The 113,549-nt window shown below is 64.0% G+C and carries 104 protein-coding genes and 3 pseudogenes (2 of these 107 cut by a window edge); 52 read left to right on the top strand and 55 right to left on the bottom strand.

From position 1 onward, the window contains the following. From folK to UP06_RS25775, 5 genes are all read right to left on the bottom strand, one after another. On the bottom strand, positions 1-465 hold the 5' portion of the coding sequence (gene folK / locus UP06_RS25795; RefSeq protein WP_045006475.1) for a 2-amino-4-hydroxy-6-hydroxymethyldihydropteridine diphosphokinase. 27 nt of this gene lie to the left of the window's left edge; the window shows 465 of its 492 coding nt (coding positions 1-465); its start codon is at positions 463-465; the stop codon falls past the left edge of the window. 1 nt (position 466) lies between these two features. After that, positions 467-835 carry a dihydroneopterin aldolase gene (gene folB, locus UP06_RS25790; protein WP_045006474.1) on the bottom strand — a complete coding sequence of 123 codons (369 nt, stop codon included), beginning with the start codon at positions 833-835 and terminating at the stop codon, positions 467-469. Beyond that, on the bottom strand, positions 832-1,692 hold the full coding sequence (gene folP, locus UP06_RS25785; RefSeq protein WP_045006473.1) for a dihydropteroate synthase: 861 nt from the start codon (positions 1,690-1,692) through the stop codon (positions 832-834). The genes folB and folP overlap by 4 nt, the downstream gene beginning before the upstream one ends. Before the next feature lie 230 nt (positions 1,693-1,922). Continuing rightward, positions 1,923-2,330, bottom strand: coding sequence for a DUF4332 domain-containing protein (locus UP06_RS25780; protein ID WP_045006472.1), 408 nt, complete (start codon positions 2,328-2,330; stop codon positions 1,923-1,925). 26 nt (positions 2,331-2,356) lie between these two features. Beyond that, positions 2,357-2,722 (bottom strand): hypothetical protein, encoded by a 366-nt coding sequence (locus UP06_RS25775; protein ID WP_045006471.1) that lies wholly within the window; start codon positions 2,720-2,722, stop codon positions 2,357-2,359. Positions 2,723-3,073: 351 nt separating this feature from the next. Here UP06_RS25775 and UP06_RS25770 point away from each other — a divergent pair, with 351 nt between their 5' ends. The 3 genes from UP06_RS25770 to UP06_RS25760 all read left to right on the top strand — a co-directional run bounded on the left by UP06_RS25770 (position 3,074) and on the right by UP06_RS25760 (position 7,615). Continuing rightward, complete coding sequence (locus UP06_RS25770) at positions 3,074-4,696, top strand: helicase HerA-like domain-containing protein (protein ID WP_045006470.1); 1,623 nt, start codon at positions 3,074-3,076, stop codon at positions 4,694-4,696. Positions 4,697-4,838: 142 nt separating this feature from the next. After that, positions 4,839-6,167, top strand: a complete 1,329-nt coding sequence (locus tag UP06_RS25765; RefSeq protein WP_045006469.1) for a glycosyltransferase family 87 protein — start codon at positions 4,839-4,841, stop codon at positions 6,165-6,167. Positions 6,168-6,220: 53 nt separating this feature from the next. Beyond that, positions 6,221-7,615, top strand: a complete 1,395-nt coding sequence (locus tag UP06_RS25760) for a M20/M25/M40 family metallo-hydrolase (RefSeq protein ID WP_045006468.1) — start codon at positions 6,221-6,223, stop codon at positions 7,613-7,615. Positions 7,616-7,941: 326 nt separating this feature from the next. Here the strand turns inward: UP06_RS25760 and UP06_RS25755 are convergent, their stop codons facing one another. Continuing rightward, a complete protein-coding gene (locus tag UP06_RS25755; RefSeq protein WP_045006467.1) occupies positions 7,942-8,721 on the bottom strand; it encodes a class II aldolase/adducin family protein in 780 nt (259 codons plus the stop codon). 182 nt (positions 8,722-8,903) lie between these two features. Continuing rightward, the gene (locus tag UP06_RS25750) at positions 8,904-10,553 is read right to left on the bottom strand and encodes a glycosyltransferase family 39 protein (RefSeq protein ID WP_045006466.1); all 1,650 of its coding nucleotides are present in this window, start codon (positions 10,551-10,553) and stop codon (positions 8,904-8,906) included. Positions 10,554-10,866: 313 nt separating this feature from the next. On the opposite strand from UP06_RS25750, the gene UP06_RS25745 reads away from it, so the two are divergent. Next, positions 10,867-11,721, top strand: coding sequence for a hypothetical protein (locus tag UP06_RS25745; RefSeq protein WP_045006465.1), 855 nt, complete (start codon positions 10,867-10,869; stop codon positions 11,719-11,721). Between the two features lie 259 nt (positions 11,722-11,980). Beyond that, positions 11,981-12,397: a Ros/MucR family transcriptional regulator gene (locus tag UP06_RS25740; protein ID WP_045006464.1), complete on the top strand. Its 417-nt coding sequence runs from the start codon at positions 11,981-11,983 to the stop codon at positions 12,395-12,397. A gap of 127 nt (positions 12,398-12,524) precedes the next feature. Here the strand turns inward: UP06_RS25740 and UP06_RS25735 are convergent, their stop codons facing one another. Further along, entirely contained in the window at positions 12,525-12,953 is a 429-nt protein-coding gene (locus UP06_RS25735) for a SufE family protein (RefSeq protein ID WP_045006463.1), read from the bottom strand. A gap of 67 nt (positions 12,954-13,020) precedes the next feature. Next, positions 13,021-13,455, bottom strand: coding sequence for a DUF5330 domain-containing protein (locus tag UP06_RS25730; protein ID WP_045006462.1), 435 nt, complete (start codon positions 13,453-13,455; stop codon positions 13,021-13,023). A 385-nt stretch (positions 13,456-13,840) separates the two neighbouring features. On the opposite strand from UP06_RS25730, the gene UP06_RS25725 reads away from it, so the two are divergent. From UP06_RS25725 to UP06_RS25715, 3 genes are read left to right on the top strand one after another with little or no spacing between them, the layout of a single operon-like run. Then, the gene (locus UP06_RS25725; protein ID WP_156163220.1) at positions 13,841-15,721 is read left to right on the top strand and encodes a PAS domain-containing sensor histidine kinase; all 1,881 of its coding nucleotides are present in this window, start codon (positions 13,841-13,843) and stop codon (positions 15,719-15,721) included. Beyond that, positions 15,714-16,418 carry a peptidoglycan-binding domain-containing protein gene (locus UP06_RS25720; RefSeq protein WP_045006460.1) on the top strand — a complete coding sequence of 235 codons (705 nt, stop codon included), beginning with the start codon at positions 15,714-15,716 and terminating at the stop codon, positions 16,416-16,418. Before UP06_RS25725 ends, UP06_RS25720 begins: the two co-directional genes overlap by 8 nt. A 56-nt stretch (positions 16,419-16,474) precedes the next feature. Beyond that, positions 16,475-16,819, top strand: coding sequence for a DUF1491 family protein (locus tag UP06_RS25715; protein WP_045006570.1), 345 nt, complete (start codon positions 16,475-16,477; stop codon positions 16,817-16,819). Here the strand turns inward: UP06_RS25715 and UP06_RS25710 are convergent. After that, positions 16,816-17,793, bottom strand: coding sequence for a DUF2336 domain-containing protein (locus UP06_RS25710; RefSeq protein WP_045006459.1), 978 nt, complete (start codon positions 17,791-17,793; stop codon positions 16,816-16,818). The two genes, UP06_RS25715 and UP06_RS25710, sit on opposite strands and share 4 nt — an antisense overlap. Positions 17,794-18,047: 254 nt before the next feature. Here UP06_RS25710 and UP06_RS25705 point away from each other — a divergent pair, with 254 nt between their 5' ends. Further along, the gene (locus UP06_RS25705) at positions 18,048-18,236 is read left to right on the top strand and encodes a hypothetical protein (protein WP_045006458.1); all 189 of its coding nucleotides are present in this window, start codon (positions 18,048-18,050) and stop codon (positions 18,234-18,236) included. Between the two features lie 14 nt (positions 18,237-18,250). Further along, positions 18,251-19,012 carry a hypothetical protein gene (locus UP06_RS25700; RefSeq protein ID WP_045006457.1) on the top strand — a complete coding sequence of 254 codons (762 nt, stop codon included), beginning with the start codon at positions 18,251-18,253 and terminating at the stop codon, positions 19,010-19,012. Here UP06_RS25700 and UP06_RS25695 read toward each other — a convergent pair. Continuing rightward, positions 18,996-19,871, bottom strand: a complete 876-nt coding sequence (locus UP06_RS25695) for a LysR family transcriptional regulator (protein WP_045006456.1) — start codon at positions 19,869-19,871, stop codon at positions 18,996-18,998. The two genes, UP06_RS25700 and UP06_RS25695, sit on opposite strands and share 17 nt — an antisense overlap. 91 nt (positions 19,872-19,962) lie before the next feature. On the opposite strand from UP06_RS25695, the gene UP06_RS25690 reads away from it, so the two are divergent. Then, entirely contained in the window at positions 19,963-20,790 is an 828-nt protein-coding gene (locus UP06_RS25690; protein WP_045006455.1) for an MBL fold metallo-hydrolase, read from the top strand. 65 nt (positions 20,791-20,855) lie between these two features. On the opposite strand, the gene UP06_RS25685 is transcribed toward UP06_RS25690, so the two are convergent. Then, complete coding sequence (locus tag UP06_RS25685) at positions 20,856-21,935, bottom strand: Cj0069 family protein (protein WP_045006454.1); 1,080 nt, start codon at positions 21,933-21,935, stop codon at positions 20,856-20,858. Between the two features lie 254 nt (positions 21,936-22,189). On the opposite strand from UP06_RS25685, the gene pdxR reads away from it, so the two are divergent. The 12 genes and pseudogenes from pdxR to UP06_RS25630 all read left to right on the top strand — a co-directional run bounded on the left by pdxR (position 22,190) and on the right by UP06_RS25630 (position 32,944). After that, the gene (gene pdxR / locus UP06_RS25680; RefSeq protein ID WP_045006453.1) at positions 22,190-23,692 is read left to right on the top strand and encodes a MocR-like pyridoxine biosynthesis transcription factor PdxR; all 1,503 of its coding nucleotides are present in this window, start codon (positions 22,190-22,192) and stop codon (positions 23,690-23,692) included. Positions 23,693-23,754: 62 nt separating this feature from the next. Further along, the gene (locus tag UP06_RS25675; protein ID WP_045006452.1) at positions 23,755-24,384 is read left to right on the top strand and encodes an FMN-binding negative transcriptional regulator; all 630 of its coding nucleotides are present in this window, start codon (positions 23,755-23,757) and stop codon (positions 24,382-24,384) included. A 348-nt stretch (positions 24,385-24,732) separates the two neighbouring features. Then, positions 24,733-25,605 carry an amino acid ABC transporter permease gene (locus tag UP06_RS25670; RefSeq protein WP_050032022.1) on the top strand — a complete coding sequence of 291 codons (873 nt, stop codon included), beginning with the start codon at positions 24,733-24,735 and terminating at the stop codon, positions 25,603-25,605. Further along, complete coding sequence (locus UP06_RS25665; RefSeq protein ID WP_197087384.1) at positions 25,602-26,387, top strand: amino acid ABC transporter ATP-binding protein; 786 nt, start codon at positions 25,602-25,604, stop codon at positions 26,385-26,387. Before UP06_RS25670 ends, UP06_RS25665 begins: the two co-directional genes overlap by 4 nt. A gap of 37 nt (positions 26,388-26,424) precedes the next feature. Next, entirely contained in the window at positions 26,425-27,315 is an 891-nt protein-coding gene (locus tag UP06_RS25660) for an ABC transporter substrate-binding protein (RefSeq protein ID WP_045006450.1), read from the top strand. Between the two features lie 154 nt (positions 27,316-27,469). After that, a pseudogene (locus UP06_RS25655) lies at positions 27,470-27,797 on the top strand (FMN-binding negative transcriptional regulator); the annotation flags it as partial. 33 nt (positions 27,798-27,830) lie between these two features. Continuing rightward, positions 27,831-28,279: pseudogene (locus UP06_RS40175) on the top strand (DMT family transporter). Positions 28,280-28,488: 209 nt separating this feature from the next. Next, on the top strand, positions 28,489-28,689 hold the full coding sequence (locus UP06_RS42200; protein ID WP_082081591.1) for a GDCCVxC domain-containing (seleno)protein: 201 nt from the start codon (positions 28,489-28,491) through the stop codon (positions 28,687-28,689). Between the two features lie 91 nt (positions 28,690-28,780). Then, positions 28,781-29,098: an ArsR/SmtB family transcription factor gene (locus UP06_RS25645; protein WP_045006568.1), complete on the top strand. Its 318-nt coding sequence runs from the start codon at positions 28,781-28,783 to the stop codon at positions 29,096-29,098. Between the two features lie 51 nt (positions 29,099-29,149). Next, positions 29,150-30,520: an NAD(P)/FAD-dependent oxidoreductase gene (locus UP06_RS25640; protein WP_045006448.1), complete on the top strand. Its 1,371-nt coding sequence runs from the start codon at positions 29,150-29,152 to the stop codon at positions 30,518-30,520. After that, the gene (locus tag UP06_RS25635; RefSeq protein ID WP_045006567.1) at positions 30,517-31,737 is read left to right on the top strand and encodes an MFS transporter; all 1,221 of its coding nucleotides are present in this window, start codon (positions 30,517-30,519) and stop codon (positions 31,735-31,737) included. The genes UP06_RS25640 and UP06_RS25635 overlap by 4 nt, the downstream gene beginning before the upstream one ends. A 28-nt stretch (positions 31,738-31,765) precedes the next feature. Beyond that, a complete protein-coding gene (locus UP06_RS25630; protein WP_045006447.1) occupies positions 31,766-32,944 on the top strand; it encodes an MFS transporter in 1,179 nt (392 codons plus the stop codon). Positions 32,945-33,276: 332 nt separating this feature from the next. Here UP06_RS25630 and UP06_RS25625 read toward each other — a convergent pair whose 3' ends face one another. The 3 genes from UP06_RS25625 to UP06_RS25615 are packed head-to-tail and all read right to left on the bottom strand — an operon-like array spanning position 33,277 to position 36,737. Next, a complete protein-coding gene (locus tag UP06_RS25625; protein WP_045006446.1) occupies positions 33,277-33,861 on the bottom strand; it encodes a DUF1254 domain-containing protein in 585 nt (194 codons plus the stop codon). Continuing rightward, entirely contained in the window at positions 33,858-34,436 is a 579-nt protein-coding gene (locus tag UP06_RS25620; RefSeq protein WP_045006445.1) for a DUF1214 domain-containing protein, read from the bottom strand. The genes UP06_RS25625 and UP06_RS25620 overlap by 4 nt, the downstream gene beginning before the upstream one ends. A gap of 9 nt (positions 34,437-34,445) precedes the next feature. Continuing rightward, entirely contained in the window at positions 34,446-36,737 is a 2,292-nt protein-coding gene (locus UP06_RS25615; RefSeq protein WP_045006444.1) for a transglycosylase domain-containing protein, read from the bottom strand. A 293-nt stretch (positions 36,738-37,030) separates the two neighbouring features. Here UP06_RS25615 and UP06_RS25610 point away from each other — a divergent pair, with 293 nt between their 5' ends. Next, positions 37,031-37,546, top strand: a complete 516-nt coding sequence (locus UP06_RS25610; protein WP_045006443.1) for a YcgN family cysteine cluster protein — start codon at positions 37,031-37,033, stop codon at positions 37,544-37,546. A gap of 156 nt (positions 37,547-37,702) precedes the next feature. Beyond that, positions 37,703-39,289 carry an MDR family MFS transporter gene (locus UP06_RS25605; RefSeq protein WP_045006442.1) on the top strand — a complete coding sequence of 529 codons (1,587 nt, stop codon included), beginning with the start codon at positions 37,703-37,705 and terminating at the stop codon, positions 39,287-39,289. A gap of 6 nt (positions 39,290-39,295) precedes the next feature. Here the strand turns inward: UP06_RS25605 and UP06_RS25600 are convergent, their stop codons facing one another. The 8 genes and pseudogenes from UP06_RS25600 to ku form a co-directional block, all read right to left on the bottom strand. Next, entirely contained in the window at positions 39,296-40,996 is a 1,701-nt protein-coding gene (locus tag UP06_RS25600) for an alpha/beta hydrolase (RefSeq protein WP_045006441.1), read from the bottom strand. A gap of 20 nt (positions 40,997-41,016) precedes the next feature. Continuing rightward, a complete protein-coding gene (locus UP06_RS25595; protein ID WP_045006440.1) occupies positions 41,017-42,984 on the bottom strand; it encodes a GAF domain-containing sensor histidine kinase in 1,968 nt (655 codons plus the stop codon). Positions 42,985-43,079: 95 nt separating this feature from the next. Further along, a pseudogene (locus UP06_RS25590) lies at positions 43,080-44,717 on the bottom strand (thiamine pyrophosphate-requiring protein); the annotation flags it as partial. A gap of 579 nt (positions 44,718-45,296) precedes the next feature. Further along, a complete protein-coding gene (locus UP06_RS25585; protein WP_045006438.1) occupies positions 45,297-45,707 on the bottom strand; it encodes a hypothetical protein in 411 nt (136 codons plus the stop codon). Between the two features lie 452 nt (positions 45,708-46,159). After that, positions 46,160-46,324: a Flp family type IVb pilin gene (locus UP06_RS25580; protein ID WP_045006437.1), complete on the bottom strand. Its 165-nt coding sequence runs from the start codon at positions 46,322-46,324 to the stop codon at positions 46,160-46,162. A gap of 237 nt (positions 46,325-46,561) precedes the next feature. Then, entirely contained in the window at positions 46,562-46,705 is a 144-nt protein-coding gene (locus UP06_RS25575) for a hypothetical protein (RefSeq protein WP_245305538.1), read from the bottom strand. A gap of 227 nt (positions 46,706-46,932) precedes the next feature. Beyond that, complete coding sequence (locus UP06_RS25570; protein ID WP_045006435.1) at positions 46,933-47,169, bottom strand: ubiquitin family protein; 237 nt, start codon at positions 47,167-47,169, stop codon at positions 46,933-46,935. 59 nt (positions 47,170-47,228) lie between these two features. After that, complete coding sequence (gene ku, locus UP06_RS25565; protein ID WP_045006434.1) at positions 47,229-48,239, bottom strand: non-homologous end joining protein Ku; 1,011 nt, start codon at positions 48,237-48,239, stop codon at positions 47,229-47,231. A gap of 234 nt (positions 48,240-48,473) precedes the next feature. On the opposite strand from ku, the gene UP06_RS41640 reads away from it, so the two are divergent. The 13 genes from UP06_RS41640 to UP06_RS25505 all read left to right on the top strand — a co-directional run bounded on the left by UP06_RS41640 (position 48,474) and on the right by UP06_RS25505 (position 64,398). Then, on the top strand, positions 48,474-48,629 hold the full coding sequence (locus tag UP06_RS41640; RefSeq protein WP_195799075.1) for a hypothetical protein: 156 nt from the start codon (positions 48,474-48,476) through the stop codon (positions 48,627-48,629). 248 nt (positions 48,630-48,877) lie between these two features. Next, positions 48,878-49,549 carry a response regulator transcription factor gene (locus tag UP06_RS25560; protein ID WP_045006433.1) on the top strand — a complete coding sequence of 224 codons (672 nt, stop codon included), beginning with the start codon at positions 48,878-48,880 and terminating at the stop codon, positions 49,547-49,549. 91 nt (positions 49,550-49,640) lie between these two features. Continuing rightward, positions 49,641-51,017, top strand: a complete 1,377-nt coding sequence (locus tag UP06_RS25555; RefSeq protein ID WP_045006566.1) for an ATP-binding protein — start codon at positions 49,641-49,643, stop codon at positions 51,015-51,017. A 161-nt stretch (positions 51,018-51,178) separates the two neighbouring features. Beyond that, positions 51,179-52,582, top strand: coding sequence for a hypothetical protein (locus UP06_RS25550; protein WP_045006432.1), 1,404 nt, complete (start codon positions 51,179-51,181; stop codon positions 52,580-52,582). Between the two features lie 98 nt (positions 52,583-52,680). Further along, a complete protein-coding gene (locus UP06_RS25545) occupies positions 52,681-52,950 on the top strand; it encodes a hypothetical protein (RefSeq protein ID WP_045006431.1) in 270 nt (89 codons plus the stop codon). A gap of 171 nt (positions 52,951-53,121) precedes the next feature. Further along, a complete protein-coding gene (ccmI, locus tag UP06_RS25540) occupies positions 53,122-54,234 on the top strand; it encodes a c-type cytochrome biogenesis protein CcmI (protein ID WP_045006430.1) in 1,113 nt (370 codons plus the stop codon). A gap of 37 nt (positions 54,235-54,271) precedes the next feature. Beyond that, entirely contained in the window at positions 54,272-54,781 is a 510-nt protein-coding gene (ccmE, locus tag UP06_RS25535; RefSeq protein ID WP_045006429.1) for a cytochrome c maturation protein CcmE, read from the top strand. Next, a complete protein-coding gene (locus UP06_RS25530) occupies positions 54,778-56,760 on the top strand; it encodes a heme lyase CcmF/NrfE family subunit (protein WP_045006428.1) in 1,983 nt (660 codons plus the stop codon). The genes ccmE and UP06_RS25530 overlap by 4 nt, the downstream gene beginning before the upstream one ends. A 5-nt stretch (positions 56,761-56,765) precedes the next feature. Then, complete coding sequence (locus tag UP06_RS25525) at positions 56,766-57,248, top strand: cytochrome c-type biogenesis protein (protein WP_045006565.1); 483 nt, start codon at positions 56,766-56,768, stop codon at positions 57,246-57,248. Positions 57,249-57,457: 209 nt separating this feature from the next. Then, positions 57,458-59,032, top strand: a complete 1,575-nt coding sequence (locus UP06_RS25520; protein WP_045006427.1) for a Do family serine endopeptidase — start codon at positions 57,458-57,460, stop codon at positions 59,030-59,032. A 272-nt stretch (positions 59,033-59,304) separates the two neighbouring features. After that, positions 59,305-59,985 carry a response regulator transcription factor gene (locus UP06_RS25515; RefSeq protein WP_045006564.1) on the top strand — a complete coding sequence of 227 codons (681 nt, stop codon included), beginning with the start codon at positions 59,305-59,307 and terminating at the stop codon, positions 59,983-59,985. After that, positions 59,969-61,429 (top strand): sensor histidine kinase, encoded by a 1,461-nt coding sequence (locus UP06_RS25510; protein ID WP_045006426.1) that lies wholly within the window; start codon positions 59,969-59,971, stop codon positions 61,427-61,429. The genes UP06_RS25515 and UP06_RS25510 overlap by 17 nt, the downstream gene beginning before the upstream one ends. Then, positions 61,426-64,398, top strand: coding sequence for a bifunctional [glutamine synthetase] adenylyltransferase/[glutamine synthetase]-adenylyl-L-tyrosine phosphorylase (locus UP06_RS25505; RefSeq protein WP_045006425.1), 2,973 nt, complete (start codon positions 61,426-61,428; stop codon positions 64,396-64,398). Before UP06_RS25510 ends, UP06_RS25505 begins: the two co-directional genes overlap by 4 nt. Here the strand turns inward: UP06_RS25505 and UP06_RS25500 are convergent. From UP06_RS25500 to UP06_RS25475, 6 genes are all read right to left on the bottom strand, one after another. Beyond that, entirely contained in the window at positions 64,395-66,710 is a 2,316-nt protein-coding gene (locus UP06_RS25500; RefSeq protein ID WP_045006563.1) for an FdhF/YdeP family oxidoreductase, read from the bottom strand. The genes UP06_RS25505 and UP06_RS25500 overlap by 4 nt on opposite strands. A gap of 159 nt (positions 66,711-66,869) precedes the next feature. Beyond that, positions 66,870-67,085, bottom strand: a complete 216-nt coding sequence (locus tag UP06_RS25495; RefSeq protein ID WP_045006424.1) for a formate dehydrogenase subunit delta — start codon at positions 67,083-67,085, stop codon at positions 66,870-66,872. Further along, positions 67,072-67,902, bottom strand: a complete 831-nt coding sequence (gene fdhD, locus UP06_RS25490) for a formate dehydrogenase accessory sulfurtransferase FdhD (protein WP_045006423.1) — start codon at positions 67,900-67,902, stop codon at positions 67,072-67,074. Before fdhD ends, UP06_RS25495 begins: the two co-directional genes overlap by 14 nt. A 3-nt stretch (positions 67,903-67,905) precedes the next feature. Then, positions 67,906-70,779 carry a formate dehydrogenase subunit alpha gene (gene fdhF / locus UP06_RS25485; RefSeq protein ID WP_045006422.1) on the bottom strand — a complete coding sequence of 958 codons (2,874 nt, stop codon included), beginning with the start codon at positions 70,777-70,779 and terminating at the stop codon, positions 67,906-67,908. Positions 70,780-70,789: 10 nt separating this feature from the next. After that, a complete protein-coding gene (locus tag UP06_RS25480; RefSeq protein ID WP_045006421.1) occupies positions 70,790-72,346 on the bottom strand; it encodes a formate dehydrogenase beta subunit in 1,557 nt (518 codons plus the stop codon). Further along, entirely contained in the window at positions 72,343-72,831 is a 489-nt protein-coding gene (locus tag UP06_RS25475) for a formate dehydrogenase subunit gamma (protein WP_045006420.1), read from the bottom strand. Before UP06_RS25475 ends, UP06_RS25480 begins: the two co-directional genes overlap by 4 nt. Positions 72,832-73,055: 224 nt before the next feature. Between UP06_RS25475 and UP06_RS25470 the strand changes: the two genes are divergently transcribed. Further along, positions 73,056-73,949, top strand: a complete 894-nt coding sequence (locus UP06_RS25470) for a LysR family transcriptional regulator (RefSeq protein WP_045006419.1) — start codon at positions 73,056-73,058, stop codon at positions 73,947-73,949. Position 73,950: 1 nt separating this feature from the next. Here the strand turns inward: UP06_RS25470 and UP06_RS25465 are convergent, their stop codons facing one another. From UP06_RS25465 to UP06_RS41635, 15 genes are all read right to left on the bottom strand, one after another. Further along, on the bottom strand, positions 73,951-76,281 hold the full coding sequence (locus UP06_RS25465; RefSeq protein ID WP_045006418.1) for a PAS domain-containing sensor histidine kinase: 2,331 nt from the start codon (positions 76,279-76,281) through the stop codon (positions 73,951-73,953). Between the two features lie 226 nt (positions 76,282-76,507). Then, positions 76,508-77,881: a cation-efflux pump gene (locus UP06_RS25460; RefSeq protein ID WP_045006417.1), complete on the bottom strand. Its 1,374-nt coding sequence runs from the start codon at positions 77,879-77,881 to the stop codon at positions 76,508-76,510. A gap of 108 nt (positions 77,882-77,989) precedes the next feature. Continuing rightward, positions 77,990-78,997, bottom strand: coding sequence for an alpha/beta hydrolase family protein (locus tag UP06_RS25455; protein ID WP_245305537.1), 1,008 nt, complete (start codon positions 78,995-78,997; stop codon positions 77,990-77,992). Further along, positions 78,997-79,965 (bottom strand): zinc-binding dehydrogenase, encoded by a 969-nt coding sequence (locus UP06_RS25450; protein ID WP_045006416.1) that lies wholly within the window; start codon positions 79,963-79,965, stop codon positions 78,997-78,999. Before UP06_RS25450 ends, UP06_RS25455 begins: the two co-directional genes overlap by 1 nt. Before the next feature lie 25 nt (positions 79,966-79,990). Next, complete coding sequence (locus UP06_RS25445) at positions 79,991-80,986, bottom strand: NAD(P)H-dependent flavin oxidoreductase (RefSeq protein WP_045006415.1); 996 nt, start codon at positions 80,984-80,986, stop codon at positions 79,991-79,993. 178 nt (positions 80,987-81,164) lie between these two features. Then, entirely contained in the window at positions 81,165-81,815 is a 651-nt protein-coding gene (locus UP06_RS25440; protein WP_045006414.1) for a hypothetical protein, read from the bottom strand. 52 nt (positions 81,816-81,867) lie between these two features. Continuing rightward, complete coding sequence (locus UP06_RS25435) at positions 81,868-82,071, bottom strand: hypothetical protein (RefSeq protein ID WP_045006413.1); 204 nt, start codon at positions 82,069-82,071, stop codon at positions 81,868-81,870. A gap of 168 nt (positions 82,072-82,239) precedes the next feature. Further along, positions 82,240-82,956 (bottom strand): hypothetical protein, encoded by a 717-nt coding sequence (locus tag UP06_RS25430; RefSeq protein WP_045006412.1) that lies wholly within the window; start codon positions 82,954-82,956, stop codon positions 82,240-82,242. A gap of 48 nt (positions 82,957-83,004) precedes the next feature. Then, positions 83,005-84,444, bottom strand: coding sequence for a coiled-coil domain-containing protein (locus UP06_RS25425; protein WP_245305536.1), 1,440 nt, complete (start codon positions 84,442-84,444; stop codon positions 83,005-83,007). A gap of 235 nt (positions 84,445-84,679) precedes the next feature. Then, the gene (locus UP06_RS25420) at positions 84,680-85,453 is read right to left on the bottom strand and encodes a fumarylacetoacetate hydrolase family protein (RefSeq protein ID WP_045006561.1); all 774 of its coding nucleotides are present in this window, start codon (positions 85,451-85,453) and stop codon (positions 84,680-84,682) included. Positions 85,454-85,464: 11 nt separating this feature from the next. Next, on the bottom strand, positions 85,465-86,484 hold the full coding sequence (locus UP06_RS25415; RefSeq protein ID WP_045006560.1) for a 2-dehydropantoate 2-reductase: 1,020 nt from the start codon (positions 86,482-86,484) through the stop codon (positions 85,465-85,467). A 105-nt stretch (positions 86,485-86,589) separates the two neighbouring features. After that, positions 86,590-87,015: a CBS domain-containing protein gene (locus tag UP06_RS25410; RefSeq protein ID WP_045006410.1), complete on the bottom strand. Its 426-nt coding sequence runs from the start codon at positions 87,013-87,015 to the stop codon at positions 86,590-86,592. Positions 87,016-87,206: 191 nt separating this feature from the next. Next, on the bottom strand, positions 87,207-88,523 hold the full coding sequence (gene oxlT / locus UP06_RS25405; RefSeq protein WP_045006409.1) for an oxalate/formate MFS antiporter: 1,317 nt from the start codon (positions 88,521-88,523) through the stop codon (positions 87,207-87,209). A 260-nt stretch (positions 88,524-88,783) separates the two neighbouring features. After that, positions 88,784-90,073 (bottom strand): oxalate/formate MFS antiporter, encoded by a 1,290-nt coding sequence (gene oxlT, locus UP06_RS25400; RefSeq protein ID WP_045006408.1) that lies wholly within the window; start codon positions 90,071-90,073, stop codon positions 88,784-88,786. Between the two features lie 248 nt (positions 90,074-90,321). Continuing rightward, positions 90,322-90,462, bottom strand: a complete 141-nt coding sequence (locus tag UP06_RS41635; protein ID WP_197087376.1) for a hypothetical protein — start codon at positions 90,460-90,462, stop codon at positions 90,322-90,324. Between the two features lie 261 nt (positions 90,463-90,723). Here UP06_RS41635 and UP06_RS25395 point away from each other — a divergent pair, with 261 nt between their 5' ends. Then, complete coding sequence (locus tag UP06_RS25395) at positions 90,724-92,049, top strand: Hsp70 family protein (RefSeq protein ID WP_045006407.1); 1,326 nt, start codon at positions 90,724-90,726, stop codon at positions 92,047-92,049. Positions 92,050-92,195: 146 nt separating this feature from the next. Here the strand turns inward: UP06_RS25395 and UP06_RS25390 are convergent, their stop codons facing one another. From UP06_RS25390 to UP06_RS25380, 3 genes are all read right to left on the bottom strand, one after another. Then, positions 92,196-92,639 carry an SRPBCC family protein gene (locus UP06_RS25390; protein ID WP_045006406.1) on the bottom strand — a complete coding sequence of 148 codons (444 nt, stop codon included), beginning with the start codon at positions 92,637-92,639 and terminating at the stop codon, positions 92,196-92,198. A 157-nt stretch (positions 92,640-92,796) separates the two neighbouring features. After that, a complete protein-coding gene (locus UP06_RS25385) occupies positions 92,797-93,486 on the bottom strand; it encodes a hypothetical protein (protein ID WP_045006559.1) in 690 nt (229 codons plus the stop codon). Between the two features lie 199 nt (positions 93,487-93,685). Next, on the bottom strand, positions 93,686-93,883 hold the full coding sequence (locus UP06_RS25380) for a hypothetical protein (RefSeq protein WP_045006405.1): 198 nt from the start codon (positions 93,881-93,883) through the stop codon (positions 93,686-93,688). Positions 93,884-94,276: 393 nt separating this feature from the next. Here UP06_RS25380 and UP06_RS25375 point away from each other — a divergent pair, with 393 nt between their 5' ends. The 3 genes from UP06_RS25375 to UP06_RS25370 all read left to right on the top strand — a co-directional run bounded on the left by UP06_RS25375 (position 94,277) and on the right by UP06_RS25370 (position 95,102). After that, complete coding sequence (locus tag UP06_RS25375; protein ID WP_045006404.1) at positions 94,277-94,486, top strand: cold-shock protein; 210 nt, start codon at positions 94,277-94,279, stop codon at positions 94,484-94,486. 94 nt (positions 94,487-94,580) lie between these two features. Beyond that, on the top strand, positions 94,581-94,823 hold the full coding sequence (locus UP06_RS40165; RefSeq protein ID WP_082078533.1) for a transcriptional regulator: 243 nt from the start codon (positions 94,581-94,583) through the stop codon (positions 94,821-94,823). A gap of 54 nt (positions 94,824-94,877) precedes the next feature. Continuing rightward, the gene (locus UP06_RS25370) at positions 94,878-95,102 is read left to right on the top strand and encodes a hypothetical protein (RefSeq protein WP_045006403.1); all 225 of its coding nucleotides are present in this window, start codon (positions 94,878-94,880) and stop codon (positions 95,100-95,102) included. A 15-nt stretch (positions 95,103-95,117) separates the two neighbouring features. Here the strand turns inward: UP06_RS25370 and UP06_RS25365 are convergent, their stop codons facing one another. From UP06_RS25365 to UP06_RS25350, 4 genes are all read right to left on the bottom strand, one after another. Next, positions 95,118-95,300, bottom strand: coding sequence for a hypothetical protein (locus tag UP06_RS25365; RefSeq protein WP_045006402.1), 183 nt, complete (start codon positions 95,298-95,300; stop codon positions 95,118-95,120). 329 nt (positions 95,301-95,629) lie between these two features. Beyond that, positions 95,630-96,907, bottom strand: a complete 1,278-nt coding sequence (gene frc / locus UP06_RS25360) for a formyl-CoA transferase (RefSeq protein ID WP_045006401.1) — start codon at positions 96,905-96,907, stop codon at positions 95,630-95,632. 65 nt (positions 96,908-96,972) lie between these two features. Next, positions 96,973-98,706 carry an oxalyl-CoA decarboxylase gene (gene oxc / locus UP06_RS25355; protein WP_045006400.1) on the bottom strand — a complete coding sequence of 578 codons (1,734 nt, stop codon included), beginning with the start codon at positions 98,704-98,706 and terminating at the stop codon, positions 96,973-96,975. Positions 98,707-98,773: 67 nt separating this feature from the next. Further along, on the bottom strand, positions 98,774-99,466 hold the full coding sequence (locus UP06_RS25350; RefSeq protein WP_502691261.1) for a GntR family transcriptional regulator: 693 nt from the start codon (positions 99,464-99,466) through the stop codon (positions 98,774-98,776). Between the two features lie 347 nt (positions 99,467-99,813). Between UP06_RS25350 and UP06_RS25345 the strand changes: the two genes are divergently transcribed. After that, entirely contained in the window at positions 99,814-101,943 is a 2,130-nt protein-coding gene (locus UP06_RS25345) for an acetate--CoA ligase family protein (protein WP_045006398.1), read from the top strand. Positions 101,944-102,029: 86 nt separating this feature from the next. Continuing rightward, positions 102,030-102,887: an IclR family transcriptional regulator gene (locus UP06_RS25340; RefSeq protein WP_045006397.1), complete on the top strand. Its 858-nt coding sequence runs from the start codon at positions 102,030-102,032 to the stop codon at positions 102,885-102,887. A 25-nt stretch (positions 102,888-102,912) separates the two neighbouring features. Here UP06_RS25340 and UP06_RS25335 read toward each other — a convergent pair whose 3' ends face one another. Then, the gene (locus UP06_RS25335) at positions 102,913-104,121 is read right to left on the bottom strand and encodes a tetratricopeptide repeat protein (protein WP_045006396.1); all 1,209 of its coding nucleotides are present in this window, start codon (positions 104,119-104,121) and stop codon (positions 102,913-102,915) included. A gap of 302 nt (positions 104,122-104,423) precedes the next feature. On the opposite strand from UP06_RS25335, the gene UP06_RS25330 reads away from it, so the two are divergent. From UP06_RS25330 to UP06_RS25305, 6 genes are all read left to right on the top strand, one after another. After that, entirely contained in the window at positions 104,424-105,224 is an 801-nt protein-coding gene (locus UP06_RS25330) for an NYN domain-containing protein (RefSeq protein WP_045006395.1), read from the top strand. Positions 105,225-105,309: 85 nt separating this feature from the next. Then, positions 105,310-107,112: an adenine deaminase C-terminal domain-containing protein gene (locus UP06_RS25325; RefSeq protein ID WP_045006394.1), complete on the top strand. Its 1,803-nt coding sequence runs from the start codon at positions 105,310-105,312 to the stop codon at positions 107,110-107,112. Positions 107,113-107,262: 150 nt separating this feature from the next. Continuing rightward, positions 107,263-109,053: a glyoxylate carboligase gene (gcl, locus tag UP06_RS25320; RefSeq protein WP_045006393.1), complete on the top strand. Its 1,791-nt coding sequence runs from the start codon at positions 107,263-107,265 to the stop codon at positions 109,051-109,053. Between the two features lie 11 nt (positions 109,054-109,064). Continuing rightward, positions 109,065-109,850 (top strand): hydroxypyruvate isomerase, encoded by a 786-nt coding sequence (hyi, locus tag UP06_RS25315; RefSeq protein WP_045006392.1) that lies wholly within the window; start codon positions 109,065-109,067, stop codon positions 109,848-109,850. A gap of 12 nt (positions 109,851-109,862) precedes the next feature. Beyond that, positions 109,863-110,750: a 2-hydroxy-3-oxopropionate reductase gene (locus UP06_RS25310; RefSeq protein ID WP_045006391.1), complete on the top strand. Its 888-nt coding sequence runs from the start codon at positions 109,863-109,865 to the stop codon at positions 110,748-110,750. Positions 110,751-110,863: 113 nt separating this feature from the next. Beyond that, positions 110,864-111,247, top strand: a complete 384-nt coding sequence (locus tag UP06_RS25305; RefSeq protein WP_045006390.1) for a DUF1236 domain-containing protein — start codon at positions 110,864-110,866, stop codon at positions 111,245-111,247. 40 nt (positions 111,248-111,287) lie between these two features. Here the strand turns inward: UP06_RS25305 and UP06_RS25300 are convergent, their stop codons facing one another. The 3 genes from UP06_RS25300 to UP06_RS25290 all read right to left on the bottom strand — a co-directional run bounded on the left by UP06_RS25300 (position 111,288) and on the right by UP06_RS25290 (position 112,928). After that, positions 111,288-111,665, bottom strand: a complete 378-nt coding sequence (locus UP06_RS25300; RefSeq protein ID WP_045006389.1) for a VanZ family protein — start codon at positions 111,663-111,665, stop codon at positions 111,288-111,290. Between the two features lie 77 nt (positions 111,666-111,742). Further along, complete coding sequence (locus UP06_RS25295; protein ID WP_045006388.1) at positions 111,743-112,339, bottom strand: thiamine pyrophosphate-dependent enzyme; 597 nt, start codon at positions 112,337-112,339, stop codon at positions 111,743-111,745. Between the two features lie 22 nt (positions 112,340-112,361). After that, positions 112,362-112,928, bottom strand: coding sequence for a thiamine pyrophosphate-binding protein (locus UP06_RS25290; protein ID WP_045006387.1), 567 nt, complete (start codon positions 112,926-112,928; stop codon positions 112,362-112,364). Between the two features lie 258 nt (positions 112,929-113,186). On the opposite strand from UP06_RS25290, the gene UP06_RS25285 reads away from it, so the two are divergent. Then, positions 113,187-113,549, top strand: the beginning of a protein-coding gene (locus UP06_RS25285; RefSeq protein ID WP_045006386.1) for a hydroxyacid dehydrogenase. 687 nt of this gene lie beyond the right edge of the window; only the first 363 of its 1,050 coding nucleotides appear in the window; its start codon is at positions 113,187-113,189; its stop codon lies off the right edge, out of view.

Raw genomic sequence — 113,549 nt, 5'->3', positions numbered from 1 at the left:
GCCTTGCGTCGAGACGCTGGCGAGGCCGTCACCAACGCGGACGCCGCCGATCACGCGGTCCGGCGCGATTTCGGCGAGCGGCACCAGCACGAAGGCGCGCTCGAACAGGCGCGGATGGGGCAGGGTCAAGTCGGGCTTTTGCAGGCTGATATCGTCATAGGCGATCATGTCGAGATCGAGCGTGCGCGGCCCCCATTGCCGCTCCTTGACCCGCGTGCGGCCGAACTTCTGCTCGACCTTCTGCATCACGAACAAGAGCGCGTGCGGATCGAGGCTGGTCTCGATCTCGATGCAGGCATTGATGAAGGGATCCTGGTCCTCATCGCCCCAGGGCGGGGTCGCATAATCCGAAGAGCGTGCGATCAACGCGGCCTGCGCCATGCCGCAGATGTGGGCGATCGCCTTTTGGAATGTCGCGCGGACATCGCCGACATTGCCGCCGAGTGCAATGAGGACGCTCGCCATGTCAGGGATGCCGCGAGCGCGTCAGCATGATGCCGACGTCGTCGAAGATCGCGGCGATCGGCGCGTGCGGCTTGTGCACGGTGATCTTCACCGCACGGATGCGCGGGAAGTGCGACAGGATGGCGTCGGCCACCGCGCCGGCCGCGCGCTCCAGCAGCTTGTAGTTGGTGTTCTTGAACGCCGCCGTCGTGGTCGCCACGACTTCGGCGTAGGACACCGTATCGGCGAGTCGGTCGGTGCGCGAAGGCTCCGACAGGTCGGTATAGAGCTCGAGATCAATGACAAAACGCTGGCCGACTTCGGTCTCATGCTCCATCACGCCATGGCGGGCATGGATCGACAGGCCGGTCACGAAGATCGTATCGGTCATTGCTTGCTCTCGATTGCGTTCGCCACCCGCAGGGCCTGCAAGGTCTCGGCGACGTCATGGGTCCGGATGATTCTTGCGCCGCGCTGTGCGGCGATCAGATGCGCGGCGATCGAGCCGGCGAGCCGCTCTTTCGGCTCCGACGGCGACACCGAGGCGATGAAGCGCTTGCGCGAGGCACCGACCAGGATCGGCAGGCCGAACATGTCGAATTCGCGCAGCCGCGCCAGCGCAATCATGCTCTGCTCGGCGGTCTTGCCGAAGCCGATGCCGGGGTCGAGCACGATTTTGTCGCGCGCGATGCCGGCCTGAGCTGCGATCTCGAGCGAGCGAGCGAAGAATGCTTTCATATCCGCGATGATGTCGATCGCGGGATCGGCGCTGTCGCGGTTGTGCATGACGATGACGGGCACGCCCTTCGCGGCGACCAGCGGCGCCATGGCGGCGTCGCGTTGCAGACCCCAGACGTCGTTGGCGATCGCAGCGCCCTGGTCGAGTGCGAACGCCACGATCTCGGCCTTCATGCTGTCGATCGACACCGGCACGCCGAGCGCCACGATGTCGGCCAGCACCGGCTTCAGACGGGCAAGCTCGCCTTGCACTGTCACGGGCTGGGCGCCCTTGTAAGGGCGGGTGGATTCCGCGCCGATATCGATGATGTCGACGCCATCAGCGATCATCGACCGCGCCCGCACCAGCGCCTGGTCCGGCGCGATGAACTCGCCGCCGTCGGAAAAGGAGTCCGGGGTGACGTTGAGCACGCCCATCACCGCCGGGACAGGCCGCTCCAGCAGCGTCCGCAGCACGTCAGGCCCGGCCGAGCCGGCCGGCGGGACGGATGGAGAGGGCGAGGCGTTCATGCGCGTGGCTTTGCGCGGTCGGGGAGGGGGAGTCAAGACGGGATGGGGCGGGTTGCTAGCGTTCGGGCGCGGCGTCGCACACCCTCGCTGTCATTGCCCGCGAAAGCGGGCAATCCAGTATTCCAGAGACAGCGCTGCAATACGGAGGAGCCGCGGCGTACTGGATACCCCGCTTTCGCGGGGTATGACATCGAGAGCTAACGCTGCAGGTCGTAAGCCGAGAGAGACGCCTAATACGTAATCTTCGGCGGCAGCTTCTTCGCCTTGGCGATGATGTCGCCGACCGACTTCTCCGAGGGCAGGATGCGGACCAGCCGCTTCCTCTCGTTCGCCTCCCGCATGCTCTGGGCAAGCCTTGCCGGATTTCGATAGGAGAGCTCGCGCACGGTGGTGACGCCGGCGGCGCGGACCAGGCCGACCTTCGCCCGGCCCATGCCGGGAATGCGCATGTAGTCGGAGACGTTGGCCCACTCCAGCAGCAGCTGCTCGCTGATGCCGGTCTTGGCCGACAGCGTCTTGCGACCCTTGGCGGTGCTGGCGGCCTCCAGCAACCCATCAGTGGTGCGGATACCCTGCGCCTTCAACTTGCTGGCGGCAAAGGCCGGCAGGCCCTCAATCTCGGAGATCGGATATGTCATGATACTCAATGTGAAATGCGGGAGCCTCAGGCGAACTGGCTGAGGCCCGGCGTCCCCGCGATGATCTTGCCCATCTGATCCGCTCCGATTTTGTCTCGGCCGAAGCGAAAAAGTTCACGGGCGATCGTTTGAATGTCGGACATGCCGAGTCCCAGGCCCATCAGGCGCGTGCCGACGGCCATCAGTCCGCCGCCCATCAGCCGCGACAGTCCGCCGCTGCTGCTGGACGCCTCGATTGCTGCTTCTGCACCGGGGATCTGTTCGATCAGGGCCTGCACGCTGTCGGACGGGCCTTCGCTGCGGAGGAAGCCCAGGATAATGCCGACGGTCTTTTCAGCGACAGCACTATCTATGCTGGCGTTTGTCGCCAGCCGCCCGATCAGCTCGTCCATATGGCCTGCCCCTCAGCCCGATCACATGCCGGATTATTTGCGAAAAATGATCTTGAGCCGGTGCGATGTGAAATACAAGCGATGAACGCATGCGACGTCGCGATTCATCTTCAATCGCGCAGAAAGTGTTGCAGCGATGCAAGAGCGGAGAAGGAATCAACGAAAAATTGCCGCGGTGCGAATGTATCGCTCCGACTTTCGGCGGATGCCGCGCTGGCATTCTCCGACAATGTCGCATGTCGGAGCGCCTTGAATGGTTTCAATCGGCTTGCGACATGCGTTAAACTACGGAACTGGTGAGCTTGAGTTTCAATAAGCGAAACAAGCGGACAGAATAGAATAGAGAGAGTGATGACGGCACAGGACAACAAGCTCGGCGATACCGACGACAAGATATTCGTCGGCAAGGGAGACGAGCAGGCCTGGCTGACGCTGGCGCTCGCCAATCGCCACGGCCTCGTCACCGGCGCGACCGGAACAGGCAAGACGGTGTCGCTGCAAGTCATGGCGGAAGGATTTGCGCGCGCCGGTGTTCCGGTGTTCGCCGCTGACATCAAGGGCGACCTCTCTGGCATCTCGGAGGTGGGGGAGGCCAAGGATTTCATCGTCAAGCGTGCAACCGAGATGGGGCTGACATTCCAGCCCGACCAGTTCTCGACGGTGTTTTGGGACGTGTTCGGCGAACAGGGTCATCCGGTGCGAGCCACCGTCACCGAGATGGGGCCGCTGCTGCTGGCGCGCATGCTCGATCTGAACGATGTGCAGGAAGGTGTGCTCAACGTCGCCTTCCGCGTCGCCGATGACAACGGTCTTGCCCTGATCGACATGAAGGACCTGCGGGCGCTGCTAGACGCGATCGTCCCCGATACCAGCAAGAAGGGGCCGGATGCGGAAGAGGATCCGCTCGCACCGATCCGCAAGGCGGCCCAGGGTTTTGGCAACGTCACCAAGGCCACGGTCGGCACCATCCAGCGCCAGCTCCTGGTGCTGGAGAACCAGGGCGGCACAAAGTTCTTCGGCGAGCCGGCGCTGACGCTGAAGGATTTCATGAGGACCGATCGCGACGGCCGCGGCATGGTCAACATCCTCGTCGCCGAAAAGCTGATGCAGAGCCCGCGGCTTTACGCGACGTTCCTGCTGTGGATGCTGTCAGAATTGTTCGAAGAGCTGCCCGAGGCCGGCGACCCGCCCAAGCCAAAATTGGTGTTCTTCTTCGACGAGGCGCATCTGTTGTTCAACGATGCGCCGAAAGCGCTGATGGACAAGATCGAGCAGGTGGTTCGCCTGATCAGATCCAAGGGCGTCGGCGTTTATTTCGTCACCCAAAATCCGATCGACGTGCCCGACCGCGTGCTCGGCCAGATGGGCAACCGGGTGCAACACGCATTGCGCGCCTTCACCCCGCGCGACCAGAAGGCGGTCGCCGCTGCGGCCCAGACCTTCCGGCCCAACCCGAAGCTCGACACCGGCAAGGTGATCATGGAGCTCGGCAAGGGCGAGGCACTGGTGTCCTTCCTCGAAGGCAACGGCACGCCGGCGATGGTCGAGCGGGTGATGATCCGCCCGCCATCGGCCCGGATCGGGCCGATCACGCCGGAGGAGCGCAAGGCGATCATGGATGCGAGCCCGGTGAAGGGCAAATACGACACCGCGATCGATGCCGAGTCCGCCTACGAGATCATCCAGAAGCGCATCGCCGGCACGGCGGCGCCGGCCGATGGTCCGGCAGGTGGAAGCGGTGGCGGCATCCTCGGCCAGATCGGCTCGATCGTCGGCACCATTTTCGGCACCAACACCGGACGTAATCGGCTGACGACCGGCCAGCGCATCGCGCGCGACGTGACGCGCACGGTGACCGGCAAGGTGGTCGGCGGCGTCGTGGCCGATCTCGGCAAGTCGGTCGGTGGCCAGCTTGGCGGCTCGGTCGGCCGCGCGCTCGTCCGCGGCGCGCTCGGCGGACTGCTGCGAAGGTAGGCAGAACGACCGGATTGCTGGCTGCCGGTCCGCTCCGGTTGCGCGGGTTGGAGTTTGTCTGCCAGGTACAAATTCGGGTGAGGGGGACTCTCCAAGTGTCGGTCGGTCTGCTACGTGCTATGTGTTTCCGACGGGACATAATGTGACATCACCGGATCTATCAGACAAACCGCGCGCGCTCCGCCTCCCATCGCTCAGCGCGCCGCTCGATCTGCTCTTCCTGCTCTGCTGCGTCATCCTCACCGCCGACGTCCTCGGTCCCGAGATCTTCGGCCGCGGCAAGACCAAGGATTATGCGCTGTGGTATTGGGCCGGGCAGCAGGTGCTGCATGGCGGCGCGCTCTATCCCAGCGACATCCACTACCAGTTCGGATTCATCTATCCGCCGCTGCCCGCGATCCTGCTGGCGATCCCGAGCTGGTTCGGCAAGATCCCGCTCTACATCGTGCTGTCGATCCTGAATGTGGTAGCGTGGTGGTACACGGGGATCCTCTCCAATGCCATGACCGGATCGGACCGCAAGCCCGGCCCCTGGCTGGAAGCGCTGCCGGCGCTGGTCACCGTGACCTTCGTGTTCGACATGTTCGATCTCGGCCAGCCGAACCTCGTCCTGCTGGCGATGATGCTCTACGGCTTCTGGGGCATGCAGCATCGGCGATCCTGGCTTGCAGGCTTCATGTTCGCACTCGCCACCGCCATCAAGGTGTTTCCCATCGCGGTGCTGCCCTATCTGATCTGGCGGCGGCAGTGGGCCGCTGTCGTCAGCATGCTCGCCTTCATCGGCATCCTTCTCTACGTCGTGCCGGCGCCCATTCGCGGGTTCGAGCGCAACGCGGCCGAGCTCAAGACCTGGTACCAGGGCATGATCGGGTCGAGCTCGGAAAAGGGCTTTGGCCAGCGCGACGAGCAGAACTGGTCGTGGGTCAACCAGTCCATCATTGCCGTGACGCACCGGCTGGTCCGGCCGCTCAACTACAATCAGGAAGATCCCGACAAGCCGCCGCGCACGATGAATGTCATCGACGTCGACTACAAGACGGCGAACTGGATCGTGCTCGCGGTGTCGGCGTTGCTCGGGCTCGGCTTCGTCGCGGTGATGCCACAGCGAGCGCGGCGAACGGCGCGGTCGGATGCCGAGGAGCTCGGCATCCTGTTCTGCCTGATGACGGTGGCCTCGCCGTTGGCGCGGCAATACTATTTCATGTGGCTGTTCCTGCCGATGACGGTGCTGATGCATCGGGCCGCCTTTGACGAGCGGCCGAATGTGCGGCTTGGAACCTGGCTTGCGCTCGGCGCCGCTGGCATTCTCATGCTGTTGTCACTGCCGCCGTTTCCCAATGTCATCCAGGCCTGGGGCAATAACCTCGTCGCCACGGCGATCCTCGCAGGTAGCCTCGGCTGGCACATCCGGCATCCGCCGGTTGCGGCTAGCTCCGGCGCCGCGGCAGGGCTAAAACCCAAGACGTCTTAACACTCAAGACAAAGCCTAAGCCATCTTGAGACCAACAGTCAGGGAATACGACCATGGCCAACGCGCAGCTTCAATCCGTGCTCGATCACATCGACAAGGAATTTGATAACAGCCTGGAGCGTCTGTTCTCGCTGTTGCGGATCAAGTCGATTTCCGCCGATCCGGCATTTGCGAAAGATTGCAAGGCGGCGGCCGAGCATCTCGCCAAGGATATCGCGAGCCTGGGCGTCGCCACCGAAGTAAGACCGACCGCCGGCCATCCCGCTATCGTCGGCAAGACCAAGGCGGGCGGACGGCCGCACGTAATCTTCTATGGCCATTACGACGTGCAGCCGGTCGACCCGCTCGAGCTCTGGCACCGTCCGCCGTTCGAGCCCGCGGTCACCGACCATGCCGACGGCCGCAAGATCATCGTTGCGCGCGGCGCCGAGGACGACAAGGGTCAGGTGATGACTTTCGTCGAGGCCTGCCGGGCCTGGAAGACAGTGACGGGCTCGCTGCCGATCGACATCACCTTTCTGATCGAGGGCGAGGAGGAAGTCGGCTCGAAAAATTTCGTGCCGTTCATTGAAGCCAACAAGGACGAATTCAAGGCCGATTACGTTCTGGTCTGCGACACCGGCATGTGGGACCGCAACACGCCGGCGATCACGACGTCGCTGCGCGGCCTGCTCTATGAAGAGGTCAAGATCACGGCCGCCAATCGCGACCTGCATTCCGGCGTGTTCGGTGGCACCGCGATGAACCCGATCCGGGTGCTGACCAAGATTCTCGGCGGACTGTTCGATGACGACAACCGCATCACCATTCCCGGCTTCTATGACGGCGTGAAGGATACGCCGCCTGATATCCTCGAGCAGTGGAAAAAGCTCGGCTTCACGCCGGATTTCTTCCTCAAGCCGATCGGGCTGTCGATCCCGGCGGGAGAGAAGGGGCGGCTCCTGATCGAGCAGGCCTCGACGCGTCCGACCTGCGACGTCAACGGCATCTGGGGCGGCTATATCGGCGAAGGCTCCAAGACGGTGATCCCGTCGCATGCCTCGGCAAAAGTCTCGTTCCGCCTGGTCGAGGGGCAGGATCCCGCGAAGATCCGCAAGGCGTTCCGTGAGTATGTGACGGCGCGGCTTCCGGGCGACTGCAAGGTCGAGTTCGGCGACCACTCTGCCGGGCCCGCCATCGCGCTCGACTGGAACATGAAGCCGCTCGCTGCCGCCAAGCAGGCGCTGACGGAAGAGTGGGGCAAGGAGACCGTGCTGATGGGCTCGGGCGCCTCGATCCCGATCGTCGCCGACTTCAAGCGCACGCTAGGGCTCGACTCGCTGCTGGTCGGCTTCGGGCTGGACGACGACAACATCCACTCGCCGAACGAGAAGTACGACCTCCGGAGCTTCCAGAAGGGCATCCGCTCCTGGGCAAGGATCCTCGCCGCGCTGGCCGAGGTGAAGTGATTGCGTGGGTGGGCAAAGGCGCGCTCTTCGCGCGCCGTGCGCACCCTACGAGATTGGCAATGACCGAATTGCGCATCCCGTCATCCTGAGGTGCGAGCCGTGGAGCGCAACGCGCTTCACGGTGAGCCTCGAAGGATGCACGGCCCCGATGCAGCCGGGCCGTCGCCCTTCGAGGCTCGCCGAAGAGGCGAGCACCTCAGGGTGACGGTGATGGTGATTGCGCCCACGACAGCACCAAATAAAAACGCCGCCCGGAATTGGGCGGCGTTTCATTCCGAAACGTGTAGAGGATGTTGAGGCCTACCCTACACCAAATCCCGAAAATTTCAAGACCGGTAGCCCGGAAGTTCGCGGTCGAGCTTGCGCAGCAGCGGCGGCCACACCAGGTTCGTGGCGCGCAGCTCGGCGCGGTCGCGGTTGGCGAGCAGCTCGGTGTTCTTGTCGATCGCGACGTCATCGACCGGGTAGACCGGCGTGCCCAGCGCGCGCGTGCGTACCTGCATCGAGCAGGCGCGCTCGAGGTGATACATGCGCTCGAAGGCGGAGGCGACCGAGCGGCCGACCGTCAGCGTGCCGTGGTTGCGCAACAGCATGTGGTTGTGGTCGCCGAGATCCTTCTGCAGCCGCGGCCGTTCGTCATGGTCGAGCGCGATGCCTTCATAGTCGTGGTAGGCGATGTCGTGAGTGACGAGCTGGGCGGTCTGGTTCAGCGGCAGCAGGCCTTCGGCGCTGCTCGACACCGCGGTGCCGTCGAGGGTGTGAAGATGCAGCACGCAGATGGCATCCTCACGCGCCTCGTGGATCGCCGAATGGATGGTGAAGCCGGCCGGGTTGATGCTGTACTCGCTCTCGGAGAGCTGGTGGCCGTGCAAATCGACCTTGACCAGGCTCGACGCCGTGATCTCGTCGAACATCAGTCCGTAGGGATTGATGAGGAAGTGATGGTCCGGGCCGGGCACGCGTGCGGAGATGTGGGTGTCGACCAGATCGTCCCAGCCGTACAGCGAGACGAGGCGATAGCAGGCGGCGAGATTGACCCGTTGCTGCCACTCGGCCTCCGTCATGTTCGACGGCACTTCCTTCAGGCGGGCTTCAGCTGGTGACATGGCAAACCTCTCCGAACCTCGTTGTTTCGGGGAGGGAGCGTAGTCGCGGGTGAGGCTGGCGGCAAGGTGGTCAAATCGCAGCAGCCAAGCGTAGCCCGCATGGAGCGAAGCGGAATGCGGGGGCCTCACCCAAGGTCCCGGATTTCGCTTCGCTCCATCCGGGCTACAAGGGGGGAAGAATTTTACGGCGCCGGGATCGAGAGCAGGCTGGAGATGCTGCGGCCGCGGATGTCGTAGACGCGGGCGAACACTACGTCGTCACGCTTGATCTCGACCAGCACCGGCGCGGTCAGGCCCTTGCAGTAGAACTCGCCGAGCGTCATTGCGAAATCGGCGGCGTTGGAATCCCAGCCGATGGTGAAGTCAGGGCCGAGCGCGACCTGGGCCGGGCGCTGCGGACCGCACACGGCGACCTTCCATTTGCGATTGCGCGGCAGCACTTCCTGGCGCTCGACGAGCTGCTCGCGCAGTTCGTCGGAGGCCTGCTTCAGCGCCAGGCCCCAATAGTCCAGCATGAAGCGGTCGTCGGCGGCGCGCACGGTGCCGGCGATATGGTTGAAGTGGGTGTATTGATACGGATGCAGCCGGATCATCTCAGCCAGCGGCAGCGCCAGGCCGAAGCAGAAGGTGGCGAGCACGACCGGCTGCCAGGCGCGGTGATTAGCGCGCAGGCGCTCCATGGCCCAGGCGAAGGCAACGCCGCCAAGCACCGCCATCGGCGGGATGACGAAGACGAAATGGCGGATGCCGTTGTAGAGCGCAGGCCGTTTCACCATCGCGATCGCGAGTGGCAGGGTCGCAGCGAGCGTGAGCATTAAGAGGATGGTCTTGCGGCGGGCCGGAACCTCGCTGCGCGGCAGCAGGGCGAAGGTGCCGATCACGGCGCCGGTCATCGCCACCAGCATCACCTCGGGAAGCTGAAGCGCGAACAGCGTTGGCAAATAGGACCAGGGCATGTCGGGCACGGACACGATCGCGCCGTCGAACATTTCCTTCCAGGGCTTCTCGAAGAAGTGCGAGAAGTAGGTCAAGGCCTCGAAGGGATTGCCGGGCTCCATGATCGACCACGGCCAGATCAGGCCCATGACGAGGTAGCCGAACGCAAGGCCAGGCAGCAGCACGTAGACGACATGGGCGAAACGACGGGCCGCCTCGCGGACGCCCTCGGTGCGCAGCTCCTCGAGGAACAACGGCATGAATCCGACCATGGCGTAGACCAGCGCGAGCCCGCCGAGAATGCGGCAGCCGATCGAAAGGCCGGCGCCGAGGCCGACGATCAGGATCGTGCGCGGCGAGGGGTTTGGATATTCTTCGGCAAGCCGGACCAGGCCCAGCATCAGGATGATCATCGCCACCGCGAAGGGCGCATCCTTCGGGTTCATGAACATGTGGCCGTAGAAGATCGGGCAGAGCGCGAGCAGCAAGAGCGCGGCAAGGCCGGCAAGGGGGCCGCCGATGCGGCGGCCAAGCCGCCACGTCACGGCAAGCCCGATCACACCGACGACCGCGCCGAGCAGGCGGCGCGTCTCGAACAGCTCGAGCGGCAGCACTTTGTGCAGGAGGGCTGCGACCATGTCGAAGCCGCCGCCATACATATAGAGGTTGGCGAACGAGAGCGCGGCGGTGTCCCTGAAGCCGGAACCGAACAAGCGCAGCAGCAAATCGGCATATTCGGCGTGGGTATAGTCGTCCCAGCCGAGCCCGTAGTCGCGGAAAGTCAGGCCTGCGATGACGGCGACGGCAGCCAGCACCAGCATGGCGATGTCGTCGCAAGTCCGTTCAACCGAGCGCCGGAAAGGCGTGTCGATCGCCGAAGTCGTGATGGATGTCATGGCTATTGGTGACCCGGAATCCCCTCTTGGCCCTGCTGGTGCGCATGGACCTGTACCCCGGAATCCCTATAGCGCAGTTCCATTACCAAGTAATTGGGCATTATGGCTAAATTCCTGATGCGACGCAGCAAATTCAGAAACCGAAGAGCAGGTTAGAAACTAGTGGGCCGTAGCTGAAGGGAATGTGAATAAGTCCCTGATATCCTTCCCTTTAGGAACAGCGCCGGCAATTGGTCGTTGGCGAGGAACACAGTATGACGGTATCGTGGCGTAACGGGTGTTGCGCATGGATGCGCGACCGAGGGTGGGTTCGATGGTCTTGGTATTGCTGATCGCAGGGATCTTCGCCGTGGTGGCGGGTCTCCTTGCAATCCTTTTTGGCTACACGGTCAGGGATTTCAGCCTCGGTAGCACCCTCATAATCTCCGGCACGGTCGGCGTCTGCTCCGGAATGTTACTGGCCGGCCTCTATGTCGTGGCCATGGAACTGAAGAATATTGGCCGCCGGCTGACCGGTTCGGCCGCGCCGTCGGAGGTTCGGCTCAGGCCCGTGCTGCCGCCCGGCGTTGCGACGTCCAGCGCGTCCGAGCCTGCTCCGGGGATGAGGGCCGAGCCGCAGCCATCGCCCGCCGCGCCGCCATGGCAGGGCGAAGCGCCTGTCCGCGATCGCCCGCGCGTCGAGGCGCCGGAAGAGGCGGAAGTGCCTCCGCCGGCGGCTCCGGAAGCTCCGCGCCGGCGCAACCTGATGTTTGCCTCGAGCTCCCGCAAGGAGCGAGAGCGCGCCGAGGCGAAGACGACCGACAGCCCGCCGCCGCAAGCTCACGACGAGCCTGCGGTGCCTGCCGCGCCTGAGGCTCCGCCCGCGAGCTTCGACGACGCCTGGCCGAAGCCGGACCGTATGCGGGCACCGGAGCCGACCGTGGCGCGTCGCCCGCCGCCGCCGCTGCGCTCATCGTCGACCTTCGAGCCGGCCCCACCTCCGCCTGCGCCAGAGCCGCCTCCGCCGCCCGCGGAGCAGCCGCCGGTGACGGTGCTCAAATCCGGGATCGTCGACGGCATGGCCTATTCGCTCTATTCCGACGGCTCGATCGAGGCGCAGATGCCGGAGGGCATGATGCGCTTTGCCTCGATCGACGAGCTGCGCGCCCATCTCGACCAGCGGTCCTAGGGCATGATCCGGAAAAGTGTGCAGCGGTTTTCCGAAAAGATCATGCTCAAACAATAACCTAAAGCGTGATGACGATTCATCCTAATCTCATCACGCTTTAGACCAGCCGGGATCAAGTAAAGCGTCACCGTTCTTGTCGCGACAGCAGTAATCGGCTCATATTCGCCAGTCGTCGTATTTCAGCCAAACGTATTGTTGACAGAAAATACTTCACCATCGCCAATGCAGTGCGACGGAGCCAAATTGGAGAGACGAGCCCATGTCGGATGTTGGGGCTAAAAATTTCATCGAACTGACGGCCAACATCGTTTCGGCCTATCTCAGCAACAACCCGACGCCGGCCGGCGAGATTTCAAACCTGATCAGCCAGGTGCATGGCGCCTTGGTGCGGGTCTCATCAGGTCGTGCGGAGACGGCCCCGCTTGAACCCGCAAAGCCTGCGGTCTCGCTGAAGAAGTCGATCGCGCCGGACTATCTGGTGTGCCTGGAGGACGGCAAGCGTTTCAAGTCGCTGAAGCGCCATCTGCGTACCCAGTACAACATGACGCCGGAGCAATATCGCGAGAAATGGGGCCTGCCGGCCGACTATCCCATGGTCGCACCAAACTACGCGGTGGCGCGCTCGCAACTAGCGAAGAAGATGGGATTGGGGCAGCAGCAGCGGAAGCGGAAGTAAAGCCGCGCCCCGGATTTCGTAGGGTGGGCAAAGGCGCGGAGCGCCGTGCCCACCAACTTTCTTCGATCGCACTCGGAATGGTGGGCACGCTTCGCTTTGCCCACCCTACGCAGCTGAAGTTAGCGCTTCACGAGGCTTCCGCGAGCGCCTCTTTCGCATCGGTCTTGATACGTTCGACCATCGAGCGCAGGCCGTTGGAGCGCTGCGGCGTCAGATGGTCGCGAAAGCCGAACTCGTCGAACACCGCGAGCGCGTCGGTCGCAAGGATCTGCTGCGGCGTGCGGCCGGAATAGAGCGAGAGCACGATCGCGACCAGCCCGCGCACGATATGCGCGTCGCTGTCGCCGCGATACTTCAGGATCGGCGCGCCGTTGCCGCGGTCGACATGCTTGGACAGCCAGACCTGGCTGACGCAGCCCTGCACCTTGTTCTCGGCGGAGTGTTCCGCCTCGGGCATCGGTTCCAGCGTGCGACCGAGTTCGATGACGTACCGGTAGCGGTCGTCCCACTCGTCCAGAAGCTCGAAATTGTCCCTGATTTCGTCGATCGTCGTCATGATGGCCCGTGTTCCCGTTCAGGCCAATATAGGGACGCAAGGTCTCGAAATCGATAGGATTTGAGCCCTAATTGGCGATTTGCGGACCGTGCCATTCCAGCGCGAGGTCGTCCTGGGTCAGGGTGTCGCGCACCGCCTCGCTCGCAGCAGCATCGCCTTCGCCGGCCATCGCGATCGAGCCGGTGTGGTCGGGCGCCTTCTTCTCGTTTTTCTCGTTCTTCTCGTTGGTGATCTGCTCTTTTTTGTCGTTGATGATCTGGTAGATCTTCTTCGCGCCGTCCTGGGCGCGCTGGCCGATGATGGTCGCGGCCTGTCCGCCGACCTCGCAGGCCGCCGGCTGCCGTTTGCAGAACTGGGTCATGTCGGAGACGGCTGCGGTCGCAGCCTGCACCGCGTCGGCAGCGCCGATCTGCGGCAGCTTGTCCGATTCGGGTGTCTTGTCCCGCGGCAGGAGCACCAGCACCAGCCCGAGCCAGAATGTGATGCGGAGCAGAAAGCGCATCTTGCGAACCTGTATGTTAGATCCCGCCACGGCACTCCCCGCGCGCGTCGGACCTAGCAACTCTCGATAAATCGCAAGTGATTGCCTTCCGCTTAATTCGCGGAAAATTTACGCAAAAATCTTCGCAAGTCGCGGTCTCGTAAATTTTCGATTGACGCCCATGCCCGTGATGTTCCGGCCTCGCGCATCCACCAATTCGAAACCATGACAGGGAAGGCGAAACCCTGTGTTCACCATCACCAATGATGACATCGCCAAATCGCCTAAAAATCTCTGCGATAACACAGTGTCCGGCAGCGGGCCGGGTCGCCTTAGCACTCGTTTAAGGTCGCTCTGACACGGTGGCTCAACGATAAGGAGGCGTTCCGGCGCGTCTTCTCGACGAATGAGCCGAAGCGCGAGACCCGTGACAGTTTTGAGTATCATCCGCGATTGTCTCGATGCGCTGCTGCATCCCTCCGCGCGTTACGATGCGCTGACGCGAGCGCGCCATCGTGCCTTCATGGCGCCGCGGCTTCTGGGAAGCCTGGCTGCCTTTGCCGCATTTCCCGTTTATCTCGCCATGCGTGGTGCGCCGAGCGCGATCGAGGTCGCTGCCTTCGCGTGGCTGATCGCACCGATCCTGCTGTCCTGGTTCCTGTCGCGCACCGGCCGCTACGAAGGCGCTCATGTGCTGTCGTCGCTGGCGCTCGCCGGCCTGATCATGGCGATCGCCGTCACGACTGGCGGCATCGAATCATTCGCCGCGATCTGGCTGGTTGTAGTTCCCCTCGAGGCCGCACTGTCGGCCTCGCGTCGCGTCGCGGCCTTTGCTTCGCTGCTCGCGCTGTCCTGCGTGGGCATTCTGATCCTGGTCAGCCAGCTCGGTTGGCTTCCGCCCGAACATGTCAGCGCTGCGCAACGCGGCGTGTTGATGGCTTTCGGCGTTGCCTCGGCGACGCTCTATGCTGCGGGCCTCGCCTTCGGCGCCGAGTCGCTCGCACGCACCAGCGTGACGCTGCTGTCGCGCGAAGAGGAACGCTATCGCCTGCTGGCGCGCAATATGAGCGACGTGATTTCGCGGCATCAGCGCAACGGCGCGGTGCAGTTCATCTCGCCTGCGGTGGAGGCGATGCTCGGCATGCCGTCCGCGCAACTCCATGGCCACGGCCTGTTCGATCGCGTCCATGTCGCCGATCGTCCGGCCTATCTCACGGCGCTCTCCGATGCCGCGCGCGGTGACCTCCGCAGCGTCGAGTTCCGGCTGCGGCGGGAGCCGACTGGCTCCGAGCGTGGCCAGGTCGACTTCATCTGGGTCGAGATGCGCTGTCGGCCGCTCGATCAGGACCAGCGCCGCGACGTAACCGCCGAGCTCGAAGTCGTCGCCGTAATGCGCGACGTCACCGATCGCAAGCTCCAGGAGCAGGCGCTCGATCAGGCCCGCAGTGATGCGGAAGCCGCCGACGCCGCCAAGACGCGCTTCCTCGCCACCATGAGCCATGAGCTGCGCACTCCGCTCAACGCCATCATCGGCTTCTCCGAGATGATCGCGCAGGAGCAGACCCTGATGTTGGGGGCGGCCCAGCGCAAGGAATATGCAGAGCTCATCAACGATTCCGGCCAGCATCTGCTGTCGGTCGTCAACGGCATCCTCGACATGTCCAAGATGGAATCGGGCAATTTCGAGATTGCGTCGGAGCCGTTCGCGCCGCGCGCCGCACTGATGCACTGCTGCAACCTGTTGGCGCTGAAGGCGCGGGAGAACGGCGTCGATCTGATCACCGATGCGCCGCAGGATCTGCCGGTCATGACCGGCGATCCGCGCGCGTTCAAGCAGATCGTGCTCAACCTCGTCGCCAATGCCGTCAAGTTCACCGAACGCGGCGGTCAAGTTACAGTGACCGCGGCCACGTCCGCCTCGCAGCTCACGCTGCGCATCAGCGACACCGGTGTCGGCATCGCGCCGGACGATCTCAAGCGCATCGGCTCGCCGTTCTTCCAGGCCGGCAAGACCTACCAACGCCGTCACGAAGGCACCGGTCTCGGACTTTCAATCGTGAAGAGTCTTGTAGCGTTGCATCTCGGCGAATTGACGGTACAAAGCAAGCTCGGCGAGGGCACCGCCGTCACTGTCAAGCTGCCGCTCGTCTACACGCCGGCGCAAGCCAAGCCTTCCGGTAGCAGGCCTTCCGATAGAATGGCGGCGGAGAGCAAGATCGCGACGCTGACGCCGGTGCTGCGCCAAGAATCTCAGGACCAACCTGCTCTGGTGAAGAAAAGTGCCTAGAAAGTCTGCAAAGGACGAAACCGCTCCGCGCCGCCGTGGCGCCAAGGCCGCGGTCGTGGATGTCGAGACCGAGCGCAATCTCGTGATGCGCGTTCTCCTGCACAGTCCCAAGGACACGCTGGCCGGGCTTGTCGCCGTCGCGGCCATCAGCGCGATCGTTGCGAACGCGCTGTTCCTCCAGACCGGCAGGCATCCGGCGCCGATGTTCGGCACCGTGATCGATCTTCCCGCGCCGTCGGCGATGCCGCTGTCGAATCCGATGCCGCGCCCGCGCCCCGTCGGCGCCGATACGTCGCCGCTTGAGCCGAAGGCAACCGAGTTTCGCGTCGAGCCCAAACCTGCCGAGAAGGCGCCGGAGAGGCCCGCCGAGACAACCGCATCGACGCCGCGCGCGAGCGATCCCATGACCAATCTGGTCATAAAGGCCACGACGCCGGCACCGTCAGCGATTGCCGTCGCGCGCCCGCCGGCGCCGATCCCGATGCAGCAAACTCCCGCGGCGCGTCGCTTGTCCGGCGTGCAGCGCGCGTTGTCGGAATATGGCTATGGCCAGCTGAAGATCACGGGCACGATGAGCGGCGAGACTCAGTCGGCGATCCAGAAGTTCGAGCGCGAGCACAAGATGGCAGTCACAGGCCAGGTGTCCGACCGCCTGCTGCGCGAGCTCGGCGCCGCGATCGGCCATCCCGTCGAATGATCGTCACGCTTGCGTAGAGGCTGGTGCTGATTGCGGCACTGGCCTATCGTGCGTCCATGCGGTTGAAATCAAACATATGGGTCGCGGCGTATTTGCGCCGGTGCCAGACCGAGGGCGTGTACGGTGCCGTGCGCCGTCGCGGCGCCGAAGAGGCCGGTGCGGTGTTCGTCAAAGTCGCGCTGCTCGACGGCAATGCGATGCTCTACGTGCCGGCGCCGCAGACTTCTTATGACGACGGTCGCCCGGTCGATCGCTTCTTCGTGCCGCTTGCGCCGCAGCCGATGCCAGAGCCGGCGGTCGAGGAACGCCTGACCAAGGAGGTCCGCTTCGATCCGGACGCCTGGATCGTCGAGACTGAAGACCGCGCGGGGCGGCATTTCCTGGACCTGGCGAAAACCTAGCGGTCCGACGATCCGTCGGTGCCTGTGCGCACCGCTGGGCTCGAGCCCGGCTGCACGCCCGGCCGCGACTGGCTTGCGCCCGCGCGCGCGCGCTGCCGTTCGTTGTCATGCAGCGACGACTGATACTTTGCCCGCGTGACGGCGAGCGTCGAGCCGCGCCAGGCGGCCAGCATCACCAGCGCGGAGCGGTCGTTGAGGCGGTCATAGAGCCGCGACAGCCAGTAGACCATGTCCACGGAGGTACCGATCTCCGGCTTGAAGAACAGCAGGATGCGCTGGAAATTGGGGCTCGGCATGTCGAGCGCGCGGGCGGCAACCGCGAGCGCCTCACCGCCGGGATCGTCGACGATCTCTGTCGCGACGCGCGAGGGCAGGATCAGGCTGTCGCCGAGTTCGTATGTAAAGTTCTCGACATCGCCCGCGATCGCCGCCATCTCCAGGATCTGGATCGCGCGCTTGGCGCGCACGGTCGGAATCCGCGGCGCGGCCTTCAGCGGGGTCTGCGACAAATTGTGCAGGATCAGAGCGCGCTCGCTTGAGCTGGCGCGGAAGAACATGTCGTGGATCTCGGCCGCGTCCTTTGGCTGCATCGCCATGTTCGCGGCCATGCGCTGCTGGGCGTCGGTCGGCGCGCGGACCGGGGAGGGAGCCTGCGGAGCAACGGGAATCTCGCGTGCGAGCGGAACCCTGCGGCCTTCCTGGGCTGCGACCAGCCCGAGCTTCTGCAGGATCGGGACGGGCGTCGACGGATAGATCGCAAGCTTCGCCTTGACGGACGCGCGCGTCGCATCGTCGACCTGGTCGATCAGCCGCGTCGCAAGCTCGACAAACTGGCGCTGCTCGTCATCGCTGTGGACGCGCGTCTGGACATAGAGGTCGGTCAGCACGCGCAACAGCGTCGGACGAACATCGACGCCCTCGCGACGGGAGAGTGTCATCAGCCCGTCGAATCCGGGAAACAGCGACTTGGTCATGGAGAAGTACGCGACCTGGAAGAGATACTCACCGCGAGCCTAGCGCAGGGTCCTTTAAAGGCTCGTTAAGGAAAACGAGGTGTGAAGCGGACCGCGCAATTCTGGCCCTGGCCGTGCCGCAACGGGACGTCCCCGGCACGGCCCGTGCGGTTACGGTCCGATCGCTACGTTTACACCCCGTTAACCATAAACTGATCCTAATGCCCTCATGTTGCTGGGGCGCGCTTGTTCGCGCGGCAATTGAGAGAACTGACATGGGGACCATCATCGAATTTCCGGCCGGTCGCCGGGTGGGCTCGTCGGGGGACGTCACACCGCGCGCGGACATGGGGATGATTCTGATCCTTCCCGTGATCCGCATCGAGCGCGAGGCGGACGAAACCAGCGGCGATCGTGGACCGGAAGCGGGCACAGCGCCGGGGCGCCGTCGTCGTCGCCGCTAGGGTCCGGCTTTGCAATGCCGGACACCATCCGCCAGATCCGGCCTTTTGTATCGGCCGTCCTGCTCGCCTTGATGGGCGCGAGCCTCGCCGCCTGTAGCGGCGGCGATTTCGGCCGCACCCGCGCCGACATGCGCAGCGACGACATGCATCGCTGGCTCGGCACCGAGGTCACCTCCAGCGTTGGCCTGAAACCGTCGCAATTCCAGCTCACCGACGAAGAGCGTCAGCTTCGCGATCTCGCCTATCCCATGATCGAGCCGCCGCTGTCGCGGCCGGCCTGGAAGAGCGTGTTCGGCGATTACAAGACGATACCCTCGCCCTGGCACCAGAAGATCGTGTTCGACCGTACCATGTACGGGCGCACGCTGGTCGACGAGCCGCATCGCTCGTTTTCCTCGCGCTATGCGCAGCTGATCGAGGACGTCCGCAACGACATCACCCGGTTCGAGCCGTTCTTCGGCAGCGCGATCCGCGTCATCGATCTCGACAAGAAGCGCGAGGCCAGCATGGCGCGCGTCTCCGAGCTCTCGCCCAAGGAGAAGGCGGATGCGGTCGAGCGCATGCAGGAGAACTCGCTGATCATCCAGTGGGTGCAGCAATCGCTCGAGCAGCGCGTCTCGTCCTATCGCTGGGCGCTCGAGCGCCTCGTGATCCAGGCGCCGGACAACATGGCCGCCGACGCCGATCGCCTGATCGGCGAGCTCGCATCCCAAACCACCAATCCGCCGGTCGCGGCCCAGCCGTTGTATCAGCGCCCGGTCATCTCGAAGGGCTAGGCGTTTTGCGCGCACTGCGCCGGCGCGGAATCTGATCTGGCTTGCGCCGCTGCTTCTGAAGCTTCGCCACAAAATCCTTCAACGCATCCGGCAGCGGCGCGGACGTGCGGTAGGCGAGGCCGACCTCGCGCGTGACCTTGACCTCGATCTCCCTGATCGCGACGTCCGGATTGGCCTTGGCCACGCCTTCCGGAACGATGGCGATGCCGACGCCGGCTGCGACCAGCGCCATGGCCCAATCCTCCGATTGCGCGATCGCTGCGGACTGATGCCGCTTCGAAGCGCGGCCGAAGAATTCGCTCTGCTCGCAATGGCAGCGGTCGATCATGGGGACATTGGCGAGATCGCTGACCCGGAGCCTGTCCTTCAGCGTCAGCGGATGCGACGGCGGCAGGGCCGCGACATAGCGCTCGCTCCACAGCGCGACGAAATGCTCGTCATTGCGCAGCATGCTCTTCGAGATGATCCGCGCATCGGCGCGCTCGTCATGGCCGACGAGGCGAAGCGCGATGTCGGCACGCGCCGTCAGCGGCTTCAGCAGCGCGATCGTCCGCGGCACGTCGAGCGTGCGCATCAGGCCGAGCGTCAGCGCGGTCCTCGTGCTCGGCTTCCTGAACAGGCTGCGCGCGGCATCGGTCTCGTCGATGATGCGGCGGGCCAGCGCATGAAACTGCTCGGCCGAAGCGGTCGGCGCGACGCCCTTCTTGTGCCGGATGAAGAGCGTGGTGCCGAGCTCGGCCTCCAGATGGGTGATCGCGGTCGAGATCGAGGGCTGCGACACGAAGCATGTGCGCGCCGCGGCGGTGAGGTTGCGTTCGCGGTAGACGGCGGCGAAGTAGCGGAGCTCGCGGATATCCATAGGGTAAACCTAGAGATGCTATCAATAGTCGATATTTTACCTATGGATCGGATGATGACAAGAACGCTCGTCACGAAAGGCGAGGTCATCCATGAAAATCCATCATCTCAACACCGGCACGATGTGCCCGATGGGCCGCCGCCTGGTGAACGGCACGGGCAGCCTGTTCCAGCGCGCCCGCATGGTCTGCCACTGCCTGCTGATCGAAACGGGTGACGGGCTCGCTTTGGTCGATACCGGCATCGGGCTCGGCGACATCGCCGCGCCGCAACGGTTGGGGCGGCGATGGCTGCGGCAGACCGCACCCCGGCTCGATCCGTCCGAGACGGCGGTACAGCAGGTGCGCGCGCTCGGCTGTTCGCCAAGCGACGTGCGTCACGTGCTGCTGACGCATCTCGACCGCGACCACGCCGGCGGCGTGCCGGACTTTCCTCATGCCAAGATCCACGTCCACCGCGCCGAATACGACATGGCGGTGCTGCGAAAACCCGCGCCGCCCGCGGGGCGCTATGTCACCGAGCAGTGGAGCCACGGGCCGAGCTGGAAATTCTATGAGGACGCCGGCGAGGACTGGTTCGGCTTCAAGGGCGTGCGCGCATTGGGCGATCGGGACGGGGACATCCTGATGATCCCGCTCGCCGGCCACACGCTCGGCCATTGCGGCATTGCGGTCCGCTCAGGCGACACATGGCTGCTGCATGCCGGCGACAGCTACTTCTTTCACGGCCAGCTCGAGGCATCCCCACGCATGCCGCTGGTGCTCAGCTATTTCCAGCGCAAGGTCGACATGGACCGGAAGACGCGGATAGCCAACCAGGCCCGGCTGCGTGCGCTGAAGCTCGACCACGGCGACCGCGTGACGATCTTCAACAGCCATGATCCGGTTGATTATGAAAGCTGCCGATGTGGAAGGCATTAGTCGCGTCTGAGCACCGTCCGGATCGTGCGAGCGCGCCTTTGCGTTTGCGCGCTCGCGATGGTCGTCTATGTGCCGGATGCAGCCCTTTGAGTCCGCAGGAGGCGTTGCTTCACTATCCGCGCGATCGCCGCCGGAGCCTCCTCTGGAAGCGCAAAGCAGGAGCTCGCATTGATCTCGCACAGAACGTAGGTGTCTGCACCGGCTGCGTCGCGCGGCCCGTACAGGAAGTCCGCGTCCCAGATGACCGGTAGCGAGGATTCATCGATGTCGAGCGTGTCCATCATCCGCGGCGTCCATTCGTCCTCCATCGACCTTCGCAGCGCCTGAAATTGCGGCGCATCGGGTCCGTGCATGATGCGCGGGCCCGGTTGCGCCTCGGGCGCGTCCGGGCCTTCCGGCGGCGGAGGAATCAAGGCCTTGATCAATTGGTGCCCAAAGCCCGCAACCTCTGAGCCGCTCATGTAGCAGCGGATCATTCCGTCGGGCAGGCGAGGTTGAAACGCCTGGTCGATGATGCAGCCGCCCCAGCCGAAATACGGTTCACATCGCGCGATCAAGGCTTCGAGCGGCATGTCCTCGGGCATGCTGCCGCGTTGCGCATGGAGCACACGAACCTTGGTGGCCTCATTCGGCAGTGCCTCCACCTTCCAAACGCCCTGGCCTCCGTTGCCGCGATTTTGCTTCAGCACGCGGGGAGCGCCGGCCCGAAGACGCGACGGGAATTCGGCGCGGAAGCTTGCGGCCGTGTCATAGCGATGTGTGTCGGCGCCCCAGCCGAGATGACGTGTTCGGTAGAGCACCTCCTTGACGCCCATCTTCAGAATGACATCGGGGTGCGCGCTCACCCACGGCCCTTGCGCCGAAACGTCGCGAAGCAGGACATCGAGCTCGGCGCGCGTCTTGCCCTGATGGATCGGATCGACCCAGACGAGCACGCCGTCGACTGCGCGCAATTGATCGCGGACGGCGTCGGCGAAGGTCTCGTCGTAGATGACCGGCCGGGCTTCGATGCCGGCAGCGGCGAGTGCTTCGAAGACGCGGACGAAGCGGCTGTTTTGCGCCGTCACATCCCGGCGCGCGGCAGCGTCTCCGCGTGAGAGAACGGCGACAGCATTTTGGAGAGAGGAGTGTCGTTCGGTGTCCATGCGCAAGCTCCACGAATGGCGTGCTGCGCAGAGCTTGGACCGAGGTCTCACGGGGAGTCTGCTTTGTCCCCATGGGATGAGTTTACGTGAGGTGGCGCCCACATTTCAAGACGGTGATTGGCGAGGTTTCGTTCTGGCGGCGGAGGGGCGACTGCGAGCGGGTGTCCTTTGCCCATCTCGACACGCACCACTTGGCTTTCGATCCGCGTCGCAGCACACTGGCACAGTAGATCAATGGTTTTTGCGGATATCGAATGGTCCAGACAAGACGTCGCTCGGCGCGAATGGGCGCTCGGCAAATCTACGATACGCTCAAGGACCAGATCATGGCGCGGGTGTACGGCGTTGACGGCCTGCTGCCGTCCTCCCGCGCCCTTGCCGGCGAGCTGGGCGTCTCGCGCACGACCGTGACGGTCGCCTATGAGCAGCTCGCGGCGGAAGGATTCATTGACATTCGCCACGGCGCGCGGCCGCGCGTTGCCCGTGCCGTCGTCGAGAGAGGACAAGCTCGCACCATATCCAGGCCATCGTCGCGCAATCTGCGGCTTTCAAGGTTTGGCGAGCGGCTGCGACAAGACCTGCCGCGCTGGACCGAACCGCCGCGCGGCCTCCTTGCAAACTTCAGATACGGCGATCTGTCGCCGGCGGACTTCCCGATCCTCGCGTGGAAGCGAGCCATGGTTGCGGCGCTGAACCGCAGGTCCGAGAGATTGGCCTACGGGGACCCCTGCGGATCACTGCGGCTTCGGACGGCGCTGCAGGGCTATCTCTGGCGTTCGCGGAGCGTGCGTTGCGACGTCGAGCAGATCGTCATCGTGAACGGATCGCAGCAAGGGCTCGACCTGTGCGCGCGGCTGCTGCTCGACGCCGGCGACCGCTTCGTCATGGAGGATCCGGGCTACCTGATGGCGCGGCACGCCTTCTCGGCCACCGGTGCTGTCGCCGTTCCGATTTCGGTCGACCGGGACGGTCTGGAAACCGAGCGCCTTGCGACGGTCGAGGCCCGGCTCGCTTACGTGACGCCGTCGCATCAATATCCGCTGGGCGGAGTCCTGCCGATCGGACGCCGGCATCAGTTGCTCGCGTGGGCGGCACGGGCAGATGCCTATGTGATCGAGGACGATTACGACAGCGAGTATCGATACGATACCAAACCAGTGCCGCCGCTTCATGCGCTGGAAGGCAGTGGCAACGTCGTCTATCTCGGTACTGTTTCCAAGACGCTGTCACCGACGTTGAGGATCGGCTATTTGGTGGTGCCTGTGGGATTGCGACCCTTGTTCGCCGCGGCCAAGCAGACCATGGATCGGCACACGCCTCAGATCGAGCAGGAGGCGCTCGCCACGATGCTGGAGAGCGGCGCCTACGAGCGCCATGTCAGGCGCGTCCGCCGGCGCAATGCCGAACGCCGGCAGGCGCTGCTCGATGCGTTGCATCGCTGGTTCGGCGATCGGGTCCAGATCGACGGCGCGGATGCCGGCTTGCACATCGTCGCCTGGTTTCGCGATCTGACCCGCGACCACGAAGCAGCATTGGTCGAGGCCGCCCGGGCGAAAGGCGTGGGCGTCTACCCCGTCTCGGCGCTGTTCGACCCGCGCGGGCAGGGGCGCCGCCGCCGTCTGGAGGCCGTCGGTCTCGTCATGGGTTTTGCGGCGCTCGACGTGCGCCAGATCGAGCGGGGCTGCAAGCTTCTCGCCCAGGCTGTCGACGACATCGTGCCGCGAAGGCCTCGAAAACTGGACCAGAATAAAGTCTGAAAACTGGCAGTTCTTCGTATGCCAGATTCAGGCTATCTCCGGGGCAAGAACGGAGACAAGCGATGTACATACCCCCTGCCTTCAAGGACGACGATTTCGAGAGCATCCGGACGACCATCCGCGACGCGCGGCTGGCCAATCTGGTGACGGCCACTGCCGAAGGCCCGGTGGCGACGCCGATGCCGCTCTTCCTCGACGACACCGAGGGCGAGCACGGAACGCTGTATGGGCATCTGGCAAGGGCCAATCCGCAATGGCATCTCGCCCCGATCGGAGACGCTCTCGCGATCTTCACGGGTCCGGAAGCCTATGTGACGCCGTCCTGGTACGCGACCAAGCAGGAGACCGGAAAGGTGGTGCCGACCTGGAACTACATTGCCGTGCACGCCTACGGTCCGGTCGAGTTTTTTCAGGAGACCGAGCGTCTGCTCGATGTGGTGACGCGCCTGACCAACAAGCACGAAGGATCGCGCGCGAAATCCTGGGCCGTCACGGACGCTCCCGCCGATTTCATCGCCGCGCAGCTGCGGGGCATCGTCGGCGTGCGCATCCCGGTCGTGCGGTTCGAGGGCAAGCGCAAGATGAGCCAGAACCGCCCCGAAGCCGATCGCGTCGGCGTCGCGGCGGGGCTTGCGGCGAGTGACAGCCCGCAGGACCGGCAAGTCGCGCCACTCATTTCGGTGCGGGCGTGACGTATCTCTAGGGCTAGAACAGTTGGGAGGCGGATGCGCCATCACCCCGGTTATAGCCAAAGGCTCCCGGCGCGACCGTCGGCGCAGACGGAGGAAGAAAGCGTCTCGTCATCGCCTATCCATTGCAGGCCTGGCCTCAACATCTGGCTCAGCATTTGCCCAGCACGAGAAGAGATGCTCGCATTTTTTCATTCTCGTGGACCACAATGCGCATAAACGATGGTCGCCTCGCCGCAGGCATTTGAGCATCTGCTCACTTGACAAGTAAATACCCAAAAGCCAACACTGAGCCCGGTTGAGCTTGGGTCACTGCCGCGCGGATCGCAACTGAAGGAATGAAGAGAGCCAATGCCCGCCGCGCAACCTGGCCGGATCGTCCCTGCGGCTTATTGGACGCAACGGATCCTGGCGCTTGCGCTGACGCTTGGGGTGATAGCCGCGGGCCTGATCGTATCCCGCTCCGACCAGGTACAATGGAGCGTCATCCCGCAATATTTCTTTGACGCATCGATCCTGCAGGGGATCCGCCTGACACTGATCCTGACTTTCCTCGCGATCGCGGCGGGGCTTGTCGGTGGAATCATCCTCGCCATGCTGCGTGGGTCCGGCAATTCGGTTCTCGTCGGTTTCGCCTATCTCTACATCTGGTTCTTCAGGGGCACTCCGCTTCTGGTGCAGTTGATCTTCTGGTTCAATATCCAGTTGTTCTTGCCGGAGATTGGCTTCGGCTCCCATTCCATCCCAACCAACGCATTGATCTCGTCGTTCACCGCTGCGATGCTGGCGCTGGGCCTGAACGAGGCGGCCTATATGTCCGAGATCGTTCGCGGCGGCATTCTCGCCGTCGACAGAGGGCAGAGCGAAGCCGCCACCGCGCTCGGCTATACCCCCTACCAGACCTTTCGCCACATCATCATGCCGCAGGCGCTGCGGGTCATCATTCCGCCGATCGGCAACCAGACGATCTCGATGTTGAAGACGACGTCGCTGGTCTCGATCGTCGCGGCCCAGGATCTGCTGACCCGTGTACAAAACATCTACGCCAAGAATTTCCTAGTCATCGAGCTGCTTTTCGTCGCCGCCTCCTGGTACCTGATCATGACGAGTATCGCTATCGTCATGCAGGCCTGGATCGAGCGGCGGTTCAGCCAGGAAGGTCCTGCACGCGCATCGTCGGGCGCGCCGCGATGGTCGTTCAATCAGCTTCTGTGGCGCGGATGACCGCTGTGAATGCTTCCTCAATGCGGGCCGTCGTCGAAGCGTATGGCGTCAGAAAATCCTTCGGTTCGCTCGAGGTGCTGAAAGGTATCGACCTGACCCTCGCGGCCGGCGAGGTCGCTTGCATTCTCGGACCTTCCGGCAGCGGCAAATCGACATTTCTCCGCTGCATCAACCATCTCGAAAAGCCCGATGGCGGTCGCATCCTGGTCAATGGCTCGTTGATCGGCTATCGGGAGCGAGGCGACGTGCTCTACGAGTTGAAGCGCAATGAGCTGGCGCTGCAGCGCCGCGCCATCGGCATGGTGTTCCAGCGCTTCAACCTGTTTCCGCATCTCAGCGTCCTTGACAACATCATTCAGGCGCCGATGTTGCTCAAAGGAGAAGCTCGTGACTCCGCCGTCGCGCATGCTCGCAGCCTGCTCGCGATGGTCGATTTGGGCAACAAGGAAAACGCCAGGCCGAACGAACTTTCCGGCGGCCAGCAGCAACGCGTGGCGATCGCCCGCGCGTTGGCGATGCAGCCATCGCTGATGCTGTTCGATGAACCGACATCTGCCCTCGACCCCGAACTGGTCGGAGAAGTCCTGGCCGTTATCAAGCGTCTCGCCGCACAGGGCATGACGATGCTCGTCGTCACCCATGAGATCGGTTTCGCCCGCGAGGTCGCCGACCGCGTCGTCTTCATGGACGACGGCTATGTCGTCGAAGAGGGCTCGGCTTCGACGGTGATCGACAATCCACAAATGCAGCGGACCCGGACCTTTCTCAGTCGAATGTCCTGACTGCAGCGCATATTCCAACCGAAAGAGGGACCGAACTATGACGACGTTTCGCAGACTTGCTCTTGTGTCGCTGCTGACTGTCGCGCCGGCGCTTGCGGTAGCCGGCGAGGTCAATCCGAAGATCCGTGAGATGCTGCCGCAGCGTATCCGCGATGCGGGTTTCATCAGCGCCGCCAGTGATCCCCACCAGCCACCCTATGATTTCTACGGACCAGACAACGCCACCCTGATCGGCGTCGAACAGGAACTGCTGACCGAGGTCGCCAGCAAGCTCGGCATCGAGATCCGCCGCATTGCCGCGCCTTTTCCAAGCATCATTCCCGGCATCCAGTCGAAGCGGTTCGATCTCGGCGCCTCGGCCTTTGGCGATTTCGTCGAGCGCGAAAAGATCGTCGATATCATCGACGTCAACCGCGAGGCGGCCGGGCTGATCGTCGTCAAGGGAAACCCGCACAAGGTCATGAAGCTCAGCGACACCTGCGGACTCCGCGGCGCCGCTCATCAGGGTTCGACACCGCTGCACCTGTTCGAACTGCAGGCCGCGGCCTGTCCTGCAGACAAACCGCTCGAAATCCTGCAGTTCACCACGAGCGATCAGGCCCAGTTGGCTCTCAAGAGCGGACGCGCCGACGTCTCGCTCGCCAATGTCGGCGTCTCGGCCTATACCACCGCCAACCAGCCTGCCGGGGGAATCCTGCTCGAACTGGTCACGACCTCGCGCTATGCCGTCGGCTATCAGGGCTGGCTGGTCGCCAAGGAAAATCCGGAACTGCGCGACGCGATCATCGCGGCACTGCAAGCCATGGTCGACGACGGCAGCTACGCCAATGTCTTCACGAAATGGAATCTAAAGCAGAACGTGCTCGAAAAGATCACTTACAACGATGCCGCCAGCATCGCCGGGACCTATTTCAACATCGATAAGTGACTTCAGCGACCTCGAAGTAGTGGACACAGGCGGATTGCTCCGCGGGTGTTACGAACTTTCGATGTTGCCATTCTGCCAGTGTTTTGCCCGACGGGTCAAAGGCGCACGCGCGCAGTCGATCCGTATCGCCGACCGAAGCGCGTTAGCCCAACGATGGAACTACATTGCCGTGCACGCCTACGGTCCGGTCGAGTTCTTTTGGGAGACGGAGCGTCTGCTCGATGTGGTGACGCGCCTGACCAACAAGCACGAAGGGTCGCGCGCGAAATCCTGGGCCGCCTCTGACGCGCCCGCCGATTTCATCGCGGCGCAGTTGCGGGGAATCGTCGGCGTGCGCATTCCGGTCGTGCGGTTGCGAGGGCAAGCGCAAGATGAGCCAGAACCGCCCCGAAGCCGATCGCATCGGTGTTGCAGCGGGGCTTGCGGCAAGTGACAGTCCGCAGGACCGGCAAGTCGCGCCTTTGATTCCGGTTCCGGTGTGACGTATCTCTGCGCCGGAGAACGCGGGGGATGAGATGTTGAAGCTGGTGTTTCCGATGATGCTGGCCGCCGCGGCCGGGATCAGTCTGGTCGTGCAACAGGCCCTCAACGCGAACCTCCGGACGGCACTGGGCTCGGCGGCCTGGTCGGGCTTCATGAGCTACTTCATCGGCGTCATCTGCATGGCCGCGCTCGCGCTCCTCTTGCAGGATCCCGTCCCATCGGTATCGATCGCTGCCCGCATCCCCTGGTTCGCCTGGAGCGGCGGCCTGTTCGGCGCGCCATCTTCATTGGGCTCGGAATCTTCCTGGTCCCTCAGCTCGGCGCCGCGACCTTCTTCGCGCTTCTCATCGCGGGGCAGATGCTCGGCTCGATCGCATTCGACCATTTTGGCTTGCTGGGTGTTCCCGTTCACCCGATCAGTGCGGTGAGGGTCGCCGGCGCAGCATTGCTCGTGGGCGGAGTCATCCTGATCCGGATGTAGAAGATCAGAATGTCTCAGATCCATCGCGTCCGCCATCCTTGTCCTCCCCGAGGATCGTGTCCGACGGCAGCGCAGCCGCTTTCTGGAGTGGAGCGATAAACCGATCCCAGCTCTTATCGGTCGGCGGAGGTGTCTTTTCGTCAGTTTAATTTCCGCGTTGGCGTTGAATAGCTAGAATGGGTCTTATCTCGCGATCGAGGAAGCCGGCCATGCAAACGCAATCGGTCATTACGTGTCCGGTCTGTCATCACGCATCAGCCGAAACCATGCCGACTGACGCCTGCCAATTCTTCTATGATTGCAAGGGGTGCGGGACTCGGCTCAAGCCCAAGTGCGGCGATTGCTGCGTCTACTGTTCATATGGGTTAGTTGCTTGTCCGCCGATCCAGCAGAACGGAAGGTGCTGTTGAGGCCAGCATGAGACGGCGTCGACTCAATCTGTATTTCCAATATTCTAGAATTACGGTTGACAGCGAGGACGGCCCGGCGCAATATGTGGTCATGAAGATCGACGACGCAGCAAGACGTTTGGAAGCCTTGGGTAACCGGACACGGCTCCAGATCTATCGGGCCCTGGTCCGGGCTGGGCGATCGGGCATGCCCGTCGGTCGTTTGCAGGAAAAGCTGAAGATCCCGGCATCGACGCTGTCCCACCACATCAAATCTCTGGTGGCTGTCGGGCTCGTCAGTCAGGTCCGGGAATCCACGACGCTTGTCTGCCATGCGAACTACGACTCGATGCAGGGTCTGGTGGACTTCCTGGTGTCGGAATGCTGCGCAGACGAAACCGAATGCAAGGATACTAAATCGGCGGCCTGATCTTTTTTTGGCCAAATAATTCGATGATTCTAGAATGATGGGAGAAATGAAATGAGCGATAAGAAGACGGTTGCCGTCATCGGGGCGGGGCCCGTTGGCCTGGCAGCCGCAGCGCATGTGCTCGAACGCGGAATGCTGCCCGTTGTGCTGGAGGCCGGGCCCGAGGCAGGGCACGCGGTTCGTCAATGGCAGCACGTCCAGCTCTTCTCGCCTTGGGAATACAACGTCGACAAGGCCGCCGCACGCCTGCTCGCGCCCACGGGATGGAATTCGCCAGACCCTCAGACCTATCCGACCGGCGGCGAATTGCTCGATGGATACCTCATGCCGCTTGCGACAAGAACGCCGCTGCGCGAGGCGATCTGGACGTCAAGTCGCGTCTCGGCCATCAGCCGCGTCGGCTTCGACAAGGCGAAGACCAGGGGCAGGGCGCTGGCGCCTTTCGAAGTTCGCTACCAGAACGGCAAAGGACCCGAGGTCCTGCGTGCCGACGCAATTATCGATACGTCAGGCACATGGTTCTCCGCCAATCCGGCCGGCGGCAACGGCTTGCCCGCGATTGGCGAGCGTGAGTGCGTTGAACGTGTGGCCTACGGCATGCCGGATGTGCGAGGTGCCGGTCGTGCGAGATATGCCGGCAAGACCGTTGCTGTCTTGGGCGCCGGCCATTCCGCGGTCGGCACGCTGATCGAACTCGTACGTCTCGCCGACGAGGTGCCCGGTACGCAACCCGTCTGGCTCTTGCGTGGTGCCGATCCTGCGAAGGCTTTCGGCGGTGGCCGCAACGATAAACTCGCCGCACGCGGTGAACTTGGCGCCGTCTTTGCTACGCTTGTTACGTCGGGTAAGATCAAGGTAGAGACCGAATTCGGCGTCACGGATATTTCGGAAGCCGAAGGTCGCCTGAAGGTCGCGACCGGCTCGTGCTGCGGTGCTCGAAGCGTGGTCGTGGACGAACTGATCGTGTCGACGGGTTTCCGTCCCGACTTTTCGTTTCTCTCCGAACTGCGACTGCGACTCGATCCGGCCATCGAGGCGCCGGTCGCCCTCGCGCCGCTCATCGATCCCAACGAACATAGCTGCGGGACGGTGCGCCCGCACGGCGCGCGTGAGCTCTCGCATGATGAGCCGGGCTTCTACCTCGCCGGCATGAAGTCGTACGGTCGTGCTCCGACCTTCCTCATGATGACGGGCTATGAGCAGGTCCGATCGATTGCCGCCGATATCGCGGGCGACAGGGAGGCGGCTGCGAGAGTCGAGCTTGTGCTGCCGGAGACGGGCGTGTGTACGCGCGGCGGGGTCGAGTCTGCCGATACCGCGTCAGGATGTTGCGGCGGCCCGGCAAAGGAAGAACCATCGGCATGCTGTGCCGCCGACGAAACAGCCAGGAAGGCCGGCGCTTCGGGCTGTGGCTGCTCATGAGGCAAGTTCTTGCGGGCGGAGCTTCGGGTTCGCTTGCCGTCGTTCTCGCGCTAGGAATCACGCAAACCATTGCGTGGGCGTCGAGCTACTATCTTCCGGCCGTGCTTGCCATTCCGATTTCGCGGGATCTCGGTCTCGCGCCGACCTACGTATTCGCCGCGCTGTCCGGTGCGCTCGTCATCTCCGGACTTCTTGGCCCGCGTGTCGGTCATGCGATCGACAGGTTTGGCGGACGTCGGCCGCTTGCTGTATCGAACGCCATCTTCGCAGCAGGCTTGCTGATGCTGTCCGCTGCCCATGGCGTGGTGTTGCTGATCGCCGCGTGGATGGTGCTTGGGGTCGGCATGGGCATGGGTCTTTACGAGGCGGCGTTCGCGACGCTTGCGCGCATCTACGGAACGCGCGCTCGAAAGTCGATTACGGGCATTACCTTGATTGCCGGCTTCGCGAGCACCGTCGGCTGGCCACTCACGACATGGTTGGATGCTGAGTACGGCTGGCGCGCGGCCTGCCAGCTCTGGGCGGTCGTCCACGTCTGCCTCGCTTTGCCGCTCAATCTTTTGTTGCCGCGTGCCACGGCGCTTGAAGAGGTTTCTCGACCGTTGTCAGGAACGAGCCCGCATCCCGAACGCCAGAGCGAAACGTTTGCGATGGGCGTTCTGACTTACATGTTTGCGGCAACGAGCTTCGTCAGCTCGGGTGTGTCGGCAATTCTGCCGTCGATGCTGGTCGTGTTCGGCGCGACGCCGGCCGAGGCCTTGGTCGCAGGAACATTGGTCGGCCCCGCCCAGGTCTGCGCCCGCCTTCTCGAAGCAGGATGGCTCAACCGGTTTCATCCGCTGTTGTCGGCGAGGCTCGCCGCGTTGATGAATCCGATTGGTGTTGTCGCGCTGATCGCTGGAGGCTCATTGTTTGCGCCGGTTTACACCGTCCTCTACGGGGTGGGTAACGGGATCATCACGATCGCACGTGGCACGCTGCCCTTGTTTTTGTTCGGGCCGGTGGGGTTTGGAAAGCGCGTCGGCATGATTTCGCTCCCCGCCCGGCTAACGGGGGCCGCCGCACCGCTGGCACTGGGGCTGATGGTGGAGCACATGGGGCGCGGTGCGCTGTGGATCAGCGCGCTGATCTCTGTCTCTGCGTTCTTTGCGCTTCTCCTTCTTCGCGCGGACCCGTCATCATCAGCGCCCCTCCATGTGGGAGAGCAAAATTCGTAGCTTGAACGGTCGGTCTCTGATTGTGGTGATGTGCATCGGACAGGTCGGTAACCTGCTGCCGCATGTGACGTTGTCCGCAAACCTCGCACAGCACCTGATGCCAGCGTGGGGACTCTCTGCGGCCGAAGGCGGGTTGATGGCGAGTGGTTATGCGTTTGGCTACATGCTTGCAGTGCCATTGCTGACGACGTTGACCGACCGGATCGATGCGCGGCTCGTGCTTCTCTGGGGCTCAGTCGTCAGCGGGCTCGCGACCGCGGCTTTCGGCATCTTCGCTCAAGGGTTCTGGTCGGGTACGGCGATCTGGTCCCTTGCAGGACTTGGATTTGCTGGCGCCTACATGCCGGGATTGAAGGCGCTGACGGACCGGTTACCCGCCGGCGATACGTCACGGGCCGTCACTCTGTACACGTCGAGCTTTTCGGTCGGTGTCGGCCTCTCGTTCCTGGTGGCGCAAGTCATTGCTGACAGATGGGGGTGGCGCAGCGCTTTCCTTGTGACCGGATTCGGTCCCATCGCAATGGTCGTCGCGTGCCTTCTGATGGCGGGGCAACGACCCGTGCCGAAGGCGGGGCGAATGCTGGATTTCGCTCCCGTCTTCGCCAACCGCGAGGCGCTCGGATACATCTTCGGCTATGGCGCGCATTGCTTCGAGCTCTATGGCATCCGCACCTGGCTCGTAGGCTTCTGGACGTTCGTCATCGCTCATCAAGGTGCGCCCTCATGGTTGAGCCCTGTCGTGATGAGCTTTTGCTTTGCGGTGATCTCGATGCCCGCAAGCATCCTCGGCAACGAGGCGGCGTTGAAGTTCGGCCGCCATCGCGCGATCACGATTGTCATGATTGCGTCGGCCTGCGTTGCGTTGATCATCGGCCTCAACGCGACGGCGCCAGCCTGGCTGCTGGCGCTGCTGCTGATCATCTATGGCCTGACAGTGCCTGCGGATTCAGGGGCGTTGACTGCTGGCATGTCGGCCGCGGCTGTGTCCGAACATCGCGGTGCAACCCTGGCCCTGCATTCGACGATTGGCTTCGGGCTGTCAGCGCTCGGGGCCTGGGGAACAGGTGCTGCGCTCGACGCGGCCGGCGGCCCGCAGAGCGCGACTGGCTGGCTGCTGGTCTTCATCGTGCTTGCGGCGGGCATCGCGGTGGGACCGCTCGCGTTGCTTTGGGCACGGAGGGCTCGTTCGAAGCACCAATTGTCGTGAGGGCGAAGCGCCTCAAGAACGCGACGGCACGCGACTTAGAATTCGTACGCTCGCGGGCGGCATTGCTTGCCACTGCGGGCGACGGCGATCCTTTGATCATGGCTCTCTGTGCTCCGACATGAAAAAACCCGCGGCGGATGGCTCCGCGCGGGTGATACGAACTTTCGATGATGCCATTCTGCCAATGTTTTGCCCGACGGGTCAAACGCACACGCGCGCAGCCGATCCGTACCGCCGACCGAAGAGAGTTAATCTAATAATTTCAATGCCCCCGCTACTGTGCATGGGGTTGTTTTTCAGTTTTGGTTTGTGCTTGCGAAAATGTCCGCACCTCACCGCCGGCCGCGCGGCGCCTCGGCCTTGGCCGGCGCTTCGGTCTGCGGCGCGCAGGTCGCGGCGGCAAGCGAGGCCTGCGCCTGCGGCATCAGGCCGGGCTCGGCGGCGAGGGCCTTCATCACGATCAGGCCGGTGGTGCTCGGGGAATCGATGATCAGGCGGTCGGCCGCGGTGATCTCTTCGTCCTCGGGCAGCTCGTTGTGCTGCGGCTCCGTCATCAGGTCGAGCTCGATCACCTTCTTGCCGGCCGAGCGGTCGTTGATCGCGTAATAGGCGATCTCGTTGCGGGTGTAGAACGACACCGAGGTGTAGGCCTGGCTCACCGGCACCATCAGCTTGATCGGCCCGCCCGACAGGTCGTAGCGGCAGATCGCGAGCGCAAAGGCCGGGTCCATGAACGGCATCGGCGAGGTGTTGGGATCGGCGAGGGGAAGCGGGGTGACGCCGTTGAGCTTGGTCATCGGCGTCAGCCGCGAATAGGCGTCCTGCGTCGCGAGCCGCGGCAGCGCCAGCACGCTGACGAGATGGACCACGAGGCCCAGCACGACGCCAGCAACGATGGTGAACAGCAGCCGGATCATGAGCAGCCCACCGTCGTGATCGTCGGCATCGGCGCGTCGCGCTGGGTGCGCGTCGCAACCCCGACGGGGGTATCGTAGAGGCGCAGCATCAGCGCGTAGCGCTCGATGCCGCCGGTCGGCAGCCAGTTGCCGGCGCGCGAGCGCGAGGCGATGCGGATCTCGAACGAGCCGTCGGACTGGCGCAGGATCTCCTGGCTGGTGAAGCCGTAGCGCTGGAGCGAGTTGGCGACGAGATGACCCTTGCGGTCATAGAGCGTCAGCGTCCAGAACCGCGCCGGCGGGGTCACGCCGGAGACGACGATGTCGCAGCGGCCGTCGAGCGCTTTCTTCTTGTCGTCGGCGGTCGCGGTGAAGGCGACGCCGTCACCGGTGCCGATCGGCAGCTCGCCGTTGCGCACGATGGTGGCGCGCGAATAGGGATCGACGTCGGCGGTGCCGGTGCGCGGGCGCGCGGTCCAGGGCCCGATCGTCAGCGCGCCGATCTCGGTGCCGCGCGTCGTCGTCATCCAGGTCGCGCCGACGCCGACCACGCTCGCGAGCAGAAGGGCCGTCAATGTGATCAGGATCAGCCGCACGGGATACGATCAGTTCTTGCGAGGGCCGGACGAGTTCGCGTTGTCCTCCGCCGCATAGTTCTGCGGGAAGGCGAGCGCGCTCGATGCCGCCGTCGGCTTGGCTTGCTTCGAATCGTCGGCGGCCGACTTGGTCGCGGTCTTGGCCGCATCATCCAAAAGTTTCTCGACGCGCACCAGGATATCGGCGCCGCGCTTGGTCAGCACGGGCGGCGGACCGGGCTTGGTCTCCAGCACTTTCGGCGCCGCATTGGCCTGGGCGTTGGCAACGCGTTCCGGCGGCAGCTTCTGGCCCATGCCGATGCCGGCAATTTCCCGGACCTCGACGCCCTGATGCGCAGCGACCATGATGTCGTGCCAGGTCTGCGCCGGCAGCGAGCCGCCGGTCATGCGGTTGGTCGGCGAATAGTCGTCGTTGCCGTACCAGACCGCGCAGGTGAAATTGCCGGTGTAGCCGACGAACCAGGCGTCGCGATACGCATTGGTGGTGCCGGTCTTGCCCGCGGTCGGAATGCCGTCGAGCGCTGCGCGGCGCGCGGTGCCCTCGCTGACGACGTGGCTCATCATGCCGGCCATGTCGGAGGCAACGGAGGCCGGGATCGCCTGCCGCGGCTTCGGGCCGTCGCGGTCCCAGCGCCAGACCAGATCGCCGGCGCCGGTGCGCACTTCCAGCACCGAATGCGGTGTCACCGACTTGCCCCGGTTGGGGAAGGTTGCGTAGGCGACGGCGTGCTCGATCACGGTGACTTCGTCCGAGCCGATCGGCAGCGACGGCGTGTCGGGCAGCGGCGCCTTGAGGCCGAAGCGGCGGGCGACCTCGACGATCTTGGCGCGGCCGATCTTGGCCGGGTTCGGCGCCTTCGGCTGTTCCTTCTGGCCGATGGCGATCGACAGCTTGACCGGCACGACGTTGATCGAGCGCGTGATCGCCTGCGTCAGCGTCACCGCGCCGGAATAGGAATGGCCATAGTTCTGCGGACACCAATTGCCGATGCAGACGGGACCGTCGACCACGATCGAGTTCGGCGTGAAGCCGTTCAGGAGCGCCGTGGTGTAGACGTAAGGCTTGAACGACGAGCCCGGCTGGCGATAGGCGTCGACCGCGCGGTTGAACTGGCTCGCGCCATAATCGCGGCCGCCGACCATGGCACGGATGCCGCCGTCGAGATCGGACACCACGGTCGCGGCCTGCGTCGCGTGATAGTCGCGGCCGAACTGGCGCAGCTGGTTCTCGATCGCGTCTTCGGCGGCCTTCTGCACGTTGGCGTCGATCGCCAGCCGTACCACGAAGACGCGCTCGGTGTAGGATTTCGGGAAGGTGTCGACCAGCTTGCGCATCTCGTCGAAGGCATAGTCGAGATAATAGTTCGGCGAAGCCTCGTCGCGGCGGTCGACGGCGAAGGCAGGATTACGGCGGGCGCCGAACACCTGGCCCTCGGTCATGAAGCCGGCATCGACGAGGTTGTCGAGCACGACGTTGGCGCGGGCACGCGCCGCGGGCAGGTTGATGTGGGGCGCGTATTTGGTCGGGGCCTTGAACAGGCCGGCGAGCATCGCGGCTTCGGCGAGCGTCACGTCGCGCGCGGATTTGTTGAAGTAGAAATGCGCGGCGCCATCGACGCCGAAAGTGCCGCCGCCCATATAGGCGCGGTCGAGATAGAGCTTGAGGATCTCGTTCTTGGTCAGGCGCCATTCCAGCCAGACCGCGAGGAAGGCCTCGTTGATCTTGCGCTCGATGGTGCGCTCGTTGCTCAGGAACAGGTTCTTGGCGAGCTGCTGCGTGATCGAGGAGCCGCCCTGGCGGACACCGCCGGCCTGGGCGTTGGTGACGAGCGCGCGGGCGGTGCCGGCGATGTCGATTCCGAAATGCTCGTAGAAGCGGCGGTCTTCGGTGGCGAGCGTCGCCTTGATCAGCACGTCCGGAAAATCTTCCAGCGGGATCGAGTCGTTGTGCTTGATGCCGCGGCTGCCGATCGGGTTGCCGTAGCGGTCGAGGAAGGTCACCGCCAGATCGGACTTCTTCAGCCAGTCCTCGTCCGCGGTCTCGCGGAAGGCTGGAATGGCGAGGATGAGCATCAGCACCATGCCGCCGAGGCCGAGCGTTGCGGCTTCCGACAGCGGCTCGATGAACACCCAGCGCTTCCACCGTCCGACATAGAAGCGGTCCATGAAGGTCGAGTAGCGCTCATAGAGCTCGCGGATGCCCTTGGCCGAGGAGAACAGCGAGGAGTCGATGCGCGCATCGAGGTCCAGGAAGAAATTCCGGACCCTGGCCTTCCAATGCGGTGGTATGATCTGGCGCACCTAGAACCCTTGAGGCTCGGTTCGAAAGCGTTCAAGCACCCGGCCGGGGCGGCATCGAGACGTCTTGCGGGAATGTTGCGGCAAACCCAAGGCGCCCGGTTCGCGTCCGAGGGGACTTGCTGTTTCTTCTAGCCGAGCGGGACCCATAAACCAATGGTCACGCTCGCGATTTTGAACAACAGGCCTAATTGACCCCGGTTCATTACGGGCCTCACGGGGGCGTTGCTTGCAGCTTCACCGCTGCGCGCCCTAGATGGCGTTAGCCGTAGCTCTTTCGAATCTTGTTGAGGCGCATGACCGCAGCTCGCAAACGACCTTCAGACCAGGAGGGATTCTTCTGGAAAACCAAGACGTTGGAAGAGATGTCTGGGGACGAATGGGAAAGCCTGTGCGACGGCTGCGGCCGCTGCTGCCTGAACAAGCTCGAGGAAGAAGACACCGGTGAGATCTATTTCACCCATGTCGGCTGCAAGCTGCTCGATGGGGCGACCTGCGGCTGCAAGGACTATGCGAATCGCTCCGCCAAGGTTCCGGACTGCGTCCGGCTGACCCCTGCCAATGTCCGCACCCTGAACTGGCTGCCGCCGAGCTGCGGCTACAAGCTGGTTGCCGAGGGGCGCGACCTCTATTGGTGGCATCCGCTGGTATCCGGCGATCCCGACACCGTGCACGAGGCCGGCGTCTCCGTGCGCGGTCGGGTCGAGGGCAGCGAGGTGGAGATCCCGGATGACGAGCTCGAGAACCACATCGTGCAATGGCCGGCGCAGCTGCCGAAACGGGCACGCCTGAAGCGACGTCCGAAGGACTGACCCGCCTACATTTTCAGTCAATTGTTCGGGATGACCCGGGGGTGGGATGCACCCATGCGCCGCGGTGCCTGCCCGAGAAGAACTTTGCTGTCTACATTAGACTGCATAGAACGAATCCTTCGCGGCATTGCGCCCGCCCCACCACGTCCGATCGAGATGAACAAGTTCGAACGGCAGAGCGAAACTGCCGACACCCAGACATTGTCTGACGACATCGCCGAGGAATTGTCCCGCCTTCCGTCCGAGGTCTTGAGCGTCGATGACGCACCCTCGCTCGCGCCGCCGGCGCCACTGTCGCAGGACGAGGTGCGGACCATCGTGATCAGCCTGATGCTGACGATGTTCCTGGCCGCCCTCGACCAGACCATCGTCGCCACCGCGCTGCCGACCATCGGGCGCCAGTTCCACGATGTCTCGAACCTGTCCTGGGTGATCACGGCCTATCTGCTCGCCTCGACCGCGGTTGCACCGGTGTTCGGAACGCTGAGCGACATCTATGGCCGCAAGGTCATGATTATCGTCTCGTTGAGCCTGTTCATCGCGGGCTCGCTGCTGTGCGCGATCGCGCCGAGCATGCCGATGCTGATTCTTGCGCGCGGTCTCCAGGGGCTTGGCGGCGGCGGCATCATGCCGGTCGTGCAGACCGTGATCTCCGACGTCGTGAGCCCGCGCGAGCGCGGCCAGTACCAGGCCTATTTCTCCAGCGTGTGGATGGTCGGCGGCATCCTCGGCCCCGTCATCGGCGGCGTGTTCGCCGAGCATCTGCACTGGTCGATGATCTTCTGGATCAATTTGCCGCTCGCAGCCGCAGCCCTCGCGCTGCTGCTGCCGAAGATGAGCAAGATCCCGGTGTTCCACCGCAAGCGCAAGGTCGACTGGCTCGGTGGCGTGCTGCTGATGGCCTCCGCGGTGGTCTTCATGCTGGTGCTGACCTGGGGCGGCACGCGCTTCCCGTGGCTCTCGCCGACCGTTCTGGCGATGGTAGGCGGCGCTGTCGCGCTCGCGGTGACCTTCGTCTGGCACGCGCTGCGGGCGGATGAGCCGTTCCTGCCGCTGCCGCTGCTGAGTGGAAAGATCGCGCCCTTCGCGTTGACCGCCGGCGGCTGCGGTCTCGGCGCCATGACCGGCCTTACCGTCCAGCTTCCGCTCTATTACGAGTCGGTCTATCACCTCAGCGCCAGCGAGGCGGGGCTTGCGCTGATTCCGCTCGCGGCGGTCTCGACCTTCGGCGCGGCGATTGCCGGCCGCACCATGGCGCGCGCCAAGCACTACAAGCGCGTCGCCATCATCGGCACGTCCTGGGCCGCGTTATGCGCGCTGGGTCTCACGCTGACGACGCTGCCGCTGTGGGGACTGCTGACGCTGATGGCCGCGTTTGCGCTCGGGCTCGGTACGACCTTTCCGGTCTGCGTGGTCTCGCTGCAAAATTCGGTTGCCCGTCCGCAAGTCGGCACCATCACCGGCGCGATGAATTTCTTCCGCTCGCTGATGTCCTCGTTCACGGTGGCGGCGTTCGCGGCCATCTTGCTGATCGCGCTCGGCGCCGACGTCCCGCTCGCCGGCGAGCATCACGCCGCAGGCAGCATCCCTGCGATTCCCGCCGACGACATGCGGCACGCGTTCCGCTACGTCTTCGGCGCCGCCACCGCGTTGATGACCACTGCCTCGCTCTGCCTGATCGCGATGGAGGAGCGGCCGCTGGCCGGTCCGTCCGTCACCCAGCCGGTCGAGATGGCGGAGTAGCGGCCTCTAGCCGCCGCGGTCGGGGTCGTCGTTGGCACTGCCCTGAGTTGGCTTCCGTGCCGCCGCCGCAAGATGGCTCTTGAGCTGCGCGAGTGCATCGGCGGACCAGTCATTGACATCGGTGACGGCGACCCAGGCATCGACGTAATGCTCGGGCGCGTAGACATGGCCAAAGCCCATCGGCGTATTGGTCGCCACCGCCATGTCGAGAGCGAGCTGGAGCATCGTCACGATTGGATACCATCGCAGCTCCGGTGATACGTCTGGCCCGCGCGGCGCATTCATCCAGGCCGGGGCCCGGTAGGCGTCGCGGTAGGCGAAGAAGGTGATCGCGTCACTGGCATATTGCAGATAGACCACGCGCATCGGGCCCCAGGGCGTATCTGGCGGCACCGTCGGCCCGTTCTGATTCATGAAGCGGACGAAACGCCCGTCGCGGAATTCCGGCAGCCAGGCCGGCGAGCCCGGATTGCGGTTGTCGGTGATCGAGCGCCAGATGCGGCTCTCGAACGGCGCCCCGCTCCACAGCGCGCCGGCAATCGGATCGCCGATCGTCTCGAATAGCTCCGCGGACTTTTCCGAGTTCATCGCGCCGAGGCTGAGCCCGTGCAGATATAGCTTCGGCCGCTTGTCCTTTGGCAGCGTGGTCCAGTAGCCGTAGATTTCCGCGAACAGCGCGCGCGCAGCTTCCGCGCCGTACTCAGGCTGAAACAGCAGCGATAGCGGGCTGTTGAGATAGGAATACTGCATCGCGACGCTCGCGACGTCGCCGTGGTGGAGATATTCAACTGTATCCATCGCTGACGGATCGATCCAGCCGGTGCCGGTCGGCGTGATGACGATCAGGACTTTGCGGTCAAAACCGTGCTGACGCTTGAGCTCCTCGAGCGCGAGCCTGGCGCGCGACTGCGCCGTGTCGCTGCTGCCGAGGCCTACATACACACGCACGGGGTCGTGCGCGGGCCGTCCCGTGACGGCGCCGATCTCCGCTCCGGTCGGGCCCGAGGCAACGAACCGGCGCCCCATGCGACCGAGTTCCTTCCACTTCACCAACGATTCCGGGCTTCCCGTTCGACCGGGAGCGGTCGGCGCCGGCCGCTCGGGCTCGTGCAAGGCGTCAAGCTCGCGGAAGGACGAATCGAGTGCGCGAAATGCCGAGTTGATCAGGACATTGCTGGCAATGGACCAGAACAGCAGGCCCGCAACGAGCACGCCGATGACGTTCGCGATCTTCCGCGGAATGAGCCGCCTCGTGCGCGCGGCGAGGAAGCGGGCGACAAGCACAAACAGCCGCCCCAGCACCAGCAGCACGACGAACGTAACCAGGGCGATGGCGCAGACCTTGAGCGGATGCGCGGTCTCGACCGGCGTCATCTTCATCACGGTGCGGATCGAGTTCTGCCACTCGGCCGTGCGCCACAGGAAGACGATGACGACGAGCAGGCAACCGGCTGCGGCCAGCGCATTCGCAATCGATCTCGCACGCGCCGAAGGCTCGGGCAATTCGAGATAGTGCCACAGCCGGCGCCACAGCACGCCACAGAGGTAGCCGATCGCAAAGCAGCCGCCGGCGAGGACGCCTTGCGTGAGATAGCTTCGCGGGATCAGCGTCGGCGTCAGCGCGGCCGCGAAGAACAGCGCGCCCAGCATCAGGCCGACGCCGGACAATGAGAGCAGTTGTCGCCGAATGAGCCGCGCCAGATTCATGAAGCACCCACCGCGTGAGGCTAACCCTTGTCTATGAAACTACTCTTGCGAGGTAATCGGATCGTGAACTCGGTGAATTCACCGGGACGCGTATCGACGTCGATCGTGCCGCCGTGCTGTTTCACGATGATGTCGTGGCTGAGAGAAAGGCCGAGCCCGGTGCCTTCACCGGCGGGCTTGGTCGTGAAGAAGGGATTGAACATCTTCTCCTTCACGTCGGGGGGAATGCCGGTGCCGTTGTCGCGGATCCGGATCTCGACCTCAGTGCCGCGGTCGCGCGTCGTGGCGCTGAGCAGGGGAGCGAAGCCGTTGCCGCGCCTTGCCAGCGCGTAAAAACCGTTGGAGATCAGGTTCAGCAGCACCCGCGTGATCTCCTGCGGAAACAATTCGGCCGTGCCTGCCTTGGGATCGAGCTCGCGCTTCACCGTGACGTCGAACTGCGGCTTCTCGGCACGCGCGCCGTGATAGGCGAGGTCGAGGCTCTCCTCGACCAGCGCGTTGATGTCGGTCAGCCGGTGCTCGCCGGTGCCTGCGCGCGAATGCAGCAGCATGTTCTTGACGATCGAGTCGGCGCGCCTTCCGTGCTGCACGACCTTGCCCAGATTGTCCTTCAGCAGCCCGGTCAGTTCGTCGACCTCCGCGCGGATATCGTCCGCGAGCGGAACGGGCGCGAGGGCCTCGTTCAATTCGTCCGTCAGATCGACGGACAGCGCAGCGAAATTGTTGACGAAGTTGAGCGGGTTCTTGATCTCATGCGCGATGCCGGCGGTCAGCTGGCCGAGCGAGGCAAGCTTCTCGGTCTGGATCAGCCGGTCTTGCGCTGCGCGCAAATCGTCGAGCGATTTGGTCAGCTCCACCGTGCGGGTCTGCACCTCGTTGAACAGGCTGACATTCTTGATGGCGATCACGGCCTGGTCAGCAAAAGTTTGCAACAGCCGCACATGATGCTCGCCGAACGCGCCAGTCGTGCTGCGTGTGACGATGATGACGCCGATCGCCTCGCCCTCGCTCATCAGCGGCGCGAACAGCATGCTGCGGAAGCCGCGGGCGCGCGCGATGTCGCGTGCGGCCGGCTCGAGCTCGGTGTCGGGGAGCTGCGCCGATTCACCATTGGCCACCAGCTGGTAGGCCGGGAACTGGGCGAACGGCACCGGGAACGACGCCTGGAGCACGCGATCGCCGGTCGGGTCGCCCGGTGTGAAGGCGGCAAGGTGCGCGGCGCCGTCGAAGTAGCGCAGCACGGCGGTGGAGAAGCCGCCGATCAGCCGCTTGGCATTGGCGGCGATGGCGTCGAACACCGGCTGCACGTCGGATGGCGACGCCGCCATCACTTTCAAGATGTCGGCTGTCGCCGTCTGCCGCTCGAGTGTACGTTGTGTCTCGTTGAACAGCCGCGCATTCTCGATTGCGATCACGGCCTGATCGGCAAACGTCTGGAGCAACTGCACGAGGTCGGGTGCAAACGCGCCGGGCTCGGCGCGCGTGACGCTGATCATGCCGACCGGCGTGCCCTGATTCATCAGCGGCATGAACAGCACGCTGCGGAAGCCGCGCAACCGCGCTAGATCCCGATTCAGCACGGGAACGTCCACGGCCTCGCTGTCGGGAAACTGGATGGTCTCGCCGCCGCGGACGAGGGCAAAAGTCGGAAAGTCCGCGATCCGCCGCGGGAACGTCGCCTTCAGCCCTTCGTCCGCGTCCGGGCTGGTCGGCGTGAACGCCACGAGGTGCAGTTCGTCGCCGATGAACTGAAGCACGGTGGCGGAGAAAGCGCCGAGCAGGTGCTTCGAGCTGGACGCAATCGCCGCGAAGACCGGCCGGGCATCGGAAGGGGAGGCCGCGATGGTGCGCAAAATCTCGGCGCTGGCGCTTTGGTGATCGCGCGCGGTCGCAAGCTCGCTGCGCAGCCGCGCGTTCTCGGCCGCGGCGGACTGCAATTGCCGCTTGAACTCGTCGATCCCGGCGACGTCGTTGGAAAGGGTGGTCATTTGCATTCCGGCTCAATGCCGCGACATGCGCGGCACCAAGCCGGATTATCACATCTTCTGCGGCCGGAGCCAGCACCCGTGGCGCGGCGGCCGGCTCACATACCCGGCCGGGACACCTCCGTCTCCTTGCTGGTAATGAACTCCAAGAGCACCGGCACGCCTTCCTTCGTCTTCTGGATCCCGCGCCTGATCGCAGGCACGATGTCCTCCGGCCTTGTCACCCGCTCGCCATAGCCGCCGAAGGCGCGCGCCATCGCGGCATAGTCGCCGGAAATGTCGGTCGAGCGATATTTTTCGGTCGAGATCGGCATAACCTTCAGCTCGATCGCCATCGAGAAATTGTTGAGCAGGATCGACATGATCGGGATGCGTTCGCGCACCGCGGTCTCGAAATCCATGCCCGTAAAGCCGATCGCGGCATCGCCCCAGACATTGATGCAGAGCTTGTCGGGCTTTGCGAGTTTTGCGCCCATCGCAAGCCCGAGGCCGTAGCCAAGCTGCGTCGTCTTGCCCCAGCCGAGATAGGAGAGGGGCTCGACTGCCTTCCAGAACGGCGAGAGCTGGTCGCGCGGGCTGCCGGCATCATGGGTGATGATGGTGTTGCCGATGTCGACGGTGTGCTGGAGGTCCCAGAGCACGCGATACGGGTTGAGCGGCGCGTCATTGCTGGTGAGCTTCGGCATCCATTTGGCGAACCACTCCTTGTGCGAGGCCGCGATCTCGGCTGCGACCGTCGCGGCGTTGCGATCCGCGGTGACGGTCTTGCCGATCTCGTCGAGCAACGCATCGAGCACGAGGCCGGCATCGCCGACGAGGCCGATCTTGGCCTCCACGTCCTTGTTGAGATGGTTCGGATCGAGCGTGGAATGGATGATGGTCTTGCCCTTCGGCATCGCGATGCCGAAGCTGGTCTCGGTGAAGGAGCAGCCGATCCCGAAGATGACGTCGGCCTCAGCGAGGAATTTCGGCACCGCGCGCGGCACCGCGAGGCCGCCGGAGCCGAGCGAGAGCGGATGCGTTTCCGGAAACGACGACTTGCCGCCGAGACTGGTGGTGACGGGAATGGCGAGCCTCTCCGCAAGCCGCTTCAGCTGCGGCCACGCCTGCGCGTAATGCACGCCCTGGCCGGCATAGATCACCGGCCGCTTGGCATTGACGAGCAGGGCGGCTGCTTCCTTCACATGCACGGGGTCGGCGCCGTAACGCGTGCGCAGCACCGGCGTGTAATTCAGCGGCTCCGGCACCTCCTCGTTCCACATGTCCGCGGGGATCTCGACAATCACCGGCCCGCCGCGGCCGTTCTTCAATTTTGTAAATGCGCGGCGGAAGATGTTGGCGACTTCGGCGGCCAGGATGATCGGCTCGGAGGATTTCGAGAATGCCTTCATCACCTCGCTGGAATTGAAGTTCGGCTCGATATGCGAGAGCCTGCGCTGATAGCCCATCGGCAGCACCAGCACGGGCACGGATTCGCCAAAGCATTGCGCGACGCCGCCCATCGCGTTCTCCGCGCCGGGCCCGTGCTGCATGCAGAACGCGCCGATCGTGCGTCCCGACGTGACGCGCGAGATCGCGTCCGCCATGTGAATCCCGACACGCTCCTGCCGCACCATCACGGGCCGGATCTCGGCCTTGGCCGCATGCTCGATCAAATGGTTGACGGGATAACCGCAGAGGATCTCGATCCCCTCGCGCCGCATGATTTCCGCAATAGCGGTGCCGAGCTTCATGGCGTCTCTCTCCCTGGCGAGGCCGGTTGGTCCCGGCTGATTAAGGAGAGAGGATCAGGAATCGAGGAGGGGGTAAAGCGCCGCTTTGTGCGCAGAGGGCAGCTATGCAGCGCGAGCGCGCATCTGGAAGGGGCCGCGCGGACTATCCCACCAGGACCAGTGCCAGCAGACCTGATCCCAGTAACGCGACACCGGCTACCGTTACGGCAAGAAAAGCGAGCGATGTGAATTCTTCGCGCATGGACGTTAACCTGACTTCACCACGCCCCGACCATCACCAGAGTGGCGATGCTCAACAGCGAGCAACAGAGGATGATTGTCGGAGCGACGAAAGCCTGATGCGACCGCATTGTTGTCTCTCCCAACCAGAACAACTGAAACCATAGCTCGGCGATGTTTTGCGGTGACTTCGTGGTCGATGGAAACCGGCTTCAATCCGAAGGTCGATTGTTTCGTTCCGCGCGGTCGACGAAGTCTCTTCACGGGTTCGCGAGCGGAAACTCAGCATCAATGAGCTTCGCAAGAGTTCAACTCATGCTGCGAGCTTGCCAGCCGTGGGTCGGCATGACCAACGGGAACCGCCTATTTGCAGCTTTTGCAGATCGTCAGCTTGCGCTTCAGCGCCTCATCTTCCTGATCGATCGCTTCCTGTGCCGTGCTGCCTTTTGTATCCGGATTGGGCTTGGAGCCCTTTGCTGCACGTGGCCTCGTCGGTCGCGTCGCCTGATCGGGGGTGTCATTGTCGTCGACGGTGCCGACGCTAAAACCATCGTAGTCGACGGCCGGATTCGGCAACGATGGAGATCCGCTGGTCGCCGGTGTCGACATGCTGTCAGTCGCTGCCGAGGAGTTTTTAGCGCCCGTGCGTGGCGGCGACGCCTTGGGCGGAGCAAGCGAAACCGGCGGCGCGACCGAAGTCTGACCTCTCGCGCTGTCCTGCGACCACGCGGCAATAAACACGAAGCTGAGAGCCAAGAGCGTCGCGCGTTTCATCCGCATCCTTCAAACAGCTTTGGTTCAACGATTGATAGCATGGCTCTCCGAGCCAGGCGGTCTTGGAAAATATTAGCACTCACATGGCGATCAAAGTTGACGGAAATGGGGAGCGGAAACCCATCCTACCGGCTACCCGACGGGCAAACACGCCCGCGCTGGGTCAATCAGGGGCGACATAAATATTCGCATCTACAGAAATTCTGTTCTGGCGTATTGGCTAAATCGCCTCAGCCCGCCACAAGGGGCGTTTCGCGATCGTCACGGGATGCGGGTCGAAGTGCGGGTGGACGCGACGGCGTTGGCGCGTAAAGAGCAGGCTGTAGGAGCGCCGTTGCTCATGCTCCGTCGTTGCGAGCGCAGCGAAGCAATCCAGAATCCCTCCGCGGAAGGACTCTGGATTGCTTCGCTGCGCTAGCAATGACGGGATGGTGGAGAGCCGGGTGGGGCCGCTACTTCGTGGCCGCGCTGATCGAGGCGAATTTGTTGCTGAGGAGGACGCTGCCCGTGTTGGTCACAATCGTCACGATGGCGAGCGCGATACCGGCGGCGATCAGGCCATACTCGATCGCGGTGGCGCCAGTTTCATCGACAAGAAAAGACCTGAGCAAAGTCATCGCCAACTCCTATTCATCCGGGTCAATGTATGCTCGCGCCGTTATCAAATCGGTAAATCGATCGGCTCGGTTTCTGCGTGTGTCAAAAATGCAGGCTCGGACGACCTTGCTGATTGTGTCTTATCGTAACAGCCGTTAAACGAAGGTTTCATTATCCAATTCAAATGAACGGAAGCCGGCGGGGCCTCGGGACATCGTGGGGCGTGAAGGGCATCGGCGCCGTCCTGACGCCGCGCCTCAAGGCGTGGTGGTGCGTCCCGGCGCGCCCTTGCGCGGGCGTCCCAGCGCTGCTGCGAGGCGTCCGACCAGATAGCTCATCACATGCGGCTGCGAGCGCACCGCCGTGTCGGCGATCCGCTCGTCCTCGGTCGTGTCGCTCACGATACCGATGTAGTTCTTTCTGGCGTCCTGCTGCGGCACGGTCGTGCGAACCTTGGCTCAATCGATGCCGGGACCATGGTGCGCGCAAGCGGAATCGACGGTTAATTTTGTCTCCCGTAGGAATACTCGGATGCGGTGCCACGGCACGGCGTGCGGAATGAGGGGGCTGCTTAACGGATTTTTGAGGCTGTTCGTCAACCGATCGGCAAGCATGCCGACCATCGCTGTCATTCGCGCCGGTCGTCCGCGTTCAGCGCCCGCAGCATGCCGATGCGGGCAAACATCAGCCAGCCGCCGCCATTCTCCGCCGCGTTGATCAGAGTCTCGATCGCCGTTTGCCAGCGCGCTTCATGCTGCTCGGCTTCGGGCAGTTGCATGATGTAGTCGGCGGCCTCTTGCAGCGTGCGCAGCCTGCGTCCGCCGCGTAATGCAATCGGATCGTCGAACGGCGTCGACCAGGGCATGTCAGGCCGCCCGATCGATGAGGAGAGACATCACGACGCGATCGATGGACGTGATGCCGTCAGCCGGCCTTCTTGGTCCGCGCCGGCGCGCGCGCCGGCTTGTCGGCCCTCTTGGAAGTTTCCTTGGAAGTTTCCTTGGATGCTTCCTTGGGTGCCGCTGCCCTGGCGGCAGCGTCCTTGCCGCCCTTGCCCGAGATCGGCAGCAGCATCTCGCGTTGGCCCTCGACGCGCTTCTTCGGCTTCTTGCCCTTGACGGTCTCTTTGGCGACCCCCGCCGCGGGCGCTGCGTCCTTCTCGTTGGCGATGCTCTTCTTCAGCGCGTCCATCAGATTGATGACGTTGCCGCCTGTCTTTGGCGCAGCCTTCGCCGCGATCGGCACACCCGAGCGCTTCTTGTTGATGAGATCGATCAGCGCGGTTTCGTAGTGATCCTCGAACAGCTCGGGTTCGAACGCGCCGGACTTCTTCTCGACGATATGCTTGGCGAGGTCGAGCATGTCCTTGGTCAGCTTGACGTCCTGGATGTCGTCGAAATAGTCCTTCTCGCTGCGCACCTCGTAGGGGTAGCGCAGCAGGGTGCCCATCAGGCCGGTCTCGAGCGGCTCGAGCGCGATGATATGCTCGCGGTTGGTCAGCACCACGCGGCCGATCGCGACCTTGTCCATGCTGCGGATGGTCTCGCGGATCACCGCAAAGGCGTCGTGGCCGACCTTGCCGTCCGGCACGAGATAGTAGGGACGGATCAGATAGCGGTTGTCGATGTCGGTCTTCGGCACGAACTCGTCGATCTCGATCGTATGGGTCGAGTCGAGCGCGATGTCGTCGAGCTCGTCCTTGGTGACCTCGATATAGGTGTCGGTGTCGACCTTGTAGCCCTTGACGATGTCCTCGGAGGTCACCTCGTCACCGGTCTCGGCGTCGACCTTCAGATACTTGATCCGGTGGCCGGTCTTGCGGTTGATCTGGTTGAACGAGACCTTCTCGGTATCCGACGTGGCCGGATACAGCGCGACCGGGCAGGTCACGAGCGAGAGGCGCAAAAAACCCTTCCAATTGGCACGGGGGGCCATGGGTTACTCCAAACGCAACGGGGACAGCTGACGAGGATACCATCGGGGAACAGCGAATCATAGCAAGGCGGGATGCGGAATCTTGCAACTGCGTTAACCGGCCGCTGGGCGCGCGGTTGCAGCTCAAGCCGTCCGCAAAAGCCGGAACATCGTATCCGATCAGGCGTTGCACCCGGACACAAGGCCGCGAGAAGTCGCGGCAATCGGAGGCGACAGCCAGAGATTGAGGTCACCATGGCAACCACGCGAGAGCAGCGCCAGATCGTCGAAACTGCAACCGAGGCACGCCAGGGCGAGCCAGGACCGTCCGTGGCAGCGCTGCTCGCCATCTCGACCGGACTGGCAATCCTGATCCTCGCCGTCGTCTGGTTCGTGTTCTTCCGGACCTGACGGCCAGATCGACAGGACGCTCCCGGATCTTTCGACTCGCCGCGTAACGCGGCACATTGCGCCCGCCACGCCACCGGCTCGTCCAGTGGCCTGGCGGGCGCAGTCGCATCAGTGCGAGAGCGGGTCGTAAATGACCAAAAAGTAACGTAAGCCGGTTCCCGGCGTTCATACTCAGTTCACGCCGGAATTGATCATCTGAGGCTGTCATTCATGCGGCCTATCCTTGCAACCTATCTTTGGAGAGAAGCGTGCGCCTGCTTGTTGTTGAGGACGACCCTGATCTCAATCGCCAGCTCACCAAGGCGCTGACCGACGCCGGTTACGTCGTCGATCGCGCCTTCGACGGTGAGGAGGGGCACTATCTCGGCGACAACGAGCCCTACGACGCCGTGGTGCTCGATATCGGCCTCCCGAAGAAGGACGGCATCTCGGTGCTGGAGGCCTGGCGCCGCAACGGCCGCACCATGCCTGTCCTGATCCTCACCGCGCGCGATCGCTGGAGCGACAAGGTGCAGGGGTTCGATGCCGGCGCCGACGATTACGTCGCAAAGCCGTTCCATCTGGAGGAGGTGCTGGCGCGACTTCGTGCCCTGCTGCGCCGCTCGGCCGGCCATGCGCAGAGCGAACTGACCTGCGGACCGGTGACCCTCGATACGAGAACCAACAAGGTGACCGTCTCCGGCAACCCCATCAAGATGACCTCCCACGAGTATCGGCTGCTGCAATATCTGATGCACCATTCCGGCCGCGTCGTCTCCCGCACCGAGCTCGTCGAGCATCTCTACGACCAGGATTTCGACCGCGACTCCAATACGATTGAGGTCTTTGTCGGCCGTATCCGCAAGAAGCTCGACGTCGACATCATCCAGACCGTCCGCGGTCTCGGCTATCTCCTGACCCCGCCAGCCGCGGGCGCCTGAAGGGTGTGGGCTTGACGGGCGGCCCGACACGCGCCTTGGTCCGGTCATGACCGCCGACGCCATGCCACCTCGCGCCTCCGGGATCATTCCGATGCCCGCCAGCTCGCTTGCGAACCGCCTGTTCCTGTCGGCGACCGCCTGGCTCGTGGTGATCCTGGCCATCACCGGCGTCGTGCTGTCCTCGGTCTACAAGAATGCCACCGAGCGCGCCTTCGATCGCCGGCTCAACCTCTATCTGCGCACGCTGATCGCCGAGGTCGCGACCCCCGACGAGCCGCCGGACCGCCAGTTCCAGTCGCTCGGCGAGCCGCTGTTCGAGCTGCCGCTGTCCGGCTGGTATTGGCAGATCACCCGCACCGACACCGAAAAGCCGGAGGTGCGCTCGTCGCGCTCGCTCTGGGACAAGAAGCTGCCGAAGCTGGAAGAGCAGGGCGCCGAGCTCACCGCCGCCGGCATCCGGCTCGCTTATGTCGACGGGCCTGAGGGGCAGAATCTGCGCATGGTGGAACGGCCGGTCGATCTCGGCGGCGACGGCAAATTTCTCGTCAGCGTCGCGGGCGACGACACCGAGATTTTCGACGAGACGCGGAGTTTTGACTATTATCTCGGCAGCACCTTCACAGCGCTCGGCATCGTGCTGCTGCTGACCACCGTGTTCCAGGTCCGCTTCGGTCTCGCACCGCTCAAGCGCATCTCGGAGTCCATTGCCGACATCCGCTCCGGGCGGGCCGAGCGGCTCGAGGGCGAATTCCCGGTCGAGATCGCGCCTTTGGCGCGCGAGACCAACGCGCTGATCGACGCCAATCGCGAGATCGTCGAGCGCGCCCGTACCCATGTCGGCAATCTCGCGCATGCGATCAAGACGCCACTCTCGGTCATCGTCAACGAGGCAGGCATCCACGCCGCCGATCCGTTCGCGGCCAAGGTCATGGAGCAGGCGGACGTGATGCGCGACCAGGTCGCCCATCATCTGGAGCGCGCCCGCATCGCCGCCAGGGTCTCCGTCGTTGGCACCGTGACGGAGGTCGCGCCCGCCATCGAGGCGTTGCGGCGGACCATGGAGAAGATCCACCGTGGCCGCGGCATCATCGTCGAGGCCAAGGCCGATCCGTCGGCAAAATTCCGCGGCGAGCGGCAGGATCTGGAGGAGATGGTCGGCAATCTCGTCGACAATGCCTGCAAATGGGCGGCCTCGCGGGTCTTTATCGAGGTTTTGGTGGAGGCCCCGCAGCAGACCGGCGCCGGCCCGCGGCTGCGGCTGCTCGTCGATGACGACGGACGCGGCCTGTCGGAGGCCGAGCGCGCCCAAGTCTCCCGGCGCGGTCAGCGGCTCGACGAGTCCAAGCCAGGATCGGGTCTCGGCCTCTCCATCGTGGTCGACCTCGCCGCACTCTATGGCGGCAGCCTCTCGCTCGGCCCGGCGCCGATCGGGGGTCTGCGCGCCGAGCTGGTGCTGCCGGGAATATAATCCCTTGTTCCGGCGCGATTTTCTGCCCTGGCCGACGTCGATCCGGACGAATTCGGGGGCATTGCGCGCGACTTCCTCAACGGCTTCTTAAGGCGCGGGCCCCTATGATCGCGCCCGGACGCATCCCACGTCCGCCACTTTACCGTGCATTACCCGGGCGCATGAGCCAGACATCGATCGAGCGGCTGAGAGAATATCTCGCGCAGCTCCCGCCGCAGGCGCAGGCGCTGCTGATGCGGGAGTTCGAGCGCGCGCTTGAGCGCGGCCAGGACACGGCTGTCGCGACCCTCGTGCTCGACCAGCTGCGCAAGATCGTGCGCAAGACCGAGGCCGACGAAGCCCCGCCGCCGCGTACTGACGATCTGTCACGGCTGCTGTTCCAGGTGCTGGAACCGTTCCTGGTCGAGGCCGGCGCCCCGACCCGGGTCGGCCAGATCCGCCGCTCTTCGCTGCATCCGATCTGGCAATGGCTCGGCCGCGACGGTGCCCCGGACAAGCTGAACGAATTCGAGACGGCGCTGGCGCATATGCCGGCTGCCGACAGTGCCGGCCAGGTCGAGGCCCTCGCGCAAAAACTCCAGGCGGCGGCTGCGGACGCCATCTTTGAGCTGACCGGGCCCGGCGGTGGCGACAAGTCGCGTGCGCTCGCCCGCGTCGGGCCGCCCAACGTGATCGAGGATCTCTATTCGATCGGCGCGGTGCTCGGGGTTCGCGAGGCCATCGGCACGCTGAACGAAAAGCTTCCGCGCTTCCTGCGCGCGTTCGGCGATCCCCAGGTCGTCGCGGTGACGGCTGCGCTCAACATTCCCGTGCTCCAGACGCCGCAGATGCTGCCCTTCGCGCTGTCGGTGGTGGTCCAGCGCATGACCGCGCCATGGCAGATCATCCGTCTCGCCATCAAGATCGCCGCATCCGACGACGAGATCCGCGTCGCGGCAACGCCCTATGGCGTCGCCGTCACGATGGCGCTGCACGATTTGTCCTGCGTTGCCGCCAATTTGCGCATGGACATCAAGCGCAGCCGCTTCGACACCGTCGCCGACAATCTGAAGGCGCTGCATGACGGTGTGCGCGGCCTGCGCACCGAGCTCGACCTGCGCAACGATTCCACCTGGGGCAAGCAGCTGACCTCGATCCGGGCCGATATCTCCAATGCCCTGCAATCGGAGATCGACAGCGTTCCCGGTCGCGTTCGCCGCATCCTGCGCCAGCGCGCGGAGAAGGATATTCCGCCGGGAGCGCGGATTGACAGCACCGAGGTGGAGGAGACCGTGGCGCTGATCGATTTCGTCGCGACCTGCCGCAATTATGCCAGCGAGCTTGCGATCAACGAGGTGACGCTGCGCACCTATTCCGATCTCCAGCAATATGTCGAACGGTCGACGGAATCGCTGGTGCAGTCACTGCGCGGCGCCGATCACAAGGTTCGCACCTACCGACAGCAGCAGGTTCAGGCCGCGATCCGCTTCTGCGAAGTGCTGTTCGGCGATGACTACGCCTCGCTGATGAGCCGCGCCGCAGAAAACGCGGCGACGGGCGAGCGCAAATCGACGCGCGCCAGCTGATTCAAACGCATATTTTGTGATCACAATTTGTAGTTGACGATGCCGGTCGTGGGCCCTACGGTCCCGTGCAAGTCCGGGGAATTTCTATTTATAGGCGCATGAAACCACTTATCAGCTTCGTTGAAATTGAGAACCGCATCATTGTTGCGAATTATCAAAGACTGATGGTCAGCGCGAAGGTGGTGCTGGTCGAGAAGGCAAGCGGCCAGCAACTGCCCGAGACGGCCACCAGAATCGCATCACCGGTTCCGCTCGGGGCGGTGCGCATCAGGCTGCCGGATGCAATTAGGCCAGGAACGTACTTCCTGAAGGCCCTCAACGGGCGTGGCGAGGACGCCGCCCAGAGCGCGGACTTCGAGATCGGCTAAGTCGTTGGATTATCACCGTTTCGGGACCGCATTGCTCGCGCCGAATTGACAATTGTCAATTGCCGCCTCATCCGGCCGTGGTGTAAAGCCACGTGGTGTAACGCCACGTGATGATGCCACGTGATAAGGCCACTCTTGGGCGCGGCTCGCGCGCTGCCGGAAGCTTGCCAGATGACGCTATGGTTCGTGTTCGCGCTGATGACGGTCGCGGCGATATTCGCCGTGCTCTGGCCGCTCGGCCGTGGCGGACGCGCAGAAAATCAGGGCAGCGAGGTCGTGGTCTACAAGGATCAGCTGGCCGAGATCGAGCGTGATCTCGCCGCAGGACTGATCGCAGCTCCCGAAGCCGAGGCCGCACGCGTCGAGATCAGCCGCAGGCTGCTCGCCGCGGCCGGTAGCGAGCCTGTGTCGGAGCCGAAATCCAATCTCAAATGGCGTCGCGCGGCCGCCGTGCTGGCGCTCGTCGGTCTGCCTCTGGTCGCGGCTGCGATCTACGTTCCGCTCGGCTCGCCCGCGCTTCGCGATTTCCCGCTGGCGCAGCGGGAACGCGGGGCCGGGTCCGGCGTGGCGCAGTCGCTCGACAATCTCGTCGTGCAGGTCCAGCAACATCTGGAAAAAAATCCGACCGACGGGCGCGGCTGGAATGTGCTCGCCCCGGTGCTGGAACGGCTCGGCCGCTTCGACGATGCCGTGCGCGCCTATCGCAATTCGATCACCTATAACGGCGAGAGCCCGGAGCGCAGGGCCGATCTCGGCGAGGCGATCTCGGCCGCCGCCAGCGGCGTGGTGACGGCGGAAGCCAAGACCGAATTCGAGCGGGCGCACGCGCTGAACGCCGACGATCCCAAGGCGAACTACTTCCTCGGGCTTGCCGCCGAGCAGGACGGCCGAAAGGACGATGCCGCCAATATCTGGCGCGCGTTGCTTGCGAAGGCGCCTGCCGATGCGCCGTGGCGTCCTCTGGTGCAATCCTCGCTGGCGCGGGTCGGCGGCGGCGGCACGATGCCGACACTGTCGGACGAGACGATCTCAGCTTCCAAGGACATGAGCGAGGGCGATCGCGGCACCATGATCCGCGGCATGGTCGAACGTCTGGCCACCCGCTTGAAGCAGAACGGCGACGATGTCGACGGTTGGCTGCGCTTGGTGCGCGCCTATCTCGTGATGGGCGCGCGCGACAAGGCGATGGGGGCCTCAATTGATGCCCGTCAGGCGGTCGCCAACGACGCCGAGCGGCTGCACCAGCTCAACGAGGGCCTGAAGAATCTCGGGCTCGACGGATGACCATTTTGGGACGAGACGAGCAGAGAGTGGATACGCCATGACGCGCAAGCAGCGACGTATGACCATTATCGGCGGCTCGCTCGCCGTGCTTGCGCTCGCGGCCGCGCTGGTACTCAACGCACTGCGCGACTCCATCGTGTTCTTCTCGACCCCGACCATGGTTGCCGAAAAGCACGTCCAGCCCGGCAAGCGGTTTCGCCTTGGCGGCCTGGTGCAGCCGGGCTCGCTTCAGCGTGGCGACAATCTCGCGGTGACGTTCGAAGTCGCCGATGGCGGTGCCAAACTTCCCGTCGCCTTCAAGGGCATCCTGCCTGATCTGTTCCGCGAAGGGCAGGGCATCGTCGCCGAGGGTGCGCTGGATGCCAACGGCGTGTTCAAGGCCGACACCGTGCTCGCCAAGCACGACGAGACCTACATGCCCAAGGACGTCGCCGATGCCCTGAAGAAGCAGGGGCACTGGAAGGACGATTACGGTGCCAAAGCTTCTGATGGCGTCAAGCCTGCGGCCACGACCGCGCAGGGCAATTCGCAGGGAGCGGTGCGGTGATCGCAGAAGCCGGACATTATGCGCTGGTGCTCGCGCTCGCGCTCGCACTGATTCAATCCGTCGTGCCGCCGATCGGTGCACGCTTGCGCGATGCCGCGTTGATGAACGTGGCGCGCTCGACCGCGCTGGCGCAGCTGCTGTTTGTCGGCGCGTCGTTCGTTGCGCTCGTCACGTTGCACGTGACCTCGGATTTCTCCGTCGCCAACGTCTACGAGAATTCGCACTCCATGAAGCCTCTGATCTACAAGATCACCGGCGTGTGGGGAAATCATGAAGGCTCGATGCTGTTGTGGGTGTCGATCCTGGCGCTGTTCGGCGGGCTGGTCGCGGCCTTCGGCAACAATCTGCCGCTGTCGCTGCGCGCGCATGTGCTTGCGGTGCAGGCCTGGATCGCAAGCGCGTTCTATCTCTTCATCCTGATCACCTCGAATCCGTTCCTGCGCATCGTCAATCCGCCGATCGAGGGACGCGATCTCAATCCGGTACTCCAGGACATCGGCCTCGCCGTGCATCCGCCGATGCTCTATCTCGGCTATGTCGGCTTCTCGATCTCGTTCTCCTTCGCGATCGCGGCGCTGATCGAGGGACGGATCGATGCGGCCTGGGCACGCTGGGTGCGGCCGTGGACGCTGGTGGCCTGGATATTCCTGACGCTCGGCATCGCGATGGGCTCATACTGGGCCTATTACGAGCTCGGCTGGGGCGGCTGGTGGTTCTGGGATCCGGTCGAGAACGCCTCGCTGATGCCGTGGCTCGCCGGCACCGCGCTGCTGCATTCGGCGCTGGTGATGGAGAAGCGCAACGCGCTGAAGGTCTGGACTATCCTGCTGTCGATCCTGACCTTCTCGCTGTCGCTGCTCGGCACCTTCCTGGTGCGCTCGGGCGTCATCACCTCCGTTCACGCTTTCGCCAATGATCCGACCCGCGGCGTGTTCATTCTCCTGATCCTCTGCCTGTTCATCGGCGGCAGCCTGTCGCTGTTCGCGGGGCGCGCCACGTCGTTGAAGCAGGGCGGCCTGTTCGCGCCGATCTCGCGCGAGGGCGCGCTGGTGCTGAACAATTTGCTGCTCACCGTGGCCTGCGCCGTCGTGCTGTTCGGCACGCTCTATCCGCTCGCCATGGAAGTGCTGGCCGATTTCAAGATGTCGGTCGGGGCGCCGTTCTACAATCTCAGCTTCGTGCCGCTGTTCGTCCTGCTGCTGCTCGCGGTGCCGTTCGGGCCGCTGCTGGCGTGGAAGCGGGGCGATCTGCTTGGCGTCACCCAGCGCCTGCTCACGGCCGGCGTTGCCGGGCTCGTTGTGGTCGCCATTGTCTGGGCCTGGACGCGCGGTGGCAGTGCGCTGGCGCCATTGGCAATCGGGCTTGGCGTCTTCGTCATCGGCGGTGCCCTAACGGATCTCTCCGAACGGACCGGCCTGTTTCGCCTGCCGTTCGCGACGACGCTGCACCGTGCCCGCGGCCTGCCGCGCTCGGCGTGGGGCTCGGTGTTCGCTCATGCCGGCCTCGGCGTCGCGCTGATCGGGATCGTCTGCGAGACCACCTGGAACAGCGAATATATCGCGACCATGAGGCCGAACGACGTCGCACAGGTCGCCGGCTACGAGCTGAAGCTCGACGGCCTGCTTGAACGCCAGGGACCGAACTACCGCGAGATGATTGCCCAGTTCAACGTTAGCCGGGACGGCGGCGCTCTCAGCGTCATGACGCCGTCGAAGCGCAGTTTCACCACCCGCGGCTCCTCCACCACCGAGGCTGCGCTACTGACGCGTGGTGCGAGCCAGCTCTACATTTCGCTCGGCGACGTCGCCGCCGACGGCGCCATCGCGGTGCGCATCTATCACAAGCCGCTGGTGCTGCTGATCTGGTGGGGACCGGTGCTGATGGCGTTCGGCGGCATGCTGTCACTCTCGGACCGGCGCTTGCGGGTCGGCGCGCCAAAACCGGCGCGGGCCAAGCAGCGCCTGCAACCGGCGGAGTGATTTTGATGCGCCGGATGATGGCCGCGATCGTTGCGCTTGCGCTGTTGGCTGTGCCTGCGGTGCATGCCGTGCAGCCGGATGAGATCATGTCTGACCCGGCCAAGGAGGTGCGCGCGCGCGACTTGTCGCGCGAGCTGCGCTGCATGGTCTGCCAAAACCAGTCGATCGACGATTCCGACGCGCCGCTCGCGCGCGATCTGCGGCTTCTGGTGCGCGAGCGGATCGCCGCCGGCGACAGCAACGCGCAGGTGCTCGACTTCCTAGTCGCACGCTACGGCGAGTTCGTGCTGCTGAAGCCACGCTTCGAACGGCAGACCTTGTTGTTGTGGCTGCTCGCGCCGCTGCTGCTCACCGGCGGCGGCATTGCACTGTGGCTGCAACTCCGTCGCCGCTCGCGGAATGGTGCAGACGTACCTGCTCCGCCGCTGACGCCCGACGAAGAAGCGCGGCTCGCCGCATTGATGTCCGACGACGCGACCTCGCGCTAGCGGCGGTCGACAGGTTTTCGGGAACTCCATTAAGTTCCTGTCAGACAACAACTTTCAGCCTGCGATAAACTGCCGCATGCGGGGCGCGCCTTCATTACAAAAGTTTAACCCCACAGCCAGCGCGCGGTAAGGCGGAAGTCCCCATCTTCAGGACCGTAAGGTGTCGCCCATCGGCACCAAATGGATTTCAAGGCCCTGGAGACCTCCGCATGACCGACCGTCCCGATCTTACGAACCTTCCGTCCTACCGGCAGCCCCGCCGGTCGGTTTTTTCGGCCCGCAAGATCGCGCTGATGGCTTCGGTCGTCGCCGGCTTCGGTATTGCCGTCCACGGCTTCAGCCCGTCGACCTCGCCTGCCGACCTGTTCTCCAGCCCGGCGCAGGCGCAGGTCAACAATGAGGTCCGCAAGGTTGAGCGCCCGATCGGCTTCGCCGATGTCGTCGAGCGCGTGAAGCCGTCGGTGATCTCGGTGAAGGTCAACATCAAGGAGAAGGTTGCCAGCAACGACAGCGATGATGATTCCTCGCCGTTCCAGCCGGGCTCGCCGATGGAGCGCTTCTTCCGCCGCTTCGGCGGACCGGACGGCTTCCCGGGCCAGAAGGGTGGTCGTGGCCGCGTCGTGCAGGGCCAGGGCTCCGGCTTCTTCATCTCGGCCGACGGCTTTGCCGTGACCAACAACCACGTGGTCGACGGCGCCGACAAGGTCGAGGTCACGACCGACGACGGCAAGACCTACAGCGCCAAGGTGATCGGCACCGATCAGCGCACCGACCTCGCTCTGATCAAGGTCGAGGGCAGCTCGAACTTCCCGTTCGCCAAGCTTGCCGACGGCAAGCCGCGGATCGGCGACTGGGTGCTGGCGGTTGGCAATCCCTTCGGCCTCGGCGGCACTGTGACCGCCGGCATCGTCTCGGCGAGCGGCCGCGACATCGGCAACGGTCCCTATGACGATTTCATCCAGATCGACGCGCCCGTGAACAAGGGCAATTCCGGCGGTCCGGCTTTCGACACCAATGGTGAAGTGATGGGTGTCAACACCGCGATCTACTCGCCCTCCGGCGGCAGCGTCGGCATCGCATTCTCGATCCCGGCCTCCACCGTGAAGACGGTCGTTGCCCAGCTCAAGGACAAGGGGTCGGTCAGCCGCGGCTGGATCGGCGTGCAAATCCAGCCGGTGACATCCGACATCGCCGACAGCCTCGGCATGAAGAAGGCCGAAGGCGCGCTGGTGGCGGAGCCGCAGGCGAATGGTCCGGCGGCCAAGGCCGGCATCGAGTCCGGCGACGTGATCACGTCGGTCAACGGCGAATCCGTCAAGGACGCCCGTGAGCTCGCCCGCACCATTGGCGGCCTGGCGCCCGGCGCGACCGTGAAGCTCAACGTGCTGCACAAGGGCCAGGACAAGGTCGTGAACCTCACCCTCGGTCAGCTGCCGAACACGGTCGAGGCCAAGGCTGATACCGATAACGACAGCGGCAAGGGCGCGAGCAAGGGCACCGACGTGCCGAAGCTCGGCATGACCGTTGCGCCCGCCAATTCCGTGGCCGGTGCCGGCAAGGACGGCGTCGTGGTCACCGAAGTCGATCCGAAGAGTGCTGCGGCCGAACGCGGCTTCAAGGAAGGCGACGTGATTCTCGAAGTCGGCGGCAAGAGCGTGAGCACCGCCGGCGATGTCCGCGACGCCATCAACACGGCGCGGACCGACAACAAGAACAGCGTCCTGATGCGGGTGAAGAGCGGCGGCCAGTCGCGCTTCGTCGCAGTGCCCCTCGCCAAGGGTTAAGCCTCAGGAGGCTACGAAATGAAGGGTGTCGCCGGCATCAGTCGCCCCCGCCGACGGCGCCCTTCGGGGGAGCAGCGTAACGTTCGCTTCCCCAGTCTACCTTCCGGTGGAATTACGCCCCCCTCCGTCGGAAGGCCTAGGGCGGTGAGGTCCCCCCAGCTTCACCGCCCGCCTTTTTCTCGATGCCAGAGTCCCTCACTCGGCTTGCATGCGATTGCCGCTCGCGCCATGTTTAGAGAAGGTTGACCTCCTTGACCGCCGCCGAACGCACAATGCGCCTCCTCATCATTGAAGACGACCGCGAATCCGCCGACTATCTCGTGAAGGCGTTTCGCGAGGTCGGACACATTGCCGACCACGCCGCCGACGGCGAGGAAGGCCTCGCCATGGCCGAGAACGGTGATTACGACGTGCTGGTGGTCGACCGCATGCTGCCCAAGCGCGACGGCCTGTCGCTGATCGGCGCGCTGCGCGACAAGGGCGAATCGACGCCAGTGCTGATTCTCTCGGCGCTCGGGCAGGTCGACGACCGCATCAAGGGCCTGCGTGCCGGCGGCGACGATTATCTGCCAAAACCCTATTCCTTCGCCGAGCTACTGGCCCGCGTCGAGGTGCTGTCGCGCCGCCGCGGCGGTCCGGCCGAGGACACGCTCTATCGTGTCGGCGATCTCGAGCTTGACCGGCTCTCCCATCGCGTCGCCCGCGGCAAGGACGAGCTGACCCTCCAGCCGCGCGAATTCCGCTTGCTCGAATATTTGATGAAGCATGCCGGCCAGGTGGTGACGCGCACCATGCTGTTGGAGAACGTCTGGGACTATCATTTCGATCCGCAGACCAACGTGATCGACGTGCACATTTCGCGGCTGCGGTCCAAGATCGACAAGGGTTTCGAGCGGCCTCTGCTGCACACGATCCGCGGCGCCGGGTACATGATCCGTGACGGCATTCGGTAAACTCGTCCGCACCACGGCATTCCGGCTGACGCTGGTCTACCTGTTCCTGTTTGCGATTTTCGCAGCGTCGCTGCTCGGCTATTTCGCCTGGAACACGCGACGGCTGATCACCGAAGAGATCACGCAAACGGTGAATTCCGAGACCTCGGAGATCAACGAGATCTACGGCCGCCGCGGTCTCTACGGCCTCGTGCGCACGATCGAATATCGCGCGCTGCGTCCGGGCGCCAATCTCTACCTCGTGACCACGCCGACGGGGCAGGCGGTTGCCGGCAATGTCGGCTCGCTCGCGCCGGGCGTGATGGCGACGGCGGGCTGGACGGAGACGGCCTACAAGCGGATCGAGGACGCCGACGACCGCGACCATCGTGCGCTGGTGCGGGTCACTGAACTCGAAAACGGCTTCCGGCTCCTGATCGGCCGCGACCTCGACGAGCGGCGGCGCCTGTTCGGCATCGTCGCCAAGGCGGCGCAATGGTCGATCCTGATCGTCGTCGTGCTCGGCCTCGGCGGCGGCGTCTTCGTCGCCCGCAGGGTGCTGACGCGCATCGACGCGATGTCCGGCACGGCGCATCGCATCATGACCGGCGATCTCAGCGAGCGGTTGCCGGTCGGGCGCAGCGGCGACGAGCTTGACCGCCTCGCCGAAAACCTCAACGCCATGCTGGAGCGGATCGAGGCGCTGATGGCGGGGCTGAAGGAAGTCTCCGACAACATTGCCCACGACCTCAAGACCCCACTGACGCGGCTCCGTAACCGCGCCGAGGAGGCGCTGGCGAAATCGGGCTGCGAGGCCGACTACCGCGCGGCGTTGGAGCGAACCATCGAGGAATCCGACGGACTTATCCGTACCTTCAACGCGCTTCTGATGATCGCGCGCGCGGAGTCCGGTCAGGCGCGTGGCAATATGGATGATTTCGATGCCGCCGAGGTCGCCAGCGGCATCCACGAACTCTATGAGCCGCTCGCCGAGGACGACGGCATGACCTTGAAGGTCAAGGCGGAGGCAGCGCTGGTTCACGGCAATCGCGAGCTGATCAGCCAGGCGCTCGCCAATCTGGTCGAGAACGCCATCAAATATGGCAAGCCGGCGACGCAGGCGGCGGGAACCGTGGTCAGCATGGACAGCCGTCAGATCACGATCGAGGCCAGGCGCGAGGGCGACCAGGTGCTGCTCAGCGTCACCGATCGCGGGTCCGGAATTCCGGAAGGCGACCGCAAGCATGTCGTCGAGCGCTTCGTGCGGCTTGAGGCGAGCCGTACGCTGCCGGGCTCCGGCCTCGGCCTCAGCCTCGCTTCGGCTGTTGCCACACTGCATGGTGGTGAATTGCGCCTGGGCGACGCCCAGCCCGGCCTCGTCGCCACGCTGGCGCTGCCGGCCCGCGCGGGCGCCGGCGACAGGGTTGCTCCTCCAATAGCGGATGTGCCACAGAAGGTGGCATGAACCATTCCGCGCCGGGAAACGCGGACAAGCATGGTGAGAGCATGGCCGCGCGCTTCGCGGAGGCTCCCCATATTGCCGCTTCCGCAACCGATGAACCACGTTTCGAAAATTGGCTGGCCGAGCTTGAGCCGTCACAATTGGCCCGTCTCGAAGCGCTGCTGATTCATGCCTTCGTGCGGGATATCCTGGCCGGCATTGCGGAATCCTCGCCCTATCTGTTCGAGCTGGTTCGCGCCGATCCGCTGCGGCTGATCCGGCTGCTCGAATCCGATCCGGATACGCATCTCACCGCGCTGATCGCAGAGGCGAGGGGCGCGGTGCTCGCAGCTCCCGATGAGGCCGAGGTGATGCGGCTGCTTCGCCGCATGAAGGCGGAGGCGGCACTTCTGATCGCGCTGTGCGATATCGGCGGCGTCTGGCCGGTGATGCGGGTGACGGCTGCGCTGACCGATGTCGCCGTGTCCTCGGTGCAGGCGGCGCTCCAGTACCTGCTGCGGCAGGAAGCCGCACGCGGCAAGCTCATGCCGCCTGATCCCGAGGCGCCGGAGATGGGCTGCGGCCTGATCGTGCTCGCGATGGGCAAGATGGGCGCGGGCGAGCTGAACTATTCCAGCGACATCGACCTCATCGTGTTCTTCGATCCGGACAACACGACGCTTGCGCCCGATATCGAGCCGCAGCCGTTCTTCGTCCGGGTGACGCAGGGGATGGCGCGCATTCTCCAGCAGCGCACCTATGACGGCTACGTCTTCCGTGTCGATCTGCGGCTGCGTCCGGATCCATCCTCGACACAGGTGGCGATCTCCCGCGACGCCGCGCTGCACTACTACGAGCGGGAAGGGCGCACTTGGGAGCGCGCCGCGATGATCAAGGCGCATGCCTGTGCCGGCGATCCCCGGGCGGGCGAGGCGCTGCTCGCCGAAATCTCCCCCTTCGTCTGGCGCAAGCATCTCGACTTCGCAGCGCTTGCCGACGTCCATGACATGAAGCGGCAGATGCAGACCTATCGCGGCCAGAGCGAGATCGCGGTCGAGGGCCACAACGTCAAGGTCGGCCGCGGTGGTATCCGCGAGATCGAGTTTTTCGCGCAGACCCAGCAATTGATCGCCGGCGGCCGCCATCCGGAATTGCGGGTGCGGCCGACGCTCGCGGCGCTCAACGTGCTCGCCGCCAAGGACTGGATCACGTTCGAAGCGCGCGAGGAGTTGACCAGGGCCTACGAATTCCTGCGCCGGGTCGAGCACCGTCTCCAGATGATCGCTGACGAGCAGACCCATGCGTTGCCCGACGACAAGGAAGCGGTCGAGCGCTTCGCCTGGTTCTTCGGCTATGAGAGCCGCGAAGCATTTGCGCGCGATCTGCTGCGCCAGCTCGAAATCGTCCAGGGGCATTACGAAAAGCTGTTCGAGGGCGACGACCCGACCGGAACGGCAAGCCTGCCGGCCGTTGACTACCGCGCCGGTCCCGACGATCCGCGCCTGCTCCAGCACCTGACGACGCTTGGCTTCAAGAAGCCCGCGGCCGTCGCGCAGACCGTCTCTGACTGGATCACCGGCGACTACCGCGTGTTCCGCGTTGAGGCGACGCGAAGCGCCTTTGTCGAGTTCGTGCCGGCGCTGATCGTCGGCCTCGCGCATGCCGAGGAACCGGACCGCGCGGTCGTGGCGTTCGATCATTTCCTCAGCGCGCTTCAACGTGGCGGGCGATTGATCACGCTGCTCGGCCAGAATCGCAATCTCGTCGCGCTCGTGGCCCTGGTGCTGGGCGCCGCCCCGCGGCTTGGCGAGATGCTGGCGCGACAGCCGCAGCTCATGGATGGGCTGATCGATCCGCGCTTCTTCGGTGCGATGCCGGACAGGCGGGAATTGTCGGCCCGGCTTGCGACCACCGTGCAGGACGCGGGGTCCTACGAAGAATTCCTCGATCGCCTGCGCCTGTTCGGGCAGGAGAGCCTTTTCCTGATCGGCACGCGCATCCTCTCCGGCACCGTCTCGGCGCAGCAGGCGAGCACGGCCTTTGCCGACGTCGCCGAAGGCATCGTCCACACCGTGCATGGCCTGGTCGCGGATCGCTTCGCCGCCCAGCACGGGCGGATCAAGGGGCAGGAGACCGCGATCATCGCCATGGGCCGGCTGGGCGGCCGTGAGATGACCGCGTCCTCGGATCTCGACCTGATTCTGCTCTATGATTTCGACAGCGACGATCCGGACTCCGATGGGTCGAAGTCGCTCCAGGGCGCGCATTATTTCGCCCGCTTCACCCAGCGCCTGATCAGCGCCTTCACCACCCGCACCAATTACGGCGTGCTCTATGACATCGACATGCGGCTGCGTCCCTCCGGGCGCGCCGGGCCGGTGGCGTCAAGCCTTGCCTCCTTCGCCGACTATCAGGCCAACGAGGCCTGGACCTGGGAGCACATGGCTCTGACGCGCGCGCGCGTGGTGTCGGCATCGCCCGAATTCGGCGCTCGGATCGAGAGCATCATCCGCGAAGTTCTGACCCGGCGACGCGATACCATGGTCATCGCCAATGATGTTGCCGATATGCGCCGCGCAATCGCGCAGGAGAAGGGCGAGACCGACTATTGGGATCTCAAATATGCCGCCGGCGGCATGGTCGACATCGACTTCATCGCGCAATATCTCCAGCTCGTGCACGCACATGAGAAGCCGGGGATTCTCGACGTCAGCACGGTGCAGGTGCTGGACAATGCCGCCAAGCTCGGCGTGCTCGCGCACTCAGAGGCGGAGATATTGCGTGCGGCTGCGCGGCTCTATCAAGATTTGACGCAGATCCTGCGGCTGTGCGTCAGCGACCGCTTCAAGCCGGAAACCGCGGGCGTGGATCTTCAGCGTGTCATGGCGCGCGCCGGCGATGCACCGGACTTCTCGTCGCTGGAGGCGCGCGTGAAGGAGACGCAGAGCGAGGTGCGACGCGTGTTCCTGGCCCTGGTCGGCAATCGCGGCTAATTCGGCTTTGTCAGCGCTGGCGCGTTCGCGGCCGGCCTGATTTGCACCGGTATGGATTTGTAAGACGGTGTTCCCGATTTCTCATCGTAATGATCGAGCGCGACCAGCACGTTGGCCTCCGGGTAATAGGCTGCGACCGATCCCTCCGCGATCTTGTAGGCGACCGCGGTCACTCCGCGCAGGATGCGCTCGCTCAGGCCCGCCTCGGCCGCATCATCGACGCTGACATCGACGACATCACCATGGCTCAATCCGCGCTTCGCAAGATCCTCCGCGTTGACGAAGACAACGTCGCGGCGTCCCTTGATGCCCCGATAGCGGTCGTTCAGCCCATACAGTGTCGTGTTGTACTGGTCGTGGCTGCGGATCGTGGTCAGCGTCAGCGCGTCCGCGTTGGGCGGATCTTCTTCGAGGCCAGGATAGATCAGGAAGTTGGCTTTCTTGCTCGGCGTCAGCCATTCGCGTTCGGAGGCCGCATTGCGTAGGCGGAAGCCGCCGGGATGCAGGATGCGGGCGTTGAAATCCTTGAAGGCAGGAAATACGCCTTCGATGCCGTCGCGTATCCTGTTGTAGTCCGCAATCATCTCGGACCACTGCACCCTGGTGTTTGGCAGCGTCGCCATCGCCATTTCGGCGATGATTGCCGGTTCGGATTTCAGGTGCTCCGAGGCCGGTTTCAGGCCGCCGCGGGAGGCATGCACCATCGACATCGAATCTTCCACCGTGACCGCCTGCGGGCCCGTCGCCTGCGTATCGATTTCAGTGCGTCCCAGGCAGGGTAGGATGAACGATTGCTTGGCCAGCAACAGGTGCGAGCGATTGAGTTTCGTCGCGATATGGACCGCGAGATCAAGGCCACGCATCGCCTCGAAGGTCGCCTTGGGGTCCGGCATGGCGACGGCCAGGTTACCGCCGAGGCAGATCAGTGCCTTCGAACGACCGTCCCGGATGGCTTCAACGGCCTCGACCGCGTTATGTCCCTTCGCGCGCGGCGGCTCGAAGCCGAACACACGGACGATCCCGTCGAGCAGGGCGTCATTTGGAATTTCGGTGATGCCGACGGTCCGGTCGCCCTGCACGTTGGAATGCCCGCGGAGCGGCGAGATGCCGGCCCCTTCGCGCCCGATATTGCCGCGAAGCATCAGCAGATTGGCGATCTGCTGCACATTGCCGGTGCCGTGGCGGTGCTGGGTGATGCCCATACCGTAATTGATGATGACGCGATTGGCGTTGGCGTAAACGGTGCCGATGGCTTCAATATCGGATCGCGGCAGACCCGAAGCTTGTTCGATCGCATCCCAGTCCGTTGCTTCGATATCCGCCAGCAGGGCCTCGACGCCCGAGGTGTGGGCCGCGATGAATTCGCGGTCGAGCACGCCGGGGCCACCCTCCGCGAGGCTCTTGGCGTCGAGTGCAAGCAGGGTCTTCATCATTCCCTTCAGCACCGCGATGTCGCCGCCGACCTTGACCAGATAGTAGGAGGATGCGATCGGCGTGGAATCGAGTGTCAACATCTCCACCGGACTCTGCGGCGATGTAAATCGCTCCAGGCCGCGTTCGCGAAGCGGATTGATCGCAATGATCGGCACGCCGCGTTTGGAAGCCTCGCGCAGCGTCGTCAGCATGCGCGGATGATTGGTGCCGGGATTGTGGCCGATGCAGAAAATGCAATCGCTGTGGTCGAAATCTTCCAGCGTCACGGTGCCTTTGCCGACCCCGATCGATTCCGGCAGGCCGACGCTGGTGGCCTCGTGGCACATGTTCGAGCAATCGGGAAAGTTATTGGTGCCGTATTCGCGAACGAACAACTGATACAAAAATGCGGCCTCGTTCGAGGCGCGGCCCGATGTGTAGAATTCCGCCGTGTTGGGATCGGGCAGGGCGCGCAGCGCCGCGCCGATCTGGCTCATCGCGTCCTGCCACGAGATCGGCAGATACCGATCGGTGGCGCGGTCGTAGACCATCGGATGGGTGAGACGGCCTTCATTTTCGAGGTCGAAATCCTGCCAGCTCCATAGCTCGCTGACGGTGTGGCTTGCGAAAAACTCGGGCGTGGTTCGCTTGGCCGTCGCCTCCCACGACACCGCCTTGGCGCCATTTTCACAGAATTCGAACGAGGAGGTGTGCTTCGGGTCCGGCCAGGCACAGCCCGGGCAATCGAAGCCGTGGGGCTGGTTCATGGTCAGAAGGCCATGGGTCTCCTTGCCGACGGCCATCTGCCCCCGAACCGCGTCGGCGACAGCTTTGAGCGCGCCCCAGCCTGCGGCTGCGCCCTGGTAGTCTTCAATGCCTTCGAGCTTCTTTTTGGTCATCGGCCGTCCTGTCGTCGTCTGAAGCGACAGGATAGTGCCGGCGCGCGCCGATGAGCCACGCAATAATTTGCGAGCTGACATGTGGCCGCGCCGCATATCAGAGGCTGCGGCGAGATAATCGTGCGATTTTGATAGAGTGACGCTGCGCGGCGCCTGCGCTCAGGGCTGCTTCAGCGAGGTCAGGGCTTCGAGCACGTTCGGCTCAAGTCCGGCGCCGCCGGCGTCGAGGTGAGCGAAGATCGCGCGCTTCATCCGGGGGTCCCAGAACTTCTTGATGTGCTCGGCGATCCCCGGCACGGCCTTGTCGTGGCCCTGGCTGCGGAAGAATGTGCCGATCTGGTTGGCCATGTAGACGAGGCGGTCAGGCGACGACATGGATAATCTCCGAAGCACGATGAGCCGTGACGCGGCCCTGGTGCGTGAACACTTCAAACCCGTCGCTGCGCGCAATCGCGATCAGCGTGATGCCGGCGGCCTCCGCGGTGCGGACTGCGAGCGCGGTGGGTGCGGAGACCGCGACCAGCACAGGCGCGCCGATTGCGGCCGTCTTCTGCACCATCTCGACCGAGACACGGCTCGTCAGCAGCACCATCCCGACGCTCGCGTCTGTCCGGCTACGCGCCAACGAACCTGCGAGCTTGTCGAGTGCGTTGTGGCGGCCGACATCTTCGCGCAGGGCTACGATGCCATGCGATGGCGACCAAAATGCCGCTCCGTGGACCGCGCGGGTCTGGATATTGATCGATTGCAGGGGAGCAATGGCCTGCATCGCCGCCATGATCTGTTCGGGCGTGAAGGTCTCGCCCTGCGGCACGATCGCCGCAGGCCGTATGGCCTCCGCAATTGAATCGATGCCACAGATGCCACAGCCGGTCGGCCCTGCGATGTGACGACGGCGCTCGCTGATGCGTCCGGCTTGCTCTGAGGCCAGCCACATCCGCAGCTCGATCCCGTCGTCGAGGCGGACCACCTCGAGCGACCGGATCTCGTCGACGGATTTGACGATACCTTCGTCCAGGCTGAAGCCGACCGCGAAGTCTTCCAGGTTCTGCGGCGTTCCCATCATGACTGCGTAGGTGCCGCCATTATAAGTCAGCGCCAGCGGCGTCTCCTCGGGGATCAGCCGCGTCCCTTCAGACGCAACACCGTCGCGCCAGATTTCGCGGTCGATGGCCTGGACCGGCACGTGCATGCGTTACTCCGCAGCCTCAGCTGGCGCGATACGGCGGGAGTGCCGCGCCTGCTCGTCGTAGGTCTTCTGCCAGTCGGACGGGCCGTTCGACGGCGAGATCTGCACTGCCGTCACCTTATACTCGGGACAGTTGGTCGCCCAGTCCGAATATTCGGTCGTGATCACGTTGGCCTGTGTGTCCGGGTGGTGGAACGTGGTGTAGACGACGCCCGGCGCGACGCGGTCGGTGATCTCCGCGCGCAGTGTGGTCTCGCCGGCACGGCTCTTCAGCCGCACCCAGTCGCCATCGCGTACACCGCGCTGCTCGGCGTCGTGCGGATGGATCTCCAGCCGGTCCTCGGCATGCCAGACCACGTTGTCGGTGCGCCTTGTCTGCGCGCCGACATTGTACTGGCTGAGGATGCGCCCCGTCGTGAGCAGCAGCGGGAAGCGCGGGCCGGTGCGCTCGTCGGTGGCGACATATTCGGTGACGACGAACTTGCCCTTGCCGCGGACGAAGCCGCCGATATGCATCACCGGTGTGCCCTCCGGCGCCTTCTCGTTGCAGGGCCACTGCACCGAGCCGAGCTCGTCGAGCTTGGCGTAGGAGACGCCGGTGAATGTCGGCGTCAGCGCCGCGATCTCGTCCATGATCTCGGACGGGTGATTGTAGGGCATGTCATAGCCCATGGCCTTGGCGAGGGCGATGGTGACCTCCCAGTCGGCCATGCCGTTCTTCGGCGTCATCACCTTGCGAACACGCTGGATGCGGCGTTCGGCGTTGGTGAAGGTGCCGTCCTTCTCGAGGAAGCTCGAGCCGGGCAGGAAGACATGGGCGTAGTTCGCGGTCTCGTTCAGGAAGAGGTCGTGAACGATGACGCATTCCATCGACGACAGCGCCGAGACCACATGCTTGGTGTTCGGATCGGATTGCAGGATGTCCTCGCCCTGCACGTAGATGCCCATGAACGTGCCTTCGATCGCGGCATCGAACATGTTGGGAATGCGCAGGCCCGGCTCGGGATTGAGCTTGACGTTCCACAGCGCTTCGAACTGATCGCGCACGGCATCGCCCGAGATGTGGCGATAACCAGGGAGCTCGTGCGGGAACGAGCCCATGTCGCAGGCGCCCTGAACGTTGTTCTGGCCGCGCAGCGGGTTCACGCCGACGCCGGGACGGCCGATATTGCCGGTCGCCATCGCGAGGTTGGCGATCGCGATCACGGTGGTCGAGCCCTGGCTGTGCTCGGTGACGCCGAGGCCGTAATAGATCGCGGCATTGCCGCCGGTGGCGTAGATGCGGGCGGCTTCGCGCAGATCCTGCGGATCGACGCCGGTCAGGATTGCGGTCGCCTCCGGGCTGTGCTTCGGCTGGGCGACGAAGGCGGCCCATTCCTCGAACTCGGCCCAGTCGCAGCGTTCGCGCACGAAGGCTTCGTTGGCGAGACCCTCGGTGACGATGACATGCGCCAGTGCCGTCACGACCGCAACGTTCGTTCCGGGCATCAGCGGCAGATGCAGCGCCTTCACATGCGGTGATTCCACCATTTCGGTCCGGCGCGGATCGATCACGATCAGCTTGGCACCCTGGCGCAGCCGCTTCTTCAGGCGGGAGGCGAAGACGGGATGAGCCGAAGCCGGATTTGCGCCGATGATCAAGGCGACGTCGGTATTCTCGACCGAGTCGAAATCCTGCGTGCCGGCGGAGGTGCCGTAGGTGACGGACAGCCCATAGCCGGTCGGCGAGTGGCAGACGCGGGCGCAGGTGTCGACATTGTTGTTGCCGAAGCCGGCGCGGATCAACTTCTGCACCAGATAGGTTTCTTCATTGGTGCAGCGGGACGAGGTGATGCCGCCGATGGCGTCGCGGCCGTATTTTTTCTGGATGCCGCGCATCTTTGCCGCGGCAAACGAGAACGCTTCGTCCCAGGAGACCTCTTGCCAGGGATCCTCGATCCGCTCGCGGATCATCGGCTTGAGGATACGTTCCTTGTGGTTGGTGTAGCCCCAGGCGAAGCGGCCCTTGACGCAGGAATGGCCGCGATTGGCCTTGCCGTCCTTGTACGGCACCATGCGCACGACTTCCTCGCCGCGCATCTCGGCCTTGAAGGTGCAGCCGACGCCGCAATAGGCGCAGGTGGTGACGACCGAATGCTCGGGCTGGCCGATCTCGATCACCGACTTTTCCGTCAGCGTCGCGGTCGGGCAGGCCTGCACGCAGGCGCCGCAGGAGACGCATTCGGAGCCGAGAAAACTCTCGCTCATGCCGGGGGAGACGCGGCTGTCAAAGCCGCGGCCCGAGATCGTCAGCGCGAAGGTGCCTTGTACTTCTTCGCAGGCGCGGACGCAGCGCGAGCAGACGATGCACTTCGAAGGGTCATACGTGAAGTAGGGGTTGGATTCGTCCTTCGGCATCCAGGCGGCGTTGATCTCGCCGTGGGACTTGGCGAAGACGTGGTTCTCGCCCTCATAGCCGTAGCGGACGTCGCGCAGGCCCACCGCGCCCGCCATGTCCTGCAATTCGCAATCGCCATTGGCGCCGCAGGTGAGGCAGTCGAGTGGATGGTCGGAGATGTAGAGCTCCATCACGCCCTTGCGCAGCTTCTTCAGCCGCTCGCTCTGGGTGTGCACGACGAGGCCGGGCATGACAGGCGTGGTGCAGGAGGCCGGCGTGCCGGCGCGGCCCTCGATCTCGACGACGCAGAGACGGCAGGAGCCGAAGGCGTCGACCATGTCGGTCGCGCAGAGCTTTGGGATCTGGTGGCCGGCGTCCATCGCGGCCCGCATGATCGAGGTGCCCTCGGGCACCGTGACCTGGTTGCCGTCGATGGTCAGCGTCACCATCGTTTCCGATTTGGAGCGCGGCGTGCCGTAGTCGATTTCTTCGATCAGAGACATCGTTGTTCTCCTATTCCGCGGCTTGAAGCGTGGTCGGGGCCGGGACGAAATCCTCCCGGAAGTGCTTCAATGCGCTCAGCACAGGGTACGGCGTGAAGCCGCCGAGTGCGCAGAGCGAGCCGAATTTCATGGTGTTGCAGAGGTCTTCGACAAGCGCGAGGTTTTCGCTGACGCGCTCGCCGCGGATGATCTTCTCGATGGTCTCGACGCCGCGGGTCGAGCCGATCCGGCACGGCGTGCACTTGCCGCAGGATTCGACCGCGCAGAACTCCATCGCAAAGCGCGCCTGCTTGCGCATGTCGACGCTGTCGTCGAACACGACGATGCCCCCATGGCCGATCAGGCCGTCGCGTGCGGCGAAAGCTTCGTAGTCGAACGGCGTATCGAACAGCGCACGCGGGAAATAGGCGCCCAGGGGACCGCCGACCTGCACCGCGCGAACGGGACGGCCCGTAAACGTGCCGCCGCCGATGTCGTCGACGAGCTCGCCGAGCGTGACGCCGAACGCGGTCTCGAACAGCCCGCCCTGGCGAATGTTGCCGGCGAGCTGGATCGGCATCGTGCCACGCGAGCGGCCCATGCCGAAATCGGCATAGGCCTTGGCGCCTTCGGAGAGGATGAAGGGGATGGCCGCGAACGACAGCACGTTGTTGATGACGGTCGGCTTGCCGAACAGGCCGTGATGCGCCGGCAGCGGCGGCTTGGCACGCACGAGGCCGCGGCGGCCTTCGAGGCTCTCCAGCAGCGAGGTCTCTTCGCCGCAGACGTAAGCGCCGGCGCCAACGCGGACTTCGAGATCGAAACTGTACGTGGAGCCGCCGATTTTGCTGCCGAGATAGCCGCCGCGCTCTGCTGCGATGATCGCAGCTTTCATCGCCTCGATGGCGTGCGGATATTCGCTGCGAATGTAGATGTAGCCCTTGGTCGCGCCGACAGTGATCGCGGCGGTCGTCATGCCCTCGATGACCAGGAAGGGATCGCCCTCCATGATCATGCGGTCGGCGAAGGTGCCGCTGTCGCCTTCGTCGGCGTTGCAGACGATGAATTTGCGGTCGGCCTTCGTCTGCGCCACCGTCTTCCACTTGATGCCGGTCGGGAAGCCCGCGCCGCCGCGGCCGCGCAGACCGGATGCGGTGACCTCGGCGAGGATCGCGTCGGAGCCGAGCGACAGCGCGCGCTCCAGGCCCTTGTAGCCGCCATGGGCGCGGTAGTCGTCGAGCGAGCGCGGATCGATCACGCCGCAACGGGCGAAGGTGAGGCGGGTCTGGCGCCTGAGCCAGGGGAGCTCGTCTGCGACGCCAAGCCGCAGTGGATGCGGTCCATTGCTGGCCATGGACTCGAACACGGAGGCAACGTCCTCCGTGCTCACCGGGCCATAGGCAACGCGGCCCTCAGGGATCGCGACCTCGACCATCGGCTCCAGCCAGCAAAGCCCGCGCGAGCCGGTCCGGACGATTTCGATCGGCAGGCCGCGCGTCTGTGCGATCTGCTCGAACGCTGTTGCAACTTCATCGGCGCCGACGGCGACGGCAGCCGCATCGCGGGGAACGAAGATTTTCATCTTCATCGCTGCGCCTCCGCAACCAGTGCATCGAGGCGCTTCTCGTCGAGCCGGCCGACGAGGCGGCCGTCGAGCATCGCGGACGGCGCGGTCGCGCACAGGCCGAGGCAGTAGATCGGCTCCAGCGTGACGCGATCATCCGCCGTGGTATTTCCAAGGGAAACGCCGAGCTTCACTTCCGCGCGCGCAGCCAGCGCGTCGCCGCCCGCAGCCTGGCAGGCTTCGGCGCGGCAGAGCTTCAGCACATGGCGGCCGGCCGGCTTGTGGCGGAAATCATGGTAGAACGTGAACACGCCATGGACCTCGGCGCGCGACAAATTCAGTGCCTGCGCCACCATGGGAATTGCCGCCTCCGGGATATAGCCGAATGCCTCCTGGAGCGCGTGCAGGATGACGAGCGTCGCGCCCTCCTGCCTGGCATGTTCGGCGATGATCTCGGTGCCGCGCGTCTCGTCCCAAGGCTCGTAACAAGGCTCGTAAACCGCTGTCATTCTTCGTTCTCAACCAGAGCGTCCCTGCCTCGCAAACTATTTGGAATCGTTCAAAGATCAATAAAGCTGTCTCATGCTGCGATTGCGAATTCAGATCGATTGACGGATGCAATCGGGCGATATGAAATCGCGATCAGGGTTGATCCGCCGCCCGGTTTTTACGTGTTGGCAGGGGTGGGGCGTGCTAGCTTGTATGCCACGACAGAATCCGAGGGGACGACCGGTTGCTCGACAAGCTTGAACTGCTGCTGGCGCTCGCAAAGGAGCGGCATTTCGGGCGCGCGGCGGAGGCCTGCGGCGTGACCCAGCCGACCATGTCGACCGGGCTGAAGCAGCTCGAAGAGATTCTCGGCGTGATGCTGGTCCAGCGTGGGTCCCGGTTCCAGGGCTTTACGCCGGAAGGCGAACGGGCGTTGGATTGGGCACGGCGGATCGTGGGCGATGCCCGGGCGATGCGCCAGGAGATCAACTCGCTCAAGGACAAGCTGTCCGGCGAGATCCGCATCGCGGCGATCCCGACCGTGCTCGGCATGGTCGCCGCGCTGACCACGCCGTTCCGCGCCAAGCATCCCGAGGTGCGCTTCCGTATCCAGTCCACGACGTCTTCGGAAGTGCTGGGGCTGCTCGAAAATCTCGAGGTCGATGCGGGGCTGACCTATATCGAGAACGAGCCGATCGGCAAGGTGCGCACCATTCCGCTCTACAACGAGAGCTATCGTCTCCTGACCGCGCCGGATGCGATGTTCGGCGACCGCGAGTCCGTGACCTGGACCGAGGTCGGGCAGGTGCCGTTGTGCCTGCTGACACCCGACATGCAGAACCGCCGCATCATCGACCGCGCGCTGCGCTCGGTCGGCGCGGAAGCGACGCCGACCTTGACCTCGAACTCGCTGCTCGTGCTGTACACGCATGTGAAGACGGGGCGGTGGGCCAGCGTGATGCCGGCGAAGCTCGCCGAGACGCTCGGCCTGTCCGACAAGGTCCGCTCGATCCCGATCGTCGATCCCGAGGTCAACTACAGCATTGGTCTGGTAATCCCGCAGCGTGATCCGATGACGCCGCTGATCGCGGCGCTGGTCAATATCGCGCGCGAAGTGGCGCCGACGCTGCAATCGTGACTTAAGCCGCTGCGGATATTCCGGCCGCCGCCTTGATGGCGTCGCGCGGCAGGGTCACGCGCACGACCGTGCCGACTTCGAGCTTGGAGCGCAGCCGCATACTGCCGCCGTGCAATTGCGCCAGCGAGCGCGCGATCGCAAGCCCGAGGCCGGAGCCGTGATAGGTCTTGGTGAGCTGGCTCTCGACCTGCTCGAACGGACGCCCCAGCCGCGCCAGCGAGTGCTGTGCAATCCCGATGCCGGTGTCGGCGATCATCAGGACGATCTTGTCCTCGAGCTGCCGGCTGCGCACCACGATGCGTCCGCCATCCGGCGTGAACTTCACCGCGTTGGAGAGCAGGTTGACGATGATCTGCTTGGTGGCGCGGCGATCGGCGACGACCGAGATGGATGTCTCGATATCGGCATCGAGCGTCAGGTTCTTGTCCTGCGCCCGGCCGGTGACCACCCGCAGGGACTCCGCCAGCGTCTGCGCCAGATCGAGCTCTTCCATGTCGAGCTTCATGCGGCCGGCTTCGATCTTGGACATGTCGAGGATGTCGTTGATGACCTCGAGCAGGTAGTGGCCGCTGGTCAGGATGTCGTGGCAGTATTCCTGGTACTTCTCTGAGCCCAGCTCACCGAACATGCCCGAGCCCATGATCTCGGAGAAGCCGATGATGGCGTTGAGCGGCGTGCGCAGCTCGTGGCTCATATTGGCGAGGAATTTCGACTTGGTCTGGTTGGCTTCCTCGGCCCGGGTCTTTTCCCGCTGATACTTTTCGGCGAGATCGGCGAGCTCGATGGTCTGGCGTTCCAGCGCCGCCTGCGAACGCTTCAGGTCGATCACGGTGGCGCGCAGGCGCAGATCGTTGTCGACGAGCTTCTGCTCGTGCTCCTTGATCCGGGTGATGTCGGTGCCGACCGAGACGTAGCCGCCGTCCTTGGTGCGGCGCTCGCTGATGTGCAGCCAACTGCCGTCGTCGAGCTGAGCCTCGAAGGTGCGCGCGCCCGGGCCCTGGCTTGCGGTCTCGTTGTGGCGGGTGCGGACCTCCGGCATGCGGCCGACTTCGAGCACGGTCTCATAGGACGTGCCCGGGATGACGGCCGAGTCGGGCAGCTTGTGCAGACGCTGGAAGTGCGAGTTGCAGAGAACCAGGCGGTCGCTCGCGTCCCACAGCACGAAGGCTTCCGGAATGGTCTCGATCGCGTCGCGCAGGCGTAAATCGGCCTCCACGGTCCGCTCGGCGAGGCTCTTCTGCTCGGTGATGTCGACCGCGATGCCGATCAGGTGCATGCCGGAATCGCCCGTCGCGTGCGTCCGCTCGCAGCGGACGCGAAGCCAGATCCAGTGGCCGTCGACATGCTGCATGCGGAAGGTCTGGTCGATATGGTCGATCTTCTCGGAGATGAGCTGGTCGGCGATCGCGAACAGGTCGATGTCGTCGGACTTCACCAGCGCGTTGACCTCGCCGAAGGTGAGGAGCTCGTTGCGGCCGTCGAGGCCGAGCATCGAGAACATCGATTGCGACCAGAAGATTCGGCCGCGCGACAGATCCCAGTCCCACAGGCCGCAGCGGCCGCGGTTGAGCGCGGTGTCGATGCGGCCGCGCACGGCGTCGTTGATGAGGTCGCCCTCGCGGGCACGGGTCGACTGCCAGTGGAAGGCGAAGCCGAGGATCAGGACGACGAAGCCGGTGGTCGCCGACAGCGTCACCGAGAGCGCCGCATCCGAGCCCCAGATCGGCTCATTGCGCTCCTGGATCACGGTGACGAGGCCGGGCAGCGACTGGATCGGCCGCGAGGTCGCCATCGCGGCGTTGCCGTTCGGCAGCGTCATGTCGGAGATGTTGCTGTCGCGCGGCGGTGCCGCCAGCAGCTGCGCGGTGGTGATGGCATCGAGCAGGCGGTCATTGCCAGCCGGATCGCTGTCGATCGGAATGCGGGCGAGGATGCGGCGGTCGACGCCGGCCGAGGTGACGATGACGTGGCGGCCCGAGGCGGTGCCCCAGGACGGGATCAGGTCGGGCAGCAGCGTCGGCAGGTTCTCGATGTTCTTCAGCCGCTCCGCGCGCATCGAGGTGACGCGGTCGATACGCTCGGCAAGCAGGTCGGCGAGTGCCGAAATGTCGTGCCGGATCACCAGGCGCTTCTGGCGCGTCTGATCGACGACCTGGACGAAAGCGCCGAGGCAGATCGTGATCAGAAAGGCAATGATGAGCGTCGGCACGGCGCGTCGTAGCGCCGGCTCGGCGATCAACAGCCGATGATAGGCAGGTTTCGCGATCGATTGCGCCAATCCTTTGATCGAATCGGATTGGACGCACGCGTTCGCGGCGTCTGCGCGCGCCATGCCTTCGGCCCCCTGAAACCTGCTTGCAACTTAAGTTCGGAAGCAGCCCCACGTCGCTTCCGAATCAAGCCGATTTGAATCCAGTTTTCGCAGGCTGTCGAGAGTCAACGAATCGTTAATGCGGATTTATTCTTATCCAATGCAGAGTTTGCGCGTTGGTCGCCCGCAACATTACGTACTGCAATGAGTCCGAAACGAGAACGTGTGACTCGTCGCACGTTCTGCATCATGCGCGCGGTGGTTCGGCGTGACTGATGACGCGCTTCACGCTCGGGAACGCGCGACGTAGCGCGCGTTCGATCGCATCGACATGCTCGTGCACCCTGATCACGCTCATCGACGGCGCGGCGCGGCAATGGAAGTTGACGATCTCGCCGCCCTCGGTGTCGCGTACGCGCACGTTATGAATGTCGTGGATCTCGCCGCCGGTGGCGTATTCCGTGAGAGCGGCGGCGATGGTTTGCACCCGTTCCGGCGCGGCATCGACGCCGAACGGCAGTTCCGGTTCCAGCGGTTCGATATGGACGTCGACCTCGACGTCCGCGCCGAACTCTTCCTGGATGTTGCGCTCCAGCGTATTGGCGATGTCATGGGCAGCCTCGAGCTGCATCTCGGCGCCAACCTCGAGGTCGATGCCGACGATCAGCTTGCCTCCGAGGTCGTGGACCGTGACGTGATGGATGGCGAGGCCCGAATTATGCGCGATCACCATGATGCGGTCGCGCACGGTCTCGTTGTCGCGCGCGACGGGGACCGCGGTGAAGGTGAGGTCGGTATCGCCGAATGCCTTGTCGACGGCTGCCTGCGCGTTGCGCTTGATCTCCTCGACGCGGTCGATCGGGTAGGTCCGCGGCACCTTCGCGATGGTGTCGATGAACGTGGTCGCCCCGACCATGCGCACCCGCAGCCGCTCGACATCGATCACGCCGGGCACGCTGCGGATCGCGTCCGTGGCTTTTTCCTGCGCGCCTTCCGGCGCACGATCGAGCAGCGTCTGCACGGTGGAGCTGGCCATGCGCAGACCGAGCAGCGCGATCATCACGGCAACCGCGGCGGCTGCGGCGGCGTCACCCCACCAGAAGCCGAGGGCGGCGAGGATCAGGCCGACGATCACCGCGAACGAGCCCAGCACGTCCGAGGCAAAATGGAGGGCGTCCGCGGCAAGCGCCTGGCTCCTGGTTTCGCGGGCGGCACGGTGCAGGGCGCGGGCGCGCCAGAAATTAACGGCGATGTCGATCACCAGGACCACGAACGGCACGGCCGAGATTGTCGGCGGCGCGGTTCCTTCACGAAGGTGACTGTAGGCCTGGACCAGGATGCCGCCGGCGAGCACGTAGAGCAGGGCGGTGACGCCGAGCGCGGAGATGCTCTCCAGCTTGCCATGGCCGTAATGGTGCTCGTCGTCGGCCGGCTTGTCGGACACCCGCACAACCGCCCAGGTGATGATGGTCGCGACCAGGTCGATCGAGGAGTGCAGGGCTTCGGAGATCAGCGCCAGCGAGCCGATCGCGATGCCGACCACGAACTTGGCCGCCGCCATGCCGCCGCTGGCGAAGATCGAGATTGCCGCGACCGATGTCTTGTTGTGCTGTGCGCTCATGGCGGGGATGTAGCAGCCCGACCGTGAACATCAAGCGATGATCCACAGGTGTAGTCGCTAGTGATTTGCAGGAGCGGGCTGTTGCGAATGCTTCCGAGTTTCGTGGGCTCAATGGTCGCGCGCTTCGTTCAAGGTCCTGCGGAAGAAGGCAATCATCTCGGGTTGGAATCGCTCGTGAAAGGCCGAGCGATCGAAGCCCGAAGGGGTGGCGCAAATCCTGGGTGCGTCCAGCGCCAGTTTCGGGGAGCAGACCGCGAGAAATGCGAAATGGTTCGCGTTTTCGACGAAATGCCATTCGGGCTTGGATGCCAGCCCGTCCCTGATCATGGCTGCGCAACAGCCGGATACGCCGTCGGACTCATGCGCCGGATCCGAGCTCCACAATTGAATGGGGATGGTCACGCCCGACAGATGATCGGCGGGGAGCAGGAATGCCGGCCAGGGATCGATGATGACCGCAGCCTTGATGCGTGGATCATGCGCGGGGGCCTCACGCGGAAGCTCGCCGTTCTCCAGTTGCGCGCAGACCGGCAGGGCGCGCAGATCGGTTCGCGCACAGCGTGGCAGGCCCTTGCGGAAATCGGGGGCGCCGCCAATGACGACGAGGCCGGTATAGCCGCCGACCGAGAAGCCGAACAGGCCGATGCGCTTGCTGTCGATATGGCCGGCGTCTGGCCAGTCGGCGAGCATGAAATCGACCAGCCGCTTGATGTCGCCGGAACGGCCAGCGAAGACCTCGAGGCCGTCGGTGCCGCTGTGGTTGCGCTCGTTGTCGTTGGGGTGGTCGATAGAAGCGACCACGAAGCCGGCGTCTGCCAGTGCAGCCGCGATATCGTGACCGCCGCCGAACCATCCCATCCTGCCGTGCGACATCACGATGAGCGGGAGTTTCTCGCCGGCGAGAGGACAATCCTTCACACCCGACAGCGCGACGTTGCCGTCCCCCGCATCTTGCACCGATGTCGCGCAGGGGTACCAGACCGCGCCGACGATCAACGGTCCCGTCGCGCTCCCTTCGATCCTGATCCGCCTGATGCCGGCCGCCTGCGTCTCGCAGGCGGCAACGAGCAGCAGAAATGCGATCGCGAGCCCGAGCAAGCGCATCGGGGCCGGCATCAGAGGGTCACGACGATCTTGCCGAGATGCTTGTTCGCCTCCATGTGCTCGAACGCCCGGTCGATGTCGTCGAACGCGTACACCTTGTCGATCGGCAGCTGCAGCTTTCGGGACTCGACCGCGCCCCAGATGTCCTTCCTGACCTCGTCGAAGATCTCACGGATCTCCTCGATGCTCCGGGTGCGGAAGGTGACGCCGATGTAGCTGATGCGGCGGGCGGCATGCAGGTCGAAGTTGAAGTCGGCATGGGTGCCGCCGAGCCGGCCGACATTGACGATGCGGCCCAGGATCTTCGTCGCGGCGAGGTTCTGGTTGGCGACCTTGCCCGAGACCTGGTCGACGATGAGGTCGACGCCTTCGCCGCCGGTGGCCTTCAGGACTTCGTCCACCCATTTGGGATCGGAGGAGTCGACCGCGAGGTCGGCGCCGTACTCCTTCAGCCGGCCGCGGCGATAGGCATCGGTGGACGAGCCGATCACGAGCTTGGCGCCCTTGAGTTTGGCGATCTGCATCGCCATCAGGCCGACGCCGGAGCTTGCGCCCTGGATCAGCACGGCTTGCCCGGGCTGCACGCCGCCGACCATGATGACGGCGTTGTACATGGTCGCGAGCGCGACGGGGAGGGTGGCGGCCTCCTCAAAGTTCATGTTCGAGGGCGCACGGAACAGCCGGCCGTGGTCGGCGAGTGTGTATTCGGCGAAGGCGGCGCCGCCCGAGCCCATGATGCGGTCGCCGACCTTGACGCCCTTGGCATCTGGTCCGAGCTCGGCGACTTCGCCGGCCCATTCCATGCCGAGCACGGTACCGACGCCGCCGGCTGCGCCATGGGCGTGACCCTTGCGCATGCCGGTGTCGGCGCGATTGAGCCCGCAGGCGCGGACGCGGACCAGCACCTGGGTGCCTTTAGGTTTTGGTTGAGCGACGTCGGAAATCCGAGCGCCCTCAGCGCCATAGACATAAGCCTTCATGAACTACTCTCGCTTCTTGCAGTGATTATTCAGCGGCTTGCGCGCTCGGATGAGCGATCATGCCTTCGAGCCGGCTGCGGATGATGGCTTCGGCTTCGCGCACGATACGGGAGATGAGCTCGGCGCAGCTCGGGATGTCCTGGATCAGGCCCTGCACCTGGCCGGCCGACCAGATGCCTTCGTCGGAATTGCCGGTCGCATAGACCATCTTGCCGCGGGCGCCCGCAACGAGCTCGCGGATGTCCTCGAACTTGGCGCCTTCCTTCTCCATCGCGACGACCTTGGTCGAGATCTCGTTCCGGGCGACGCGTGAGGTGTTGCGCATGGTGCGGAAGATCAGCTCGGTCTCGCGCTCGTCATTGGCGACGATCTTCTCCTTGATGAGCTGGTGGATGGGGCTCTCCTTGGTGGCCATGAAGCGCGTGCCCATGTTGATGCCGTCGGCCCCGAGCGCCAGGGCGGCGACGAGGCCGCGGGCGTCGGCAAAGCCGCCGGAGGCGATCATCGGGATCTTGATCTTGTTGGCGGCGGCCGGGATCAGGATCAGGCCGGGGGTGTCGTCCTCGCCGGGATGGCCGGCGCATTCAAACCCGTCGATCGAGATGGCGTCGACGCCCATGCGCTCGGCCGAGAGTGCGTGCCGAACGCTGGTGCATTTGTGCACGACCTTGACGCCGTGCTTCCTGAACTCGTCGACATGCTCCTGCGGCTTGTTGCCGGCGGTCTCGACCACGGTGATGCCGCTCTCGATGATGGCGGCGCGATATTCGGCGTAAGGCGGCGGCTTGATCGCGGGCAGGATGGTGAGGTTGACGCCAAACGGCTTGTCGGTGAGGTCGCGGCAGCGCGCGATTTCCTTCCTGAGGTCCTCTGGCGTCGGCTGGGTCAGCGCCGTGATGAAGCCGAGCGCGCCGGCGTTCGCGACGGCCGCAACCAGCTCGGCGCGCCCGACCCATTGCATGCCGCCCTGGACAATGGGGTGCTCGACGCCGACGAGTTTCGTGAACCGTGTCTGCAACATGACCTGTTTCCCCCGCCCGCGTGGCCCGCAGGCTCTGTTATCGGTTGATGCCGGCAGGATGCCGCTGGGGTCGAGAAAAGTCTATTGCGGGGACGTGCGGTGGGGGCGGGGCGTCATGCGGGAGGTGCGGGTGATTCCGCGGGGCGGATAATTTGGGCGCGGGGCTACGGGATCGGTGCTACTCCGCCGACAGCCGCACCATCTGGCGGCCGCCGTTGATTTCCTTGAGGCTGTTGACGAAGTTCTCCGGGCGCTGCCAGCGGTAGGGGACCTTCAGGCCCATGTACTCGGCGATGTCGCCGATGAAGCCGGTGCAATTGGTGGTCTCGGCGTTCCAGACCGGCGAGCTCTCCTGCAGCTTCTTGATGTAGGCGAAGACGCGCTTGGCATCGGCTTCGTTCAGATAGACGCGATAGTTCGCGGTCAGATAGTCCGGATCGAGATCGCCGTAGCTGGCGCCGGTCTCGGACGGCACCCAGGTCAGGTGACCGAGCACGTAGGTCCAGGTGTCGCCCTTGGGCGTCAGGCCCGCGACCTCGACGGCGCGCTCGCTGGTCTTGCCGTACCAGACGAAGGCATGGCCCCAGCTCGCCGCCGTCCGCGCGCGGAAGTCGACGTAGTAGGGACCTTTTTCCGCGCGCGCGACAGGGCGCCTGGTGGATTGCGGCGTCGGTCGTGATGCGGCGTCGTTCGAGACAAGCGCGTTCGCGTCGGCGACGCGCTTGTTCGCTTCGTGGGCCGAAGCCGCTTGAATCGTGGACGAGAGCACAACGGAGAGGGTGAGCGCCGCAAGCAGGCGGCGCCCCAATCGTTCAGATCTGCTTGTCACGCTTGGCCCCTCGACTGTCCCTGCTCAACGCCGATTCAACGATGACTTAACGTCAGTAGCGCGCCGCGACCGGGCCCGGCGCCTTGCCGATCGGAGCTTTTCCAATCGGGCTCTTGCCAATCGGCATCTTGCCGATCGGCGCCTGCTCCGCCGGATAGACCGGCACGGGCTGCCGGCGCGGCAGATCCGCAGCGTTCGCAGCCGTCACCAGAGCAAGCGTAGCACCCACGACAAATACAATCTTCTTCACAGTCATACCCCTAGAAGGTTTGGTCCAAACACGGCAGAGCCGTGCCCCCAGACACGCCTCACAGATGGGCGTCGGAATGCGTCCACAGTGCGGCGGGCGCGGGACATGTTGGCGGCATCTATCGGGCGCGCGGGGATGTGAGGTGTGTCGAAATGTTTCGAAGTTCCGCGCGCTTCAGCGGTCGGCGCTGAGGCGAAAGTGCATCTCGATTTTCGCTTGCGAAGGTTCGCTCGCAACGCGCGAGGGCGAAAAGCCGGGCGTCGGATCGGGATCGGAAGGAAGATCGATCGGCCAGCTCTGTGTTGGCACGCCCGGGAGCGTCAGGCTGACCGCGCGGTGGCGCGTCTTGTAACTCAACGAGGCAGAGGCAATGATCGCTTTGCGGTCGCCCTCATGGGCGCGCCAATTCGCAGGCAGCAGCGCGTTCGCATATCCCCGCGCTTCCTCGACTACGATCTGCACATCCTCTTCCTTGTCCGGCAGGGTCATGCCGGCGGGGAGACGAAACTCGATTGCGAGCGTCATGTAGCCATGGCTGAGATAGGGCGAACGGATGAGTTCGTACCACCCCCAATAGCCAAGGATTGCCACGGTGAGCAGAACGGTGACGGCAAAAGGCGCGGAGAGCCGCGTGGCCCGGTGAGGCGCGGCGTCGGAGGTTTCCGTGGCGGGCTGTGGCGTTGCGTTCCGAACGATCCCGAAACGCACAAACAGCCAAATGCCGGCGATCAGGCCGGCCACGCCGCCGAACGGGCCGATATTGAAGAATGCACCCATGGCGATGCCGCCATCGCGGTCCGGCCCCGCCAGCATGATTACCAGCGCGGCAAGGCCGGACCAGCCGGCGAGCGCACCGAGCAGGGCAGAGAGGAGGCCGAGGATGAAGCGCATGCGTTGTTGGTCGCAACGGTAGTGATCGCGGTTCGAACCCGATACGGCTCACCCGATCCGGTTCAGGCTATTCCGGATCGTCGAGAAGATGCCGCCGATCTCCTTGCGCAGGCCGTCGAGTGCATTGAAATTGTCGAAGATGCGCACGAGCCGGTCTTCGACCTCGCGCTTGCTCTTGGTGAGCGCGTCGACGCGCGAAGCGAGCGGCACGCCGCCGTTTGCCTCAATCTCGCCGACGGTCTTGGCGAGGAGATCGCGGGTGCTGCTGACCTCAGTGATCAGGGCCTCGATGCCGAACACGGGCGCCTTCAGCGGGACGAGATCGGCCTGCGACTTCGACAGCTCCGTCTTGAAGGCGTTCAGCGTCGCCAGCGTCTCCTGAAGTGCGCCGAGGCGCTGGCGCGACTGGATGACGAAATCATTCAGCGCGTTCTGGCGATCGGCAAGCGTCTTGCCGTCGGGATCAGTCTCGACATCGGCAAGCGAGCGTTCGAGCTGGGCCCGGCGCTGGCCGAGCTCCTCGAAGTCGAGCCGGATCGCCTTCAGGATGTTGGCGCTGTCGTCGATGCGGGCGAGGCGCTGCTCGATCTCGATCTTGTTCTGCGACAGCGTCTCGACGCGTGCGCTGAGCGGCGCCTCGCCGCCGGTCTCGAGCTCATCGACGGTCTTGGCGAGGCGTTCATGGCTCAGGCCCAATTCGCCGATCAGGGCGTTGATGCCGGCATCAGACGAGCGCAGCGGCACCATTTCGGCGTGGGATTTCGCCAGATCTTCCTTGTACTGGTTGAGCGTGGAGAAGGTGTCCTGCACCGCGCCCACCCGCGACAGCAGCGTCGAGATGTCGTGGGCGATGCTCTTCAGCCGGTCGGCGAGGTTGTTCTTGCGGTCGTCGGTCTCGAGGTCGAGCAGCGAGCGCTCGAGCTGGTTCTGGCGGTCACGGATTTCGGTGAAGACCGGCTCGACCGCGCGGCGCTGATCGGCGACCTTGCCGACCATCTCCCGCAACGCCTGCTGGCGGCGGCGGATTTCGGCGAGCTGGTCGTGCATGTCGGTGGACTGGTTGCGGCCTTGCTGGAGCAGGGCACGCTGCTCGGTCTCGCCCAGCTTGTCGTGGAGGGCGGAAACGGCCTCCCGCGGGTCGCTCTCGATCAGGTGCTGGACCGTCGCATCCAGGTGGTTTTGCAGGGCGTGGGCAACGACGACGTCTTCCCGGGTCTTCTTGAGGCGATCGCGGAGCGTCTTCAGGCTGCGGTCCTGGCGCGAAAGCCGCCAGGTCGCCGCGCCGATCAGCGCCAAGGCCGTGGCCAGGAGCGCGCCGGTTGCGATGCGCTGCGGCACGGGCAGGCCCGCGAACAGGGCGGGCAGATGGGCAACGTCGTAACCGAACGCCTGCGGGGCGAGAAGCGCGATGGCGGCGAGCAGGACAAACCAGGCAACCAGGAAAAACAGCCACATCGTGACGCCCTCACGCCGGCACAATCTCGCCATGATTGCTATTGGAGAGCGGAACCGAGATCAAGGGGCGCGGAGGTGCGGGGTGTTTCGGGGCGCGCGGCGGCGGCCGGGCCGACGGTGGATGGCCGTGCCGAGATTGCCGGGTTTTCCCGAGGCTAGGGGGAGTCTCGTAGCCCGCATGAGCGCAGCGACATGCGGGACTTTTGTTGTGGATGCGAGTTTCCCGGATGTCGCTACGCTCATCCGCGCTACGGCACCGCGCTTGCTGTTACAGCCGAAACTCGTTCGTCAGCTCGCCGATGCCGTCGATCGAAACCGTCACAATATTCACCGGCTCCTTCATCACGCCGACGCCGACGGAGGTGCCGACGGCGATGAGATCGCCGGGGAGCAGGGTCATGTCGTGCGAAATCTTGCTGACCAGCTCCTGCGCGCTGAAGATCATGTCGGCGATCGGATAATTCTGCCGCTCCGCACCGTTGAGGATGGTGCGGACCACGAGCTTGGCCGGATCGAGGCCGGTCGTGATCACCGGGCCGAACGGGCCGTAATCGTCGATGCCCTTGGCGCGGGCCCATTGGGGGAAGGTAGGATCGCGGGTCAGGATGTCGTTGGCGGTGATGTCGTTGACGCAGGTGTAGCCGAAGATGAAGCTATCGGCTTCCGCAGGCGACACGCGGGCGCAGGTCCTGCCGATGACGATGCCGAGCTCGCCTTCATAGGTGGTTTTGCCGTCATAGGAGGTGGGGCGGCGGATCACGGCGCCGGGTGCCGCGATGCTGGTGGTGGCTTTCAAGAGATAGAGCGGCTCCGGCGGTTCGGGCTGGTTCAGCTTGGCCGCGAGCGCGTGAAAATTATTCCAGAGCGCGACGATCTTGCTGGGCGCGCACGGCGCCAGCAGTTCGACCTCCGACAGTGCGAGTGTCTTGCTGTTCGGCGCATTGCGGCCGAACATCTCGCCGTCATGCACGCTGATGCCGGATAGCGTCAGTGTGCCGAAGCCGGTTGTGCCGGCGTGGCGGAAGCGGAGCCATTTCTTCATCTCGCCAGCCATCACGCCACCGCCAGTGCGCGGGGATCGGAGGGCGCGGTGACGCCGTCATAGAGGCCGGCGATGCGGGCGCGCTGGGTGACCATCGCCAGCACCGAGTCGAGCGCAGGCGTCGGGATTTTGGTCAAGCGGCCCATCTCCTGCACCACGGTAACGAGCGGATCGATCTCCATCGGGCGGCCGCGCTCGAGATCTTGCAGCATCGAGGTCTTGTGCGCGCCGACCTTGCGGGCGCCCTCGATGCGGCGCTCGACATCGACACGGAATTTGACGCCAAAGGTCTCGGCGATGCCCTGCGTCTCCATCATGATCGCGCGCGACAGGGCGCGCGTGGCCGGATCGGTGCAGATCACGTCGAGCGTTGCGTGCGTCAGCGCGCTGATCGGGTTGAAGCAGACATTGCCCCAGAGTTTCAGCCAGATCTCGTCGCGGATGCGGTCGAGCACAGGGGCCTTCAGACCGGCCGCGACGAACAGGTCGGCGAGACGCTGCACGTCGGCGGTGATTTCGCCCGAGGGCTCGCCGAGCGGAAAATTGTTGCCGTAGACGTGGCGGATCACGCCGGGCGCCTCGATCTCGGTCGCGGGATAGACGATGCAGCCGATGGCGCGCTCGGCGCCGAGTTCGCGCCACTGCCGCCCGCCGGGATCGATGCTCTCCAGCGTCGCGTTCTCATAAGCGCCGCCGTGCTTGTGGAAGTACCAATAGGGAATGCCGTTGACGGCGGTGACGATGCGGGTGTGGGGGCCCAGGAGCGGCTGCATCTTCTCGATCACGCCGGTGATCGAATGCGCCTTCAGCGTGATGATGATGTAGTCCTGCACGCCGAGCTCGGCGGGGTTGTCGGTGCAGCGCGGATGAACCGTATGCTTCTCGTCGCCGGCGAGCAGCGTCAGGCCATGTTCGCGCATCGCGGCCAGGTGCGCACCGCGCGCGATGAGGCTGACGTCGGCGCCAGCGCGCGCGAGCTGCACTCCAAGATATCCGCCGATCGCGCCGGCGCCGTAGATGCAGATCTTCATGAAATCCTCGAAGGGCAAAAACCGGAATTTCGGGACGAAGGATCCGGTCCGGCTCGGAAGGATCCGAGCCGGGGCCGGCAGTCGCAGGGGAAAGGTCTTGTTGCTTTAGGCTGCTTGCGGCGTGCCGTTGATCGCTTCGTCGACGACAGCGGCGATGTCGCGCATGCTGATGACGGAGACGAGGCTGTAATCGTCGATGACCGGCAGGTGCCGAATATGATTCCGGTTCATCAAGTGCCGGACATGCTCGATCGTGTCGCTCGAGGTGCAGGAGACGAGCTGCTGCACCGAGACGAGCTGCGAGACTTTTACATTCACGCCGTTGGCGCCGTGCTCGGCGACGGCGCGCACCACGTCGCGCTCGGTGAACATGCCGACGGCGGTGTTACCCTCCGAGCGGACCACATCCTTTACCACCAGCGCGCTGATATTGTTGGCGCGCATCAGCTTGGCGGCGATACCCACCGTTTCGTTCATTCGCACCGTAACAACGCGCGGCGTCTTCTTGCGCAGAATGTCTCCGACCAGCATTGCAACCTCCCTAGGTGAATGATGGGGCAAGTGTGGTATACATTATGCCAATCGTCAAGCGCTGGATTTGGCCGCTCCGATAAATCTTGCGACAGCAATGCTGACGTGTGCCGCAAGCCAAAAAGAATAAGCCAAAAAGAAAGGGCGCATCGCTGCGCCCCTTCTTGATGGATACGGTTGTTGTGCGGAGGCTATGCCGCCTTGGTGCTTCCCGCCGCCGTCTCCGCAACCGTCGCTTCCTTGCCGAGGATGAAGGAGCGGCGCAGCGGCTTGATCACGAACAGCGCCATCAGCGCGGCGGTCGCGTTCAGCGCCACCGCCACCACGAACACGGCCTTCCAGCCATAGGCGGCCGAGATCACGCTTGCGAGCGGGACCAGCAACGCGGCGGTGCCCTTCGCGGTGTAGAGCATGCCGTTGTTGGTGGTCGCATACTTCGAACCAAACGTGTCGCCGCAGGTGGCGGGGAACAGCGAGTAGATCTCGCCGAACACACCGAAATAGACCGCGGTCGCGAGCACGAACACGATCGGGATCTGGCCATAGGCCGACAGCGTCAGCAGCATGACTGCGGCGGTACCGAAGGCAATGAACATGGTGTGCTCGCGGCCAATCGTATCGGAGACCCAGCCGAAGAAGGGGCGGCCGAAGCCGTCGAAGATGCGGTCGAGCGAAATCGCAAAGGTCAGCGCCGCCATCTGGAAGCCGAGAAGCGTGACCGGCGTGTCGGCGATCTTGAAGTCATGCGCGATCGGGGCGATCTGCGCCGCGGTCATCAGGCCGCCGGAGGCGACCATGACGAAGACGAGGTACATGACCCAGAAAATAGGCGCACGCAGCACCCGGGGCGGGGTAAAGTCGATCTTGGTCTGCGGCAGATTGAGCTGCTTCTTCTTCGGCGGGATCGAGATCCGTGGTGGCTGAATGAAGAAAGCGAGCACGAACACGATCAGGCCCTGGCCGATGCCGAACTTCAAGAACGCGGTCTGGTAGCCGCTCGATGCGATCATCATCGCGATCGGCACCACGGTCAGCGCGGCGCCTGCGCCGAAACCTGCGGCTGTCGCGCCGGCGGCGAGACCGCGGCGATCGGGAAACCATTTCAGGGCGTTGCCGACGCAGGTGCCGTACACCGCGCCCGCGCCCATGCCGCCGACGACCGCGGCCGCGTAGAGCAGGGGAAGCGTGTCAGCATAGGAGTTGAGAATCCAGGAGAGCGCGATCATCACGCCGCCGAACATGATGACGATGCGCGGGCCGTATTTGTCGACGAACCAGGCTTCGATTGGCACGAGCCAGGTCTCGGTGACGACGAAGATGGTGAAAGCGAGCTGGATCGCGGCGCGTCCCCAATGGTGGGCCGCATCGATCGGATCCACGAACAGCGTCCAGCCGTATTGCAGGTTGGCAATCATCGCCATGCAGACGATGCCCATGCCGAGCTGGAACCAACGAAAACCTGTGCGAAGGGGCGCCGCGGTCACGGCGCCATCCGTGCTGGACATCATCAACAACCTCCCAAGCGCCTGTCTGGTCGACATCAATTGCCAAGATGACCTGATGTCGCAAACATTGTGTCTTATCGTCGCAAGCGCAGAGGCGAGCTTGGTATACGATATTCCAGAATGCAAGCCCTATCTTGCGGGCGGGCTCAAGAAAAGTGCGCGGTTCCCTTCTGATTCTAAGAATTATGCGGGCTTCGCGCAAAACGAAAACGCCCGGCCACGAGGGCCGGGCGTCACGCGCGAGATCGCGTTCGCGAAGCGTGTCAGACGGTCGATTGCGCGACCACGACCTTGCGCCAGGGTTTCAGCACGAGGATCGCGAGCAGAGAGGCCAGGATGTTGGCGCCGGCCGCGAGGATGAACACGTTGTCCCAATGGCCGGAGGTCTGCTGCACATAATTGGCGAGCGGCACCAGAAGCGCGGCCGTGCCTTTGGCGGTGTAGAGCAGGCCGGCATTGGTGGTCGCGAATTTTGCGCCGAACGTATCTGTGCAGGTCGACGGGAACAGCGAGTAGATCTCGCCCCAGGCAAAGAACACGAAGCCTGACAGGATCACGAACCAGATTGGATCCTGGCCCCAGAGGTAGAGCATCCAGATGCCAAAGCCTTCCATGCCGAAGGCGATGAACATCGTGTTCTCGCGGCCGATCATGTCGGAGATCCAGCCGAAGAACGGACGCGTCAGGCCGTTGAGCACGCGGTCGATCGTCGCTGCGAACGTCACCGCGGTCATGGTCATGCCGATCAGCGTGACCGGAACGCTGTCGACCTTCCAGTCGACCGCGATCGGCTTCAGGTTCGCCGTCACCATCAAGCCGCCGGCACCGACGATCACGAACATGAAGTACATCAGCCAGAAGATCGGCTGACGCAGCACCTCGGTCGGCTGGTAGTTGCGACGCGTCTGCACGAGTGCTGCATTCGCCACCACGTTCGGGACCTGCCCCGGCTTCGGCGCAAGCAGGAAAAACGCGAGGATGCAGATGATGATGCCTTGTCCCAGGCCGAAATAGAGGAAGGTGGTCTGGAAGCCACTGTCCTTGATCATGGCCTGGATCGGCGCGACGGTGAGGGCCGAGCCCGCACCGAAGCCTGCGGCGGTGATGCCCGCGGCAAGGCCGCGCTTGTCGGGAAACCATTTCAGCGCGTTGCCGACGCAGGTGCCATAGACGCCGCCGGCGCCGATGCCGGCGACGATCATGCCGAGATAGAAGCCGTTGAGCGTGGTGGCCTGCGCGTTGATCGCCCAACCGATCGCGCAGAGCACGCCACCGACGAGCACGACGAGGCGCGGACCGTATTTATCGACAAACCATCCTTCGACCGGCACCAGCCAGGTCTCGAACAAAACAAACAGCGTAAAGGCCCACTGGATCGAGGCGCGATCCCAACCGAAAGTCTTCTGGATGTCCGGGACGAAGAACGTCCAGCCATATTGGTAGTTCGCGATCATCACCATGGCCGCTACGCCGATCGCCAATTGCGCCCAGCGATACGTGTCGCTGACGCGCGCGGCTGTAGGGGCTGTTGTTGCCTGCACCATGTCCGTCATAAATCCTCCAATAAGCGCTTCTGTTTTTTTGAGCGAGCGTTGGCTGCATTGTTGTATTCATTATGCCAAGCTTCAAGCGCACGCCGGCCCATTGTGCGCTTATGACGCAACCTCTTTGCGAGGCGGCGTGAATGAGCCGATTCCCAAATAGAAATGGCCCCGCTGAGCGGGGCCATTCTTCAAAAGTAGGAATTCGCTTGTTTTACAACCGGCGCGACAATTCGACGCGCCAGGCTCTGATCTCGCCTTTACAGGCCGAAGCGGGGCAGGTCGCCGTTGTGGCTCGAGATCTCGGCGCTGGCCATCAGCAAGCGATCAAGCGCGGCCATGAAACGGGCGAACAGCGAGGTGGAGGAGGGGGCGAGCGCGACGGAAGCGGTCTTGGACATCGGAAATTCCTTTCTCGAGACGGTCAGTATCGCTGTCTCATTTCAACGGCAACGTATGTATACCAGATGCCAAAGTCCATGCATTCCATTGCATGGCAGCATTTAACCTACCGCATTGCAGCATAACGATGCATTAAAGCAGCCGTTTTGGGCGTAAACGGGTGCGGAATCCGCCCGGTACGCCACGGGACCGGTCTTGGCACCGCAGTGCAAAACCGCTAGTGGTCTGCCCCCTTTTCCAATCATCTCGCAGAGTGGTTCATGTCGAGCGCCTCGCCCGCCGTCTCGATCGGCATCGATTTTGGGACCAGCAACACGGTCGTCGCGATCGCGGCGGACGACCGCCGGGTCGAGGCCATCCGCTTCGACCATGGCGGCCAACGGCACAGCGTCTATGTGTCGGCCCTGTGCTTCTGGGAGGACCGGCCGGGAGCCGGAGCCCAGGCCGAAGGCGGCCCGTGGGCGATCGAGCAGTTTCTCGAAGGACGCCACATCTACCGCTTCCTGCAATCGTTCAAGACCTTCGCCGCGAGCAGCAGTTTCAACACCACCCAGGTGTTTCGGCAGCGCTACAAGTTCGAGGATATTTTAGCGGCGTTCCTGCGGACGCTGGCGCGCCATGGCGGTGGCAAGTTCGGCTTCGAGGCCGCAAACATCACGGTCGGCCGCCCCGTGCGCTTCGCCGGTGGCAATCCCGACGAGGTGCTGGCGATGCAGCGCTACCGGGCCGCGTTCGAACGCCTCGGCGCCGGTCACGCGCGTTACGTTTATGAGCCGGTCGGGGCGGCGTTCTCCTTTGCCCGCCGGCTGGAGCGCGATGCCACGGTCCTCGTTGCGGATTTCGGCGGCGGCACCAGCGATTTCTCGGTGATGCGTTTCTCGCGCGCGGGCGGCCACTTGCGCGCCGAGCCGCTTGGGCACGCCGGCATCGGGATTGCGGGCGACACGTTCGATTACCGCATCGTCGACCACGTCGTCTCGCCGCGGCTGGGCAAGGGCTCGAGCTTCCGCTCGTTCGACAAGGTGCTGCCGGTCCCGAGCGGCCACTACAGCAACCTCGCGCGCTGGCATCAGCTCGCGCTGATGAAGAGCAACGGCGATCTCCGCGAGCTGCGCGAGCTTGCGCGAACCGCGCTGAAGCCGAAGCTTCTTGAAGATTTCATCACCATCGTCGATCTCGACCTCGGCTTTTCGCTGTACCGCGCGGTGTCCGACGCCAAGGTCGCGCTGTCGGGCCACGACGAGGTGGACTTCCGTTTCAAGGGCGGCGGCGTCGACATTGGCGCGACCATCACACGGAAAAACTTCGAAGGCTGGATTGCCGACGATGTGGCCCGGCTCAGCGCCACCGTCGACAAGGTGCTGGGCGAGGCCGGCATCACCGCACGCGAGGTGGAAAAGGTGTTTTTGACCGGCGGCACTTCGTTCGTGCCCGCCGTGCGAAAACTGTTCGCCGAGCGGTTTGGCAACGAACGGCTGATGTCGGGGGACCAGTTCGAGTCGATCGCCTATGGCCTAGCCTTGATCGGACACAGTCCCGATCCGGATCGCTGGACCGCGGACGGCGGGCTCAAGTCGAAAGCATGATCCGGAAAAGCGTGCAGCGGATTTGCCTCGCGACAAACGCGGAACGCGTTTGCGCGGAGATCATGCTCAAACAAAAAACCTGAAGCGCGATGACGCGCTTTAGGCAGGCGCGTAGGCCTATGGCCGCGCGCCCGCCTGTCCTCGCGCTATTGGTTGATCTCGGGCTCGACGAGCCTTGCGAGATTCCGCAGCGATTCCTGCCAGCCGAGATAGCAGGCTTCCGGCGGAATGACGTCCGGGATGCCTGCCTGCGTGATGTCGAGCTCGGTGCCCACCAACACTTTCTTCAGCACCACAGTCACCTGGATTTCGCCAGGCAAGTTGGGATCGTCGAATCTGTCCGTGTATCGCAGGCGTTCGCCCGGGACGAGCTCGACATATTCGCCGCCAAACGCGTGGCTGTGGCCCGTCGTAAAATTCCGGAACGACATTTTGAAGGTGCCCCCGACCTTGGGCTCCAGATGATGCACGGTGCAGGCAAAGCCATTGGGTGGAAGCCATTTCGCAAGCGCGTCCGCCTCGAGAAAGGCGCGATAGAGTTTCTCCGGGCTGGTCGTCAGAACACGGTGCAGGCGTACGGTGCTGGGCATAATCGTCATCCTCATCAATTGGCGGGCTCGACGTTGACGTCTGCTGCCCATTCATGTGCAGAGGACGAACGTGACGCCGCCGATCCGACACAACATCTCGATTTTCTTGCCGGCTTTTTGTTGGCAATGCCTGCGGCGGATCGTCTGGCCGGAACCGCTAGACCACCGTCGCATCCTGCGGCGTCATCGTGAACGCAAGCCGATAGCGGCCCGGCGTCAGATTGTCACGCGCACCCGCAGCGCGAAGCCCGGATGGTGAGAGTTGGTCGGCCGTCACGCGCTCGATTGCGTCAGGATCGTAACCGGACAGCAACACGATCCAATCGGCGACGCCATCGGCCCCGCGGATCTGCTGCTCGGTCGTCGGCGATTTCGTCCGGGGCGTGTCGGTGAGGAGGAGGTGGGCGCCCGTTAGTCCCGGCCTCTGTGCCATGGCACCGAGCGTCTCCGAGAGGTGTGCCTGCAACTCCGTCTCCCGTCCGGCATCCGGCGAAAGCCTGATGGTCGCAAGCGACGTCGCAATGCCGCCGCCAAAACTGGCTGCGATCCGGCACTGGCTGCGGATCATGCCGAGATGATGCGGCATCATCTTGGTCGACCATGGTGTCGGCGTGTTGAGCCGGTCGAGATATCCCCGCGATGTAAGCACGTCGTATTGCTCCAGCTCGTAGAGCACGAAGAAACCTTCCGCATTCTCGGTGCTGGCCCAGCGCGATCCGCGCCGGAAGCCGGGAATGCTCATCCGCTCCGGAAAATGCTCGTGCGAATGCCAGTCGCCGAATTCTGCGCGCTGCTCTGGACGCACGTTCCACCACATTGCGACGGCTGCCTTGCCCAACAGTGACATGCTGACCTCGATCTTTTTTCGCCGTTGGCCGGAAGTCGCGTCGTCGTCCCGCGAAAGATGCCACTTGGTGATGGGGCTCAACCGGCCTGCATGTGGCGCGTGTCGTGATGTGGCGACATGCATACCATACGCAGGCTGCGCCTGCTCACGTGCCACGCGCGCAGCTCTGGATAGATCGAGGCCCCAATTCCGCTGTCGTTTACGTCGGCGCCCTCAGGCCCGGTGAGCTGATCCACGCATCGATCTGGATAGCTGTCTCGTCCTGCCGCACCTTTTGCAGCAAGACCTCGCGGCGATGACCTGGAGGAAGCGAGTGCACCTCTTCGCGCAAACGTTCGACCTCTTCGGCGAGCCGTTGCTTGAGAGATTGGGTCTGCTTGAAACGACGCTGTTCCATAGCGCACCTCCCTTGCTGATGAAGCGGGAGCGCAATCGGCGTTCTCGTCACCGACAAAAGCCAGGTGCCCCGCCGGTGATGAGGAACTCTAGCATGAATCCGCGACGTGTATGTCCACAAGGGTACGTTACTGGTCCGGAACTCTTCGAGGAGGCCTCGCCTCGTCGAGGCCGCCTCAAACCCGTAAAACCCTCCGCCGGCGTCCTGGGGCCAATTAACTCCCTGGCAAGCCTTGCGCGGAAACACGATCAGGTATACCCTAAAGTTGTTCGTTCAGCCGCTGTGCCTTGTTGAATGTGCCCGCGGGCTCCTTTTCCATCGACATCGACGAATTGAAACGGTTCTGCGTGAGCGTCACGCGGAATGCACATATGTGCTCTTTGGAGAAGAAAAATGACGACAGGTACTGTGAAGTGGTTCAACGGCCAGAAGGGCTTCGGATTCATTCAGCCCGACGACGGCGGCAACGATGTGTTCGTTCACATCAGCGCGGTTGAGCGGGCTGGTCTTGCGGGTCTCGCCGAGGGCCAAAAGGTCACCTTCGAGGCCAAGACCGACAAGATGCGGGGCAAGGTCAGCGCTGAGAATCTCTCGCTGGCTTGAGCTATCTGCGCCGTTTCACGGATGTACTGAAACGGCAACGTTGCCCGCTCGATCCCTGGATTGAGCGGGTTTTGTCTGTTGAACAGGGTGAAAGATGAGCGCCAAGAGATCGGCAGAACCGTCACCCGAAGGCATCGCGCGTTCCAATCGTCAACGCCTGGCTGCTGAAGAAGGTGCAAAAGCGATGGCGGATGCCGAAAAGCAGGCCGCCGATGTTCGCAAGAACATGGCCCGACTTCGAGAGCTGCGCGTAGCCAAGGAAGTCGCCGACGCGACCCTCCAAGCATCGTTGCCGGCGCCCACCCCGACGAAGCGCAAGAAGAAGCAGGCGCAATAGCCGACTTCGATAGCGCCGACGAAAATCTGGAGAGGGCCGGTCACATGCCAAAGAGTGCGGGTCTTGCCTAGAGTCAAATCGGACGGCGGTGGCACAATCACGTTCTTTCTCGCGCTTGGCGCGGGCCGACAGATGTGCCGACTTGCGACCACGTTTGCGACCCAGAAGCAGGCCTTCAGCTATCTTCAGAAATACCGGACGGAGTTCGAGCGCATCGCGCGGACGCGGCTGGAGTCGGGCGAGCTCGAAGACGGGATCGTCGTGCTTTCCATGCTCTAGGCCCAGCGTCGATTCCTATTCCGAGCGGCTTCCCGGCTTGTCCTCGCGGGCCAAGCGCTCGGCTTTCAGGCGCTCGCGGTTCTCGTTGAAGGATTGCTGGTCCTTCGCGTAGTCATTCATCGGCTTCAGCGTCTTGGCAGGCTTGAACGCCTTGTTGGCTTCACGCTTGGTGCGATCAGAGGGTTTATCTTTCAACATGTCGTCCTCGATACGAGATGCTTAATCACTCGCTGCGGAGGCGCTACATTTGCAGAGCTCACCGGTTAAGTAGACAACTGACATCCATCGCGTCGGTTCCTCGGAATGCTGCCGTCTCTTTTCGAGCAATGGCATAATACCCCTGTTTTGCCCGACGCGTCAAAGTAGATTCGTAAAATACGAAATACTTTTGCGGCCAGTGAGTTAGCTACTGTGCATGGGGTTGTTTTTCAGTTTTTTGGTTTGGGCCTGCGACCGCACGGCTTTTCTGATGCAAAAAGGGCCGCCTGATCAGGCGGCCCTTTCGTCTTGGCTTGAACCAGATCCGCTTACTCCGCGGCCTGCTTCTGCGGCGGATCGAGCGCGCCGGACTTGTGGATATCGGCGACCTGGTGATCGCTGAAGCCGAGCACGCTGCGCAGGATTTCGTCGGTGTGCTCGCCGAGCAGGGGCGAGCGCTCCACGTCGCTCGGAGAATCCGACAGCTTGATCGGGTTGCCGACCGAGATGTACTTGCCGCGGGTGGGATGGTCGACCTCGACCACGGTGCCGGTCGCGCGCAGCGACTGGTCCTCGGCGATCTCCTTCATCGACAGGATCGGGCCGCAGGGGATGTCGTCCTTGTTGAGGATCTCCATCGCCTCGAACTTCGTCTTCGTCATCGTCCACTGCTCGATGCGGCCGAAGATCTCGTTCAGGCGCGGCAGGCGAACTGCGGGCTTGGCGTAGTTCGGATCGGTCTTCCAGGTCGGCTCGCCGATCACGTCGCAGATCTTCTCCCAGACCGGGGCCTGGGTGATGAAGTAGATGTAGGCGTTGGGATCGGTCTCCCAGCCCTTGCACTTCAGGATGCGGCCGGGCTGACCGCCGCCGGAATCGTTGCCGGCGCGCGGCACGGCATCGCCGAACGGAATGCCTTCGCCGAACTGGCTGTATTCCTTCAGCGGACCGCGCTCGAGACGCTGCTGGTCGCGCAGCTTGACGCGCGCGAGGTTCAACACGCCGTCCTGCATCGCGGCGGTGACCTTCTGGCCCTTGCCCGAATGCGTGCGCTGATAGAGCGCGGTGACGATGCCGAGCGCCAGATGCAGGCCGGTGCCGCTGTCGCCGATCTGCGCCCCGGTCACGAGCGGCAGGCCGTCGCGGAAGCCGGTGGTGGAGGCGGCGCCGCCGGTGCACTGCGCGACGTTCTCATAGACCTTGCAGTCTTCGTACGGCCCCGGGCCAAAGCCCTTGATCGAGGCGACGATCATCTTCGGGTTGATCGCCTGGATCTTCTCCCAGGGGAAGCCCATGCGGTCGAGCACGCCGGGGCCGAAGTTCTCGACCAGCACGTCGCACTTCTTGATCAGCTCGGTCAGGACTTCCTTGCCCTTGGGGTTCTTGGTGTCGAGCGTGATCGAGCGCTTGTTGTGGTTGAGCATGGTGAAATACAGGCTGTCCACGTTTGGGATGTCCTGCAACTGGCCGCGGGTGATGTCGCCGACACCCGGCCGTTCCACCTTGATCACGTCGGCGCCGAACCAGGCGAGCAGCTGCGTGCAGGTCGGTCCGGACTGGACGTGGGTGAAGTCGAGAATGCGAACGCCCTCGAGCGCTTTGGTCATCGTGTTGCTCCGTATACTCTGTCTGCCCCCGCAAACCGCAGGGAATAAGGGTTGAAGGGGAGGGCTTACTTTTTCTTCTGCAGGACGCTCTGCGGGTTGAGGTTGCCGATGCGGCCGCTTTCCGAGCCTGCGGCCGGGTCGATCACCGCGTTGATGAGCGTCGGCTTGCCCGAGGCCATCGCCTCGTTGACGGCGCGCTTCAGTTCATCCGGGGAAGTCGCATTCACGCCGACGCCGCCGAAGGCTTCCATCATCTTGTCGTAGCGCGCGCCCTTGACGAACACCGTCGTCGCCGGATCGGCGTTCACGCTGTTGACGTCGGTGCCGCGATAGATGCCGTCATTGTTGAAGATGACGATGCAGATCGGAAGGTTGTAGCGGCAGATGGTCTCGACCTCCATGCCGGAGAAGCCGAACGCCGAGTCACCTTCCACCGCGAGTACGGGGTGGCCGGTCTCGAGCGTGGCGGCGATCGCCTGGCCCATGCCGATGCCCATCACGCCCCAGGTGCCGACGTCGAGACGCTTGCGCGGCTTGTACATGTCGATGACGCCGCGGGCGAGGTCGAGCGTGTTGGCGCCTTCGTTGACCAGGATCGCCTCGGGATGATCCTTGATCACGTTCTTCAGCACGCCGAGCGCGCCGTGATAGTCCATCGGCGACTTGTTGTTCATCAGCTTCGGCGCCATCTTGGCGACGTTCTCGTCACGCTTGGACGCAATGGCCTTGGTCCATTCGGCCGGCGGCGCGGTCCAGCCCGCAGCTATGGCCTGGTTGAAGGCCGCAACGACCGAGCCGATGTCGCCAACGACGGGCGCGACGATCTCGACGTTGGAGTCCATTTCCCTCGGCTCGATGTCGACCTGGATGAACTTCTTGGGCGCTTCGCCCCAGCTCTTGCCCTTGCCGTGCGAGAGCAGCCAGTTCAGCCGCGCGCCGATCAGCAGCACGACATCGGACTCTTTCAGCACCGTCGAACGGGCCGCGCCGGCGCACTGCGGATGCGTGTCGGCGAGAAGGCCCTTGGCCATGCTCATCGGCAGGAACGGCACGCCGCTCTTCTCGACGAAGGTCTTGATCTCTTCGTCGGCCTGCGCGTAGGCCGCACCCTTGCCGAGGATGATCAGCGGACGCTTAGCGCTTTTCAAAACATCAAGCGCGCGCTTGATCGAAGCGGGCGAGGGGAGCTGCGCAGGCGCAGCGTCAATCACCTTGACCAGCGACTTCTGGCCGGCGTCGGCATTCATCACCTGGCCGAACAGCTTTGCCGGCAGGTCGAGATAGACGCCGCCCGGACGGCCCGAAACGGCGGCGCGGATGGCGCGCGCAAAACCGATGCCGATGTCCTGGGCGTGCAGCACGCGATAGGCCGCCTTGCACAGCGGCTTGGCGATCGCGAGCTGGTCCATCTCTTCGTAGTCGCCCTGCTGGAGGTCGACGACCTCGCGCTCGGACGAGCCCGAGATCAGGATCATCGGATAGCAGTTGGTGGTGGCGTGGGCGAGCGCGGTGAGACCGTTGAGGAAGCCGGGCGCGGAGACGGTGAGGCAGACGCCGGGCTTCTTGGTGAGGTAGCCGGCGATGCCCGCGGCGTAACCGGCGTTCTGCTCGTGGCGGAACGAGATCACGCGAATGCCGGCGGCCTGCGCCATGCGGCCCAAATCCGTGATCGGGATGCCCGGCACATTATAGATGGTGTTGATGCCGTTCAGCTTGAGCGCGTCGATGACGAGATGAAAACCATCCGTCAGTTCCTGCTCGGTGCCCGGTGCTTCGGACTTGGTCGCGGTATTCAGCATGGGCCTTGTCTCCCTGGTCTCAAGGTCTTGGAGGCGAATTGCTCGCCCTTCTGGTGAACGTTGCTAGTTAGAACAGTTCCTGGCCGTGCGCTTCGACGTAGGCTGCAAGGCCAAGGGTGTGGTCGCGGGCGCGCTTCTCGGCGAGATCGGTATCGCGCGCTTCGAGCGCTTCGATCATGCCGAGATGCTCGGGCAGCGAGGTCGCGGTGCGGTCCTTGCGTCCGATCGTCAGTTGCCGGTAGCCGCGCACGTGCAGCAGCAAATCGTTGGTGAGATCGACCAGCACCGGGGATTCCGACAGCGAGATCAGCGCCTGGTGGAAAGCGATGTTGGCGCGCGAATATTCCTCGACGTGATCCTGCGGCAGGCGGTCCTTGCTGAAGTCCTTGAAGAAGTCGCGCAGCGCCGTGATGTCCTTTTTGCGCGCGGTGGCGGTGATGAGGCGCGCGGCCATGCTTTCCAGCGCCGCCCAGGCGCGGATCATGTCGACGATCTCGCTCTTGGTCCGGCGCACCACCATGATGCCGCGGCGCGGCACGGTCTTCACGAAACCGTCCTGCTCGAGCATCGCGATCGCTTCGCGGATCGGCGTGCGGCTCACGCCCAGGCGTTCGGACAACGCGCGCTCGTCCAGCATCACCGGCTCGGGCGTCGAGTAGATGTCCATCTTGAGAATGGCTTCCTTCAAGGCGTCATACGCCTTGTTCTTGAAGCTGCTCTCCGGGGCAATACGAACGATTGCGATGTCTGCCTCGGCCATGTTCGGCAACACCTTGGTTGGTTTCCGCAGTGACACGACGATTCTCCTCCAGTGGGAGTCGTCTTTTACAGGAATATTAACCGGAAAGTTTTTGGCATACCAAATACCAGTATGTCAAGCTGCCTATTTTTTGCAGCGTTCTAACCTACGACTTGCCTTGACAAGTTGGCTTCTGGCATACCAAATGCCATCACTGGCCATTTTTGATCCAAGCCGGCGGAGTAGTCTGGGCATTTCTGCCTCTCCGTTCCGCGGTACGGAACAGAGCGCGGCGATGGCAAGTGTCACGGGCAGCCGCAATACACGCGCTTTGCAAAGCAAGAACTGAAGGTCAAGGGAGAAGCCACATGTCCAATTCCAAAGATGCCGTCCGGAAGGTCCTTGACCAGGTCAAGACGGACAACCGCACCAGCCTGACGGCGCCGGAAGGCAAGCTGGTCTGCGACGCCTACGGCATTCCGGTGCCGAAGGAGGGCGTGGTGAAGTCGGCCGGCGAGGCCGGCAAGATCGCCGCTTCCATGGGTTTCCCGGTGGTGATGAAGATCGTCTCGCCGGACATTCTCCACAAGACCGAGGCCGGCGGCGTCATCGTCGGCGTCAAGACGGCCCAGGATGCCGAGAACGCCTACGAGACCATTCTTGGTAATGCCAGGAAGTACAAGGCCGATGCCAAGATCGAGGGTATCCAGGTGCAGCAGATGCTGGCCGGCGGTACCGAGGTGATCGTCGGCTCGATCACGGACGGCTCGTTCGGCAAGCTGGTCGCCTTCGGCCTCGGCGGCGTGCTGGTCGAAGTGTTGAAGGACATCACCTTCCGCCTCGCGCCCGCGACTAAGGAAGACGCGCTGTCGATGCTCGACGGCATCCAGGCGCATGAGATCCTCAAGGGCGTGCGCGGCGGTGAGCCGGTCAACCGCACGGCGCTTGCCGAAATCATCGTCAAGGTCTCGCAGCTCGTCACGGATTTCCCGGAAATCATCGAGCTCGATCTCAACCCGGTATTCGCGACGGCGAAGGATGCGATCGCCGCCGACGTGCGCATCGTTGTTGATTTCGCCTACAAGCCCAAGCCGAAGCCGCGCCCGACCGAAGAAATCGTCGCTGCGATGAGCCGCATCATGCAGCCGAAGGCGGTTGCGGTGGTTGGCGCCTCTGCCGAAGACGGCAAGATCGGCAACTCCGTGATGAAGAACCTCATCAATGGCGGCTACAAGGGCGACATCTATCCGATCCATCCCAAGGCCGCCGAGATCCTCGGCTACAAGGCCTATAAGAGCGTCAAGGACGTGCCGGGCGTGATCGACACCGCGGTGTTCGCGATCCCCGCGAAGTTCGTCGCCGCGGCGCTCGTCGAATGCGGCGAGAAGAAAATCCCCGGCGCGGTGCTGATCCCATCGGGCTTTGCCGAGGCCGGCGCGCCGGAATTGCAGGCCGAGATCGTCGAGATCGGCCAGAAGTACAACGTCCGCCTGATGGGGCCGAACATCTATGGCTTCTATTATACGCCCGCCAATCTCTGCGCGACCTTCTGCACGGCTTACGACGTGAAGGGTCACGCGGCGCTGTCATCGCAGTCGGGCGGCATCGGCATGGCCATCATCGGTTTCTCGCGCTCGGCGAAGATGGGCGTCTCCGCCATCGTCGGTCTCGGCAACAAGTCTGATATCGACGAGGACGATCTGCTCGCCTTCTTCGAGCAGGACCCGAACACCAATTTGATCGCGCAGCACTGCGAAGACCTCAAGGACGGCCGCGCCTTCGCGGAAGCCGCCAAGCGGGTCTCCAAGAAGAAGCCGGTGATCGTGCTCAAGGCCGGCCGTACCTCGGCCGGCGCCAAGGCGGCCTCGTCGCACACCGGCGCGCTCGCCGGCAACGACAAGATCTATGAGGATGTTCTGGCGCAGTCCGGCGTGATCCGGGCGCGCAGCTTGCGGCAACTGCTCGAATTCGCCCGTGGCGTGCCGGTGCTGCCGACGCCGAAGGGCGAGAACGTGCTGATCATCACCGGCGCCGGCGGCTCGGGCGTGCTGCTGTCGGATTCCTGCGTCGACAACGGCCTGTCGCTGATGGCGATGCCGCCGGATCTCGATGCGGCCTTCCGCAAGTTCATCCCCCCGTTCGGTGCGGCCGGCAATCCGGTGGATATCACCGGTGGCGAGCCGCCGATCACCTACGTCAACACGGTGAAGCTCGGCCTGTCGGACGAGCGCATTCATTCGCTGATCCTCGGTTACTGGCACACCATCGTCACGCCGCCGATGGTGTTCGCCCGCAACATGGTTGAGGTGAAGAAGGAGATGGAAGCCAAGGGCTTCGTGAAGCCGATCGTCGCCTCGCTCGCCGGCGACGTCGAGGTCGAGGAAGCCGCCGAATATCTTTACCAGAACGGCATCCCGGCCTATGCCTACTCGACCGAGCTTCCGGTCGAGGTGCTCGGCGCCAAGTACAAGTGGGCGCGCGGGGCAGGGCTGCTCTGAGACGAGACATTCATCTCTCCCCGCGCTTATCCGCCGAAGCCTTGGCGAAGGCGGATGCGGGGAGAGATGACAACAGTCAGGTCGCGATGAGCAAGAACGTGATCCGGCGCAAAGCACTCGAGCCTCGATCTCCATCGGAGGCCGAGCACGACGCACGTGACGGCGGCGTGCAGTCCGTCGACCGCGCGCTGTCGATCCTCGAGACACTGGCGGAAGACGACGAAGGCTATCGCCTCAGCGATCTCGCGGTCCGCACCGGCCTGTCGGCCTCGACCGTGCATCGCCTGCTGGCGACGCTGGAAAGCCGTCGCTTCGTTCAATTCGACCGCGCCGAATCCAAATGGCATGTCGGCGTCCGCAGCTTTACCGTAGGCGCCAGCTTCGCGCGGCGACGCAATTTCACCGCGCAAGCGATTCCGTACCTCCGCAAGCTGCGCGATCTCACCCGCGAGACCGCCAATCTTGCCGTGGTCGACGACGAATTCATCATCGTGCTGACCCGCATGGAAAGCCGCGAGATCATGCGCTCGCTGACCAAGGTCGGCGGCCGCGTTCCCATGGTGACGTCGGGCGTCGGCAAGGCGGTGCTCGCGACCTATTCGGACGAGGACGTCGGCGCCGTCATCCGCCATCACGGCATGCCGCGCCTCACCGAAAAATCCATTGTGCGGCCGAGTGATCTCTTCAAGGAACTCGCGACGATCCGCAAGCAGGGTTTTGCGGTCGACGACGAAGAGGCCGAGATGGGCCTGCGCTGCGTCGCCGCCGTGGTCTACAACGCGCTTGCGGAACCGCTCGCGGCGATCTCGGTGTCCGGCCTGACCAGTCGCGTCACAGACGCCCGGCTGCCCGAGATCGGCCGAGTGGTGCGCGATGTCGCCGCGGAACTGACGGCTGCGCTCGGCGGTGTGACGCCGGTGGTCAAGTCTTCCGAAGCGAGGTGAGGACGATGGCAGGGCGAAATATCCGTCAATCGATTCCGTATCGCCGCATGTAGTCCGCCACGTTCGGCCTGATAGCCTTCGCCGCCGCGAAATCGGCGTCGCTGCCGACGAGATCCCCCTTCCGTCGTTTGTTCACCGCGCGTCCATACAAAGCGACAGCCATTCTGGGCTCGATGCGGAGTACGGCGTCGTAGTCGGCAAGGGCGTTGTCCAGCAACCCTTTCTTGAGCTCGACGAGGGCACGGCTGTCAAGGATGTTGGCATCGCCAGGTCTGATCTGCAAAGCCTCGTTGCAATCCGCGAGGGCGTCGTCGAAGGAGCCTGCCATTGAGCGGGCGATACAGCGGCTGTTCAACGCACGGGCATTTCTGGGTTCGAGTTTCAGCGCCTGTCCAAGATCTTGGATGGCGTGATCGTATTCGCGCTTTCCCTGATAGGATTGTGAGCGGCGCAAGAAAGCGAATGCATTCCCGGGGGTCGCATCAAGTTCGATCGCCCGGGCGTAGTCGGCTGCGGCGTGATCACGCTGGTCCTTAAGATCGTGCGCAAGACCTCTAGCATAGAATCCAACTGGGCAAAGGGGGTCTAATTTGATCGACTGCTCGGTATCCTCGAGAGCTCTGTCGTACTCGTGCATGGTCAGATAGACTTGACCCCGGGCCCAGTAGCCGCGGGCGTTACTGGGATAGAGCTTGATAGCCTCGTCGAAATCCTCCATTACACGCGCGAACTCGCTCTTGTTCGCATAGAGTGCTGCTCGTTCGAGGAAGGCAACGGAGGAATGGGGATCGAGGCTTATCGCGCGATCAAGGTCCTCGATAGCCTCGTCCCACTGGTGATTCGCCGCATGGGCGATACCTCGTTCGACATGGAAACTCGGGTTGGCTGGATCGAGCTTGATGGCCTCGTCAATCTGTTCGATGGCATGCTCGTAGGCACCGGTGAACTTGAAAGGCGTAGCAGCCAGGATAAACTTGTAGCCCTTCTTGGTTTCGGGCGAGACCTTTCGAATGTCCCCGTATGCCTCGCGCGGTGGAATTCGACAGGCGGAAAGAATCTTGGCCGGCGGCAGTTCGTCGGCTTGTGCAAGTTCTCTGGCTGCACTCGCGATGACCAGTTGCGTGAACAGGGCGATCGCCAGTCCCTGGAGCCGGAAATGTTTTCTGAGAACGCCAACGGCGAAAGCGTCGTGACGGCGTTGCCGCCGGCCTACCAAATACTTCAGGATGCTCATCAACGGGATTCGAGATTTCTACCCAACCAAGTGCAACGTTAGCATGTACTAATTTTCAGAGGCAACCCAGATATCAAGATGACGCCGGCCTGACCAGCCGCGTCACCGACGCCCGACTGCCGGAGATCGGCCGAGGTTGCCGCGGAACTGACGGCTGCGCTCGGCGGCGTGACGCCGGTGGCGAAACCAGGCTGAGCCGGGTTTGCGGTCCGTCGTGACCGTTGAAAGAAATCAGATCTGGCGGCACGAGCCCCGACATCGGTATATCCTTCCACCGTTGTCGCGTCCTTTTGGGGAATGTCATGCCTTCTGAGCTCCGTTCGCCCCGTCTCGCTGTCCTGATCGACGCCGACAACGCATCCGCAAAGATCGCCGATGGACTGTTCGAGGAGATTGCCAAGATCGGCGAGGCCAGCGTCCGTCGCATCTATGGCGACTTCTCCAATGCGCGATCGAGGGGCTGGGCCGACATCCTGTCGAAGCACGCCATCATCCCGCAGCAGCAATTCGCCTATACGACGGGAAAGAATGCCTCCGACATAACCCTGGTCATCGACGCCATGGACCTGCTTCACAGCGGCCGGTTCGATGGTTTTTGCCTGGTGTCGTCCGACAGCGACTTCACCCGGCTTGCGGCCCGTATCCGGGAGCAGGGCGTCGATGTCTTCGGCTTCGGCGAGCACAAGACACCGGAGAGTTTTAGGCAGGCCTGCCGAAGATTCGTCTACACGGAGAACCTGCTTGCCGCCCCGGCGAACACCCAGGACGCCGCCTTAAGATCGGCATCGCTCCAGCCACCTGATGCCGCCACGCCCATCATCAAAAAGGTCATCACCCAGATGGAGAGCGAAGATGGCTGGGTCACGCTTGGAGATGTCGGGCGCCAGCTGGCCAATTTGGCTTCCGATTTCGACCCGAGGACTTTTGGCTTCCGCAAGCTGAGCGACCTCGTGCGCAAGACCAATTCGTTCGAGATCGACGAATCAAAAGGTCGGTCGATGCGGATTCGGGTCAAGCCGACTGCCGCACCATCGCCGAGAGCGCGGAACTCGCGCAGACCTGCGAAGTCAGGGACGGCGGGCGGTTCGCCGCCTAAGGCGTAAGCAGGGCGTGCCGTTATATTTGAGCTTGCCCCGGTTGGCGCAGGGCGTAACCATCGCCCGGCCGTAACGCCACGCGAGGGTTCTGATGACCAAACTTACCCGCTTTGCGGTCGCGCCGCTGCATGCGATGACGCGGCGCTTGGCCGATGTCGCCTCGGGACGTGTTGTGCCGGACCTCGTCATTACGGGCGCGGCGGTGCTGTCGACCTATTCGGAACGTCTCCATCCCGGTCGGGAGGTCTGGGTCACCGGCGGCCGCATCGCGGCGGTGAAGCCGGCGGGCGCGGCCACGAAGGCCTGGAGTGACGTTGTGGTCTACGACGCGGCTGGCGGCATCATCGCGCCAGGTCTGGTCGACCCGCACATCCACATCGAATCCTCCATGGTGACGGCCTGCGCCTATGCCGAGGCTGCCCTCCTCAACGGCACTACCACGATCTTCTGTGACAGCCACGAGATCGGCAACGTCATGGACGTCGCCGGCGTCGAGGCGATGCTGGAAGATGCGCGCGAGGCGCCGCTCTCGATCTTCTTGACGGTGCCGTCGACCGTGCCGGCAACCTCGGCCGCACTGGAGACCGCGGGCGGCGACCTCACGCCGGACAAGATCGCCGGGCTGTTCGACCGCTGGCCGGAAGCGGTCGGGCTCGGCGAGAAGATGGATTTCGTGCCGGTCACCATGGGCGACGAGCGCAGCCACGCGATCCTCGCCGCCGCCTTGAAGCGCGGGCGGCCGGTGTCCGGCCATGTCTACGGCCGTGAATTCGTCGCGGCCTATGCGGCATCTGGCGTCACCGACACACACGAGGCGATCGACCGCGACATCGCCGACGATCTGCTTGATGCCGGCGTCTGGGTATTTTTGCGCGGGGGACCGCCGACCACGCCCTGGCACTCGTTGCCGCAGGCGATCCGCACCATCACCGAGCTCGGCGCCTCGCACAAGCGTACCGCCGTGTGCACTGACGACCGCGATGCCGACGACCTCCTGCTGTTCGGTCTCGACTGGGTGGTGCGCGAGGCGGTGAAGGCCGGGATGTCGCCGGAGCAGGCCTGGTCGATGGGTTCGCTGCATGGCGCGACGCGCTTTGGCATGGAGGGTGACATCGGAGGGCTCGGCGGCGGCCGCCGCGCCGACCTGGTGCTGATGGACGATCAGCTCAAGCCGCAATGCACCTGGTATGGCGGCGAGCTCGTGGTCGAGCGCGGCAAGATCACGCCGCGGCTCGATCAGGCATTGTCGCAGCGCTATCAATATCCGAAGGCAGCCTATGTGACGGTGAAGCTGCCCGAGAAGCTGAAGCTGACGCCGGAGCTGCCGGCGAAGGCTTGCACGGTTAATGCGATCAAGACGGCGCTGCCCGGCATCATGCTGATCCACGAGAAGATTGCGATCGAACCGGCAACGGACTGGCCGTCGCTGTTTGCGCGCTACGGCCTGTGCTTCGTCACGGTGGTCGAGCGCCACGGCAAGTCGGCCGGCAATGTTGCCTACGGCCTGCTAAAGGACTTTGGCCTGAAGCGCGGCGCGGTCGCCTCCAGCGTCGGGCATGATAGCCACAACATCATCGTCGCCGGCACCAACGAGGGTGACATGCAGGTCGCGATCGCTGCCATCAAGGAGCAGCAAGGCGCTGTCTGTGTCGTCGCCGATGGCAAGGTGAGGGCGCTGGTGCCGCTGCCGATCGCCGGGCTCTTGTCCGACAAGCGCGTCACGGAGGTGGCGGAAGAGGTCAAGGTGCTGAAGAAGGAATGGACGGAGGCCGGCTGCACCATTCCCTACATGGGCTTTAATCTGATTCCGCTATCGGTCATTCCGGAAATTCGCATCACCGACAAGGGCCTCGTGCTGGTGCCCCAGATGGAGCTGGCGCCGCTGTTCGAGTGATCGCTTTCACACATTTCTCGATCTAACCGATTGAGACAACCGCATATTTTCTACGGCTGCCGCATCGTGGAAAATAAAATCGATCTCGTTGAGATCGTATCCTGCACACCTGATGATCTCGCTCGCTGACTTAACCGAGCGAGGTCTGATATGGCGAAGATGCGAGCCATCGACGCGGCTGTGCGTATCCTGGAAAAAGAAGGCATCTCTACCGCCTTCGGCGTTCCCGGGGCTGCGATCAACCCGCTTTACTCTGCGCTGAAGAAGCGCGGCTCCATCCGCCATATCCTGGCGCGCCATGTCGAGGGCGCCTCGCACATGGCAGAGGGGTATACGCGGGCGAAGGCCGGTAATATCGGCGTCTGCATCGGCACCTCGGGGCCGGCGGGCACCGACATGATCACGGGACTCTATTCGGCGATCGCTGATTCCATTCCGATCCTTTGCATCACGGGCCAGGCGCCGCGCGCGCGGCTCTACAAGGAGGATTTTCAGGCGGTCGATATCGAGTCGATCGCAAAGCCCGTGACCAAATGGGCGGTGACCGTGCGCGAGCCGGCGCTGGTGCCGCGCGTGTTCAGCCAGGCCTTTCATGTGATGCGGTCGGGCCGGCCGGGGCCGGTCTTGATCGACATGCCCCTCGACGTACAGCTCGCCGAGATCGAGTTCGACGACGAGACCTATGAGCCGCTGCCGGTCTACAAGCCCACTGCGACCCGCAAGCAGGTCGAGAAGGCGCTGGAGATGTTGAATGCCGCAGAGCGGCCGCTAATCGTGGCGGGCGGCGGCGTTATCAATGCCGATGCCTCGGACCTGCTGGTTGCGTTCGCCGAGATCACCAACGTGCCGGTGGTGCCGACGCTGATGGGGTGGGGCGCGATCCCCGACGATCACGTGCTGATGGCCGGCATGGTCGGCCTTCAGACCAGCCATCGCTATGGTAATGCCACGATGCTGGAGTCGGATTTCGTGCTCGGCATCGGCAATCGCTGGGCCAACCGGCACACCGGTTCGGTCGAGACCTACACCAAGGGCCGCACTTTCGTGCATGTCGACATTGAGCCGACCCAGATCGGGCGCGTGTTCAATCCCGATCTCGGCATCGCCTCGGACGCGAAGGCCGCGCTCGAGCTTTTCGTCACCGTCGCCAGGGAGTGGCGGCGGTCAGGCAGGTTGCGCGAGCGCCAGGCGTGGCCCGCGGCCTGCCGCGATCGCAAGCGCTCGATGCTGCGCAAGAGCCATTTCGACAATGTCCCGATCAAGCCGCAGCGCGTCTATGAGGAGATGAACAAGGCGTTCGGCCGCGACACCACCTATGTCACCGTGATCGGCCTGTCGCAAATCGCCGGCGCGCAGTTTTTAGGCGTCTACAAGCCGCGCAACTGGATCAATGCCGGGCAGGCGGGCCCGCTTGGATGGACGCTGCCGGCGGCGCTCGGCGTGCGCGCGGCGTGCCCCGACCGCGACATCGTCGCGCTGTCGGGTGACTACGACTTCCAGTTCCTGATCGAGGAACTCGCGGTCGGCGCGCAGTTCAATCTGCCTTACATCCACGTCGTCGTGAACAATTCCTATCTCGGCCTGATCCGCCAGGCTCAGCGCGGTTTTGACATGGACTATCACGTCCAGCTCTCGTTCGAGAACATCAACGCCCCCGAACTCGGCGGCTATGGTGTCGACCACGTGGCAGTCGCCGAAGGCCTTGGCTGCAAGGCAATCCGTGTCACGGATCCAAAGGACTCGCAGGCGGCATTCGCGACCGCGCGCGAATTGATGGCGAAACACCGCGTGCCCGTGGTGGTCGAGTTCATCCTCGAGCGCGTCACCAACATTGCGATGGGGACCGAGATCGACAACATCGTCGAGTTCGAGGAGGTGCTGGATCTGCCGCTCGACGAGGTCGGGACCGCGCGGCCCGGCGTGCTTCAGCCGGCGGAATAGGGGACAGCATCATGCCGAAATTCGCCGCCAACCTCACCATGCTCTTCAATGAGATGCCGTTTGTCGACCGCTTCGCCGCGGCGAAAGCGGCGGGCTTCAGCGGGGTCGAGTATCTCTTTCCCTATGATTTCGACAAGGCGCTGCTGCGCGAGCAGCTCGACAGCCACGGGCTCACGCAGGTGCTGCACAATCTGCCCGCCGGCAATTGGGCAGCGGGCGAGCGCGGCATCGCGATCATGCCCGATCGCGTCGCCGAATTCCGCGACGGCGTGTTCCGCGCCATCGACTATGCCAAGGCGCTCGACTGCGAGCAGCTCAACTGCCTCGTCGGCATCGCGCCAGTGGATGCCGATCCGCGCGAACTTAATGAGACGCTGGTCGGCAATTTGCGCTTCGCGGCTTCGACGCTGGCGCGGGAGAACATCAAGCTGCTGGTCGAGCCGATCAACACGCTCGACATTCCCGGCTTCTACCTCAACGGCACCGAGCAGGCGGTGCAGCTGATCTCCGAGGTCCGGTCGAACAATCTGTTCGTCCAGTACGACATCTATCACATGCAGATCATGGAGGGCGATCTCGCCCGCACCATGCAGGAATATCTTCCCCAGATCGCGCACATCCAGCTTGCCGATAATCCCGGCCGGCACGAGCCCGGCACCGGCGAGATCAACTATCCCTTCCTGTTCCGCCACCTCGACGCCATCGGCTATCGCGGCTGGATCGGCTGCGAATACAAGCCGCGAACCACGACGCTGGAAGGCCTGTCCTGGCACGCGGCACAGACTTTTGAGACCTGAGGACATCTGGACATGATCGACATCGGCTTCATCGGACTTGGCACCATGGGACGGCCGATGGCCGGCCATCTCCTTAGCGCGGGCCATCGCGTTCTCCTGCACGACGTTGCGCCTGTCGCGCCGGAGCTGATCGCAGCCGGCGGCGTCGCCTGCAAGTCGAGCAAGGAGATCGCGGAGGAGGCGGATGCGGTCATCATCATGGTGCCCGATACGCCGCATGTGGAAGCCGTGCTGTTCAGCAAGGATGGCGTCGCTGCCGGCATCTCCAAGGGCAAGATCGTGGTCGACATGAGCTCGATCTCGCCGCTGGCCACGAAAGAGTTTGCGAAGAAGATCGAAGCGCTCGGCGCGGACTATCTCGATGCGCCGGTGTCGGGCGGCGAGGTCGGTGCCAAGGCTGCGAGCCTCACCATCATGGTCGGCGGTCCCGAGCGCGCCTTCAACACCATGAAGCCGATCTTCGACAGGATGGGCAAGAACGTCACCCGTGTCGGCGCCAATGGCGATGGCCAGACGACGAAGGTCGCGAACCAGATCATCGTCGCGCTGACGATTGAGGCGGTCAGTGAGGCACTGCTGTTTGCATCCAAGGCCGGCGCAGACCCCGCGCTTGTGCGCAAAGCGCTGATGGGCGGCTTTGCGTCCTCGCGAATTCTCGAAGTGCATGGTGAGCGCATGGTGAAGCGCAATTTCGATCCGGGCTTTCGCATCGAGCTGCACCAGAAGGATCTCAACCTCGCGCTCGAAGGCGCCCGCGCGCTGGGCTTGTCGCTGCCGAGCACTGCGGTGGCGCAGCAATTGTTCTCGTCCTGCACCGCGCATGGCGGCAAGGGCTGGGATCATTCGGCGATGGTGCGGGCGCTGGAACTGATGGCGGGCCACGAGATCGCCGCGGCCTGAACTGTTACGCGGTAACAGTCTCCGGATTTTGGTGCGTCTTTCCTCACGCGGGAACCGGAACAATGCTCCGGCCCCGCGGTTGATGGCGCGCAACAACACTGGAGAGTGTGGACATGAAGACTCGTCTTGCAATTTTGTTGGCTGCCGCGTCGCTGCTGGCGTCGAGTGCAGCCTTTGCCCAGTCGACGACCGAAGAGGGCGCCAGGAACGGCGCGCGCGCGGGCGGCGATATCGGCGGCCCGGTCGGCGCGATGGTGGGCGGTACCGTTGGTGCGGCCGTCGGCGCTGGCCTGGAAATTCCGAATGCGATTCTCGGCGGAATCCCGCGCGATGATTCCGTCGTGGTGCAGGAGCGCGTCGTGGTCGGCGAGCCGCTGCCCCCGACCGTAGTGCTGCGCCCCGTGCCGAACTACACCCAGTATCGCTATGCGGTCGTGAACGAGCGCCGCGTGATCGTTGATCCGCACACGCGTCGCGTCGTCAAGATTATCGACTGATCGGTGCGAGTTAAGCGTTGAGAGGCAAGGCCCTGCGGAGTTACGCCGCGGGGCCTTCGCTTGTTGCGACCGAGTATGCGCGAAGGCGCGTCACGGCCCAATCGGCCGCGGCTGCGAGTGCAAAGCCGACGCAGGCCGTGGCGGCATCGACCAGGAAATCCTCGAGCCGCGCATGGCGTCCCGGCGCCCAGAATTGCATCAGCTCGAGCAGACCGATCAGGGCCACCGCGATGGCCGCGACTGCAAGGCGGCGCTGCCGGTAGGCGAGGCCAAACGCCAACCCGACCAGGATGAAGGCAAGCGCATGTTCGCCGTCCTGGCCCAGATCGGAATGGGGCCGCAGGCTCGGCGGCCCAAGCGTTGCGAAGGTGACGGCGGCGGCGAGCAGCCAGGCGAAGGAGCGAACCAAAAGGGACATCCGCACCGCTTAGCACGGATATGCAGGAGCCTGTTGTGAGGCTGGGATCAGATCGTCGTGTAGTTAATGACGAAATGTTAAAGTGGCTCGCGCACGCCGAGGCCGTGCATGAAGCGCTCCCGGATCTGCACGGGATCCCTGCGGGTGGTCCCGACGCCCGGTTTGTCGTCGATACGGAGGGCGATCAGGCTGGGCTCCGAGGCGGACATGGCCGCATCGACCAGACGCTCAAAGTCGTCTTCGTCTGCGGCCCAGGCGCTGTTCGCAAGTCCCGAGCCCGCGGCGATCGCAACGATGTCGGCGATACCAGCGGCAGGTGTCGGCTGTGCGCCGGTGATCTGATAGATGCCGTTATCCATCACGATCATGATGAGGTTTTTCGGCTTCAAGGCAGCAATGGTCGAGAGCGCGCCGAGCTGCATCAAGAGCGAGCCATCGCCCTCGAGCGCAAAGACGCGGCGGTCGGGCTGCGCCAGCGCCACGCCAAGCGCGATCGGGAAGGCGAGCCCCATGCTGCCCAACATATAGAAATTCTGCGGGCGGTGGCCGGCGGCCCAGAGGTCGAAATTGGTGTTGCCGATGCCGCCGATCACGGCTTCCTCGTGCTTGAGCTTTGCGACCAGGCGCGACGTCACATCGAACCGGTTCATCACCTTGGTGTTGCGCGTGTTCATTTTTGAGTTCATTTGGCTGACCTCACTTGTCGAACGTCTTGCCGCCGGTCAGCAGCGGGTTGAGGATCAGCGCCACCGGCGCCTGCGTGGTGACGGCCTGCTTGATCGAGCGGTCGGCGATGAATTCGAGCTCGTCGAGCCGGGTGATGGTGTGGTGCTCCAGCGCCAGCGAATCCAGCACCGGACGCATAGTGCGGCAGACCAATGACTGGCCATAGTTGAACTCGCCGAGCGTACCGCGCTCGGAGACGAACATGATCAGCGGGATCTGGTAGGGCACCGCGAGCGAGGCGAGCGTGTTGGCGAGCGTGGCAAAGCCGGAGGTCTGCATCAGCACCGCACCGCGTCGTCCGCCCATCCAGGCGCCCGAGACGATGCCGACGGCTTCCTCCTCGCGGGCGGTGGCAAAGGTGGTGAAGAAGGGATCGGCGTGCAGATTCTTGATCAGCGGCGTCAGCACGCGGTCCGGCACGTAAGGGATCAGGCTGATCTCGTTCCGCTTCAATGTTTGCAGGACAATGTCGTGCCAGCTCTTGTCACTGGAGGCGTGTGTGGCCTGGGACGAAGTCTGCTGTTCCGCAATCGCCACTGCGTTCTCCCTTCAGCCGCGCATGCTTCTTGGTCTTGGCCATTGTTCTGACCGTCGCGGCGGTCTGCCGAACTTGACGGAGCGGGCGGGATTGTCAACATGTCCCGGCCGGCACCGTGATCTGCGCCAGAGGGCCTGCCGTGGCCGGCAACGCCATGACATAGGTGGCGGTAATGAAAAAAGCGGGAGGGACGCAGGGGCGGGGCGCACGTTGTGCTTGGCCTTGCGGGTCTCCTCGGGAGAGCCGGAAGGGTCCTGATGTCCGTCAACAGCAAGCGCGTCTTCTACGTCAAATATCTGGCCAATCCGATCTACATCGACATCCTGAAGGCACGGCCCGACGTGCGGCTCGATCGCATCGAGAATGACAGCCTCGAAGACTTCTACGCCCCGATCCTGGATGCGGCCCATGTCTACCAGGTTGGCGCAGCCCGCGATGAGCTTGCGCCGCATTTTCATGTTGATGCCGCCTTCCTGAAGCGGACGCCGAATCTCTTGCTCGTCTCCAGCAATGGCGCTGGCTTCGATCCCGTCGACGCCGAGGCCTGCACGGATGCGGGCGTGCTGGTGGTCAACCAATCCGGCGGCAACGCGCATTCCGTTGCGGAACATGCGCTGGCG

It is taken from the genome of Bradyrhizobium sp. LTSP857 (genome assembly GCF_000938285.1).
In the GTDB taxonomy this organism is placed as follows: Bacteria; Pseudomonadota; Alphaproteobacteria; order Rhizobiales; family Xanthobacteraceae; genus Bradyrhizobium.
This window is presented reverse-complemented; position numbering and strand designations above follow the sequence as displayed.

What these genes read in the sequence shown, in the direction of transcription:
- UP06_RS25300 (WP_045006389.1), bottom strand. Translation starts at nt 111,665, where the DNA reads ATGTCCCTTTTGGTTCGCTCCTTCGCCTGGCTGCTCGCCGCCGCCGTC.
- ccmE (WP_045006429.1), top strand. Translation starts at nt 54,272, where the DNA reads ATGACGCGCAAGCAGCGACGTATGACCATTATCGGCGGCTCGCTCGCC.
- UP06_RS25770 (WP_045006470.1), top strand. Translation starts at nt 3,074, where the DNA reads ATGACGGCACAGGACAACAAGCTCGGCGATACCGACGACAAGATATTC.
- UP06_RS25455 (WP_245305537.1), bottom strand. Translation starts at nt 78,997, where the DNA reads ATGCCGGCCCCGATGCGCTTGCTCGGGCTCGCGATCGCATTTCTGCTG.
- UP06_RS25305 (WP_045006390.1), top strand. Translation starts at nt 110,864, where the DNA reads ATGAAGACTCGTCTTGCAATTTTGTTGGCTGCCGCGTCGCTGCTGGCG.
- fdhF (WP_045006422.1), bottom strand. Translation starts at nt 70,779, where the DNA reads ATGTCTCTGATCGAAGAAATCGACTACGGCACGCCGCGCTCCAAATCG.
- UP06_RS25545 (WP_045006431.1), top strand. Translation starts at nt 52,681, where the DNA reads ATGAAACCACTTATCAGCTTCGTTGAAATTGAGAACCGCATCATTGTT.
- UP06_RS25525 (WP_045006565.1), top strand. Translation starts at nt 56,766, where the DNA reads ATGCGCCGGATGATGGCCGCGATCGTTGCGCTTGCGCTGTTGGCTGTG.
- folB (WP_045006474.1), bottom strand. Translation starts at nt 835, where the DNA reads ATGACCGATACGATCTTCGTGACCGGCCTGTCGATCCATGCCCGCCAT.
- UP06_RS25760 (WP_045006468.1), top strand. Translation starts at nt 6,221, where the DNA reads ATGGCCAACGCGCAGCTTCAATCCGTGCTCGATCACATCGACAAGGAA.
- UP06_RS25395 (WP_045006407.1), top strand. Translation starts at nt 90,724, where the DNA reads ATGTCGAGCGCCTCGCCCGCCGTCTCGATCGGCATCGATTTTGGGACC.
- UP06_RS41640 (WP_195799075.1), top strand. Translation starts at nt 48,474, where the DNA reads ATGGCAACCACGCGAGAGCAGCGCCAGATCGTCGAAACTGCAACCGAG.
- UP06_RS25665 (WP_197087384.1), top strand. Translation starts at nt 25,602, where the DNA reads ATGACCGCTGTGAATGCTTCCTCAATGCGGGCCGTCGTCGAAGCGTAT.
- UP06_RS25595 (WP_045006440.1), bottom strand. Translation starts at nt 42,984, where the DNA reads ATGACCACCCTTTCCAACGACGTCGCCGGGATCGACGAGTTCAAGCGG.
- UP06_RS25640 (WP_045006448.1), top strand. Translation starts at nt 29,150, where the DNA reads ATGAGCGATAAGAAGACGGTTGCCGTCATCGGGGCGGGGCCCGTTGGC.
- UP06_RS25350 (WP_502691261.1), bottom strand. Translation starts at nt 99,466, where the DNA reads ATGGCCGAGGCAGACATCGCAATCGTTCGTATTGCCCCGGAGAGCAGC.
- UP06_RS25775 (WP_045006471.1), bottom strand. Translation starts at nt 2,722, where the DNA reads ATGGACGAGCTGATCGGGCGGCTGGCGACAAACGCCAGCATAGATAGT.
- UP06_RS25460 (WP_045006417.1), bottom strand. Translation starts at nt 77,881, where the DNA reads ATGAGCGCACAGCACAACAAGACATCGGTCGCGGCAATCTCGATCTTC.
- UP06_RS25745 (WP_045006465.1), top strand. Translation starts at nt 10,867, where the DNA reads ATGGTCTTGGTATTGCTGATCGCAGGGATCTTCGCCGTGGTGGCGGGT.
- UP06_RS25660 (WP_045006450.1), top strand. Translation starts at nt 26,425, where the DNA reads ATGACGACGTTTCGCAGACTTGCTCTTGTGTCGCTGCTGACTGTCGCG.
- oxc (WP_045006400.1), bottom strand. Translation starts at nt 98,706, where the DNA reads ATGCTGAATACCGCGACCAAGTCCGAAGCACCGGGCACCGAGCAGGAA.
- UP06_RS25380 (WP_045006405.1), bottom strand. Translation starts at nt 93,883, where the DNA reads ATGGAACAGCGTCGTTTCAAGCAGACCCAATCTCTCAAGCAACGGCTC.
- UP06_RS25695 (WP_045006456.1), bottom strand. Translation starts at nt 19,871, where the DNA reads ATGGATATCCGCGAGCTCCGCTACTTCGCCGCCGTCTACCGCGAACGC.
- UP06_RS25705 (WP_045006458.1), top strand. Translation starts at nt 18,048, where the DNA reads ATGGGGACCATCATCGAATTTCCGGCCGGTCGCCGGGTGGGCTCGTCG.
- UP06_RS25725 (WP_156163220.1), top strand. Translation starts at nt 13,841, where the DNA reads ATGAGCCGAAGCGCGAGACCCGTGACAGTTTTGAGTATCATCCGCGAT.
- UP06_RS25600 (WP_045006441.1), bottom strand. Translation starts at nt 40,996, where the DNA reads ATGAATCTGGCGCGGCTCATTCGGCGACAACTGCTCTCATTGTCCGGC.
- UP06_RS25480 (WP_045006421.1), bottom strand. Translation starts at nt 72,346, where the DNA reads ATGAAGATGAAAATCTTCGTTCCCCGCGATGCGGCTGCCGTCGCCGTC.
- UP06_RS25735 (WP_045006463.1), bottom strand. Translation starts at nt 12,953, where the DNA reads ATGACGACGATCGACGAAATCAGGGACAATTTCGAGCTTCTGGACGAG.
- oxlT (WP_045006409.1), bottom strand. Translation starts at nt 88,523, where the DNA reads ATGATGTCCAGCACGGATGGCGCCGTGACCGCGGCGCCCCTTCGCACA.
- UP06_RS25425 (WP_245305536.1), bottom strand. Translation starts at nt 84,444, where the DNA reads ATGGCGAGATTGTGCCGGCGTGAGGGCGTCACGATGTGGCTGTTTTTC.
- UP06_RS25520 (WP_045006427.1), top strand. Translation starts at nt 57,458, where the DNA reads ATGACCGACCGTCCCGATCTTACGAACCTTCCGTCCTACCGGCAGCCC.
- UP06_RS25690 (WP_045006455.1), top strand. Translation starts at nt 19,963, where the DNA reads ATGAAAATCCATCATCTCAACACCGGCACGATGTGCCCGATGGGCCGC.
- UP06_RS25675 (WP_045006452.1), top strand. Translation starts at nt 23,755, where the DNA reads ATGTACATACCCCCTGCCTTCAAGGACGACGATTTCGAGAGCATCCGG.
- UP06_RS41635 (WP_197087376.1), bottom strand. Translation starts at nt 90,462, where the DNA reads ATGTCCAAGACCGCTTCCGTCGCGCTCGCCCCCTCCTCCACCTCGCTG.
- UP06_RS25685 (WP_045006454.1), bottom strand. Translation starts at nt 21,935, where the DNA reads ATGGACACCGAACGACACTCCTCTCTCCAAAATGCTGTCGCCGTTCTC.
- UP06_RS25550 (WP_045006432.1), top strand. Translation starts at nt 51,179, where the DNA reads ATGAGCCAGACATCGATCGAGCGGCTGAGAGAATATCTCGCGCAGCTC.
- UP06_RS25385 (WP_045006559.1), bottom strand. Translation starts at nt 93,486, where the DNA reads ATGTCACTGTTGGGCAAGGCAGCCGTCGCAATGTGGTGGAACGTGCGT.
- UP06_RS25335 (WP_045006396.1), bottom strand. Translation starts at nt 104,121, where the DNA reads ATGAGCATCCTGAAGTATTTGGTAGGCCGGCGGCAACGCCGTCACGAC.
- UP06_RS25630 (WP_045006447.1), top strand. Translation starts at nt 31,766, where the DNA reads ATGTGCATCGGACAGGTCGGTAACCTGCTGCCGCATGTGACGTTGTCC.
- UP06_RS25445 (WP_045006415.1), bottom strand. Translation starts at nt 80,986, where the DNA reads ATGTTGCAGACACGGTTCACGAAACTCGTCGGCGTCGAGCACCCCATT.
- pdxR (WP_045006453.1), top strand. Translation starts at nt 22,190, where the DNA reads ATGGTCCAGACAAGACGTCGCTCGGCGCGAATGGGCGCTCGGCAAATC.
- UP06_RS25325 (WP_045006394.1), top strand. Translation starts at nt 105,310, where the DNA reads ATGACCAAACTTACCCGCTTTGCGGTCGCGCCGCTGCATGCGATGACG.
- UP06_RS25345 (WP_045006398.1), top strand. Translation starts at nt 99,814, where the DNA reads ATGTCCAATTCCAAAGATGCCGTCCGGAAGGTCCTTGACCAGGTCAAG.
- gcl (WP_045006393.1), top strand. Translation starts at nt 107,263, where the DNA reads ATGGCGAAGATGCGAGCCATCGACGCGGCTGTGCGTATCCTGGAAAAA.
- UP06_RS40165 (WP_082078533.1), top strand. Translation starts at nt 94,581, where the DNA reads ATGAGCGCCAAGAGATCGGCAGAACCGTCACCCGAAGGCATCGCGCGT.
- UP06_RS25450 (WP_045006416.1), bottom strand. Translation starts at nt 79,965, where the DNA reads ATGAAGGCTTATGTCTATGGCGCTGAGGGCGCTCGGATTTCCGACGTC.
- oxlT (WP_045006408.1), bottom strand. Translation starts at nt 90,073, where the DNA reads ATGACGGACATGGTGCAGGCAACAACAGCCCCTACAGCCGCGCGCGTC.
- UP06_RS25495 (WP_045006424.1), bottom strand. Translation starts at nt 67,085, where the DNA reads ATGTCGTCGCCTGACCGCCTCGTCTACATGGCCAACCAGATCGGCACA.
- UP06_RS25645 (WP_045006568.1), top strand. Translation starts at nt 28,781, where the DNA reads ATGAAGATCGACGACGCAGCAAGACGTTTGGAAGCCTTGGGTAACCGG.
- hyi (WP_045006392.1), top strand. Translation starts at nt 109,065, where the DNA reads ATGCCGAAATTCGCCGCCAACCTCACCATGCTCTTCAATGAGATGCCG.
- UP06_RS25515 (WP_045006564.1), top strand. Translation starts at nt 59,305, where the DNA reads ATGCGCCTCCTCATCATTGAAGACGACCGCGAATCCGCCGACTATCTC.
- UP06_RS25390 (WP_045006406.1), bottom strand. Translation starts at nt 92,639, where the DNA reads ATGCCCAGCACCGTACGCCTGCACCGTGTTCTGACGACCAGCCCGGAG.
- folP (WP_045006473.1), bottom strand. Translation starts at nt 1,692, where the DNA reads ATGAACGCCTCGCCCTCTCCATCCGTCCCGCCGGCCGGCTCGGCCGGG.
- UP06_RS25710 (WP_045006459.1), bottom strand. Translation starts at nt 17,793, where the DNA reads ATGACCAAGTCGCTGTTTCCCGGATTCGACGGGCTGATGACACTCTCC.
- UP06_RS25330 (WP_045006395.1), top strand. Translation starts at nt 104,424, where the DNA reads ATGCCTTCTGAGCTCCGTTCGCCCCGTCTCGCTGTCCTGATCGACGCC.
- UP06_RS25730 (WP_045006462.1), bottom strand. Translation starts at nt 13,455, where the DNA reads ATGCGCTTTCTGCTCCGCATCACATTCTGGCTCGGGCTGGTGCTGGTG.
- UP06_RS25415 (WP_045006560.1), bottom strand. Translation starts at nt 86,484, where the DNA reads ATGAAGATCTGCATCTACGGCGCCGGCGCGATCGGCGGATATCTTGGA.
- UP06_RS25585 (WP_045006438.1), bottom strand. Translation starts at nt 45,707, where the DNA reads ATGAAACGCGCGACGCTCTTGGCTCTCAGCTTCGTGTTTATTGCCGCG.
- UP06_RS25555 (WP_045006566.1), top strand. Translation starts at nt 49,641, where the DNA reads ATGCCCGCCAGCTCGCTTGCGAACCGCCTGTTCCTGTCGGCGACCGCC.
- UP06_RS25430 (WP_045006412.1), bottom strand. Translation starts at nt 82,956, where the DNA reads ATGCGCTTCATCCTCGGCCTCCTCTCTGCCCTGCTCGGTGCGCTCGCC.
- UP06_RS25340 (WP_045006397.1), top strand. Translation starts at nt 102,030, where the DNA reads ATGAGCAAGAACGTGATCCGGCGCAAAGCACTCGAGCCTCGATCTCCA.
- UP06_RS25755 (WP_045006467.1), bottom strand. Translation starts at nt 8,721, where the DNA reads ATGTCACCAGCTGAAGCCCGCCTGAAGGAAGTGCCGTCGAACATGACG.
- fdhD (WP_045006423.1), bottom strand. Translation starts at nt 67,902, where the DNA reads ATGCACGTGCCGGTCCAGGCCATCGACCGCGAAATCTGGCGCGACGGT.
- UP06_RS25670 (WP_050032022.1), top strand. Translation starts at nt 24,733, where the DNA reads ATGCCCGCCGCGCAACCTGGCCGGATCGTCCCTGCGGCTTATTGGACG.
- UP06_RS25570 (WP_045006435.1), bottom strand. Translation starts at nt 47,169, where the DNA reads ATGCCCTGGTCGACGCCGTTCGACGATCCGATTGCATTACGCGGCGGA.
- UP06_RS25410 (WP_045006410.1), bottom strand. Translation starts at nt 87,015, where the DNA reads ATGCTGGTCGGAGACATTCTGCGCAAGAAGACGCCGCGCGTTGTTACG.
- UP06_RS25505 (WP_045006425.1), top strand. Translation starts at nt 61,426, where the DNA reads ATGAACCATTCCGCGCCGGGAAACGCGGACAAGCATGGTGAGAGCATG.
- UP06_RS25310 (WP_045006391.1), top strand. Translation starts at nt 109,863, where the DNA reads ATGATCGACATCGGCTTCATCGGACTTGGCACCATGGGACGGCCGATG.
- UP06_RS25780 (WP_045006472.1), bottom strand. Translation starts at nt 2,330, where the DNA reads ATGACATATCCGATCTCCGAGATTGAGGGCCTGCCGGCCTTTGCCGCC.
- UP06_RS25605 (WP_045006442.1), top strand. Translation starts at nt 37,703, where the DNA reads ATGAACAAGTTCGAACGGCAGAGCGAAACTGCCGACACCCAGACATTG.
- UP06_RS25295 (WP_045006388.1), bottom strand. Translation starts at nt 112,339, where the DNA reads ATGAACACGCGCAACACCAAGGTGATGAACCGGTTCGATGTGACGTCG.
- UP06_RS42200 (WP_082081591.1), top strand. Translation starts at nt 28,489, where the DNA reads ATGCAAACGCAATCGGTCATTACGTGTCCGGTCTGTCATCACGCATCA.
- UP06_RS25580 (WP_045006437.1), bottom strand. Translation starts at nt 46,324, where the DNA reads ATGACTTTGCTCAGGTCTTTTCTTGTCGATGAAACTGGCGCCACCGCG.
- UP06_RS25610 (WP_045006443.1), top strand. Translation starts at nt 37,031, where the DNA reads ATGACCGCAGCTCGCAAACGACCTTCAGACCAGGAGGGATTCTTCTGG.
- UP06_RS25625 (WP_045006446.1), bottom strand. Translation starts at nt 33,861, where the DNA reads ATGATCCGGCTGCTGTTCACCATCGTTGCTGGCGTCGTGCTGGGCCTC.
- ku (WP_045006434.1), bottom strand. Translation starts at nt 48,239, where the DNA reads ATGGCCCCCCGTGCCAATTGGAAGGGTTTTTTGCGCCTCTCGCTCGTG.
- UP06_RS25435 (WP_045006413.1), bottom strand. Translation starts at nt 82,071, where the DNA reads ATGACTGTGAAGAAGATTGTATTTGTCGTGGGTGCTACGCTTGCTCTG.
- frc (WP_045006401.1), bottom strand. Translation starts at nt 96,907, where the DNA reads ATGACCAAAGCGCTCGAGGGCGTTCGCATTCTCGACTTCACCCACGTC.
- UP06_RS25700 (WP_045006457.1), top strand. Translation starts at nt 18,251, where the DNA reads ATGCCGGACACCATCCGCCAGATCCGGCCTTTTGTATCGGCCGTCCTG.
- ccmI (WP_045006430.1), top strand. Translation starts at nt 53,122, where the DNA reads ATGACGCTATGGTTCGTGTTCGCGCTGATGACGGTCGCGGCGATATTC.
- UP06_RS25750 (WP_045006466.1), bottom strand. Translation starts at nt 10,553, where the DNA reads ATGACATCCATCACGACTTCGGCGATCGACACGCCTTTCCGGCGCTCG.
- UP06_RS25375 (WP_045006404.1), top strand. Translation starts at nt 94,277, where the DNA reads ATGACGACAGGTACTGTGAAGTGGTTCAACGGCCAGAAGGGCTTCGGA.
- UP06_RS25715 (WP_045006570.1), top strand. Translation starts at nt 16,475, where the DNA reads ATGCGGTTGAAATCAAACATATGGGTCGCGGCGTATTTGCGCCGGTGC.
- UP06_RS25740 (WP_045006464.1), top strand. Translation starts at nt 11,981, where the DNA reads ATGTCGGATGTTGGGGCTAAAAATTTCATCGAACTGACGGCCAACATC.
- UP06_RS25465 (WP_045006418.1), bottom strand. Translation starts at nt 76,281, where the DNA reads ATGGCGCGCGCAGACGCCGCGAACGCGTGCGTCCAATCCGATTCGATC.
- UP06_RS25635 (WP_045006567.1), top strand. Translation starts at nt 30,517, where the DNA reads ATGAGGCAAGTTCTTGCGGGCGGAGCTTCGGGTTCGCTTGCCGTCGTT.
- UP06_RS25500 (WP_045006563.1), bottom strand. Translation starts at nt 66,710, where the DNA reads ATGACCAAAAAGAAGCTCGAAGGCATTGAAGACTACCAGGGCGCAGCC.
- UP06_RS25420 (WP_045006561.1), bottom strand. Translation starts at nt 85,453, where the DNA reads ATGAAGAAATGGCTCCGCTTCCGCCACGCCGGCACAACCGGCTTCGGC.
- UP06_RS25475 (WP_045006420.1), bottom strand. Translation starts at nt 72,831, where the DNA reads ATGACAGCGGTTTACGAGCCTTGTTACGAGCCTTGGGACGAGACGCGC.
- UP06_RS25365 (WP_045006402.1), bottom strand. Translation starts at nt 95,300, where the DNA reads ATGTTGAAAGATAAACCCTCTGATCGCACCAAGCGTGAAGCCAACAAG.